At 72.9% G+C, this 111,893-nt stretch carries 104 protein-coding genes and 1 pseudogene (2 of these 105 cut by a window edge); 45 read left to right on the top strand and 60 right to left on the bottom strand.

Going from position 1 to position 111,893, the window contains the following annotated elements:
* Positions 1–1,407, bottom strand: partial view of a phage holin family protein gene (locus tag ACZ404_RS15975; RefSeq protein ID WP_468440115.1) — the 5' portion only. Its footprint begins 708 nt before the window's first position; the window shows 1,407 of its 2,115 coding nt (coding positions 1–1,407); it begins with the start codon at positions 1,405–1,407; the stop codon falls past the left edge of the window.
* 210 nt (positions 1,408–1,617) lie between these two features.
* Positions 1,618–2,049 carry a hypothetical protein gene (locus ACZ404_RS15970; RefSeq protein WP_468440113.1) on the bottom strand — a complete coding sequence of 144 codons (432 nt, stop codon included), beginning with the start codon at positions 2,047–2,049 and terminating at the stop codon, positions 1,618–1,620.
* 84 nt (positions 2,050–2,133) lie between these two features.
* Between ACZ404_RS15970 and ACZ404_RS15965 the strand changes: the two genes are divergently transcribed.
* Entirely contained in the window at positions 2,134–2,907 is a 774-nt protein-coding gene (locus ACZ404_RS15965; protein ID WP_468440111.1) for an MBL fold metallo-hydrolase, read from the top strand.
* Positions 2,904–3,548, top strand: a complete 645-nt coding sequence (locus ACZ404_RS15960) for a DedA family protein (protein WP_468440109.1) — start codon at positions 2,904–2,906, stop codon at positions 3,546–3,548. The genes ACZ404_RS15965 and ACZ404_RS15960 overlap by 4 nt, the downstream gene beginning before the upstream one ends.
* A gap of 49 nt (positions 3,549–3,597) precedes the next feature.
* Here ACZ404_RS15960 and ACZ404_RS15955 read toward each other — a convergent pair whose 3' ends face one another.
* From ACZ404_RS15955 to ACZ404_RS15945, 3 genes are all read right to left on the bottom strand, one after another.
* On the bottom strand, positions 3,598–4,698 hold the full coding sequence (locus ACZ404_RS15955) for an MBL fold metallo-hydrolase (protein ID WP_468440107.1): 1,101 nt from the start codon (positions 4,696–4,698) through the stop codon (positions 3,598–3,600).
* Positions 4,695–5,951, bottom strand: a complete 1,257-nt coding sequence (locus ACZ404_RS15950; protein WP_468440105.1) for an aminotransferase class I/II-fold pyridoxal phosphate-dependent enzyme — start codon at positions 5,949–5,951, stop codon at positions 4,695–4,697. Before ACZ404_RS15950 ends, ACZ404_RS15955 begins: the two co-directional genes overlap by 4 nt.
* A 201-nt stretch (positions 5,952–6,152) precedes the next feature.
* On the bottom strand, positions 6,153–7,094 hold the full coding sequence (locus ACZ404_RS15945; protein WP_468440103.1) for a hypothetical protein: 942 nt from the start codon (positions 7,092–7,094) through the stop codon (positions 6,153–6,155).
* A gap of 321 nt (positions 7,095–7,415) precedes the next feature.
* On the opposite strand from ACZ404_RS15945, the gene ACZ404_RS15940 reads away from it, so the two are divergent.
* From ACZ404_RS15940 to ACZ404_RS15925, 4 genes are all read left to right on the top strand, one after another.
* Positions 7,416–9,212 carry a thiamine pyrophosphate-requiring protein gene (locus ACZ404_RS15940; protein WP_468440101.1) on the top strand — a complete coding sequence of 599 codons (1,797 nt, stop codon included), beginning with the start codon at positions 7,416–7,418 and terminating at the stop codon, positions 9,210–9,212.
* Positions 9,213–9,309: 97 nt separating this feature from the next.
* On the top strand, positions 9,310–9,687 hold the full coding sequence (locus ACZ404_RS15935; protein WP_468440099.1) for a DUF2795 domain-containing protein: 378 nt from the start codon (positions 9,310–9,312) through the stop codon (positions 9,685–9,687).
* Complete coding sequence (locus tag ACZ404_RS15930) at positions 9,684–10,343, top strand: diguanylate cyclase (RefSeq protein ID WP_468440097.1); 660 nt, start codon at positions 9,684–9,686, stop codon at positions 10,341–10,343. Before ACZ404_RS15935 ends, ACZ404_RS15930 begins: the two co-directional genes overlap by 4 nt.
* Positions 10,344–10,349: 6 nt before the next feature.
* On the top strand, positions 10,350–10,892 hold the full coding sequence (locus tag ACZ404_RS15925; protein ID WP_468440095.1) for a type 1 glutamine amidotransferase domain-containing protein: 543 nt from the start codon (positions 10,350–10,352) through the stop codon (positions 10,890–10,892).
* Positions 10,893–10,984: 92 nt separating this feature from the next.
* Here the strand turns inward: ACZ404_RS15925 and ACZ404_RS15920 are convergent, their stop codons facing one another.
* The 3 genes from ACZ404_RS15920 to ACZ404_RS15910 form a co-directional block, all read right to left on the bottom strand.
* Positions 10,985–11,272, bottom strand: coding sequence for a DUF6158 family protein (locus ACZ404_RS15920; protein WP_468440093.1), 288 nt, complete (start codon positions 11,270–11,272; stop codon positions 10,985–10,987).
* A gap of 125 nt (positions 11,273–11,397) precedes the next feature.
* Positions 11,398–13,017, bottom strand: coding sequence for an ABC-F family ATP-binding cassette domain-containing protein (locus ACZ404_RS15915; RefSeq protein ID WP_468440091.1), 1,620 nt, complete (start codon positions 13,015–13,017; stop codon positions 11,398–11,400).
* A 77-nt stretch (positions 13,018–13,094) separates the two neighbouring features.
* Positions 13,095–13,748, bottom strand: coding sequence for a histidine phosphatase family protein (locus ACZ404_RS15910; protein ID WP_468440089.1), 654 nt, complete (start codon positions 13,746–13,748; stop codon positions 13,095–13,097).
* Between the two features lie 81 nt (positions 13,749–13,829).
* Between ACZ404_RS15910 and ACZ404_RS15905 the strand changes: the two genes are divergently transcribed.
* The 3 genes from ACZ404_RS15905 (at position 13,830) to ACZ404_RS15895 (ending at position 16,494) form a co-directional block, all read left to right on the top strand.
* On the top strand, positions 13,830–15,323 hold the full coding sequence (locus ACZ404_RS15905; RefSeq protein ID WP_468440087.1) for a phosphatase PAP2 family protein: 1,494 nt from the start codon (positions 13,830–13,832) through the stop codon (positions 15,321–15,323).
* Positions 15,324–15,445: 122 nt separating this feature from the next.
* The gene (locus ACZ404_RS15900; protein ID WP_468440085.1) at positions 15,446–16,261 is read left to right on the top strand and encodes a class I SAM-dependent methyltransferase; all 816 of its coding nucleotides are present in this window, start codon (positions 15,446–15,448) and stop codon (positions 16,259–16,261) included.
* 62 nt (positions 16,262–16,323) lie between these two features.
* The gene (locus ACZ404_RS15895) at positions 16,324–16,494 is read left to right on the top strand and encodes a hydrophobic protein (RefSeq protein ID WP_468440583.1); all 171 of its coding nucleotides are present in this window, start codon (positions 16,324–16,326) and stop codon (positions 16,492–16,494) included.
* Positions 16,495–16,530: 36 nt separating this feature from the next.
* On the opposite strand, the gene ACZ404_RS15890 is transcribed toward ACZ404_RS15895, so the two are convergent.
* The 13 genes and pseudogenes from ACZ404_RS15890 to ACZ404_RS15830 all read right to left on the bottom strand — a co-directional run bounded on the left by ACZ404_RS15890 (position 16,531) and on the right by ACZ404_RS15830 (position 26,724).
* On the bottom strand, positions 16,531–16,812 hold the full coding sequence (locus ACZ404_RS15890) for a gas vesicle protein K (protein WP_468440083.1): 282 nt from the start codon (positions 16,810–16,812) through the stop codon (positions 16,531–16,533).
* On the bottom strand, positions 16,809–17,027 hold the full coding sequence (locus tag ACZ404_RS15885; protein WP_468440081.1) for a gas vesicle protein: 219 nt from the start codon (positions 17,025–17,027) through the stop codon (positions 16,809–16,811). Before ACZ404_RS15885 ends, ACZ404_RS15890 begins: the two co-directional genes overlap by 4 nt.
* Positions 17,024–17,812, bottom strand: a complete 789-nt coding sequence (locus ACZ404_RS15880; protein ID WP_468440079.1) for a GvpL/GvpF family gas vesicle protein — start codon at positions 17,810–17,812, stop codon at positions 17,024–17,026. The genes ACZ404_RS15885 and ACZ404_RS15880 overlap by 4 nt, the downstream gene beginning before the upstream one ends.
* The gene (locus ACZ404_RS15875) at positions 17,809–18,168 is read right to left on the bottom strand and encodes a gas vesicle protein (protein WP_468440077.1); all 360 of its coding nucleotides are present in this window, start codon (positions 18,166–18,168) and stop codon (positions 17,809–17,811) included. Before ACZ404_RS15875 ends, ACZ404_RS15880 begins: the two co-directional genes overlap by 4 nt.
* A complete protein-coding gene (locus ACZ404_RS15870) occupies positions 18,165–19,355 on the bottom strand; it encodes an SRPBCC family protein (protein WP_468440075.1) in 1,191 nt (396 codons plus the stop codon). The genes ACZ404_RS15875 and ACZ404_RS15870 overlap by 4 nt, the downstream gene beginning before the upstream one ends.
* On the bottom strand, positions 19,352–19,999 hold the full coding sequence (locus ACZ404_RS15865) for a DNA primase (RefSeq protein WP_468440073.1): 648 nt from the start codon (positions 19,997–19,999) through the stop codon (positions 19,352–19,354). The genes ACZ404_RS15870 and ACZ404_RS15865 overlap by 4 nt, the downstream gene beginning before the upstream one ends.
* A pseudogene (locus ACZ404_RS15860) lies at positions 19,996–20,265 on the bottom strand (gas vesicle protein GvpG); the annotation flags it as partial. The pseudogene ACZ404_RS15860 and the gene ACZ404_RS15865, both read right to left, overlap by 4 nt.
* Positions 20,266–20,288: 23 nt before the next feature.
* Entirely contained in the window at positions 20,289–21,059 is a 771-nt protein-coding gene (locus ACZ404_RS15855; RefSeq protein ID WP_468440071.1) for a GvpL/GvpF family gas vesicle protein, read from the bottom strand.
* Positions 21,056–21,484 carry a gas vesicle structural protein GvpA gene (locus ACZ404_RS15850; RefSeq protein WP_468440069.1) on the bottom strand — a complete coding sequence of 143 codons (429 nt, stop codon included), beginning with the start codon at positions 21,482–21,484 and terminating at the stop codon, positions 21,056–21,058. Before ACZ404_RS15850 ends, ACZ404_RS15855 begins: the two co-directional genes overlap by 4 nt.
* A 70-nt stretch (positions 21,485–21,554) precedes the next feature.
* On the bottom strand, positions 21,555–21,929 hold the full coding sequence (locus tag ACZ404_RS15845; RefSeq protein ID WP_468440066.1) for a gas vesicle protein GvpO: 375 nt from the start codon (positions 21,927–21,929) through the stop codon (positions 21,555–21,557).
* 96 nt (positions 21,930–22,025) lie between these two features.
* A complete protein-coding gene (gene ligD, locus ACZ404_RS15840; RefSeq protein WP_468440064.1) occupies positions 22,026–22,973 on the bottom strand; it encodes a non-homologous end-joining DNA ligase in 948 nt (315 codons plus the stop codon).
* Positions 22,970–24,817 carry a transketolase gene (locus ACZ404_RS15835; RefSeq protein ID WP_468440063.1) on the bottom strand — a complete coding sequence of 616 codons (1,848 nt, stop codon included), beginning with the start codon at positions 24,815–24,817 and terminating at the stop codon, positions 22,970–22,972. Before ACZ404_RS15835 ends, ligD begins: the two co-directional genes overlap by 4 nt.
* A complete protein-coding gene (locus tag ACZ404_RS15830; protein WP_468440062.1) occupies positions 24,814–26,724 on the bottom strand; it encodes an NAD(P)/FAD-dependent oxidoreductase in 1,911 nt (636 codons plus the stop codon). The genes ACZ404_RS15835 and ACZ404_RS15830 overlap by 4 nt, the downstream gene beginning before the upstream one ends.
* A 211-nt stretch (positions 26,725–26,935) precedes the next feature.
* On the opposite strand from ACZ404_RS15830, the gene ACZ404_RS15825 reads away from it, so the two are divergent.
* Both ACZ404_RS15825 and ACZ404_RS15820 read left to right on the top strand, forming a co-directional pair.
* On the top strand, positions 26,936–27,892 hold the full coding sequence (locus ACZ404_RS15825; RefSeq protein WP_468440061.1) for an LLM class F420-dependent oxidoreductase: 957 nt from the start codon (positions 26,936–26,938) through the stop codon (positions 27,890–27,892).
* Between the two features lie 65 nt (positions 27,893–27,957).
* Complete coding sequence (locus ACZ404_RS15820) at positions 27,958–28,305, top strand: VOC family protein (RefSeq protein ID WP_468440059.1); 348 nt, start codon at positions 27,958–27,960, stop codon at positions 28,303–28,305.
* 23 nt (positions 28,306–28,328) lie between these two features.
* Here ACZ404_RS15820 and ACZ404_RS15815 read toward each other — a convergent pair whose 3' ends face one another.
* The 12 genes from ACZ404_RS15815 to ACZ404_RS15760 form a co-directional block, all read right to left on the bottom strand.
* Positions 28,329–28,877 carry a GNAT family N-acetyltransferase gene (locus ACZ404_RS15815; RefSeq protein ID WP_468440057.1) on the bottom strand — a complete coding sequence of 183 codons (549 nt, stop codon included), beginning with the start codon at positions 28,875–28,877 and terminating at the stop codon, positions 28,329–28,331.
* A 41-nt stretch (positions 28,878–28,918) separates the two neighbouring features.
* Positions 28,919–29,842 carry a S66 peptidase family protein gene (locus ACZ404_RS15810; protein ID WP_468440055.1) on the bottom strand — a complete coding sequence of 308 codons (924 nt, stop codon included), beginning with the start codon at positions 29,840–29,842 and terminating at the stop codon, positions 28,919–28,921.
* A complete protein-coding gene (locus ACZ404_RS15805; RefSeq protein WP_468440053.1) occupies positions 29,839–31,830 on the bottom strand; it encodes an LpqB family beta-propeller domain-containing protein in 1,992 nt (663 codons plus the stop codon). Before ACZ404_RS15805 ends, ACZ404_RS15810 begins: the two co-directional genes overlap by 4 nt.
* A 15-nt stretch (positions 31,831–31,845) precedes the next feature.
* A complete protein-coding gene (locus ACZ404_RS15800) occupies positions 31,846–33,150 on the bottom strand; it encodes a M20/M25/M40 family metallo-hydrolase (RefSeq protein WP_468440051.1) in 1,305 nt (434 codons plus the stop codon).
* The gene (locus ACZ404_RS15795) at positions 33,143–33,976 is read right to left on the bottom strand and encodes a M55 family metallopeptidase (RefSeq protein WP_468440049.1); all 834 of its coding nucleotides are present in this window, start codon (positions 33,974–33,976) and stop codon (positions 33,143–33,145) included. The genes ACZ404_RS15800 and ACZ404_RS15795 overlap by 8 nt, the downstream gene beginning before the upstream one ends.
* A 77-nt stretch (positions 33,977–34,053) precedes the next feature.
* Positions 34,054–35,799, bottom strand: a complete 1,746-nt coding sequence (locus tag ACZ404_RS15790; protein WP_468440047.1) for an ArnT family glycosyltransferase — start codon at positions 35,797–35,799, stop codon at positions 34,054–34,056.
* Positions 35,796–36,833 (bottom strand): glycoside hydrolase family 26 protein, encoded by a 1,038-nt coding sequence (locus ACZ404_RS15785; protein WP_468440045.1) that lies wholly within the window; start codon positions 36,831–36,833, stop codon positions 35,796–35,798. Before ACZ404_RS15785 ends, ACZ404_RS15790 begins: the two co-directional genes overlap by 4 nt.
* On the bottom strand, positions 36,830–38,455 hold the full coding sequence (locus ACZ404_RS15780; protein ID WP_468440043.1) for a glycosyltransferase family 2 protein: 1,626 nt from the start codon (positions 38,453–38,455) through the stop codon (positions 36,830–36,832). Before ACZ404_RS15780 ends, ACZ404_RS15785 begins: the two co-directional genes overlap by 4 nt.
* A gap of 181 nt (positions 38,456–38,636) precedes the next feature.
* A complete protein-coding gene (locus tag ACZ404_RS15775) occupies positions 38,637–39,356 on the bottom strand; it encodes a methyltransferase domain-containing protein (RefSeq protein ID WP_468440041.1) in 720 nt (239 codons plus the stop codon).
* 140 nt (positions 39,357–39,496) lie between these two features.
* Complete coding sequence (locus ACZ404_RS15770; RefSeq protein ID WP_468440039.1) at positions 39,497–41,977, bottom strand: ATP-binding SpoIIE family protein phosphatase; 2,481 nt, start codon at positions 41,975–41,977, stop codon at positions 39,497–39,499.
* Between the two features lie 156 nt (positions 41,978–42,133).
* Positions 42,134–44,527, bottom strand: coding sequence for an MFS transporter (locus ACZ404_RS15765; protein ID WP_468440037.1), 2,394 nt, complete (start codon positions 44,525–44,527; stop codon positions 42,134–42,136).
* Positions 44,528–44,684: 157 nt separating this feature from the next.
* Complete coding sequence (locus ACZ404_RS15760) at positions 44,685–45,128, bottom strand: SRPBCC family protein (RefSeq protein WP_468440035.1); 444 nt, start codon at positions 45,126–45,128, stop codon at positions 44,685–44,687.
* Between the two features lie 135 nt (positions 45,129–45,263).
* Here ACZ404_RS15760 and ACZ404_RS15755 point away from each other — a divergent pair, with 135 nt between their 5' ends.
* From ACZ404_RS15755 to ACZ404_RS15745, 3 genes are all read left to right on the top strand, one after another.
* Positions 45,264–46,301 (top strand): Rv2578c family radical SAM protein, encoded by a 1,038-nt coding sequence (locus tag ACZ404_RS15755; protein WP_468440032.1) that lies wholly within the window; start codon positions 45,264–45,266, stop codon positions 46,299–46,301.
* A 136-nt stretch (positions 46,302–46,437) separates the two neighbouring features.
* Positions 46,438–48,006 (top strand): alpha/beta hydrolase, encoded by a 1,569-nt coding sequence (locus tag ACZ404_RS15750; RefSeq protein ID WP_468440030.1) that lies wholly within the window; start codon positions 46,438–46,440, stop codon positions 48,004–48,006.
* A gap of 63 nt (positions 48,007–48,069) precedes the next feature.
* Positions 48,070–48,588 (top strand): GNAT family N-acetyltransferase, encoded by a 519-nt coding sequence (locus ACZ404_RS15745; RefSeq protein ID WP_468440028.1) that lies wholly within the window; start codon positions 48,070–48,072, stop codon positions 48,586–48,588.
* Between the two features lie 7 nt (positions 48,589–48,595).
* On the opposite strand, the gene ACZ404_RS15740 is transcribed toward ACZ404_RS15745, so the two are convergent.
* A complete protein-coding gene (locus ACZ404_RS15740) occupies positions 48,596–49,177 on the bottom strand; it encodes an adenylosuccinate lyase (protein WP_468440026.1) in 582 nt (193 codons plus the stop codon).
* A gap of 368 nt (positions 49,178–49,545) precedes the next feature.
* On the opposite strand from ACZ404_RS15740, the gene ACZ404_RS15735 reads away from it, so the two are divergent.
* The 10 genes from ACZ404_RS15735 (at position 49,546) to ACZ404_RS15690 (ending at position 62,093) form a co-directional block, all read left to right on the top strand.
* Positions 49,546–51,351 carry a 3-hydroxyacyl-CoA dehydrogenase family protein gene (locus tag ACZ404_RS15735; protein ID WP_468440024.1) on the top strand — a complete coding sequence of 602 codons (1,806 nt, stop codon included), beginning with the start codon at positions 49,546–49,548 and terminating at the stop codon, positions 51,349–51,351.
* Positions 51,352–51,511: 160 nt separating this feature from the next.
* Positions 51,512–52,330 (top strand): TetR family transcriptional regulator, encoded by an 819-nt coding sequence (locus tag ACZ404_RS15730; RefSeq protein ID WP_468440022.1) that lies wholly within the window; start codon positions 51,512–51,514, stop codon positions 52,328–52,330.
* Between the two features lie 396 nt (positions 52,331–52,726).
* On the top strand, positions 52,727–54,064 hold the full coding sequence (gene ccrA / locus ACZ404_RS15725; RefSeq protein WP_468440581.1) for a crotonyl-CoA carboxylase/reductase: 1,338 nt from the start codon (positions 52,727–52,729) through the stop codon (positions 54,062–54,064).
* A gap of 18 nt (positions 54,065–54,082) precedes the next feature.
* Positions 54,083–56,110 (top strand): protein meaA, encoded by a 2,028-nt coding sequence (locus ACZ404_RS15720; protein ID WP_468440020.1) that lies wholly within the window; start codon positions 54,083–54,085, stop codon positions 56,108–56,110.
* A complete protein-coding gene (locus tag ACZ404_RS15715; protein WP_468440018.1) occupies positions 56,107–57,072 on the top strand; it encodes an HpcH/HpaI aldolase/citrate lyase family protein in 966 nt (321 codons plus the stop codon). The genes ACZ404_RS15720 and ACZ404_RS15715 overlap by 4 nt, the downstream gene beginning before the upstream one ends.
* A 5-nt stretch (positions 57,073–57,077) precedes the next feature.
* On the top strand, positions 57,078–57,590 hold the full coding sequence (locus tag ACZ404_RS15710; protein WP_100829131.1) for a MaoC family dehydratase: 513 nt from the start codon (positions 57,078–57,080) through the stop codon (positions 57,588–57,590).
* A 3-nt stretch (positions 57,591–57,593) separates the two neighbouring features.
* Complete coding sequence (locus ACZ404_RS15705) at positions 57,594–58,799, top strand: acyl-CoA dehydrogenase family protein (RefSeq protein ID WP_468440016.1); 1,206 nt, start codon at positions 57,594–57,596, stop codon at positions 58,797–58,799.
* A gap of 170 nt (positions 58,800–58,969) precedes the next feature.
* Positions 58,970–59,626: a phosphatidylserine decarboxylase gene (locus tag ACZ404_RS15700; RefSeq protein WP_468440014.1), complete on the top strand. Its 657-nt coding sequence runs from the start codon at positions 58,970–58,972 to the stop codon at positions 59,624–59,626.
* Between the two features lie 22 nt (positions 59,627–59,648).
* Positions 59,649–60,467, top strand: coding sequence for a CDP-diacylglycerol--serine O-phosphatidyltransferase (pssA, locus tag ACZ404_RS15695; protein WP_468440579.1), 819 nt, complete (start codon positions 59,649–59,651; stop codon positions 60,465–60,467).
* A 393-nt stretch (positions 60,468–60,860) separates the two neighbouring features.
* The gene (locus ACZ404_RS15690; RefSeq protein ID WP_468440012.1) at positions 60,861–62,093 is read left to right on the top strand and encodes an alpha/beta fold hydrolase; all 1,233 of its coding nucleotides are present in this window, start codon (positions 60,861–60,863) and stop codon (positions 62,091–62,093) included.
* An 18-nt stretch (positions 62,094–62,111) separates the two neighbouring features.
* Here ACZ404_RS15690 and ACZ404_RS15685 read toward each other — a convergent pair whose 3' ends face one another.
* Positions 62,112–63,230, bottom strand: a complete 1,119-nt coding sequence (locus tag ACZ404_RS15685) for a glycerate kinase (protein ID WP_468440577.1) — start codon at positions 63,228–63,230, stop codon at positions 62,112–62,114.
* 161 nt (positions 63,231–63,391) lie between these two features.
* On the opposite strand from ACZ404_RS15685, the gene ACZ404_RS15680 reads away from it, so the two are divergent.
* Both ACZ404_RS15680 and ACZ404_RS15675 read left to right on the top strand, forming a co-directional pair.
* Positions 63,392–64,465 carry an ADP-ribosylglycohydrolase family protein gene (locus tag ACZ404_RS15680; protein WP_468440010.1) on the top strand — a complete coding sequence of 358 codons (1,074 nt, stop codon included), beginning with the start codon at positions 63,392–63,394 and terminating at the stop codon, positions 64,463–64,465.
* Positions 64,466–64,493: 28 nt separating this feature from the next.
* The gene (locus ACZ404_RS15675) at positions 64,494–64,988 is read left to right on the top strand and encodes an NUDIX domain-containing protein (protein WP_468440008.1); all 495 of its coding nucleotides are present in this window, start codon (positions 64,494–64,496) and stop codon (positions 64,986–64,988) included.
* Between the two features lie 10 nt (positions 64,989–64,998).
* Here the strand turns inward: ACZ404_RS15675 and ACZ404_RS15670 are convergent, their stop codons facing one another.
* The gene (locus tag ACZ404_RS15670) at positions 64,999–65,199 is read right to left on the bottom strand and encodes a type II toxin-antitoxin system VapB family antitoxin (protein ID WP_093473416.1); all 201 of its coding nucleotides are present in this window, start codon (positions 65,197–65,199) and stop codon (positions 64,999–65,001) included.
* A 385-nt stretch (positions 65,200–65,584) separates the two neighbouring features.
* Between ACZ404_RS15670 and ACZ404_RS15665 the strand changes: the two genes are divergently transcribed.
* Positions 65,585–66,325: an SIR2 family NAD-dependent protein deacylase gene (locus ACZ404_RS15665; RefSeq protein WP_468440006.1), complete on the top strand. Its 741-nt coding sequence runs from the start codon at positions 65,585–65,587 to the stop codon at positions 66,323–66,325.
* Here the strand turns inward: ACZ404_RS15665 and ACZ404_RS15660 are convergent.
* From ACZ404_RS15660 to ACZ404_RS15645, 4 genes are all read right to left on the bottom strand, one after another.
* Positions 66,320–67,174, bottom strand: a complete 855-nt coding sequence (locus ACZ404_RS15660; protein WP_468440004.1) for a DMT family transporter — start codon at positions 67,172–67,174, stop codon at positions 66,320–66,322. The two genes, ACZ404_RS15665 and ACZ404_RS15660, sit on opposite strands and share 6 nt — an antisense overlap.
* 95 nt (positions 67,175–67,269) lie before the next feature.
* On the bottom strand, positions 67,270–67,761 hold the full coding sequence (locus ACZ404_RS15655) for a methylated-DNA--[protein]-cysteine S-methyltransferase (RefSeq protein ID WP_468440002.1): 492 nt from the start codon (positions 67,759–67,761) through the stop codon (positions 67,270–67,272).
* Positions 67,762–67,796: 35 nt separating this feature from the next.
* The gene (locus ACZ404_RS15650) at positions 67,797–69,278 is read right to left on the bottom strand and encodes an AlkA N-terminal domain-containing protein (protein ID WP_468440000.1); all 1,482 of its coding nucleotides are present in this window, start codon (positions 69,276–69,278) and stop codon (positions 67,797–67,799) included.
* Between the two features lie 81 nt (positions 69,279–69,359).
* On the bottom strand, positions 69,360–69,974 hold the full coding sequence (locus tag ACZ404_RS15645) for a MarR family winged helix-turn-helix transcriptional regulator (RefSeq protein WP_468439998.1): 615 nt from the start codon (positions 69,972–69,974) through the stop codon (positions 69,360–69,362).
* Positions 69,975–70,117: 143 nt separating this feature from the next.
* On the opposite strand from ACZ404_RS15645, the gene ACZ404_RS15640 reads away from it, so the two are divergent.
* The 6 genes from ACZ404_RS15640 to narI all read left to right on the top strand — a co-directional run bounded on the left by ACZ404_RS15640 (position 70,118) and on the right by narI (position 79,253).
* Positions 70,118–70,366 (top strand): hypothetical protein, encoded by a 249-nt coding sequence (locus ACZ404_RS15640; RefSeq protein WP_468439996.1) that lies wholly within the window; start codon positions 70,118–70,120, stop codon positions 70,364–70,366.
* Positions 70,367–70,573: 207 nt separating this feature from the next.
* On the top strand, positions 70,574–72,421 hold the full coding sequence (locus ACZ404_RS15635; RefSeq protein WP_468439994.1) for a chloride channel protein: 1,848 nt from the start codon (positions 70,574–70,576) through the stop codon (positions 72,419–72,421).
* A gap of 188 nt (positions 72,422–72,609) precedes the next feature.
* Positions 72,610–76,251: a nitrate reductase subunit alpha gene (locus ACZ404_RS15630; RefSeq protein WP_468439992.1), complete on the top strand. Its 3,642-nt coding sequence runs from the start codon at positions 72,610–72,612 to the stop codon at positions 76,249–76,251.
* Between the two features lies 1 nt (position 76,252).
* Entirely contained in the window at positions 76,253–77,914 is a 1,662-nt protein-coding gene (narH, locus tag ACZ404_RS15625; RefSeq protein WP_468439990.1) for a nitrate reductase subunit beta, read from the top strand.
* Positions 77,911–78,507, top strand: coding sequence for a nitrate reductase molybdenum cofactor assembly chaperone (narJ, locus tag ACZ404_RS15620; protein WP_468439988.1), 597 nt, complete (start codon positions 77,911–77,913; stop codon positions 78,505–78,507). Before narH ends, narJ begins: the two co-directional genes overlap by 4 nt.
* Positions 78,507–79,253, top strand: a complete 747-nt coding sequence (gene narI / locus ACZ404_RS15615; protein WP_468439987.1) for a respiratory nitrate reductase subunit gamma — start codon at positions 78,507–78,509, stop codon at positions 79,251–79,253. The genes narJ and narI overlap by 1 nt, the downstream gene beginning before the upstream one ends.
* Here narI and secD read toward each other — a convergent pair.
* From secD to ACZ404_RS15595, 4 genes are all read right to left on the bottom strand, one after another.
* Positions 79,163–81,400, bottom strand: a complete 2,238-nt coding sequence (secD, locus tag ACZ404_RS15610; RefSeq protein WP_468439985.1) for a protein translocase subunit SecD — start codon at positions 81,398–81,400, stop codon at positions 79,163–79,165. The genes narI and secD overlap by 91 nt on opposite strands.
* Positions 81,401–81,469: 69 nt before the next feature.
* Positions 81,470–81,844 (bottom strand): hypothetical protein, encoded by a 375-nt coding sequence (locus tag ACZ404_RS15605; RefSeq protein ID WP_468439983.1) that lies wholly within the window; start codon positions 81,842–81,844, stop codon positions 81,470–81,472.
* Between the two features lie 51 nt (positions 81,845–81,895).
* Positions 81,896–82,555 carry a response regulator gene (locus ACZ404_RS15600; protein WP_468440575.1) on the bottom strand — a complete coding sequence of 220 codons (660 nt, stop codon included), beginning with the start codon at positions 82,553–82,555 and terminating at the stop codon, positions 81,896–81,898.
* A gap of 2 nt (positions 82,556–82,557) precedes the next feature.
* A complete protein-coding gene (locus ACZ404_RS15595; RefSeq protein WP_468439981.1) occupies positions 82,558–83,511 on the bottom strand; it encodes a HAMP domain-containing sensor histidine kinase in 954 nt (317 codons plus the stop codon).
* A 378-nt stretch (positions 83,512–83,889) separates the two neighbouring features.
* Between ACZ404_RS15595 and ACZ404_RS15590 the strand changes: the two genes are divergently transcribed.
* From ACZ404_RS15590 to ACZ404_RS15575, 4 genes are all read left to right on the top strand, one after another.
* Positions 83,890–84,216, top strand: a complete 327-nt coding sequence (locus tag ACZ404_RS15590; RefSeq protein ID WP_468440573.1) for a TraR/DksA family transcriptional regulator — start codon at positions 83,890–83,892, stop codon at positions 84,214–84,216.
* Between the two features lie 67 nt (positions 84,217–84,283).
* Positions 84,284–84,658: a TraR/DksA family transcriptional regulator gene (locus tag ACZ404_RS15585; RefSeq protein ID WP_468439979.1), complete on the top strand. Its 375-nt coding sequence runs from the start codon at positions 84,284–84,286 to the stop codon at positions 84,656–84,658.
* Positions 84,655–85,479, top strand: a complete 825-nt coding sequence (locus ACZ404_RS15580; protein ID WP_468439977.1) for a rod shape-determining protein — start codon at positions 84,655–84,657, stop codon at positions 85,477–85,479. Before ACZ404_RS15585 ends, ACZ404_RS15580 begins: the two co-directional genes overlap by 4 nt.
* Positions 85,480–85,548: 69 nt before the next feature.
* Positions 85,549–86,175 carry an Rv1733c family protein gene (locus ACZ404_RS15575; protein ID WP_468439975.1) on the top strand — a complete coding sequence of 209 codons (627 nt, stop codon included), beginning with the start codon at positions 85,549–85,551 and terminating at the stop codon, positions 86,173–86,175.
* 24 nt (positions 86,176–86,199) lie between these two features.
* Here ACZ404_RS15575 and ACZ404_RS15570 read toward each other — a convergent pair whose 3' ends face one another.
* The 5 genes from ACZ404_RS15570 to ACZ404_RS15550 all read right to left on the bottom strand — a co-directional run bounded on the left by ACZ404_RS15570 (position 86,200) and on the right by ACZ404_RS15550 (position 91,641).
* Positions 86,200–86,730 carry a DUF4232 domain-containing protein gene (locus ACZ404_RS15570; protein WP_468439973.1) on the bottom strand — a complete coding sequence of 177 codons (531 nt, stop codon included), beginning with the start codon at positions 86,728–86,730 and terminating at the stop codon, positions 86,200–86,202.
* Positions 86,731–86,842: 112 nt separating this feature from the next.
* Positions 86,843–87,352 carry an O-acetyl-ADP-ribose deacetylase gene (locus tag ACZ404_RS15565; RefSeq protein WP_468439971.1) on the bottom strand — a complete coding sequence of 170 codons (510 nt, stop codon included), beginning with the start codon at positions 87,350–87,352 and terminating at the stop codon, positions 86,843–86,845.
* The gene (locus ACZ404_RS15560; RefSeq protein WP_468439969.1) at positions 87,349–88,758 is read right to left on the bottom strand and encodes a phytoene desaturase family protein; all 1,410 of its coding nucleotides are present in this window, start codon (positions 88,756–88,758) and stop codon (positions 87,349–87,351) included. Before ACZ404_RS15560 ends, ACZ404_RS15565 begins: the two co-directional genes overlap by 4 nt.
* 109 nt (positions 88,759–88,867) lie before the next feature.
* Complete coding sequence (locus ACZ404_RS15555; protein WP_468439967.1) at positions 88,868–89,713, bottom strand: inositol monophosphatase family protein; 846 nt, start codon at positions 89,711–89,713, stop codon at positions 88,868–88,870.
* A 110-nt stretch (positions 89,714–89,823) separates the two neighbouring features.
* Positions 89,824–91,641, bottom strand: a complete 1,818-nt coding sequence (locus ACZ404_RS15550; protein WP_468439965.1) for a gamma-glutamyltransferase family protein — start codon at positions 91,639–91,641, stop codon at positions 89,824–89,826.
* Between the two features lie 351 nt (positions 91,642–91,992).
* On the opposite strand from ACZ404_RS15550, the gene ACZ404_RS15545 reads away from it, so the two are divergent.
* From ACZ404_RS15545 to ACZ404_RS15525, 5 genes are all read left to right on the top strand, one after another.
* The gene (locus ACZ404_RS15545) at positions 91,993–92,463 is read left to right on the top strand and encodes an SAV_915 family protein (protein WP_468439963.1); all 471 of its coding nucleotides are present in this window, start codon (positions 91,993–91,995) and stop codon (positions 92,461–92,463) included.
* Positions 92,460–92,759, top strand: coding sequence for a DUF6317 family protein (locus ACZ404_RS15540; RefSeq protein WP_468439961.1), 300 nt, complete (start codon positions 92,460–92,462; stop codon positions 92,757–92,759). Before ACZ404_RS15545 ends, ACZ404_RS15540 begins: the two co-directional genes overlap by 4 nt.
* Complete coding sequence (locus tag ACZ404_RS15535; RefSeq protein WP_468439959.1) at positions 92,759–94,042, top strand: WXG100 family type VII secretion target; 1,284 nt, start codon at positions 92,759–92,761, stop codon at positions 94,040–94,042. Before ACZ404_RS15540 ends, ACZ404_RS15535 begins: the two co-directional genes overlap by 1 nt.
* Positions 94,020–94,580: a hypothetical protein gene (locus tag ACZ404_RS15530; protein WP_468439957.1), complete on the top strand. Its 561-nt coding sequence runs from the start codon at positions 94,020–94,022 to the stop codon at positions 94,578–94,580. Before ACZ404_RS15535 ends, ACZ404_RS15530 begins: the two co-directional genes overlap by 23 nt.
* 152 nt (positions 94,581–94,732) lie before the next feature.
* Positions 94,733–95,389 (top strand): hypothetical protein, encoded by a 657-nt coding sequence (locus ACZ404_RS15525; RefSeq protein WP_468439955.1) that lies wholly within the window; start codon positions 94,733–94,735, stop codon positions 95,387–95,389.
* 7 nt (positions 95,390–95,396) lie between these two features.
* Here ACZ404_RS15525 and ACZ404_RS15520 read toward each other — a convergent pair whose 3' ends face one another.
* Positions 95,397–95,939, bottom strand: coding sequence for a TlpA family protein disulfide reductase (locus ACZ404_RS15520; protein WP_468439953.1), 543 nt, complete (start codon positions 95,937–95,939; stop codon positions 95,397–95,399).
* Positions 95,940–96,062: 123 nt separating this feature from the next.
* Between ACZ404_RS15520 and ACZ404_RS15515 the strand changes: the two genes are divergently transcribed.
* Entirely contained in the window at positions 96,063–96,557 is a 495-nt protein-coding gene (locus ACZ404_RS15515) for a DUF3515 family protein (RefSeq protein ID WP_468439951.1), read from the top strand.
* Between the two features lie 15 nt (positions 96,558–96,572).
* Here the strand turns inward: ACZ404_RS15515 and ACZ404_RS15510 are convergent, their stop codons facing one another.
* The 9 genes from ACZ404_RS15510 to ACZ404_RS15470 all read right to left on the bottom strand — a co-directional run bounded on the left by ACZ404_RS15510 (position 96,573) and on the right by ACZ404_RS15470 (position 108,053).
* Complete coding sequence (locus ACZ404_RS15510; protein ID WP_468439949.1) at positions 96,573–98,111, bottom strand: NCS1 family nucleobase:cation symporter-1; 1,539 nt, start codon at positions 98,109–98,111, stop codon at positions 96,573–96,575.
* A gap of 118 nt (positions 98,112–98,229) precedes the next feature.
* Positions 98,230–99,252 (bottom strand): TIGR03842 family LLM class F420-dependent oxidoreductase, encoded by a 1,023-nt coding sequence (locus ACZ404_RS15505; protein ID WP_468439947.1) that lies wholly within the window; start codon positions 99,250–99,252, stop codon positions 98,230–98,232.
* A gap of 12 nt (positions 99,253–99,264) precedes the next feature.
* Positions 99,265–100,668, bottom strand: a complete 1,404-nt coding sequence (gene hydA / locus ACZ404_RS15500) for a dihydropyrimidinase (RefSeq protein WP_468439945.1) — start codon at positions 100,666–100,668, stop codon at positions 99,265–99,267.
* A gap of 28 nt (positions 100,669–100,696) precedes the next feature.
* Complete coding sequence (locus ACZ404_RS15495) at positions 100,697–101,539, bottom strand: nitrilase-related carbon-nitrogen hydrolase (RefSeq protein WP_468439943.1); 843 nt, start codon at positions 101,537–101,539, stop codon at positions 100,697–100,699.
* Between the two features lie 155 nt (positions 101,540–101,694).
* Positions 101,695–103,266 carry a PucR family transcriptional regulator gene (locus tag ACZ404_RS15490; protein ID WP_468439941.1) on the bottom strand — a complete coding sequence of 524 codons (1,572 nt, stop codon included), beginning with the start codon at positions 103,264–103,266 and terminating at the stop codon, positions 101,695–101,697.
* A gap of 51 nt (positions 103,267–103,317) precedes the next feature.
* Positions 103,318–104,601, bottom strand: coding sequence for an aspartate aminotransferase family protein (locus ACZ404_RS15485; protein ID WP_468439939.1), 1,284 nt, complete (start codon positions 104,599–104,601; stop codon positions 103,318–103,320).
* Positions 104,598–105,440 carry a nitrilase-related carbon-nitrogen hydrolase gene (locus tag ACZ404_RS15480; RefSeq protein WP_468439937.1) on the bottom strand — a complete coding sequence of 281 codons (843 nt, stop codon included), beginning with the start codon at positions 105,438–105,440 and terminating at the stop codon, positions 104,598–104,600. Before ACZ404_RS15480 ends, ACZ404_RS15485 begins: the two co-directional genes overlap by 4 nt.
* Positions 105,441–105,600: 160 nt before the next feature.
* Positions 105,601–107,655 (bottom strand): hypothetical protein, encoded by a 2,055-nt coding sequence (locus tag ACZ404_RS15475; RefSeq protein WP_468439935.1) that lies wholly within the window; start codon positions 107,653–107,655, stop codon positions 105,601–105,603.
* A 146-nt stretch (positions 107,656–107,801) separates the two neighbouring features.
* Positions 107,802–108,053, bottom strand: a complete 252-nt coding sequence (locus ACZ404_RS15470) for a helix-turn-helix domain-containing protein (RefSeq protein WP_468439933.1) — start codon at positions 108,051–108,053, stop codon at positions 107,802–107,804.
* Between the two features lie 62 nt (positions 108,054–108,115).
* Here ACZ404_RS15470 and map point away from each other — a divergent pair, with 62 nt between their 5' ends.
* Together map and ACZ404_RS15460 are read left to right on the top strand one after the other, a co-directional pair.
* On the top strand, positions 108,116–108,892 hold the full coding sequence (gene map / locus ACZ404_RS15465) for a type I methionyl aminopeptidase (RefSeq protein WP_468439931.1): 777 nt from the start codon (positions 108,116–108,118) through the stop codon (positions 108,890–108,892).
* Positions 108,893–109,078: 186 nt separating this feature from the next.
* On the top strand, positions 109,079–111,637 hold the full coding sequence (locus ACZ404_RS15460) for an ATP-dependent Clp protease ATP-binding subunit (protein WP_468439929.1): 2,559 nt from the start codon (positions 109,079–109,081) through the stop codon (positions 111,635–111,637).
* A 77-nt stretch (positions 111,638–111,714) separates the two neighbouring features.
* On the opposite strand, the gene ggt is transcribed toward ACZ404_RS15460, so the two are convergent.
* Positions 111,715–111,893, bottom strand: the 3' portion of a protein-coding gene (gene ggt, locus ACZ404_RS15455) for a gamma-glutamyltransferase (RefSeq protein WP_468439927.1). It continues 1,624 nt past the right edge of the window; 179 of the gene's 1,803 nt are visible here — the last part of the coding sequence; its start codon lies off the right edge, out of view; the stop codon is at positions 111,715–111,717.

Raw genomic sequence — 111,893 nt, 5'->3', positions numbered from 1 at the left:
GGGCACCGGCAGTCCGCAGCCGGCCCGGACGAGGTCGGCGAGGGTGAGGCCGTACCGGGCGCGGAAGGTCTCTCCGGGGCTCTGGCCGTGGTCGGACAGGACGACGAGGTGGTACGGGCGCGGGGCGTGCTCGGCGGCCTTCTCGATCAGGGCGAGCGACCGGTCGAGGCGCTGCAGCACCTTCTCGGCGTCCCGGCTGTGCGGTCCGGAGTGGTGGGCGACCTCGTCGTAGGCGACGAGATCGGCGTAGACGACGGTGCGGCCGGCGAGCAGGTCGCCCATCACCGCGGCGACGACGACGTCCCGTTCGACGACGGTGGCGAAGGCGCGCACGAACGGGTAGAGGCCGCCCCGGCTCACCCGGGGGCGCTGTCTGCGCAGCCGGGCGCGGGTGGACTGGCCGATCTCGCGGACGACCTCGGCGACGAAGGACAGCGCGGTGCGCACCGCGTTGGCGGGGTCGGAGAAGTAGGCGAAGTAGCCGGCCCGGGAGCGGTTCTCGCGGCCCCGGCGGCGGGTGGCGATGGACAGCACGAGGGCCTGTTCGCCGGCACCGCCGCTGAACAGGTTGCCCCGGCTGGCGCCGTCGACGGCGAGCAGTCCGCCGTGGCCCGTGTGCGCGGTGGCGCGGCGCTGCAGTTCGGCGGCGCTCGTCGGCCGGTTGGACACCATCACCTCGCCCCGGTCCTTCTCGTACCAGCGGAAGGCGGGCACGTCGAAGGTGCTGCCGTGCAGGATGCCGAGCTGGCTGGCGCCGGTCTGGCTGGACCAGTCGGTGCGCCAGGGGGTGAGGCGGTGGGTCGGCCGCATGCCGTCGGCCGTGGCCAGCCGGCGGGCGACGGTCGGCATCAGTCCCTTGCGGACGGCGGCGGTGAGGACGTCGTGGCCCACGCCGTCCAACTGGACGCAGACCAGGCCGGGGGTAGCCGGACAGGGCGGTGTGGATCTGCGGCGGCGGTCGGCGAGGCGGAGCAGGCGGCGGCGGTAGGCGTCGTCGTCGCGGACGGCGAGGGTGGCGCCGGTGGCCGAGGCGACGGCGGACATCACGGCGGCCACGATGACCGCGGTCTCCGGGGCGGCCTCCGGGCGGCCGGAGGGGTTGACGCGCAGGGCGAGAAGCAGCAGGGAGCCGTTGAGGAAGAAGACCAGCAGGCCGAGGACGAGGGCGGGGACGAGCAGCATCAGCCGTACGAGAACCGGCCACACCACGGCCGACAGCACACCGAAGGCGCCGGCGCCCCAGGCCGCGGTCATGGCGATGCGGGTGGCACTGTCGCCGTCGGGGGACTGGAGCCTGAAGTCGGGCAGGATTCCGGCGAGTACGAGCATGGTGACCGTGGAGACCGCCCACACGGTGACGCTCCGCCCCACCTGGCTGGCCACCCGCCGCCACCGCACGTCCACCACGCCCCGCCACCTCACGTCCCGGCCCGCACACCTCGTGGGCCGCCTCTCACCTTGTCACACCGCTGCTCCGGCACGGTGCGGGCGGGCGGTGCCCGACCGCGCGCGTGGTGCCCACCGACGGGCCGGTGGTGCCTCACCGGGCGTACCGCTGATGCCCGACCGCCCGCGCCGGTGGTGCCGGACCCGTGGCACCCGGCCCGCCGTGGACCGTCAGCGGCCGTCGTAGCCCGCGGTCGGCATCGACAGGCGGCGGTGGATGCGGGCCTTCATCTGCGCGTCGTACGCCGGCTCGGCCCTCCCCACCGTCTCCACCCGCACCCCGCGCCGCGCGCACTCGGCGGTGAACCCCTCCACCGAGGACAGGGCGCGCTCGAGCACCCGCATGCTGGGGGCCACGAACACGTCGACGCCGGGCCGCACTCCGTCCCACAGCGCGCAATGGTCGAAACGCAGACCGCCGACGAGAAGTTCCCGCGCGACGACGTAGCCGCGCTCGGCCGCCCACTTCGCGCACATGGCGTGCTGGCTGCGGGAGTCCACCAGGAAGGGGTCGGCCTCCAGCTCCTCCAGAGGTGTCAGGCTCGCGATGGCGGTCACTCGCACCGGCGCGGCCCCACCGGAGGCACCCCGCAGCTGTCCCATGGCGTCCCCCTCACCTCCGGGTTTCGCCGCCGACCCTACTCCTGCCCGTAGGCTTCGGGGGAGTCGCGTGAAGGAGGCGAAGAAGTGCCGGTGGAGATCACCTGGTGGGGGCACGCCACCTGCACGCTCCAAGATTCGAACATACGCGTGCTGACCGACCCTCTGTTCGCCCGCAGGCTCGCTCATCTGCGCCGCCGGCGGGGCGCGGTACCCCCTCCCGAGGCGCACCGCGCGGACGTGGCGCTCGTCTCGCATCTGCACGCCGACCATCTGCATCTGCCGTCCCTGAGCGCCCTGCCCCCGGGCACGCGCCTGCTCGTGCCCCGGGGCGCACCCCGGGCGGTGCCCGGACTGCGCCGGCTGCGGCACCTGCGGATCACCGAGGTGGCCCCCGGGGACGAGACACGGATCGGGGACCTCACCGTCCGGGCCGTGCCCGCGCTGCACGACGGGCGGCGGCTGCCGGTCGGCCCGCACCGCTCCCCCGCGCTCGGGTACGTCGTCCGGGGCGAGGCGCGCACCTACTTCGCCGGGGACACCGGCCTGTTCGACGACATGGCCGAGCGGGTCGGGCCGGTGGACGCGGCGCTGCTGCCGGTCGGCGGCTGGGGGCCGTACCTCGGGGAAGGCCATCTGGACGCCGGGCGCGCGGCCCTGGCGCTGGCCCGGCTGGCGCCGCGCATGGCGGTGCCGGTGCACTACGGGACGTACTGGCCGATCGGCATGGACGGCGTACGCCCCCACGAATTCCACGCGCCCGGCGACGACTTCGTCCGGCTGGCGGCGACGGCCGCACCGCGGGTGGCCGTGCACCGGCTCGGGCACGGGGAGAGCGTACGGCTGGAGGTCGCGCGGTGAGATGGCTGCCGGGTGCGGTGACCCTGGCCGCCGCGTCGGCGCGCAGTGTGTCGCCGGAGTCCACGCAGCAGGCGCTCGGGTACCCCTCGCTGTTCCTCCTCGTGCTGATCGGGGCGCTGGTGCCGGTGGTGCCGACCGGGGCGCTGGTCAGTTCGGCGGCGGTGGTGGCGTTCCATCAGACGGCGCCGTTCTCGCTGGCGCTGGTCTTCGTGACGGCGTCGGTGGCGGCCTTCCTCGGGGACGCGGCGCTGTACTGGCTGGGACGGCGCGGGCTGCGCTCGACGAACGGCTCGCGCTGGCTGGAGGCGATCCGCTCCCGGGCGCCGGAGGAACGGCTGGAGCAGGCGCAGGAGAAGCTGGCCGAGCACGGGGTCGCCGTGCTGGTGCTGTCGCGGCTGATCCCCGCGGGGCGGATACCGGTGATGCTGGCGTGTCTGCTGGCCGAGTGGCCGCTGCGGCGGTTCTCCCGGGGGAACCTGCCGGCGTGCCTGGCGTGGGCGGTGACGTATCAGGTGATCGGGATTCTGGGGGGTTCGTTGTTCCCCGAGCCGTGGGAGGGGGTGCTGGCGGCGGTGACGTTGACGGTGCTGGTGAGTGTGGCGCCCGGCGTCGTGCGGCGCCTTCGGGGGGTTGCGCGGTAGCGCCCTCGCCGGTCCGGTTGTTCGCGCGCCCCGCGCCCCTGGGATGGGTTCAGTCCAGCACCCGGGAGGCTCCCACCGGCAGATCCCACAGGTCTTCTCTGGCCAGGCCCGCCTTCTCCCAGGCCGTGCGGACCCGGGTCAGGGGCTCCAGGACCGGTTCTGCCGAGAGGACGAAGGTGCCCCAGTGCATCGGGGCCATTCTGCGGGCCCCCAGGTCGAGGGTGGCCTGGACCGCCTCTTCGGGGTCGCAGTGGACGTCGCTGAGCCACCAGCGGGGGTCGTAGGCGCCGATGGGCATGAGGGCGAGGTCGATGCCGGGGTAGCGGCGGCCGATGCGGGAGAACCAGTGGCCGTAGCCGGTGTCGCCGGCGAAGTAGAGGCGCTGTCCGTCGGGGGTCGTGAGGACCCAACCGCCCCAGAGACTGTGGCAGGTGTCGGTGAGGGTGCGCTTGGACCAGTGGTGGGCCGGTACGAAGTCGAAGCGCACGCCGGCCAGTTCGGCGCCCTCCCACCAGTCCAGCTCGGTGATGCGGGTGAACCGGCGCCGCCGGAACCAGCGGCCGAGACCGGCCGGCACGAACACCGGGGTGTCGCGCGGCAGTCGGCGCAGTGTGGGGGCGTCCAGGTGGTCGTAGTGGTTGTGGCTGATGACGACCGCGTCGACGCGCGGCAGGGTCTCCCAGGGGACGCCGACGGGCGTGACACGGGCCGGGGTGCCCAGGATGCGGCGGGACCAGACCGGGTCGGTCAGCACGGTCAGGCCGCCGGCCCGGACCACCCAACTGGCGTGTCCCGCCCAGGTGACGGCGAGGGTGCGGGTGCCGACGCGGGGCAGCGGGGCCGGCTCGTACGGCAGCCGGGGGATGTCGGCGAGACCTTCGGGGCCGGGGCGTACGGCGCCCTCGCGGGCGAAGCGGGCGAGGGCCTTGAGGCCGGGCAGGGGCGCGGTGAGCCGGTCGTGGAACGTCCGCGGCCACACCCGGTGTTCGCCCAGCGGGCGGGGCTCGGCCAGCGGCGGGAAGGGAACCGCGAGGGGGCCGGGGGACGCGGGGGCGCCGTCCGGACCGCTCGCCGCGGTGGTCGTGGTGGTCGTGGAGGTGGGGGTGGTCGTCGCGGTGGCCGACCCGGGCTCATGCGTCTGCTGCGTCATCGAGGGGGCTCCCGTCGCTGAGCGTCGTCGCGGAGATCGTCGAAGACCGACCTCAAGGACATCAACGCGCGTTGCACCTGTGGCAGTTCCAACGGTGCGGGTGACGTGAGGCATTCCGTGCGCTCCTCGTCCGTTCCCCCCAGCAGGGGTCCCGTGGACAGCCGTACGCGCAGCGCCTCCAGGTCGTCGCCGAAGCGGTGCCCGCCGGGCGCGGGCATGCCGAGCCGGACGCCGAGGAGTTCCTCCAGTTCCTGTGCGTCGCCGACACCCCGCGCGGCCAGCGCTTCGCGCAACGGGCCGAGGTCGGCGTACAGATGGCGGCCGGCCTGCGGAGGCCGGGCGAGCGCGCCGGCGCCGACGACGGCGCCGTGCATCTCGGCGGCCACGCGCGCGTGCAGGCGCACGGCGGCCTCGCGGCGTTCGGTGACGGGCTCGGGTTCGTCCAGCGCGTACCCGGCCGCGGCGGCCACCGGAGCGGCGATACGGGCGCCGAGCGCGGTCAGGATGTCGAGCACGCGCGCGTGCAGCCGCTCCCCCGTCCCGCCGGAGGGGAAGCGGGCGACGGCGGCGGGCCAGCCGGCCGGGAGCAGGGCGCCGGCCAGGTCGGTGACGACGGTGACCCGGTCGGGCAGCATCTCTGCGGGGCTCAGCAGCACGGTCTCGTGCGGGTCGTGCACGGTGTCGCGCCAGGTCTCGTCGCTCACCAGGTGCAGGCCCTCGCCGGTGGCCGCCTCGACGGTCTCGTGCAGCAGTTCGGGCGGGGCGACGGTGGCGGTGGGGTCGTCGGCGACGGACAGCACCAGCAACCGGGGGTCACCGCCCTCGGCGCGGACCCGGCGCACGGTCTCCAGCAGGGCGTAGGGGTCGGGGACGCCGCCGCTCTCGGCCTGGGTCGGCACATGGAAGACGGGTCTGCCGAGCACCCGGGCGTACGGCGCCCACCAGGCGGCGCACGGGCGGGGCACCAGCACGTCGCCGCCGTCCGTGGCGAGCGCGGCCGTCAGGGCGAGCAGCAGGGCGGGGGCGCCGGGGCCCGCGGCCACCCGATCGGGGGCGCAGGGCAGTCCGCGCCGGGTCCAGTAGCCGCAGGCCGCCTCCAGCAGGGCGGGGGCTCCGCCGACGGGCTGGGCCTCGGCTCGGCTCGCGGCGGCGGCCAGGTGGGCGGCGAGTTCCGGAAGGACGGGGAGGCCGTCACCGGGCAGGGGCGGCCCGTAGCGGACGGGGCCGTGGCCCTCCGGGTCCGTCCGCCGCATGTCCGCCTCCGCGCAGTCCGTGGTGCCGTGTGCTGTTCCGTCTGGTGGTGCTCTCCTGGTCGGCTGCTCCCGGGTGCCGGCTGCGTGGCTGGTGCGTACGGTGCCCGTCTGTGAGGCCCTTGGGATGGTGTGTACCCGCCGGACGGCCCGCCATGGCCGGTGATCGGAGTTGTGCCGGTCACAGCCGGGCCGGCCGCCGTGTCAGACGCGCACCGGTCTGCGGGGCCGGCGGCCGTACAGCCGGTAGGCGGCGCCTGCGCAGGCCGCGGCGATCAGGGCACCGCCGATGATCAGCGCGGGAACCGAGTCGGTGAAGGTGCCGCCCTGCCCGGCGGGCACCGCGCCCTGAACGGACGGCGGCCTGCAGTCGCCGTCGTCCCCGGACTCACGGCAGGCGTGCCCGCCGGAGCAGGACGCGCCGTGCGCCTTGTCGCACTCCTGTCCGGACCCGTGGCATTGCCCACCGTCCCGGCACTCGTGCCCCTGACCCTGCCCCGGCGTCTGCCCCTGCGCCTGGCCCTGGGCTTGCCCCTGCCCCTGCTGCTTCCCGGGCTCCTTCCCCTGCCCCTGCCCCTGCTGGGGTGGCTGCCCCTGCTGGGGCGCCTGCCCCTGGGGTGCCTGCCCTTGCCCCGAAGCCTGCCCCTGTGCCTGCCCCTGCTGCGGCGCCTGCCCCTGCCCCTGCCCCTGCCCGGTGTGCTGTCCCTGCCCCGGCGGCTCCTGTGACGGCCCCGGCAACTGCCCCTCCCCTGCCAACGCCTCATCCGCGGACTCCGGCACCTGGCCGGTCTCCTCCCCCACCCCGGGCGGATCCTCCGGCGGTACCTGCCCCTGGTCCAGCTCCTGCCCTTGATCCAGGTCCTGCCCCGGGTCCAGGTCCTGCCCCGGGTCCAGACCCTGTCCCTGGTCCAGCTCCTGCTCCTGCTCCTGTCCATCGCCGCACGCCGGCCCCTCGGAGCCGTCGGGGGACGCCGGCAGCGCGCCGGTGAGGGCGTCGCAGGACCCGGGCACGAGTGCGGTGCCACCCGGGTCGACGGCGTACCCACCGGTCCCGGCCGCGGGGTCGGCGGACGCGGCGGGCCCGGATATGACGAGCGCGGCCACGGCCAGAACGGCTACGGGCAGGACGCGAACGGTGCGACACATGGCTCGGGCTCCTCGGCGGTACGACGGGCGATGACGGTCGGCGGAACGGAGTCGACGGCCGGTCGGCGGTCGGCCTCGGCGGGTCGGCGGTCGGCGGACACGACGCGTGCCCTTGCGCCCATCACAGCCCGCCCCGCCCCGTGCCGCGCGCGGCCGGGACCCATTCGCGGGACGGGGGCCGCCGCGCGGGTGAACCTTGGCCGAAAGGGGCGGCGGGGGCGCGGAGACGGGGCCCCCGCAGGTTTTCGGTCCGGTCCGCCGGTCACTCGGTAGGCGCTGACCGGATCGCCCGCTTCCTACTGCACCGGGGAGGTCTCTTCCATGAGCCAAAAGGTCTCCGACCAGATTCTTGAGCGCCTGCGCGCCTGGGGTGTCGAACAGGTCTTCGGCTACCCCGGGGACGGCATCAACGGGCTGCTCGCGGCCTGGGGACGGGCCGAGGACGAGCCGCGCTTCATCCAGTCCCGGCACGAGGAGATGTCCGCCTTCGAGGCGGTCGGCTACGCCAAGTTCAGCGGCAGGCTCGGCGTCTGTGCGGCGACCTCGGGACCCGGCGCGATCCACCTGCTCAACGGCCTGTACGACGCCAAGCTGGACCATGTGCCGGTGCTGGCGATCGTCGGCCAGACCAACCGCACCGCGATGGGCGGGTCGTACCAGCAGGAGGTCGACCTGCACACCCTGTACAAGGACGTCGCCTCCGACTTCGTCGAGACGGTGATGGTGCCGGAGCAGCTGCCGAACGTGCTGGACCGGGCCATCCGCACCGCCTACGCCCGGCGCGCCCCCACCGCGCTGATCATCCCCGCGGATGTGCAGGAGCTGGACTACTCGGCGCCGACGCACGACTTCAAGATGGTGCCCTCCAGCCTGGGCATGAGCGATTACACGGCGACCCCGACGGACGAGGCGCTGCGCCGGGCCGCGGACGTGCTGAACGCGGGCGAGAAGCCGGCCATTCTCATCGGGCAGGGCGCGGCCGGAGCCGTCGTGGAGGTGCAGGAGATCGCCGAGCTGCTCGGCGCGGGCGTCGCGAAGGCGCTGCTCGGCAAGGACGTGCTGAGCGACGAGCTGCCCTATGTCACCGGGCCGATCGGGCTGCTGGGCAGCAGGCCGTCGTACGAGCTGATGCGGGACTGCGACACGCTGCTGACGATCGGCTCCTCGTTCCCGTACACGCAGTTCATGCCGGAGTTCGGCAAGGCGCGCGGGGTGCAGATCGACATCGACCCGCACATGGTCGGCATGCGCTACCCGTACGAGGTGAACCTGGTCGGCGACGCGAAGGCGACCCTGCAGCGGCTGATCCCGCTGCTGCGGACCGACCGCGGCGGGCGCGAGTGGTACGACACCGTGTGCGCCAACGTGAAGCGCTGGCACCAGACGATGGAGCGGCGGGCCGGGCTCACCGCCGACCCGATCAACCCGGAGTACGTGGCCCGGGCCCTGGATCCGCTGCTGCCGGACAACGCGATCCTGACCTCGGACTCCGGTTCGGTGGCGAACTGGTACGCGCGGCACATCACCATGCGCCCGGGCATGCGCGGTTCGCTGTCGGGCACGCTGGCGACGATGGGCCCGGGCGTGCCGTACGCGATCGGTGCGAAGTTCGCGCATCCGGACCGGCCGGTGATCGCGCTGGTCGGGGACGGCGCGATGCAGATGAACGGGCTGGCGGAGATGATCACCGCCGCCAAGTACCGGGACCGCTGGTCGGATCCGCGGCTGGTGGTCGCCGTGTGGAACAACCAGGACCTGAACCAGGTGACCTGGGAGATGCGCGCGATGGAGGGCGCCCCGCAGTTCCTGCCGTCGCAGCAGATCCCGGACGTGCAGTACGCGGCGTTCGCGCGCTCCCTCGGCCTGACCGGCATCAGGGTGGAGAAGCCCGAGGACGTCGAGGCGGGCTGGCGGGCGGCCCTGGAAGCCGACGGGCCGGCCGTGATCGAGTTCCTCACCGACCCCGCCGTACCGCCGATCCCGCCGCACGCGAGCTGGGAGCAGATGGAGGCGACGGCCGCGTCGATCCTCAAGGGCGACTCCGACCGCGCTTCGATGATCAAGCAGGGGCTGAAGGCGAAGGTGCAGGAGTTCCTGCCGGGACGCGACAAGGAGTAGCCGACGAGCAGCCGAACGGCCGGTTTCCGCCCCCATCCGGTGTCGCCGCTCGGCCGCCGGGTACGCGGGGCGGACCTTCGACCCTCTGGAGGGAGACATGCAGCGAGGCAGTGACCGGCTGAACGTCCACCGGGACGACGAGATGAAGCACGAGCTGAAGAGCCTGCTCCGGTCGGGGCACCCGACGCGCGTGGAGGAGTGGCACGACCCCGAGCCGGCCGCCGACGACGACCCGGAGGTTTCCAGCGGTCCAGTGGGCGGTCTGGGATCCCCGGCGTCGCTGGAGCGGGTGCGGACGGAGCTGGCCCGGCACCTGAGCCGGCACAGCTTCCCCGCGAAGGCGAACGAGCTGGCCCGCACCCTGCGGCGCGGCAACGCGCCCGGGGCGCTGATCGACGCGGTGGCCGACCTGCCGCACGGCAACCGCTACGACACCCTGCAGCAGCTCGCCGAGGACCTGGCGGGCGGCGCATGAGCCGAGACCAGGCCGCGGAGGTCGCCGCGAGTGGCGCCACCGTCGACGTCGGTGACGCCACCACGCGGTTTCTGCTGTACGGCCTGCTGCCCGGCTGGTTCCTGCCGGGTCTGGCCGACTGGGCGATGCACCGGCGTACCCGCATCGAGGACACCTCGGGGACGCGGGAGTCCCTGATCCATGCGCTGATGATGGCCGAGGTCGGGCTTCCGATCGCGCTGACGCTGCGCTACCGGGTCAACCCGCTGCTGCTGAGCGTGCAGCTGGGCGCGGCGGCGGTGCACGAGGCGACCGCGCTGTGGGACGTCCGCACGGCCGTGCACAGCGACCGCGAGGTCAAGCCGATCGAGCAGCACATCCACAGCTTTCTGGAGTCGCTGCCGTTCGGCGGGCTGGTGTCGCTGATGTGTCTGCACGCCGACCAGGTCACGTCGCTGCTGCGCGGCGGGCGCGGCGATCCGGACGCCTGGCGTCTGGTACGGCGCCCGCGCCCGCTGTCGGCCGGCTACCTGGCGGGCATCGGCCTGGTGATCGGCGCGTGCGTGCTGCTGCCGTACGGCGAGGAGCTGGTGCGGTGCCGGCGCGCGGCCGGGGCGCGCAGGCGACGCGCCCGGGCCGCCGAGAAGGCCGGTGCGGGCACTGCGAAAGGAGAGTGAGGAATCATGCGTATCGCGTTTCTGGTGGCACCCGAGGGCGTCGAGCAGGTGGAGCTGACCGAGCCCTGGAAGGCCGTCTCCGACGCCGGGCACGAACCGGTGCTGGTGTCGACGGAGTCCGGGAAGATCCAGGCGTTCAACCATCTCGACAAGGCGGACACCTTCCCTGTCGACGAGGTGGTGGGCGAGACGTCGGCCGAGTCCTTCGGCGGACTGGTGCTGCCCGGCGGGGTGGCCAACCCGGACTTCCTGCGGATGGACGAGAAGGCCGTCGCGTTCGTGAAGGACTTCTTCGACCGGGGCCGTCCGGTGGCCGCGATCTGCCATGCGCCGTGGACGCTGGTGGAGGCGGACGTCGTACGGGGCCGGGAGCTGACGTCCTGGCCGAGCCTGCGCACGGACATCCGCAACGCGGGCGGCACGTGGGTGGACGAGCAGGTGAAGATCTGCGACCACGGATCCAACCAGCTGGTGACGAGTCGCAAGCCGGACGATCTCAAGGCGTTCTGCGACGCGTTCCTGCACGTGTTCGCGGGCGAGGCGGGGTGACTCCGGCCACCTGCCGAACCCTGTCCTGACCGACTGTCCGTCCGGTGGAGGGCCGGCCCGCACGGGCCGGCCCTTCGCGCGTGGGCGTCCGCTCAGGTGCCGGACGTGCCCGGAGTCGCCGCCTCGCCGCAGGCCCGCTCGCGGGCGCCCTCGCGGGTGCGGCCCGCGCTGACCAGGCGGCGCGGATTGCGCCGCAGATACTCGCCCTCGAGTTGCGCCATGCGCTCGTTGTGGGTCCGCAGCGCGTCGTTCGAGCCGTACAGGAGGGTGTCGTGGCGCGTGCGGTGGATCGTCTCCAGCTCTTTCATGAGCTGCTGGTCGTCCAGTCGGCTGGGCTCGACTCCGGTCATGGTGGTGCCCCGCTCGTCGTGTTCGTTCATGGGGTCCGGGTACCCACCCGGCACGCACTGCTCCCGAGCGATGTGCGGGAGGAACTCGTGAAGCTCACCTTCCTGGTTCCACTGTACGAACATCCGGGCGGCGGTGACCACCGGCGCCCCGCCCGTCACCGCGCCCGTTCCACCCGGCGTTCGTCCCAGACCGGTTCCGGGGTCTCGCGGACGCGGCCGTCGGCGCCGAAGACCAGGTAGCGGTCGAAGGAGCGGGCGAACCAGCGGTCGTGGGTGACGGCCAGGACGGTGCCCTGGAAGGATTCCAGGCCTTCCTGGAGGGCCTCGGCGGACTCCAGGTCGAGGTTGTCGGTCGGCTCGTCCAGCAGCAGCGCGGTGGCGCCCTGCAGTTCGAGCAGGAGAATCTGGAAACGGGCCTGCTGGCCGCCGGAGAGCCGCTCGAAGGGGCGTTCGGCCTGGCCGGTCAGCTCGTAGCGGCGCAGCCGGGACATGGCGGCGCCCCGGTCCTGCGCGTGCTCCTTCCAGAGGATGTCGAGCAGGGTGCGGCCCTGGAGCTCCGGATGGGCGTGGGTCTGCGCGAAGTGGCCGGGGACGACGCGCGCGCCCAGCCTGAACTCGCCCGTGTGCGGCACGTCCTCGCCGGCGAGCAGCCGCAGGAAGTGCGACTTGCCGGAGCCGTTGGAGCCGAGGACGGCGACCCGTTCGCCGTAGAACACCTCCAGGTCGAAGGGGCGCATCAGGCCGGTCAGTTCGAGTTCCTTGCAGGTGACGGCGCGTACGCCGGTGCGCCCGCCCTTGAGCCGCATGCTGATGTCCTGCTCGCGCGGCGGCTCCGGCGGCGGCCCGGCCTCCTCGAACTTGCGCAGACGGGTCTGTGCGGCCCGGTAGCGGGAGGCCATGTCGGCGCTGTTCTCGGCGGCCTGGCGGAGGTTCAGCACCAGCTTCTTCAGTTGGGCGTGCTTCTCCTCCCAGCGGCGGCGCAACTCCTCGAAGCGGGCGAAGCGTTCACGCCGGGCCTCGTGATAGGTGGCGAAGCCGCCGCCGTGCACCCAGGCGTCCGCGCCCGCCGGGCCGGGCTCCACGGAGACGATCTTCTCGGCGGCGCGGGCGAGGAGTTCGCGGTCGTGGGAGACGAACAGAACGGTCTTCCGGGTCTCCTTGAGCTGTTGTTCCAGCCAGCGCTTGCCGGGTACGTCCAGGTAGTTGTCCGGCTCGTCCAGCAGCAGCACCTCGTCGGTGCCGCGCAGCAGCGCCTCCAGGACGAGGCGTTTCTGCTCGCCGCCGGACAGGGTGCGCACCTGTCGCCACTGGGCCCGCTCGTAGGGGACGCCGAGCGCGGCGGTGGTGCACATGTCCCACAGCGTCTCGGCCTCGTAGCCGCGTGCCTCGGCCCAGTCGGCGAGGGCCTGCGCGTAGCTGAGCTGGGCGGCCTCGTCATCGACGGTCATGATGGCGTGCTCGGCCCGGTCGACCGCCTCGGCGGCCGCGCGGATGCGGGGCGGGGCGACGGACACGAGCAGGTCGCGCACGGTCGTCTCGTCCCGTACGGAGCCCACGAACTGGCGCATCACGCCGAGGCCGCCGCTGACGGTGACCGTACCGCCGTGCGGTTTCAGCTCGCCGGAGATCAGCCGCAGCAGGGTGGTCTTGCCGGCGCCGTTGGGGCCGACCAGGGCGACGGCGGCACCTTCGCCGACCCGGAAGGAGACATCGCCGAGCAGCGTCCTGCCGTCGGGGAGGTGGTACTCGAGGTGCGCGGCTTCCAGATGTCCCATGGGAGGGCATTCTGTGGGCCGGCCGGGAGCCGGGGCAAACGCTTATCCGCGGCGCCCCTGCGATGCCGCACGGCTCCTCACGGGCCGCTCACCGGCTCCCCCGCCGGTCCGCCCTGCTCCGCGGGCACCACGGTCGCGCCCTCCCAGGACAGTGCCTTCCAGCCGTCGGCCGGCGAGCCCTCCAGGACCACCGTGCCGGTGTTGGACAGCGGGCGGGAGGCGGCGAAGGCCACGTCGACGTTGGCGGCGCGGGCGGCGGTCCACACACGGATGGCGGCGCCGTGGCTGATCATGGCGACGGCCGCGGCCCCGCTCGCGGCGGCCTCGGCGACCACCGCGTCGTACCGGGCCAGGGCCTCCTGCCCGCTCTCCCCGCCGGGGATCCTGAGCGCGGTGTCCCCGGCTGCCCAGGCGAACACCGTGCGCAGGTAGGTCAGCCCCTCCGGGGAGTCGCCCGGGCTCATCTCCAGGTCGCCGGCCGACAGCTCGCGCAGCCCGTCGCGGACGAGGACGTCGAGGCCGCGTACGGCGGCCAGCGGGGCGGCGGTGAGCCGGGCGCGGATCAGCGAGGAGGTGTAGAGGGCGTCGAGGTGCTCGTCGGCGAGGGCCTCGGGCAGGGCGGCGGCCTGCCGTTCGCCGAGCGGGGTAAGGCCCGCGCCCGGCGGGGCGGTGTCCAGCAGATGGTCCACGTTGGACGGGGTCTGGCCGTGGCGCACGAGGAGCAGGCGCATCCGGGGGATCCTCTCGCGGCGGTTCAGGCCGTCGGCGCACGCGGGGCACAACAAACGGCTGCTTCAGGGTAACCGCACCCCATGAACCCAGACGTGGACCTGACCGCCCTTCCGACCGGCCGGCCCGCCCTGCGGCGGCTGCTCGCCGCCGACACCCGGCTGTTCGAGGCGGCCGCCGCATGGCACTGGCCCGGTGCCGAGCGGGTGCTGCCGAGGCTGAGCCGGAGCGCGAACCACGGGGTGCTGTGGTTCGCCGCGGCCGGCGCGCTGGCGGTGGCCCGGACCCCGCGCTCGCGCCGGGCGGCCGTGCGGGGCATCGCCTCCCTCGGGCTGGCCTCGCTGACCATCAACACCCTCGGCAAGTGGTCGGTGCGCCGGGCGCGGCCGGTACTGGACCCGGTGCCGCTGGTGCGGCAGCTCAAGCGGCAGCCGATCACCACCTCGTTCCCGTCCGGTCACGCGGCCTCGGCCGCCGCCTTCGCGACGGGTGTGGCGCTGGAGTCCCCGGCGTGGGGCGCGGCGGTGGCGCCGGTGGCGTTCTCGGTCGCGGCGTCCCGGGTGTACACCGGGGTCCACTTTCCGAGCGACGTGCTGGCGGGCGCGGCGCTGGGCATGGGGGCCGCGTTCCTGGTACGGCGCCTGGTGCCGACCCGGGCGGGGTCCCTGCCGCCGGCCCGGCCGCGTGTCGAGGCGCCGGCGCTGGAGCAGGGCGAGGGTCTGGTGGTGGTCGCCAACCGGGGGTCGGGGACGGCGGACCGGATCGGGGCGCTGCGCACGGCGCTGCCGCGGGCGGACATCGTCGAGTGCGAGCCGGAGGACGTCGGGGACGAGCTGGCGAAGGCGGCGGCCCGGGCGCGGGTGCTCGGGGTGTGCGGGGGCGACGGGACCGTGAACGCGGCGGCGGCGCTCGCCCTGCGGCATGATCTGCCGCTGGCGGTGCTGCCCGGCGGGACCCTCAACCACTTCGCCCTCGACCTCGGGCTGGAGGACGACCGGGACCTGGCGTGGGCCGTGCGGCACGGCGAGGCGGTGCGGGTGGACGTGGGCCGGTTCAGGGCGGGCGACCGGGAGGGGCTGTTCCTCAACACCTTCGCCCTCGGTGTGTACCCGGAGCTGGTGCGCGTGCGGGAGCGCTGGTCGCACCGGATCGGCGGCTGGCCGGCCGGGCTGCTCGGCGCGCTGCGCGTGCTGCGCGCGGACCGGCATCCGCTGGCGGTCCAGGTGGGCGGCGAGCGGCGGCCGCTGTGGCTGCTGTTCGTCGGCAACGGGATCTACCACCGGATGGGGCTGGCGCCCGGTCGCCGCAAGGACCTGGCGGACGGTCTGCTGGACGTACGGGTGGTGCACGGCAGCCGCAGGCCGGCGCTGCGGCTGCTGGCGGCCGCGGCGGCCGGCCCGCTGACCCGCTCGCCGGCGCACGCGGCGGTGCAGCTCACGCGGCTGCGGCTGACCGGTGTGGAGCCGGGCACGCCGCTGGCGTACGACGGCGAGGTCGTGCCGGTCTCGGGCGAGGTGACGGTGGAGAAGCTGCCGGCGGCCCTGACGGTCTACCGCCCGCTGCGCAAGCCTTTCTGATGGTCCATCAGTCCATATGGCAAAACGCTGGTCTCAATATTCGGCACACGGGCGTACCGTTCGACGTACCGCGGACGGGGCCGTCGGCCCCGGGAGCCGGTACGACGAGGAGGGGCACAGCCATGCCGAAAGCACAGGAGAGCGCCGTCTACACGCACGGGCACCATGAGTCGGTACTGCGGTCGCACACCTGGCGGACCGCCGCCAACTCCGCGGCGTACCTGCTCGGCTCGCTCAAGCCCCACATGCGGATCCTGGACATCGGCTGCGGCCCGGGCACCATCACCGCCGACCTGGCGGAGCTGGTCCCGGACGGCCGGGTCACCGGCGTCGACCACGCGCCGGGGATCCTGGAGCAGGCCCGGCGGACAGCCGCCGAGAGGGGCCTGACCAATACCGACTTCGCGGTCGCCGACGTCCACGCTCTGGACTACCCGGACGACACCTTCTGCGTGGTGCACGCGCACCAGGTGCTGCAGCACGTCGGCGACCCGGTGCAGGCGCTGCGCGAGATGCGCCGGGTGACGAAGCCGGGCGGGTTCATCGCGGTGCGCGACGCCGACTACGCGGCCATGACCTGGTACCCGGCGGTGCCGGGCCTGGACGACTGGCTGGACCTGTACGAGACTGTCGCCCGCGCCAACGGCGGCGAGCCCGACGCCGGGCGCCGGCTGAAGTCCTGGGCGCTGGCCGCCGGACTGACGGACATCACGGCCACGTCCGGCACCTGGACCTTCGCCACCCCCGAGGAGCGGGCGTGGTGGAGCGGGCTGTGGGCGGACCGCACCCTCGCCTCGAGCTACGCGGAGCGGGCCACCGGGGGCGGCCACGCGACGCAGGAACGGCTGCGGGCGGTGTCGGAGGCCTGGCGGGAGTGGGGCGGACGGGAGGACGGCTGGTTCGCGGTCCTGCACGGTGAGATTCTGTGCCGTAAGTAGAGGTGCGTGAAGAAGCCTGGACCAGCAATTTCTGGAAACCCGGTGTGCAGGAGGTTCACATTATGGTTCCCATCCTGCTCGTCCTGCTTCTGGTGCTGATTCTCTTCGGCGCCGGATTCGCCCTGAAGATTCTGTGGTGGATCGCCCTGGCGGTGCTGGTTCTCTGGCTGCTGGGTTTCCTGGTGCGCGGCACGACCACCGGCGGCGGGAGGGGCCGCTGGTACCGGTGGTGAGTGACTGAGAAGAACAGCTGAATGCGTTCCGCGCCCTCATTCGCGGGGCAGCAGCGGTCCCAGCGGCCCGAGGTCCAGGTTCAGGTCCTCGGGCCGCAGCCCGTAGCGCTCCCTGAGCTCGGCCATCCGGTCCTCCAGGAGCATCAGGGTGAGCCCGATCCGCTCCTCCTGCTCCTCGGTCAGCTGGCCGGTGTCGAAGCGGCGCACCGCTTGGCGCTCCATCAGCTGGCGCAGCAGCTCCACCACGGTCAGGACGAGTTTCACCAGGTCGCGCTCGACGGTGTCGGGTTCGAGGTCGAGCCGGTTGCGCGCGGTCATGCGGGATCCTCCCTGGGCGCCCGGGCGGCGGGCAGCAGCTCGAAGGGCGAGGGGACCTGTTCGTTGACGGAGCTGATGAGTGCGTTGAGGTCGATACGGACGAGGTCGACGTCCGCGATCCTGAGGGTGATGTCACCGGTGATCACGACCCCGCCGGCCAGCAGCCGGTCGAGCAGGTCCACCAGCGCGATCTCCCGGCGTTCGACGACGGTCACTGTTCCTCCCCGGCACCGGTGGCTTTCTCGCCGAACTCCTGGGTGAACGAGTAGGCGGCCCAGGGGCCGGTGAGTTCCACCCGAATACCGGGCGCCTCGTCCTTTGTACGATCCACCATCTCCACGAATTCCTCGGAATCCGTCCGGCGCACCAGATAAGCCGCGTTGAGCACATTCTTTCCCGCCGCTCCGGACAGCGTGGAGTTCTGCGGGGGATGCAGCCGGGAATCCTCCGCGCGCCCGGCAAGGCGGTGGTGCAGGGACTCGGCGAAGGTCTCGGCCCGGCGCCACAGTTCCTCGTGCGCGTGCGTGCTCTCGCGCCGCCGGCGCAGATAGTCCCGCCCGCTGGCGGCACGGGTCGGGGCCGCGGTCGCGGGCTCGGGGGGCTCGCTCTCCACGAACACCTTGACGCCCCACTCCACCCGGCCCTCCAGCCGGTCCAGGGCGCGCCGGAAGTCGTCCTCGCGGGCCTCGATCATGGTGCGCACCCCGCTGTCGTCCCGGAAGACCGTCGCCAGCCGGAGCGGCAGGGGCGTGGTGACAGTGGTGAGCGCGTCGATCACGCCCTGGTGCGCCCGGGCGGTCGCGGCCAGCCAGTCGAGGTCCTCCAGGCGGCTCCGCAGCGCCTCCTCGCAGAACTCGCCCTCCGGGACCGTGCTGACGACCGCGACCAGCCCGTGGTGCTGCAGCACCGCCGGCGGGGCGCCCCCGATGCCCGTGAGCTGGACCTGCAGGGGCGCCCGGAAGGGGCGGCAGACGGCGTACACGTACCGCAGTCCGGTCATGGGGCCTCCTTCGGCACACGTCCGCCTTCGAGTTCCTCCAGCCGTGCCAGCCGCTCCCTGAGCTCGGCGTTCTCTCGCGTCAGCTGGTCGCGGCGGGCATGGGAGGAGAGCGCGGGATCGGTCTCCCACCAGTCAATGCCCATCTCCTTGGCCTTGTCGACCGAGGCGACGATGAGCCGCAGCTTGACGGTGAGGAGCTCGATGTCCAGCAGGTTGATCCGGATGTCGCCCGCGATCACGATGCCCTTGTCGAGCACGCGCTCGAGGATGTCGGCGAGGTTGGCCCCGCTGCTCTGCCCGTAGGGCTCGGGGAAGCGGCGGGCGGAGGGCTCGGGGAAGCGGCCGGGTGTCGTCATCGACGGCTCCCGCGCCCGGCGTACTCGGGCTCCTCTTCCTCCTCGTACTCCTCCTCGTCCTCGGGCTCTTCCTCCCGGCCTTCGTCCTCGGCCTCGTACTCCTCGGGCTCCTCCTCCTCGTCCTCGTACTCGCCCTCTTCTTCCTGCTCCTCGGGCTCTTCCTCGGGCTCCTCCTCGTCGGACGGGCCCTCTTCCTCGCCTTCGTACTCCTCGGACTCCTCGGACTCCTCGGGCTCCTCTTCCTCGCCCTCCTCCGGCTGCTGCTCGTCCTCCTGCGCCTTGGCCTCGGCCTCCTCCTCCTCGGCGACCGCGTCCTCGTGGCTGCGCACGACTTCGCCGTCCTGAATCTCGCCGCGCCAGCCGTCCTCCGCCTCGGCCTTGAAGGTGATGAAGCGGGCGTAGTGCTTCAGGTCGAGCCGGGCACGGCGGCCCTGGGCGCGCCAGATGTTGCCCGTCTTCTCGAAGAAGCCGCTCGGGTAGTACTCCATGACGAGCAGGACCCGGGTGAGGTTGTCCCCGAGCGCGTGGAAGGTGACGACGCCCTTCACGCTCCCCTTGGCGCCCTCGGACGTCCACTGGATGCGCTGGTCGGGGACCTGCTCGGTGGTCTGCGCCTTCCAGCTACGGCTGGACCACCAGATCTTCGCCTGCCAGTCGGAGTGGGTGTCGTCGGCGCGGCTGGCGCTCTTGACGCCCTTGGCGAAGTTACTGAAGTCCTGGTACTGGGTCCACTGGTCGTAGGCGGTGCGCAGGGGCACACCCACGTCGATGGATTCCATGATGACGGTGGGCTTGTTGCCGCCGCGTCCCTTGCGCTTGCCCTTGCCGCCGCCCCCCAGGTTCTTGAAGGCGCCCATGACGTTCTCCTTGACCCGGGAGCCGCCGAGTTCCAGCGCGGAACGCAGCGGGCCCTTGCCCTCGGCGATCTTGCGGCCGCCTTCGAGGGCCAGTTTCGCGAAGCCGGGGCTGTTGCCCTCGGCGATGTCGTTGAGCTTGTTGGTGGTCTCGCCCAGCTTGCGGCCGACTCCGGTGAGCAGGCGGGTGGCCTGCGCGGCCAGGTACTCCTGTGCCTCCGCCTTCAGGCGATCGGCGGCCTCGCTGTGGGCGAGATCCGTCAGCGGGTTGTTCTTCGCGGCGCCCGCGGCCCGTCCGGCCGCCGAGGTCGCGGACCCGAGGGTCTCGGTCATGTGTCATCGCCGCCCTTCGGCTGCCCGGACCGGCCGCTTGCGCCGCCGGTCGCTCCGGTCTTCTTCGCGGCCGCCCGGCCGGCCGTGCCGGTCCTGCGGGCCGCCGCCTTCTTGGCCGGGGCCTTCGCCGCGGCCTTCTTGGCGGTCTTCTTCGGCAGGGCCTTCTTGGCCGCCTTCTTGCGCGGCGCCTCCTTGCGGGCCTCCTCGCCGGTGTCCTCGCCGTCACCGTCCTCCCGCTCGCCGGACTCCTCGGCCGAGTCGTCGTACTGCTCCTCGTCGCGCCCCTCCTCGGAGTCCTCGGAGTCCTCGGAGCGCCCGGTGGGCACCGCTCCGGAGAGCTGGTCGCGCACCTGGGCGGTGCGGCCGTGCAGGCGGTCGGCGAGCGCGGTCATCTGCCGTTCGACCATGGCCCCGGAGGCGGCCTTGCCGACCCCCTTGAGGTCCCCTCGCAGCTGGTCCCCTATCTCCTTGACCTGTGGGTTGTCGCGCAGTTGCTGCTGCACCAGGCCGGCCAGGGCCTTCGGCGTGACGTTCAGCTTCTTGCCGGCCACGAGGGAGCCGACCGCGAGCGCCATTTTCAGCTTCTTCGTGCGTCCCAGCAGGTATCCGGCCCCTACCGCGAGGCCGAGTGCCGTCCGATTCATGATCCCGTCCCGTCGCCTTTCGTTTCGCCGGAGCCGAGGGCGGTCTCCAGCCGGTCGAGCAGTTCGTCCTCGCGCCGGTCGAACTCCTCCTCAGTGATCTCGCCCGCCTCCAATTGCTCCTCGAGGCGGGCGAGTTCGGCCCGTACGGTGGCGGGGTCGTAGTAGATCCGTTCCGCCTCGCGGAGCACCTGTCTGATCGCCCAGCCGCTGCCCCGCACCGGTGCGAAGGGCAGCAGCAGCACCTCGCCGATCAGTCCCACGGGGTCCTCCTTCCGTCCGGGCCCGGCCGCTACTGCGCCCCGGCGTCGGCGCCGGCCGCGCTGCCCGCGGGCTCGGCGGGGCCGGGCTCGACGAAGCTGTACGGCGGCAGCGGGCCGTTGACCCGCAGATCGAGGTGAGGGTGGCTCTTGCGGATCTGCTCGACCGCGGCCAGGAAGTGCTCGGCGGAGTCCCTGGCGACCAGGAACGAGACGTTGAGCAGCCAGCCCGTGGACTCCGGGCCCACGCTCACCGCGGCGGCGACCGGGGCCAGTGCGCTGCGCACCTCGGCGGCGTCCTCGGCCTCCTTGGCCTTGACGGCGTTCGCGACCATCTCGCCCAGGCGGATCTTGTCGTCGTAACTGCCGCCACCCGCCTGCCGATTGGCCTCGGCGAGGGAGCGCAGCTCGGTGTCCTCGGCCATCACCTGGTGCAGGACGGCCTCCTCGACATGGGTGGCCTTGACGTTGTACTCGACCTTGCCGTCGAGCTCGCGCAGCCGGTCCCCGTAGTGCTCGGCCCGCTCGGTGAGCACCTGGACGACGGCGTCGTCGCTCTCCGCGACGCTGCCGAACCGCATGGGCAGCACGCAGCCGCCCGCGCCCGTCTCGGCGAGCACGTTCTGGTGCGCGAGCAGGTCCCTGCGCTTGGGGCGCAGCCCCTCGGGGGCGTCGCTGACCACGGCGGCCAGCTCGCCGGCGGTGAGGACGCGCACGGGCAGCGGCGGCTCACCGACGCCCGTCATGCCCTCGGGGAGCGCCGGGTGCGAGCGGGCGGTGATCCCATAGACGTACGTGCTCACTCCTGCTCCTCCTTCCGGCGGGTCGTGGTCTTGCGCGGCCGGGGCCGGGACTCGCCCTCGCCCTCGGCCTCGCCGCGGGCCTGCTTGAAGGCGTCGGATATGGTCTCCGCCGCGCCGGACAGCGCGCCCTTGGACTTGCCGCGCGCGCCGGACTCGGTGATCTCGCCGACCAGGTCGGGCAGGCCCGGGCTCTTGCGCGGCCCCGCCTCCAGGTCGAGGCGGTTGCAGGCCTCGGCGAAGCGCAGATAGGTGTCGACGCTGGCCACGACGACCCGGACGTCGATCTTCAGGATCTCGATGCCCACCAGAGAGACACGCACGAAGGCATCGATGACGAGCCCCCTGTCGAGAACGAGCTCGAGTACGTCGTAGAGGCCGCTGCTGCCGCCTCCGCCTCCGGTCTGCTGTGCCGGTACAACGGTCATTCCGGCCGTTCCTCCTTGTGAGTGGTCGGGTGCGCGGTGTGTCCGCCGGCGCCTGGTGCCGGTCGGCGGCCTAACGGCCGCCGGGCCTGCGCGCGTCGGCCCGCCCGCGCTCGTAGCGGCGCACGCGCCGGTAGCCGGTGAGCTCGCCCTGCCGGTCGAGTTCCACCTCGTAGCTCGCCATCAGGCTCATCGTGTCCGGCACCCTCGGGAGTTCGAGGACCTCCACCTCGAGCGACCATCCGTCGTCGGTCTGCTCGAAGGAGGACACCGACTCCGGGTTGAGACCGGTGAGTTCGGCGAGCTGGCTGCGCGCCTGGCGCAGCACTTCCATGGGGGTCGGCCGCCGGGCGTCCGCCGCGTCCTGGTGTGTGCTGTGGTTCGTCTCCTGTGAGTTCTGGGTGTCTTGTGAACTCTGTGACTGGGATGTGTCTCTTGTGTTCGACATGGCCACCTCTCCCTGCGGGTGGCCGCTCCGCCCTTGGCCAAACATCCAGGAGGGCACGGGTCCTCCGGCGCCCGGTTCGTCCCCCCGGCGGGCGGCTCAGCCGCCCAGGGCGGCGAGGCGGCGCCGGGCGGGACCGAGGGCGCGTCCCCGGGCCGGCAGATCCGCCCAGGGATCGGTGCGGGCCTGGTCGACGGCGTCGGCGAGGGTCCAGCGGCGGGCGTCGAGACCGGGCTCGTCCAGCTGCTCCCAGCTCAGCGGCGTGGCGACCGGGGCGCCGGGCCGGGCGCGGACGGTGTAGGGGGCCACAGCGGTCTGCGCGTAGCCGTTGCGCTGCACGTCGAGGTAGAGACGGTCGCCGCGCGCCTCCTTGCGGGCGGCGGTGGTGAGCCGGTCCGGTTGCGCGGCTTCGGCGTACTCGGCGACCTCGCGGGCGAACCGCCGTACCTCGTCGAAGTCGTCGCGGCCGTCGAGCGGGACGACGAGGTGCAGCCCGCGCGAGCCGGTGGTCATGGGCGCGCACGGCAGGCCCAGCTCGTCCAGCAGCTCACGCAGCCGTACGGCGGCCTCGCGGACGGCGCCGAAGGCGTCCTCGCCGGGCGGGTCCAGGTCGAACACCAGCCGGTCGGGGTGGTCCACTCCCCCGGCGCGGTCGGTGCGGGAGAGCCAGCGGTGCAGGGTGAGGCAGGCCTGGTCGGCCAGGTAGAGGAGGGTGGCGGTGTCGTCGCAGACGACGTGCGTCACCGTGCCGCCCTCCTTGGGGACCTCGGCTCGGGTGATCCAGTCCGGGTAGTACTCGGGGGTGTTCTTCTGCATGAAGCGGGGGCCGTCCAGGCCGTCCGGATGGCGCTCCAGCATCAGCGGCCGGCCCCTCAGGTGGGGCAGCAGGTACGGGGCGACCGCCTCGTAGTAGTCGGCGAGGTCCCCCTTGGTGTACTCCTTGGCGTCCGCCGCGCCCGGGAAGAGCACCTTCCCGGGCCGCTGGATCTCCACCGTGCGGCGGCCCGCCCGTATCGTCCGCGCACCGTCGCCCGGGTCCGTGCTCATCGCACGACCGCCTCCTCGACCAGCAGCTTCGCCGCGGCCGCGATGCCGACGGCGTCGATGCCGGCCGCGTGCAGCTGCTCGTCGGGGGCGGCGGAGCCCGGCATGGTGCGCACCGCGAGCCGCACCAGGCGGGGCACCGGCCGGCCGTCGCCGAAGGCCTCCAGGACGGCGTCACCGAGGCCGCCCTCGGCATGGTGGTCCTCGACGGTGACCAGGCAGCCGGTCTCCTCGGCGGCCCGGCGCAACGTCTCGACGTCGACGGGCTTGACCGAGTACAGGTCCACGACCCGGACCTGGATGCCGTCCTGCGCGAGCCGGTCGGCGGCGTTCAGCGCCTCGTGCACGGTCACCCCGGCGGCGACGACGGTCAGCCGGTCCTCCTCGCTGGAGCGCAGCACCTTGCTGCCGCCGACCGGGAACTGCTCGTCGGGTCCGTAGATCACCGGAGTCTTGCCGCGCGAGGTGCGCAGGTAGCGGATGCCCTCGAGGCCGGCCATCTCGGTGACCAGGCGGGCGGTCTGATTGGCGTCGCACGGGTAGAGCACGGTCGAGCCGTACACCGAGCGGAACATCGCCAGGTCCTCCAGGCCCATCTGCGAGGGGCCGTCCTGGCCGATCGCGACGCCCGCGTGCGAGCCGACCAGGTTGATCCCGGACCCGCTGATCGAGGCCATGCGGACGAAGTCGTGGGCGCGGGTGAGGAAGGCCGCGAACGTGGAGGCGTACGGCACCCAGCCGCGCGTGGCCATGCCGACGGCGGAGGCGACGAGCTGCTGTTCGGCGATGTAGCACTCGAAGAACCGGTCGGGGTGTGCCTTGGCGAACTCCTCGGTACGGGTGGAGTCGCCGACCTCGCCGTCCAGGGCGACGACGTCGCCGCGGGCGGTGCCGAGCGCGGCGAGGGCCTTGCCGAAGGCGTCCCGGGTGGCGGCCTCCTCGCCCTGCTCGTACCGCGGGAGCTGGACGGGCTCGGTGGTGTGCGAGCGGTGCGCGGCGGCGGCGTGCGGTTCGCTGACCCGGACGTGCAGCTCCCTCGGGCCGCCCAGCTCCGCGACGGCGTCCTCGGCCTCGGGCAGCGGCTTGCCGTGCAGGCCCTCGCGGTCCTCCACGGCGGCGACGCCCTTGCCCTTCAGGGTGCGGGCGAGGATCACCGTGGGCTGGCCGGTCGTCGACAGCGCCTCGCCGTAGGCCCGGTCGATGGCGTCCACGTCGTGGCCGTCGATCTCGATGGTGTGCCAGTCGAACGCCTGGAAGCGGCGGGCGTAGGCGTCCAGGTCGTGGCCGTGCCGGGTGGGACCGCGCTGGCCGAGACGGTTGACGTCCACGACGGCGACCAGGTTGTCCAGGTGCTCGTACCCGGCGTGCTCCGCCGCCTCCCAGATGGAGCCCTCGGCGAGCTCGCTGTCACCGCACAGCACCCAGACCCGGTAGCCGCTGTGGTCCAGCCGCTTGCCGGCGAGGGCGATGCCGACGGCGACGGGCAGGCCCTGGCCGAGCGAGCCGGTGGCCGTCTCCACCCACGGCAGCCGGCGCGGCGTCGGGTGTCCTTCGAGACGGCTGCCGAGCTTGCGGAAGGTGAGCAGTTCGCCGTCCTCGATGATGCCGGCGGCCTTGTAGGCGGCGTACAGCAGTGGGGAGGCGTGGCCCTTGGAGAGGACGAAGCGGTCGTTGGCGGGGTGGTCGGGGCGCTCGAAGTCGTAGCGGAGGTGGTTCGCGAGGAGGACGCCGAGCAGGTCGGCGGCGGACATCGAGGAGGTCGGGTGCCCGGACCCGGCCGCGGCGGCGGCCCGCACACTGTCCACGCGCAACTGCTGCCCGAGGTCGGTGAGTTCGGCGGTGTTCATGAGTCTCCTTCTGCTGAGTCCTTGGAATTCGGGCGCTCCGCGGGGGCGACGGGCGGATCGGTGCGCTTCACGGGACCGGGGGCGGGATGCGGCTCGGCGGACCGCCCGCCGGACCGCTTCCCGGCGGGCTCGGTGCCGGGCTGACCCTCGGCGGGCTCGGTGCCGGGTTGATTCGTGGCAGGTTCTGTGCCGGTCCGATTCTTGGCGGGTCCAGTGCCAGTCCGATTCTTGGCAGGTTCGCCACTGGGCTGGTTCTTTACGGGCTCCCCGCCCGGCTGGTTCTTCGCGGGCTCGCCACCCGGCTGGTTCTTTACGGGCTCCCCGCCCGGCTGGAACTTCGCGGGCTCGCCACCCGGCTGGAACTTCGCGGGCTCGCCACCCGGCTGGAACTTCGCGGGCTCCCCGCCCGGCTGGTTCTTCGCGGGCTCGCCACCCGGCTGGTTCTTCGCGGGCTCCCCGCCCGGCTGGTTCTTCGCGGGCTCGCCACCCGGCTGGTTCTTCGCGGGCTCGCCACCCGGTCGGCCGTTCGCCCCCTCGCCACCGGGCTTCTTCGCAGGCCCGCCACCTGGTTGGCTCTTCGCGGCCTCGGTCTGGCCTCGGGGGTCGCCCGGTACTCGGGGCAGTTCCGGGGAGGCTGTGTCCAGGGGGACGGACCAGGAGCGGACGAGGCCCAGTTGGACGCCCTGGCGCGGGAGGACGGCGTCCAGGAGCCAGTCGGCGACGACGCGGACGCGGTTGCCGGGCAGCGCGGCCAGGTGGTAGCCACGGGTGACCGCACCGGCCGGCAGGCCGGACAGCGGGATGCCGAGCGGGTTGGCGGCGGCCCGGACGCCCCCGAGGTCGACGACGAAGCCCAGGTCCCGGTGGCGGTAGGCGCGCCGGCGCCGGCCGAGTCCGAGCGAGGCGGCCACGTTCTCCCCGGCCACCTTGCCCTGCCGCCAGGCGTGCTGGGCGGTCATCGGCGTGAACGTGCCCGGACGCTCCAGGTCGGGCACGGCCGCCGCGTCCCCGCAGGCGAACACCTCCTCGCGGCCCGGCACCCGCAGGTACGGGTCGACGATCAGCCGGCCCCGCTCCAGCGGCTGCCGGACGGCCTCGACGAGTGGGTCGGGCCGGACCCCGACGCACCACACGAGCGTCCGCGAAGGCACGAACTCCCCGTCGGTGAGCAGCACCCCGTCGTGCGTGGCCTCCTTCACGGAGGTCCCCATCCGCACGTCGACGCCCCTCGTCCTGAGGACCCGGTCGGCGGTGCGCGAGAGCCGCTCGTCCATCTCCGGCAGCACACGCGGCGCGATGTCCAGCAGGAGCCAGCGCGGCCGGGCACTGCCGGGCAGATGCCGGCGCGCGAGACGGTCGGTGAGCATCTGCATCTGCGCGGCCACCTCGGTGCCGGTGTAGCCCGCGCCGACCACCACGAAGGTGCACCGCGCGGCCCGCTCCTCCGGGTCGTCCGTCGCGGCGGCCAGCTCCACCTGCCGGGTGACGTGGTCACGCAGGTACAGCGCCTCGGGCAGCCTCCGGAACCCGTGCGCGTGCTCGGCGACGCCCGGGATCGGCAGCAGCTTGTTGACGCTGCCGACGGTCAGCACCAGCCGGTCGTACGCCAGGCTCCCGGTGCCGCCCTCGGGGTCCGTGTAGTGCACGGCGCGCCCGTCGAGGTCGACGCCGGTCGCCTCCCCCAGCACCAGTCGCACCCCGCGCAGGGTGCCGGGCAGCGAGACGGTCACCCTGCGGGCCTCCAGGATCCCGGCGGACACCTGGGGCAGCAGTGGCAGGTACAGGAAGTAGTCGGTCGGGTTGAGCAGCGTGATGTGCGCGCGGCCCCGGGTCAGCCGGGCGAGGGTGCGGGCGGCCCGGTACCCGGCGAATCCGCCGCCGACGATCACGACGCGTGGTCGACTCACGGTGCGCCTCCGGCTCAGTCGCTCCTTGGAGGCTTTCCGCGTAACCGGGCCCGGGGCACCCAAACGCCGCGGGCCTCACCCGGACGCCCGCCCCGGACGTCCCGGGCGCCGGGCCGGCTCGCGTTTCGCAAGGTCGGACCCGGTTACCCGGCCCGCACCACATCGACGTCCCCAGCCCCGACCCCGACCGCCCGGTCGCGGAGGTGTCCCCATGCCCGAGTACGGCTACTTCCTGTCCTGCGAGCAGTACGGTCCCGCCGAGTTGATCGAGCAGGCCCGCATGGCCGAACAGGCCGGCTTCACGGCCCTGTGGATCTCCGACCACTATCACCCGTGGAACGACGAGCAGGGCCAGAGCCCGTTCGTCTGGTCGGTGATCGGCGCCCTGTCGGAGGCGGTCTCACTGCCCGTCGAGACGGCGGTGACCTGCCCGACCGTCCGCATCCACCCGGCGGTGCTGGCGCAGGCGGCCGCGACCAGCGCGGTGATGACCGAGGGCCGGTTCCGGCTGGGCGTGGGCACCGGGGAGGCGCTCAACGAGCACATCCTCGGCGACCGCTGGCCCCCGCTGCACATCCGCCTGGAGATGCTGGAGGAGGCCATCCAGGTGATGCGCCGGCTGTTCACCGGCGAGGAGGTCAACCACCACGGCACGCACTACACCGTGGAGAACGCGCGGCTGTACACGGTCCCGGACGAGCCCGTCCCGATCGACATCTCCGGCTTCGGCCCCAAGGCGACCTCGCTGGCCTCAAGGGTCGGCGACGGCTACATCACGATGATGCCGGACGAGGAGATGGTCACCCGGTTCCGCAAGGGCGGCGGTGGCGCGAAGCCGGTGAGCGGCGGCACCAAGGTGTGCTACGGGACCGACCGCGAGGAGTGCGTACGGACGGTGCACCGGCTCTGGTACAACGAGCTGCTGCCCGGGGAGATGGGGCAGGTGCTGCCGACGCCGAGCCACTTCGAGCAGTTGTCGGAGCTGGTGACCGAGGACATGGTCCGGGAGAAGTCGGTGTGCGGCGATGATGTGGACGAGCACGTGGCGGCGCTGCGGGCGTTCGCCGACGCCGGGTTCGACCGGGTGTACGTGAATCAGATCGGGGCGGATCAGCGGGGCTTCTTCGACTTCTACCGGACGAAGGTGCTGCCGCAGCTCGCCGACTAGGGATCGCGGGCCGGGGGAATCGGGACCACTCCTGCCTCGGCTCCTTCCCAACTAGGCTCTCCCCCATGGAGATTCTGGGTGCCTCACTGCGTATCTGTGTCGATGACCTCGAGTCCGCGGTCCCCTTCTACGAAGGGCTCGCCGGCGGCAGGGCGATGCGGTTCGAGCGGGGCGGTGTCCAGGTCGCGGCCGTCGGCTCGTTCCTGCTGATGAGCGGGCCGGAGTCGGAGCTGGAGATATTGCGGAAGGTGGCGGCCACGATCGCCGTCAAGGACGTCGACGAGGCCCACCGGGTGCTGACCGAGCTGGGCGCGCGGATCGTCGCGGGGCCGGTGTCCACGCCGGCCGGGCGGAATCTGATCGCCTTGCATCCGGACGGCACGGTGTTCGAGTACGTCGACCAGCGGGGCTGAACCGGCCGGCCGTGCGACCGCGGTCAGCCCTGGCGCATCTCCGCGGTGAGCGCCCAGCGTTCGTGGTCCCGCCAGGCGCCGTCGACGTAGATCATGTCCGGGGAGAAGCCCTCCAGGCGGAACCCGGCGCCCCGGGCCATCGCGACGGAGGCGGCGTTGCCGGGCTGCACGTTGATCTCCAGCCGGTGCAGGCCCAGCGGCCCGAAGGCGTATCCGATCACCAGCTCGAGACCCTCGCGCATCAGGCCCCGGCCGGCGGCGTGCGCGAAGGCGCCGTAGCCGAGGGCGCCGCTCTGGAAGCCGCCGCGGACGATGTTGTTGATGTTGATGAACCCCGCGATGTCCCCGGTGTCCTTCTCGCACACCAGGAATCCGGCCCGGGACGGGTCGTCGATGAGCGCGCCGGCGTACGCGGAGTAGGCCTCGTCGGTGTCGGGCGGGAACAGCCACGGCCGGTGCAGATCCTTGCTCTCCCGGGCCCGCGCGGTGAACTCGGGGCCGTCCTGCGGAGTGAAGGCCCGGATGCCCACGCGGGGGCCCTCGGCGAAGTAGCGGGGTGCGGTGTTCGGCATCCCGCCAGCCTACGCGCGGTGTCCTGCGTGAGCAGGCCGGCTCAGCGCAGCGCGGGCTCGTCCAGGGTCAGGGTGCCCGCCTCCGCGTCGAGTTCGGCCGCGACCCCGAACGGGATCGTGAGCGCGCCCGCGCAGTGGCCGAACCCGAACTCCTCCACCACGGGCACGCCGAGCGGGCCGAGCCGGTCGGCGAGCAGGGCGCGTACCCCGTCCTGGTCGGCGCAGTTCTCCCAGGATCCGAGCAGCACCCCGCGCACCCCCTCCAGCCAGCCGGCGCGCAGCAGTTGGGTGAGGTACCGGTCCAGCCGGTAGGTCTGCTCGCCCACGTCCTCCAGGCACAGCAGTCCGCCTCTCGCGGAGGGACGGGCGTGCGGGGTGCCGAGTTCGGCGGCGAGCAGGCACAGGCAGCCGCCGAGGGTGACGCCCCGGGCGCGGCCGGGGACGAGGGCGGTGCCGCCGGAGGCGATGGTGCGGACCGTCTCCGGGGCGAACAGCGTGGCCCTGAGATGCTCCTGCGCGCGGGCGTTCTTGACGAAGTCGACGCCGGCGGCCATCGGTCCGTGCAGGGTGGCGAGGCCCAGGCGGGTGGCGAAGGCCTCGTGCAGGGCGGTGACGTCGCTGAAGCCGACCAGGACCTTCGGCCCGGCGGCCCGCATCGCCTCCCAGTCGAGCAGGTCGACCATGCGCTGCACGCCGTATCCGCCGCGGGCGCACAGGACGGCGTCGACGGCGGGGTCGCACCAGGCGCGCTGCAGGTCGGCGGCGCGGTCGGCGTCGCTGCCCGCCAGGTAGTCGAACTCCCCGTGCCGGTCCAGCACATGGGATCCGGCGACCGGGTCGAGGTCCCAGCCGCGCAGCACGTCGAGGCCGGCCTGGAGCCGTTCCTCGGGCACCGGCCCGCTGGGGGCGACGACGGCCACCCGTGCCCCGGGGGCCAGCCGGGCCGGGCGCACCAGTTCTCTCATGTGACCAGCTCCAGTTTCGGCACGCCGGGCGTCGGGTCCAGCCCGAACACCTGGGTGTACAGGGAGAGTTCGGCCTCCAGGGCGCGGACGATGGTGTCGGACCGGCGGAAGCCGTGCCCCTCCCCCGCGAAGGTGAGGTAGGCGTGCGGCACCCCCCGGCCCTGGATCCGGGCCAGGAAGCGTTCGCACTGGGCCGGCGGGCAGATCACGTCGTCGAGGCCCTGGAGCAGCACGAACGGCGCGGTGAGCCGGTCGGCGTGCGCGGTGGGCGAGCGCTCGGCGTACCGGTCGGGCACCTCGGCGCGCGGACCGACCAGCGACTCCAGGTACCGGGACTCGAAGTCGTGGGTGTCCCCCGGGCCCCAGGTGGCGAGGTCCAGGACGGGGTAGCTGATCGTGCCGCAGGCGTAGACGTCGGTGCCGGTCAGGGAGGCGGCGGTGGTCCAGCCGCCGGCGCTGCCGCCGCGGATCGCGAGCCGGCGCGGGTCGGCGGTGCCCTCCTCGGCCAGCGCGCGGGCGACGGCCGCGCAGTCCTCGACGTCGACCACGCCCCACTGCTCGCGCAGCCGCTCCCGGTAGGCGCGGCCGTAGCCGGTGGAGCCTCCGTAGTTGACCTCGGCGACGCCGATGCCGCGCGAGGTGAAGTAGGCGATCTCCAGATCCAGGACGAGCGGGACCCGGCTGGTGGGGCCGCCGTGCGCCCAGATGACGTAGGGCGGCAGCTCCCCGTCGGGGGCGGTGCGCCCGGGGTGGTGCGGGGGGTGGACGTGGGCGTGCACCTCGCGGCCGTCGGGGCCGGTGAAGGTGCGGGCCAGCGGCCGGGGGTAGTACGCCGGGTCGACGGAGTCCCGGTGGCGGGCGCCGATCGCGCGGGCGCGCCCGGTGGGGGCACCCCCGCGCGAGTCCGTTCGAGCGTGGGGGAGGGTGTCCAGCTCGACCACCTCGTACCCGGTGCGCGGGCTCGCGCCGACCGCGACGACGCGTTCGCCGTGCGCGGCGAGGGTGGGCGCGTACTCGGTCCACGGTCCGACCGCGTCGAGGATCTCGCCGGAGTGCGGATCCAGTGTCCCGAGGACGGCCGGCCCGCGGCCGTGCAGGACCGCGATCAGCCCGTTGTCCAGCGGCGCGAACCAGCGCAGGCCGAGCTTCCACAGCGGCCCGGCGAACTCCTCCTCGCGCGGGCACAGCGGGGTGCCGTCCCGGTACAGGTTCCACCAGCCGCTGCGGTCGCTCGTGTACAGGAGCCCGCCGTCGGCCGACCAGTCGGCCTGCGCGACCGACTCCTCGGGTCCGCCGGCGACCGTGCGCACCCCGTGCAGCCGGCCGTCCTCGCCGACCTCGCCGACGAGCAGTTCCGTGCCGTCCCACGGCATCCGGGGATGGTCCCAGGCGAGCCAGGCGGCCCGGCGGCCGTCGGGCGAGAGCCGCGCTCCGGTGACGAACCGGTGCCGGGCGTCGGTGAGTTCGCGTACCGCCGTCCGGTCCTGGGCGGCCGAGCCGTCCAGCGGTACGGCGGCCAGGACGCGGCGCACGTCGTCCGGGCCCTCCCCGGTGAACTCCTCGAGCACGCACCAGACTTCACCCCGGTCGAGGTCCACGCGCGGCTCGGCCCAGCGCAGCCCGCCGCCCACCGGGGAGAGCGGGGTCAGCGGGCGGGGCTCGCCGCCGGGCTCGTACCGGTACAGCCGCTGGTCGGCGAAGTGCGTGAACACCACCAGGGGCACGCCGTCCAGGAGGACCCCGGTCCAGGGCCGGCCGCCGTACTCGACGACCCGGCTGCGCACGTTCCACGGCGCCGGCAGCACCGGCTCCTCGCGGCCGTCGGCCGACCGCCGCACCAGCGCCCTGCGTCCGCCCTCGGCGGGCCGGGGCTCGGTCCACCAGACCTCGTCCCCGACGTGCCCCACCCACTCGGGCTGTCCGTCGTGTGCGGCGGCCAGCGCCGCGTCCACGGGTGAGGGCCAGGATCCGTACGGCTGTGTGAGCATCTCCTGCCCCATCGGCTAGGCCGTCCGCAGGAAGCGGTCGAGGACGCGGACGCCGAAGTGCAGCGCCTCCACGGGGACGCGCTCGTCCACGCCGTGGAACAGTGCCTGGTAGTCGAGGCCCTCGGGGAGCTTCAGCGGTGCGAAGCCGTAGCCGGTGATGCCGAGCCGCGAGAACTGCTTGGCGTCGGTGCCGCCCGACATGCAGTACGGCACCACGTGCCCCTCGGGTGCGAACTCCTCGACGGCGGCCCGCATCTTCGCGTACGTCGGCGAGTCCACCGGCGCCTGCAGGGCGACCTCCCGGTGGGCGAACTCCCAGTCCACGTCGGGGCCGGTGAGCCGGTCGAGGGTGGCGCGGAACTCCTCCTCGCCGCCCGCCAGATACCGTCCGTCGACGTACGCGACCGCCTCGCCGGGGATGACGTTGAGCTTGTAACCGGCCTCCAGCATGGTGGGGTTGGCACTGTTGCGCACGGTCGCCTCGACCAGCTTGGCGGCCGGGCCGAGCTTCTCCAGCAGCCGGTCCACGTTGCGGAAGTCGGGGTCGATGCCGTAGACGGCGGCGAGTTCGGTGAGCGCGGCGGTGACCGTCGGGGTGAGGCGCAGCGGCCACTCGTGCTCGCCGATGCGGGTGACGGCGGCGGCCAGCCGGGTCACCGCGTTCTCCCGGTTCACCTTCGAGCCGTGCCCGGCACGACCGCGCGCGGTGAGCTTCAGCCAGCCCGTGCCGCGCTCCCCGGCGGCGATCGGGTAGAGCTGCCGCCCGGCGCCGTCGTGGAAGGTGAAGGCACCGGACTCACTGACGCCCTCGGTGCAGCCCTCGAACAGCTCCGGGTGCTCGTCGGCGAGGAACCCGGAGCCGTCCTCGGCGCTGGCCTCCTCGTCGGCGGTGAACGCGATGACGACGTCGCGGCGGGGCCGTACGCCCTGCCGCGCCCAGGAGCGGACGACCGCCAGGATCATCGCGTCCATGTTCTTCATGTCGACGGCGCCGCGCCCCCACACCACGCCGTCCCGGATCTCCCCGGAGAAGGGGTGCACGCTCCAGTCGGCGGCCTCGGCCGGCACCACGTCGAGATGGCCGTGCACGAGCAGCGCGTCGGCGGCGGGGTCGGTGCCCTCGATCCGGGCGACGACGTTGGTGCGTCCCGGGGTCCGCTCCAGCAGCAGCGGTTCCAGTCCGGCGCCGGCCAGCCTTTCCGCCGCGTACTCGGCGGCCGGCCGCTCACGGCAGTCGCCGCCGCCCCGGTTGGTGGTGTCGATCCGGATCAGGCCGGAGGTGAACTCGACGACCTCGTCCAGTGCCTGTGCGTTAGCCATACTGCTCCTCCACCGCGGCCGAGACGATCGTGGTGACCGCCTTGAAGGTCCGGATTCCCTCGTACATGGTGTCGCTGGTGTACGCCACCTTCCGCTCACCGGTGCGGGCGACGCCGGGCACGACGGTGGCGGCCATCGCCAGGTGCTCGGCGTCGAACTCGACGGCGACGGTGAACGGCCCGCCCTGCACCGGCTCGTGGCGGACGGCCAGCCGCGCGGCCTCCTTGGCCGCCGCGCGGATGTCGGCGGCGGTCCGCGCCGGGGTACGGCATACCGCCGCGTATCGGGACACATGGTCCTTGACGGCGACCTTCAGTGCCTCCGGTGCGTACCCGAGCGCGTCCTCGCAGGCCAGGTCGTCGCCGGTGACCAGGACGACGGGGACGCCGTACTCGGCGACGACGTGGGCGTTCAGCAGGCCCTCGCTCGCGCGGACGTCGTTCACCCAGACCCCGGTGATCTGGTTGGCGAGGTAGGTGTGGGCGAGGACGCCCTCCATGCCGGCGCCCGCGTGGTAGCCGACGAACGCGATGCCGTCCACGTCGCCGTGCTGCACGCCCTCCACCATGGACAGCGCCTTGTGCCGTCCGGTGAGCATCTCGACCCGCTCGTCGAGCTGCTCGAGCAGCAGGTTGCGCATGGTCCAGTGGGCCTCGTTCACCAGTACCTGCTCCGCCCCGCCGTCGAAGAAGCCGAGCACGGCGGCGTTCACGTCCGAGGTGAACATCGACCGGCACCGCTCCCACTGCGGTGTCCCCGGGAGGACGTCGGCCGGCCAGGTGACGCCGGTGGCACCCTCCATGTCCGCACTGATCAGGATCTTCATGGTGCGCCACGTTACGCGCCGGGACGCGGCCGGGCCACGACGGGGCGGCCCGGGCGGCCCGGCCGCACCCGGTTGTCTCAGCCCCGGCCGGCGCCCTGCCGGACCCAGATCTCGAAGTGTCCGGTGCCCGTGGACGTCCGGTAGGGCAGCGAGCCCTTGAGCCGGTAGCGCCCACTGGTGCGCATCTCCTGGCGCACGGCCTCCTCGGCCGGGGGCAGGCCGCCGGAGTAGTCCAGCACCACCCCGTCGAAGTAGCCGTCGCGCACGGCCGCGCGATAGCCGGGGATGCCGGACAGATGACGGCCGTCGTGCGTCTTGTAGTCGATGAAGAAGAACGACAGCCAGTCCTGGTAGGAGGTGTGGCCCTCCCGGCTGAGGTAGTAGACCGGGCCCTCCTTGGGGTCGCCCAGCCAGTGCTGTCCCGGGCGCACGGTGTAGGAGAGCTGCGGCATCAGGTAGCGGGTGTCCGGCCAGCTGCCGAAGTAGGCGGCGGACTGGTTCAGGCCCAGGGTGAGGGCGACGACGTAGACGGCGATGGCCCACTGCGGGAACTTGACGTGGGCGCCCATCAGCCGGGTGACCCCGACGCCCGCCATGGGCGCGGCGAAGAACAGCCCGAAGCCGATGTGCTTCTGCAGGGACGTCTCGGTGTGCAGATGGATCTGGTACGCCGGTGCCAGCAGCGCCGTGCCGGTGAGCAGCACACCGAGGCAGGTGCGCCAGCGCCGGCCCGGGACGGCCCGGCGCCAGCCCGGGACCTCGCTGAGCCGGGCGGTGCGGGCGTAGGTGACCGTGCCCACCAGCGCGACGGCGACCAGCAGGCCCGCCCAGCGGGCGGAGTCCTGGACGATCTGCCAGGTGGGCGTGTCGCCGTGGGCGCGTGCCGTGGTGGTGCTCTGGATGGCCGCCAGGTAGCCGCTGGAGACCAGGGCGCCGGCCAGGACGCCGATGGTGGCGACGCTGAACAGGGTGCCGCGCACCAGGGCGCGGCGCACATGGTGGTGCCGGTAGGCGGCCAGCACGTACAGCAGCACGAGGGTGGGCAGGAACAGCGCGGAGGCGTACTTCACGCCGACCGCCAGTGCGGCGACGAGCGCCACGGGGACGGCCAGGGCCCAGTGCCGGGGCGCGACGACCACCAGGAGCCAGGCGGTCAGGGCGAGCAGGCAGACGGCCATGGCGTCGTAGGTGGCGAAGTGGCCGAGGAACAGCGTGGGCATGGAGACGGCGAACAGCGCGCTCGCACACAGTCCCGCCCGCTCGTTGAACAGCCGCCTCGTCAGCCCGTACAGGCAGGCGGTGGCCGTCAGCATGAACAGCAGGCTGAGCGCCCGGACCCCGGCGAGGCCGAGCACGGAGTCCACGGCGGCGGCGAGCACGGGGTACAGGACCGGCGCGCCGGAGAAGTAGGTGTCGAACCCGCCGTAGTTGGGCGCCCCGTAGAAGAGCTGGCCGATCTCCACGTGCCCGGCCCAGATGTACAGCGCCTCGTCCTCGAAGGCCGAGTTGGCCAGCCGCAGCGACAGCGCGGCCTGCACGAGCAGGATCACCGCGAGGATCGCCAGGCCGACGAGGCGGCGGCGCCGCCCCGTGTCGGCCGCCCAGCCCATGTGGGCGGGCGGGGGCAGCGTCCAGCCGGGCAGCGGCTGTTCGACGAAGGAGTAGCCGGGGTCGGCCTCCGGCGGCGGCGGTGGCAGGACCCGAAGCTGCAGGGTCTCCTCGTGCACCACCACCGGGCGCCGGTGCGGTGCGGCCGCGCCGCCGGGCCGGCCGTGGCCACGCCGGCCTGCCGGTGCCTCGGTCGGGGGCTCCGTGTGGGTCATTTCTGCTTCTGTCTCGTGTGCTTCAGGGCGGCGAAGTCGAGGTCGTACCGGTGGTCACGGGCGGCCTTGCGGAACGCGGCGAGCGTCCCGGGGCTGCTGTCGACCCGCCAGTCGGTCTCCTTGTTCAGGTCGAACCAGATGAAGCCCACGATGTCGCTCCGGGCGGCGACGGTCTTCAGCAGTTCCGTGATCTGCGCGCTCTTGCGCGGGTTCGGCTGGGCGCCGGTCTCGGCGAGCAGGAAGGGCCGCTTGGTGAACGCCCTGATCTGCCGGAAGGTGGGGCCGAAGAGCGTCGCGAAGTCCTGGGCCCCGGTGCGCGCGTAGTAGCCGACCACGCCGACCCAGTCGACGTACCCGTCGCCCGGCCAGAACGGCTTGAGAGCCACCTGCGGCACCGGGTTGACGACGTTGGGGCTCCACACCCAGATCACCGTGGAGACGCCCTCGTCCTGGAAGACATCGTGCACATGACGCCAGGCCTTGACGAACTGGGCGGCGGTGGCCTTCTTGTAGCCCCACGGGTACCAGTTGCCGTTCATCTCGTGCGCGAGGCTGATCGCCACGGGCACGTTCACCGCGCGCAGGGTCCGGGCGGTGTCCTTGATGTACGCGTCCTGGCTGCCGTCGGCGATCTGCGCGAGGGTGGCCTTGTGCGGCTCCCAGGCGATGTAGGGCAGCTGGCCGTTCCTCCACACCGCGCGGGTCTGGTCGGCCTGGAGCTCGTCGCCCCAGCCGAGGTAGTACTCCAGCATCGTCGGGGTACGGCCGACCTGCGCGGCGTAGTCCTGAACGGGACCGAGGTCCTTGGGGACGCCGTCGAAGGTGGCGCCGAAGTACTTGTCCTTGGGGTGCAGCAGCGGCGTGACGTCGTACGGCTGGGCGGGCGCGTACGTCGTGCCGCCGCCGGGCATCGAGACGGCCGGCTGGGCACCGTCGCCGCCGGCGCCGACGGGGGCCGGGCCGGAGCTCACACAGCCGGCGAGACAGGCGACGGCGGCCAGCAGGACCACCCACAGGCGGATCCGGGCGGTCACGCGGCCACCTCCTTCGGCTGGATGAGCACCCGGGCGACGGCCACGGCGTAGAAGAGGCCGGAGGCCAGCATCAGTGCGAAGTTCTCCGGGTGGGCGCCGCTCATGCGCCACACGGCGAGGGCCGGCCACAGCACGGCGGTGGGGGCGCTCCACAGCCACATCCCGCCCCAGAACCGGCGGGTCTTGTTCTTCTTCGCCCCGCTGGATCCGGTGGGCTGCCAGCCCATCGGGCGGCGGCGCACCACGTCCCAGATGGCGAAGACGTGCGCCCAGCCGTACATCACCCGGGTCGCCCAGGCCTCCAGCCGGTAGGGGTTGCGGTGCCACAGGGGGTAGACCACGGTCAGGTAGAGCACGCTGGGCAGGACCATCCAGTAGTTGGTGGCCTGCAGCTGGTCGGGGTAGTGCACCAGCAGGGTCAGCGCGATCAGCGGGGTGGTGAAGGTCAGCAGGGCCGTCTCGATGTAGTAGATGAAGCCGGAGATGTAGCACAGCCGGCTGGCGAAACGCATCTTGACCTGCCAGAACTCGCGCAGGCTGCCCAGCATGCTCATGGAGGCCATGCACCAGCGGTACTGCTGGTTGTAGTAGGCGCCGACGGTGTCCGGGCACATGCCGGTGGACAGCGCGAGCGGGACGTAGTGCAGGTCCCAGCCGCGGGCGCGCAGGTCGAAGCCGGTGTGCATGTCCTCGGAGTGCTCGATGAGGCTGGTGCCGCCGATCTCGTCCAGGGCCGCACGCCGGTAGACCGCGCAGGAGCCGACGCAGATGGAGCCGTCGCTGCGCTGCCGGGAGACCTGCACCGAGCGGTAGAACAGCTCCTGCACGGCGCCGGCGCCGCGCTCGATCCAGTTCTGCTGGTCCAGCACCCGGAAGAACTGCGGCGACTGGACGATGGCGCAGCGCGGGTCGGCGTCCAGGTACGGCATCAGCTCGTGCAGCAGGTCGGAGCGCGGGACGAAGTCGGCGTCCAGGATGAGGATGGCCTCGCCGGAGGAGTTCTCGAAGCCGTGGCGGAGGTTGCCGGCCTTCTTCATCCAGCCCCGGTTGGGCCGGACCAGGTGGCGGAAGCCGAAGTCGGCGGCCATGGCGGCCGCCTCCGCGCTGTCCCCGTCGTCGAGCACGAGCACCTCGACGTGGCCCGGGTAGGTGTCGGCGAGGACCCGGACGTACCGCCAGGTGTTGTGCAGCACCTCGATCGGCTCGCCGCACACCGGCAGGAAGACGTCCACGCTCGGGTAGTGCCCGGGCTGCCAGCCGCGGACCAGCCGGCGGTGCGCCTTGAGGTCGAAGCTGGGGGCGAACGCCTCCAGCCGCATGGATATCAGGAAGCCCACGACGGCCAGGAACAGAGTGGGGGCGAAGACCCAGATCCAGGAGCTCTGCCGGGCCGTGTCGGCCTGGCTGAGCAGCACGCAGACGAAACCGATGAAGGAGCTGGACGTCAGCACCCAGGTGTGGCGCTTGACGTAGCTGTACTTCTCCCGTTCGTCGGGCGGCGTGGGCAGCAGCCCGACCGGGGTTTGCAGGCGCCCTGAGCGCGGAGCACGCCGCCGCCCTCGGCTGCGTACTTCGGCCGTACGGACGGTCACGGCTGAGGGCCCCCCTCTACACCTTCGCATGAATGAGCGAGGGAATGCTATCGGACCCTTCTTCACTGCAGGGACACGGCTTCATCACGGACGGACCGTCAGGCTCCGGAATCCGTCACCGTGCGTCAGACGCCGTGGCTCCCGGGGGGCGCGGAACGGGCCACCGCGGGCCCGCTCCGCGCTCCGCCTCAGCGCCCCGGCCGGTTTCCCGTCATTTTGCGGCCAGGACGAACCAGCGCGCCGGGAGGTCGATGCGGGTCCCGTCCGCGAGGTGTTCCGTCTGCGGCAGGGTCGTCTCGCCGGTGGCGAGGATCTCCAGGCCGCTGTCGCCGAGCAGGCGCGGGATCTCCTCGTCGTCGGCGTCGGCCGGCTTGAGACCGTGGTGGAACACCCGGCGCAGCTTGGGCCCGGGGCCGCCCGGGTCCGACGCGGCGCGCTGGAGGACGTTCCGGGAGCCCGAGGTGAGCTCGACGACGAACGCGCGGCCCTCGGTGCCGACGAGCTCGGCGACGGCGGCGGCCACCGACGCACGTGCGGCCGGTTCGCTCTGGTGGATGACGGCCCGCATGTACACATTGCTGTCGCCGAGCCGGTCGTGCAGGGACCGTACGGCGTCGGTGTCGGTGAGGTCGAGTTGCTGGAACTCGACGGGCTCGCCGCCCGCGGCCCGGCGCGCGTGCTCGACGGCGGCGTGCGAGAGGTCGACGCCGACGGCGCGGGCGAACCGGGTGGCGAGGTAGCGGGTCTGGGTGCCGTTGCCGCAGCCGAGGTCCACGATGGTGCGCGCGCTGTCGGCGTACGGCAGGAGCAGCGCGCTGTGCGGCTCGGCGGTCAGGGAGGGATCGGCGTCCCAGATGGCCTCGCCCCTGGCGTCGGAGGTCTCGCGCCAGTAACTCTCCCAGGCGTTGCGGTAGTTGTCCGAGACGTTCATTGCGTTTCTCCCCACGGTCGGTTCCGTGATCGGGATATCGCGACGGCCGCGGGTTGGGCAAGGGGCCGGGGTCTCCTTCACCGGATGTACGGACCCCGGTCCACCCGTGGGGGGCACGCGGCCGGGCGCGCGCCCCCTGGTCAATGCCGTCCGTTGACGCCCTGTTCGAACCAGACGGTCTTGTGGTGTCCGCTGGCGCTGGCGCCCCACTCGCGGGCCAGCCGGCTGACCACGCGCAGCCCGCGGCCCGACTCGTCGTACGGTCCGGTGCTGAGCATGGCGGGCAGGGCCGGCTCGTCGTCGGTGACCTCGAACAGCAGCGCGTCGGTGCGGACCAGCCGCAGCCCGATCCGGCCGCCGGTGCCGTGCTGGACGGCGTTGGTGACGACCTCGCTGACCAGCAGCTGCGCCGTCTCCACGGCCTGCGGCAGACCCCACTCCCGCAGCCGGTCGCGGACCAGGCGGCGGGCCCGGCCCACCTCGCGCGGATCGGCGTCGAGCCACCACTCGGCGACGTGGTCGTCGGGGATGCCGTTGAGCCGGGCCATGAGCAGCGCGACGTCGTCCTTGCGGCCGCCGCGGGTGTTCAGGGCGCGGATGATGGTGTCGCAGGCGTCGTCCATCGAGGCGGCGGGGTGGGCGGCGGACTCGCAGAGCGCGGCGAGCCCCTCGCCGATGTCGGAGCCGCGCACCTCGACCAGGCCGTCGGTGCACAGCACCAGCCGGTCACCGGGCGCGACACGGACGACGGAGGCCTCGAAGGGGACCCCGCCCACGCCTATGGGCGCGCCCGTGGGCAGGTCGAGCAGTTCGCTGCGGCCGTCCTCGGCGCGCACCAGGACGGGCGGGATGTGCCCGGCGTTGGCGAGGTGCAGCTCGCCGCGGATCGGGTCGTAGACGGCGTACAGACAGGTGGCGAGGTAGTTCTCGCCGAGCCGCCGGGCCAGGTCGTCCAGGTTGCGCAGCAGTTGTGCGGGCGGGGTCTCCATGGCGGCCATGGTCTGCACGGCGGTGCGCAGCTGACCCATCATCGCCGCCGAGTTCAGGCCGTGGCCCATGACGTCGCCGACCACGAGCGCGGTGCGCGAGCCGGGCAGCTTGATGGTGTCGAACCAGTCGCCGCCGATCCGGCCGAGCCGGGTGCCGGGCAGATAGCGGGTCGCCACGTCGCAGCCCGCCATCCGCGGGGTGACCTGCGGCAGCATGCTGTCCTGGAGAGTGTCGGCGACGTTCTCCTGGTAGGTGTACATGCGGGCGTTGTCGAGCACGAGCCCGGCGCGGGCGGCGAGTTCGGCGCCGGTGGTGCGGTCCATGTCGTCGAACTGCGGGCGGTCCGGGCGGCGCATCAGGACCATGAAGCCCAGGACGACGTTGCGCGCCTTCAGCGGGACGATGAGCAGGGAGCGGTGGGTGATCAGCGGCCGGAGGTCGCGCTTTTCGAACTCGCCGGCGATCCGGCCCGCCAACTCGTCGGTGACCCGCGGGACGAGGACCGGTTCGCCCGTGACCATGCACTTGTAGAAGGGCGTGTGCTCGGGGAAGGCGAAGGCCTCGCCGACCGGCACGGTGTCGTCCCAGCGGCCCGGTTCGTCGTTGTGCTCGACCCAGACGCGGTGCATCATCGTGTGCGCGTCCGGCGGGCCGTCCGGGAAGCCCTCGCCGGCCAGGACGGCCGCCCGCAGATGGGTGCCGGCGAAGTCGGCGAAGCGGGGCACTGCGGCGCTGGTGACCTCGCGGATGGTCTCGTGGAGGTCGAGCGAGGAGCCGATGCCGGAGCTGACCTCGTTGAGGAACTCCAGCCGCTCGCGCACGGCCGCGTACTCGAGGTCCTGCTCGGCACCGGTGGGGACCACGGGCGCGGTGCGCTGCTGCGGCAGGACGGCGGCGGTCTCGGCGCGGGCTCGTCCGGCACGGCGCGGCACGCCCCAGTACGGGGTCACGGGCACCCGGTCGTACTGGCTGAACTCCAGGATCGGGTAGCCGAGTTCGAGGATCTGGGAGACGATGCGGCCACTGAGCCCCGGGCCCATGTTGGGCAGGATCTCGGGCAGGCGCCGCTCCAGCTCCTCGGAGGCGGGCAGCTCGGTGTGGCGGGCGAAGCCGGGTGAGATGCGCTCGGCGCTCTCGTCCTCGTGGCCGCGCTCGTCGCGCAGCCGGGTGGCGTCGGCGGCCAGCACCAGCAGCCGGAAGGGGCCGGGTCCGATCAGCGGGTACGCCCACCACAGCACGTCGAGCCGTTCGCCGTCCGTGTCCGGTCCGGGCCGGGCGGCCTTGGGCGGGGCGACCCGGGCGCGGCCCGCCGTCGGGAAGTGGGTGCGGCCGCCGAGGGAGGCTTCCAGGTCGGGGCCGAGCCCGTCGTACGCCTCGTAGGGACCGTAGGCGTCCGGCATCGCGTCGCCGTGGAGGTCCTCGGGGAGCGCCCCGGAGACGGGCAGCAGGTCGGCGGCGGGGTGTCCGACCGCGTCCTCCCTGCCGACGCCGAACAGGCGGCGCGCGCCGCTGCTCCAGTGGGACACCAGGCCGTCGCGGTCGACCACCACCACGGCAAGCGGGATCCTGCCCGCCGCGGCGTCGTCGGCGCCGCGGCCGGGAGGTGTGTCCCGCTCGCTGCCATGGTCCATGGCCCAGGCCCTCTCTCCCCGCAGGCTGTTCGCAAACGATCTGTTCCGCCCGCCACTACGGTACGGCGGCGGCCGGTCGCGATGTGTGGCATTTCCTGGAATTGGTTTCACCGCGTCGCACCGGCGCGCAGCTCGGCGCCCCGCGGGCGCCCCCCGTCAGTCCTCGTGCCCCAGCTGCAGGTCCCGTTCGGTACGGCCGCCGCCCGCGACCTGCAGAACCGTGGCGACCGGCGGGTAACCTGCGGCGATGACGGTGTACTCGCCGGAGGAGAGGTCCACGAACCGGAACGTTCCGTCGCCTCCCGTGGTGAGGGTGTCCACGACGTTGCCGGCGGCGTCGAGGAGCGTCACGCGCGCGTCCTCCACGGGCCGCCCGCCGCTCGCCCGCACGGTGCCCCGCAGCACGGCGCCGCCCGCGAGTTCGATGTCCTGCCGGGTCTCCCGGGCGGCCTGGACGGTGACCGGGAGGGCGGCGGGGCGGAAGGCGGGGGCGCTGGCGGCGAGGGTGTACTCGCCGGCGACCAGCTCGGTGATGACGTAGCCGCCCTCCCGGCCGCTGCGGGTGGTGGCGACGACCTCGCCGTGCACGTTGGTCAGCGTGACGGTGGCGTCCCGGACGGGGGTGCCGTCGGCGGTGAGCACGCCGCCGGCGAGGCGTCCGGCGCCGCCGAGGACGACATCGAGTTCGACGGGCCGCTCGCCGACGGTCACGGAGACGGCCTGCGGCTGGTGGCCTCCCGCGGCGGCGATCAGCACGTACGAGCCGGCGCCGGGCGTGGCGAGCGCGTAGCGCCCGTCGTCACCGCTCGCACTGCGCCCGATCTGCTGCCCGGCGACGTCGATGAGGGTGAGCGCCGCGCGGGGCACCACGGTCCCGTCGGGGTGCTGCACCGTGCCGCAGACGGGGATGCCTGCGGCGTACGGCGAGCGGGCCGGCGGGACGGCGGCGGTCACGGGGGCGGGGTCCGTTTCGGCGGCGTGGTGGGACACCAGGGGTTTCTCCTTGAGGAAGCAGGCGATGAGCAGTCCGAGCACCAGCACCGGGACCAGGTAGAGGAAGATCCTGGGCATCGCGTCGGCGTAGGCGCGGACGTACGCCTCGCGCAGGGCCGGGGGCAGCGCGTGCACGAGCTGCGGGGTGAGGGACTCCGGGTCGGGCAGCCGGGCGCCCGCGCGCGCGGGCAGCTCCCGGTGCAGGGCGTCGGTGAGCCGGCCGGCGAAGAGGGTGCCGAAGACGGCGGCGCCGACGCTGCCGCCGATCTGCCGGAAGTAGTTGTTGGCGCTGGTGGCGGTGCCGAGGTCGGCGGGCCGCACGGAGTTCTGCACGGCGAGGACGAGCACGGGCATCACCAGGCCGATCCCGGCGCCCAGGACGGCCATCCAGATGCTGTACTGCAGCCGGGGCGTGTCGGCTTCCAGGCGGGACAGCAGCCACATGCCGACGGTGGAGACGGCGGCGCCGAGGACGGGGAAGATCTTGTACCGCCCGGTGTGGCTGATCAGCTGTCCGCCGATGATCGAGGCACCGACGATGCCGGCCATCATGGGCAGCATCAGCAGCCCCGACCCGGTGGCGCTGGCACCGTCGACCATCTGCAGGAAGGTCGGCAGATAGCTGGCCGCGCCGAACAGGGCGACCCCGATCACCAGGCCGACCAGGGCGGTGACGTCGAAGACCGGGTCCCGGAACAGCCGGAGCGGGATGAGGGGTTCGGCGGCGAAGCGCTCGGCGACGAGGAAGAGCGCGGTGGCGGCGAGGGCGCCCGCGCCGAGACCGAGGATCGCCCGCGAGTCCCAGGCGCACTCGGTGCCGCCCCAACTGGTGAGCAGCACCAGGCAGGTGGAGGCGGCGGCGAGCAGCAGGGCGCCGAGCACGTCGAGCCGGGCCTTCGCCCGCGGCCGGGGCAGCTTCAGCACGACAGTGACGACGGCCAGGGTGACCAGGCCGAAGGGCACGTTGACGTAGAAGCACCAGCGCCAGGAGAGGTGGTCGGTGAAGTAGCCGCCGAGCAGCGGACCGGCGACGGAGGCGAGGCCGAAGGCGGCGCCGATGAGGCCCATGTAGCGGCCGCGCTGCCGGGGCGGCACGATGTCGGCGATGATCGCCTGCACGCCGATCATCAGCCCGCCCGCGCCGACGCCCTGGACCGCGCGGAAGGCGATGAGCTGGTCCATGCTCTGCGCCCGCCCGGCGAGCGCGGAGCCGACGACGAAGGCCAGGATCGCGAACTGGAAGACGCCCTTGCGGCCGAGGAGGTCGCCGGCCTTGCCGTACAGCGGCAGGCCGATGGTGGAGGTGAGCAGATAGGCGGTGATCGCCCAGGACATCCTGTCCAGGCCGTGCAGCTCACCGACGATCTTCGGCAGCGCGGTGGCGACGATCATCTGGTCCAGCGCGGCCAGCAGCAGCGCGAGCATCAGCCCGACGAAGACCAGCCGGACGCGGCGCGGACCCAGTGCGGCCGCCGCGGCCGCTTCCGCCTGTGGTGCCGTGGGTGTCTCGTCGGGCGCCGCGACCGGTTCGTCCCGTACCAGAGTCGTCCCGCCCACCTGCCGCTCCCCTCGTCGCACCTGTCTCACTTTTCCCGCGTAAGGCGGCAACTGCGAACAAGTACGGCTAGTTACGGCACCATCCCGATCCGAACCGGGATCCACCCGAACCGGTGACGGGGCGCGCGTGGCACCCCGTCACCGGGCGGCGCGGAACCTACTTCTCGACCTGGGCGGCGAGGTTGGCGAGGATCGCGTCGTAGATCCGGCCGAGGCCCTTGGGCGCGAAGGTCTTCTCGAAGAAGCCGCCGATGCCGCCGGCGCCCTTCCAGGTGGTGGTGACGACGACGCGGGACGCGCCCTCGCCGGCGGGGGTGACGCGCCAGGTGGTGACCATGGAGGAGTTGCGGTCCTGCTCCACCAGCTCGCCGTCGGTGGGCTCGCTGACCTCCATGAGGCAGTCGCGCACCCGCTTGCTGGTGGCCTGGAGCTTCCAGTGGACGAGGGTGCCCTCGCCGTCGCCGCCCTCGCGCACCTCGTACTCGCTGAAGTGCTCGGGCAGGAGCTTCTGCCGCGTGTCGCGGTAGTCGGCGAGGGCGTCGAACACCTTCTCCGCGTCCGCCGCGACGACCCGCTCCGTAGTGGCCTCGACCTGCGCCATTGCGTTCCTCCAGGACCAGTTCTGCCGTACTTGGGGCAAGCCAACCACCCCGGCGCCCGGGCGCCCAAATCGGGGACCGCACGATCATGGGAACAGATGTTCTATTGTGTGGGGCAGTGCTACCGAGGAGGCGTCATGCGCTGGGAGAACCTCACCGAGGAGCCCGAACACGGCCGGGCCGACGCCGCGCTGTTCGGCGCGGACGCCGTCACGACCCGTACCTTCGACACGCCGGAGTTCCGCGGGATCACCTTCCACGAGGTGCGGGCCCGCTCGATCCTCAACCGGGTGCCGGGTGCCTCGCGCATGCCGTTCGAGTGGACGGTGAATCCGTACCGCGGCTGCACGCACGCGTGCGTCTATTGCTTCGCCCGCAAGACGCACAGCTACCTGGACCTCGACACGGGGATCGGCTTCGACACCCAGATCGTCGTGAAGGTCAACGCGCCCGAGCTGCTGCGCCGCCAGCTCGCCTCGCGCCGCTGGCACGGCGATCACGTGGCGATGGGCACGAACGTCGACTGCTACCAGCGCGCCGAGGGCCGCTACCAACTGATGCCGGGCATCATCTCCGCCCTCACCGAGCACGCGAACCCCTTCTCCATCCTCACCAAGGGCACGCTGATCCTGCGCGACCTGGACCTGCTGGTGCGCGCGTCCGAGGTGACCGACGTCGGCATCTCGGTCTCCGTGGGCTTCACCGATCCCGCGCTGTGGCGCACGGTGGAGCCGGGCACGCCCGCGCCCGAGCGCCGGCTGGACGTCGTACGGACCCTCGGCGAGCACGGGATCGGCTGCGGGGTGCTGATGGCGCCGGTCATTCCTTTCCTCGGTGACCACCCGGCCCAACTGCGCGAGACGGTACGGGCGATCGCGGCGGCCGGGGCGACCTCGGTGACGCCCCTGGTGCTGCATCTGCGGCCGGGCGCCCGGGAGTGGTTCATGGCCTGGCTCGGGCAGCACCACCCGTACCTGGTGCGCCGCTACGAGCGGCTGTACGCGGAGGGCGCCTACGCGCCCAAGTGGTACCAGCGCCGGATCACCCGTCAGGTGCACGAGCTGGCCCAGGAGTACGGCATCGGCCCCACGCGCGCGGGTCTGGCCCGGCGGATCCGGCCGGCGGATCCGGAACCCCCGGCGGTGTCCGAACCGACCCAGCTCACCCTCATCTGAGGGCGTTGGAGGGCATCCCTCGGCCCAATTGGGTCAACTATTGACAGAACATGTTCTTCCGGGCGTCTCTGCCGGGACGATGCGGCGAGAACCGTGACCCGCGCGGTTCGCGTCACCCGCCGTCCCGGGAGGCCCCATGAGAACTCGCGCAGCCGTGCTGTGCGCCGCGGCAGCCGGCGTCGTGCTGGCGGGCTCGGTCGCGGCCGTACCCGCCCGGGCCACCGCCTCCGCCGCCCCGGCGAAGCCCGCGTGGAAGGCGTGCGGCACCAGCGACTACCCGACGCTGCAGTGCGCGTCCCTGAAGGTGCCGCTGAACCACGCGGACCCGTCGGGCACGCAGATCACCCTCGCCCTCTCGCGCGTGCCGCACACCGCGGCGACCTCCCAGGGCCCGCTGCTGGTCAACCCCGGCGGCCCCGGCGGCAGCGGTCTGGCGCTCGCCGGATTCGTCGCCTCGGCGCTGCCCAGGAGCGTGGCGGCGCAGTACGACGTCGTCGGCTTCGACCCGCGCGGGGTGGGCCGCAGCAGCCCGGCCCTGGACTGCGCCCCCGGTCACTTCGGGCCGGTGCGCCCGGACACCGTGCCCGCCACGCCCGCCCTCGAGCAGCGGAACCTGGAGCGCGCCCGGTCCTTCGCCGCCGACTGCGGCCGCCGGTACGCGCGCGTGCTCCCGTACATGGACACCGTGGACGCGGCACGGGACATGGACGCGGTACGGCAGGCCCTGGGCGCGCAGCAGCTCAGTTACTTCGGCTACTCCTACGGCACCTACCTCGGCGCGGTGTACGCGAAGCTGTTCCCCGAGCGGGTGCGCCGGCTGGTGCTGGACTCGATCGTGAACCCGACCGGCGTCTGGTACGACGACAACCTGGCCCAGGACCGGGCCTTCGACGACCGCCACCGCGCGCTGATGGCGTGGATCGCCCGGTACGACGCGACGTACCGGCTCGGCACGGACCCGGAGCGGGTCGGGGCGAAGTGGTACGCGATGCGGGCGGCGCTGGCGAAGAAGCCGGCGGGCGGCAGGGTGGGCGCCGCCGAGCTGGAGGACACCTTCATCCCGGGCGGCTACTACAACGGCTACTGGCCCTATCTGGCGGAGGCGTTCGCGGCCTACGTCAACGACCACGACTCCGAGCCCCTGGTGGAGGCCTACCGCCACTTCGCCGCGGTGGACCCCTCCGGCGACAACGGGTACAGCGTCTACACGGCGGTGCAGTGCCGTGACGTGGCCTGGCCGCACTCGTGGACCCGGTGGCGGGCGGACACCTCGGCGATGTACGCGAAGGCACCCTTCATGGCCTGGAACAACGCCTGGTACAACGCGCCCTGCGCGTTCTGGCCGACCGGCGCGCTGCAGCGGGTGAGCGTCACCAACGGCAAGCTGCCGCCGGCACTGCTGTTCCAGGCGACCGACGACGCCGCGACGCCCTACTCCGGCGGGGTGCTGGCGCACCGGCTGCTGGCCCGCTCCGGCCTGGTGGTCGAGCAGGGCGGCGGCAACCACGGCATCACCCTGAGCGGCAACGCCTGCCTGGACCGGTACCTGGCCGCCTATCTGGCCGACGGCACGGTCCCGCAGGGCGCCGGGGAGGCGGACGCGGTCTGCCCGAAGTCGCCCGACCCCAAGCCGTCGGCGGCGAAGGCGACCCCGGCCTCCTCACGCGGCTCGGTGCTGCACGGTCTGCTGGGCTTCCGCCCCTGAGCGCGAGGCGGCGGGCCGGATAATCCCGAGCGCGCCGGGCGTGCCGCTGCCTAGGGTGCCGTCATGGACGACCGGCTCATCCGCATCCGCCCCATGGACCTCGCCGACTGCGAGCGCGTCTCGGAGATCCGTGTGCGCGGCTGGCAGCACGCCTACCGGGGGCTCATGCCGCAGCCCCACCTCGACGCGCTCAGTGTCGCGGCGGACGCCGAGCGGCGCCGGGACTGGTACGCGCGGGGGGACGGCTCGGTGGTGAACCTGGTCGCCGAGCGGGGCGGCGAGGTCGTCGGCTGGGCCGCGCACGGGCCGTACCGGGACGGTGAAACGCGCACCGGGGACGCCGAGTTGTACGCGCTCTACGTCGACCCCGCCCGTCTGGGCGCCGGCATCGGCCGGGCGCTGCTGGCCGAGGCGGTCGAGCGGTGCTCGGGGTCCCCGCGCATGTTCCTGTGGGTGCTGAAGGAGAACGCCGGCGCCCGCCGCTTCTACGAGCGGGCCGGGTTCCGCCCCGACGGCGCCGAGGAACCCTTCGACGTGGACGGCGTGCCCGTGCCCGAGGTGCGCTACGCCAGGGCGCTCTGACCGGGCGTCAGCGCCGCTTCTGCTCCGGGATCCGGGCCAGCGCGTGCACCGCCGCCTCCGCGAGCGCCGGGTGCGCGAGGGCCTCGGTCAGCACACGCCGGGCGCGTGCGTCGCCGAGCGTGCCGAGGCCCTCCACGCAGGCGAGGGCCACCCGCCGGTAGGGGTCGTGCGGGCGCAGCCGGCGCTCCAGGGTGGTGATCAGCGCGGGGACGGCCTCGGGGGCACGCAGCTCGACCAGGAGCCGTACCGGGTGCAGGGCGTAGGCGACGCGCAGTTCGTTGGTGGCGAGCGCGGCCGCCGCACGCGCCGTGCGCGGGTCGCCGAGGCGCGCGAGGGCGTGCGCGGCAGAGGCGCAGCGGGGCGGGTCGCGGTGGTTGAGCAGCAGTACCAGGGACTCGAAGGCCCGCCGGTCGCCGGCCAGGCCCAGCCGGAACGCGGCCAGCTCCCGGGCCCACAGCGGCTGCCCGGGCGCGGTGAGCACCTCCGCCAGGTCGTCGTGGTCCTCGGTCGCCAGCAGCCCCTCGTACGCCGCCGAGCCGTGCGACTCCTGCCGTAAGCGCTCCGTGAGCGATCGCAACTCTTCGTCCACGAGCACCAGCGTAGGGGCCCTGCGGGCGCCGAGGGAGCTACATCACAAACTCCGGGGACTAGCGTGCTCGTTACCGGCCGGTTAAGCTCATTCGAGCGAGCAACCCTCTCGCAACCGCTGACGACGGTTTGGTGACGCAGCCGTCGTGAGTGAAGTCGGTTCGGTACCTCGGTACCGCAGTGCGACTCGGCTCCGGGACAGGGCCGGTCGGATACAGCCGCTCCCGGGCGTGTGCACGCCCGAGGTTCACGGCACCGGGCGTGTGCGCTTGCAGCCCGGCCACACCCGCACTTCTCACGCCCCGTGGTGCGCCTCCCGGCGCACCCGGCGCGCTCCTCAGTCGTCACCCTCATTCCTGGAGTCCCGCGATGGCCACTCCCCTGTCCGACCCTTCCCTGTCCCCGCTCAAGACGATCGCCGTCGTCGGCCTCGGCACCATGGGCACCGGCATCACCGAGGTCCTCGCGAAGGCCGGCCGCGAGGTGATCGGCATCGACATCAGTGAGGCCCAGGCCGCGACGTCGCTCGCCGCCCTGGAGTCCGCCACCGCCCGCGCCGTGGAGCGCGGCCGGCTCACCGAGCAGGAGCGCGCCGGCGTCCTGGCCCGGGTCCGCGTCTCGACCGACCTCGCCGCGGCGGCCGACGCCGACCTGGTCATCGAGGTGGTCCCGGAGTCGTACGAGATCAAGCACCAGATCTTCCGCGAGCTGGACGGCATCGTCCGCCCCGAGACGATCCTGGCGACCGGCACCAACGCCCTCTCGGTCACCCGGCTCGCCGCCGACTCGGCCCGCCCCGAGCGCGTGCTCGGCCTGCACTTCTTCAACCCGGCGCCGGCGATGAAGCTGGTCGAGGTGGTCTCCTCGGTGCTGACCGCGCCGGGGGCCGTCGCCGCCGTCACGGACCTGGCGATCGAGCTGGGCAAGGAGCCGGTCGCGGTCGGCGACCGCCCCGGGTTCGTCGCGGACGGGCTGCTGTTCGGCTACCTCAACCAGGCCGCCGCGATGTACGAGGCCAAGTACGCCTCCCGCGAGGACATCGACGCGGCGATGCGGCTCGGCTGCGGCCTGCCCATGGGCCCGCTCGCGCTGCTGGACCTCATCGGCATCGACACCGCGCGGACCGTCCTGGACGCGATGTACGCCGAGTCCCGCGACCGGCTGCACGCCCCCGCCCCGATCCTGAAGCAGCTCAGCGAGGCGGGCCTGACCGGCCGCAAGTCCGGGCGCGGCTTCTACACCTACGAGGCGCCGGGCAGCGCCACGGTCGTCCCGGACGCCCTGACCCCGGCCGCGGGCGGTTCCGCGACGGCCGGACGCACGGTCCGCTCCGTCGGCGTCGCCGGCTCGGGCACCATGGCCTCCGGCATCGCCGAGGTCTTCGCCAAGGCCGGGTACGAGGTCGTCCTCGCCGCCCGCAGCGAGGAGAAGGCCCAGGCCGCCAAGGCCCGGATCGGCAAGTCCCTCGCCCGCTCCGTCGACAAGGGCCGGATGACCGCCGAGGCCGCCGCCCAGACCCTGGACCTGATCACCCCGGCGGGCTCCTACGACGCGTTCGCCGACGTCGACCTGGCCGTCGAGGCCATCGCCGAGGACCTGCAGATCAAGCGGCAGCTCTTCGAGGCGCTGGACAAGGTGTGCAAGCCGGGCGCGGTCCTGGCGACCACCACCTCCTCGCTGCCCGTGGTCGCCTGTGCCCGGGCCACCTCGCGTCCGCAGGACGTGATCGGCATGCACTTCTTCAACCCGGCGCCGGCGATGAAGCTGGTCGAGGTGGTCCGCACGGTGCTGACCGCCGACGACGTCCACGCGACGGTCCGCGAGGTGTGCGCCCGGATCAAGAAGCACGCCGTCGACTGCGGGGACCGCGCCGGCTTCATCGTGAACGCGCTGCTGTTCCCGTACCTGAACAACGCGATCAAGATGGTCGAGGAGCACTACGCGTCGCTGGACGACATCGACGCGGCGATGAAGCTGGGCGGCGGCTACCCGATGGGCCCCTTCGAGCTGCTGGACGTCGTCGGCCTGGACGTCTCGCTGGCCATCGAGCAGGTGCTGCACCGCGAGTTCCGCGACCCGGGCCTGGCCCCGGCGCCGCTGCTGGAGCACCTGGTGGCGGCGGGCTGCCTCGGCCGCAAGACCGGCCGCGGCTTCCGCGAGTATGCCCGCCGCTGACGGCGTCGGCGACTGGTTCCGGACTCAGCCGGACTGGGGCGGACTGCTCGACCCGGCGGGGCATCACGCCCCCGCCGGGCCGGGGTCGCCCCCGTCCCCCGGGGGCGGGGGAAACCCGGGACCTGCGCACCGAGCTGCGCACATGCAGTACGTTCGGGACATGTCCCAGCCCGCCAAGTCCTCCCGTACACCAGCCACGCCCGACGCGCCGGAAAGTGCCGCAGGCAGTCGCGCCGCCGCCCAGCGGCTGAAAATGCGCCGAGAACTGGCGGCCGCAGCGATGGAACTGTTCGCGACCAAGGGGTACGAGGCGACCACCGTCGACGAGATCGCGGCCGCGGCCGGGGTCGCGCGCCGCACCTTCTTCCGCCACTTCCGCTCCAAGGAAGAGGCGATCTTCCCGGACCACGACGACACGCTGATCCGCGCCGAGGCGGTGCTGAACGCCGCCCCCGCGCACGAACATCCGCTCGACACGGTGTGCCGCGGGATCAAGGAAGTCATGAAGATGTACGCGGCCCGGCCGGAGATCTCGGTCGCCCGCTACAAGCTGACGCGTGAGGTGCCCACCCTGCGGGAGGCCGAGATCGCCTCGGTGGCCCGCTACGAGCGCCTGTTCACCCGCTATCTGCTCGGCCACTTCGACGAGCACGCGCACGCAGACGACGCCAATGACGACCCGCTGCTGGCCGAGGTCGCCGCGTCCGCCGTCGTCACCGCCCACAACCACGTCCTCAGGCGCTGGCTGCGGGCCGGCGGCCAGGGGGACGTGGAGGCGCAGCTCGACCACGCCTTCGCGATCGTGCGCAAGACGTTCGGCACCGGCATCGGCGCCGGGCGCGGCACGGCTCCCCGGCCGGCCGCCTCCGCGCCCGCGGCGGCGTCCGTCGAGGGCGAGGTGCTGGTGACCGTGGCGCGCACCGACGCGCCCCTGGAAGAGGTCATGCGCACCATCGAACAGGCCCTCAAGGAGCGCTGAACCGCCCTTCCCCGCTGTGACAACGGCCACCCTCCGGGTGGCCGTTTTTGCATGTCAGCGCCCTTTTTGACCCGCCGAAAGAGGCCCATTCGATCGATCATCGCTCATCTGTCAAGTAAAGATTTCATCTGAGGGGAAGTTCTGGCACTCAGTGCCTTGCGGGGTGACACGCGGTGTCATACGTTGAGGGTGTCCGGGCTGTCCCCGCAGACCATCACCTGCGCGCCCGAACGCCTGCGTCACAGGCAACCTCCCGCGCCACCACGCGCTGCCGAAGCACCACCCGCCGAACCGACGGCACACCCTCGAAAACCCTCAGCAGCACTCATCGCAGCACCGACGAACCCTCAGCGCCCCTCCCTCAGGGCGCTCACCGCCGGAGGCAACACCGTGACCGTGAAGGACATCCTGGACGCGATCCAGTCGAAGGACGCCACGTCCGCCGACTTCGCCGCCCTGCCGCTCCCCGAGTCGTACCGCGCGATCACCGTGCACAAGGACGAGACGGAGATGTTCGCGGGCCTGCAGACCCGCGACAAGGACCCGCGCAAGTCGATCCACCTGGACGACGTGCCGCTGCCCGAGCTGGGCCCGGGCGAGGCCCTGGTGGCCGTCATGGCCTCTTCCGTCAACTACAACTCGGTGTGGACCTCGATCTTCGAGCCGCTGTCCACGTTCGGGTTCCTGGAGCGCTACGGCCGCACCAACGAGCTGGCCAAGCGCCACGACCTGCCGTACCACATCATCGGCTCCGACCTCGCGGGCGTCGTCCTGCGCACCGGCCCCGGCGTCAACGCCTGGAAGCCCGGTGACGAGGTCGTCGCCCACTGTCTCTCCGTCGAGCTGGAGTCCTCCGACGGCCACAACGACACGATGCTCGACCCCGAGCAGCGCATCTGGGGCTTCGAGACCAACTTCGGCGGTCTGGCGGAGATCGCGCTGGTGAAGTCCAACCAGCTCATGCCGAAGCCGGACCACCTGAGCTGGGAGGAGGCCGCGGCCCCGGGCCTGGTGAACTCCACCGCCTACCGCCAGCTGGTCTCCCGCAACGGCGCCGGCATGAAGCAGGGCGACAACGTCCTCATCTGGGGCGCGAGCGGCGGCCTCGGCAGCTACGCCACGCAGTTCGCGCTGGCCGGCGGCGCCAACCCGATCTGCGTCGTCTCCTCGCCGCAGAAGGCGGACATCTGCCGCTCGATGGGCGCCGAGGCGATCATCGACCGCAACGCCGAGGGCTACAAGTTCTGGAAGGACGAGCAGACCCAGGACCCGAAGGAGTGGAAGCGCTTCGGCAAGCGCATCCGCGAGCTGACCGGCGGCGAGGACATCGACATCGTCTTCGAGCACCCCGGCCGCGAGACCTTCGGCGCCTCGGTCTACGTCACCCGCAAGGGCGGCACCATCACCACCTGCGCCTCGACCTCGGGCTACATGCACGAGTACGACAACCGCTACCTGTGGATGTCGCTGAAGCGGATCATCGGCTCCCACTTCGCCAACTACCGCGAGGCCTGGGAGGCCAACCGCCTCATCGCCAAGGGCAAGATCCACCCGACGCTGTCGAAGGTGTACTCGCTCGAGGACACCGGCCAGGCGGCCTACGACGTCCACCGCAACCTGCACCAGGGCAAGGTCGGCGTGCTGTGCCTGGCCCCCGAGGAGGGCCTGGGCGTGCGCGACGAGGAGATGCGCGCCAAGCACATCGACGCCATCAACCGCTTCCGCAACGTCTGAGGACACCAGAGGTCATAGATGACTGAGCGTCAGAAGGACCGGCCGTGGCTCATGCGCACGTATGCCGGCCACTCCACGGCCGAGGCGTCCAACGAGCTGTACCGGCGCAACCTCGCCAAGGGCCAGACGGGTCTGTCGGTGGCGTTCGACCTGCCGACGCAGACCGGCTACGACCCCGACCACATCCTCGCCCGCGGCGAGGTCGGCCGGGTGGGCGTGCCCGTCTCGCACCTCGGTGACATGCGCCGGCTGTTCCAGGACATCCCCCTGGAGCAGATGAACACCTCGATGACGATCAACGCCACCGCCATGTGGCTGCTGGCGCTCTACCAGGTCGTCGCCGAGGAGCAGGGCGCGGACATCACCAAGCTCCAGGGCACGACCCAGAACGACATCGTCAAGGAGTACCTGTCCCGGGGCACCCATGTGTTCCCGCCGGGGCCGTCGCTCCGCCTGACGACGGACATGATCGCGTACACGGTCTCCCACATCCCGAAGTGGAACCCGATCAACATCTGCAGCTACCACCTGCAGGAGGCCGGGGCCACGCCGGTGCAGGAGATCGCGTACGCGATGTCCACCGCGATCGCCGTCCTCGACGCCGTGCGCGACTCCGGGCAGGTGCCGCAGGAGCGCATGGGGGACGTCGTCGCCCGCATCTCCTTCTTCGTCAACGCGGGCGTCCGCTTCATCGAGGAGATGTGCAAGATGCGTGCCTTCGGCCGCATCTGGGACCGGATCACGCGCGAGCGGTACGGCATCGAGAACCCCAAGCAGCGCCGCTTCCGCTACGGCGTCCAGGTCAACTCGCTCGGTCTGACCGAGGCGCAGCCGGAGAACAACGTCCAGCGCATCGTGCTGGAGATGCTCGCGGTGACGCTGTCGAAGGACGCACGCGCGCGTGCCGTCCAGCTGCCGGCCTGGAACGAGGCGCTCGGCCTGCCCCGCCCCTGGGACCAGCAGTGGAGCCTGCGCATCCAGCAGGTGCTCGCCTACGAGAGCGACCTGCTGGAGTACGAGGACATCTTCGAGGGCTCGAAGGTGATCGAGGCGAAGGTGGACCAGCTGGTCACGGACGCCCTCGCGGAGATCGACCGCATCCAGGAGATGGGCGGCGCGATGGCCGCCGTGGAGTCCGGCTACCTGAAGTCCCAGCTGGTCTCCTCGCACGCCGAGCGCCGGGCCCGGATCGAGTCCGGCGAGGAGAAGATCATCGGTGTCAACGCCTTCGAGGGCACCGAGCCGAACCCGCTGACGGCCGACCTGGACACCGCGATCATGACGGTCGACCCGGCGGTCGAGGCCCGCGTCATCGCCTCCCTGCAGAACTGGCGCGACACCCGCTACCAGCCGCCCTTCAACCACCCGCGCCCCTGCAAGGCGCTGGAGAAGCTGAAGGAGGCCGCCAAGGGCACCGACAACCTCATGGAGGCCACGCTGGAGTGCGCCCGCGCCGGTGTCACGACCGGCGAATGGGCCGGTGCCCTGCGCGAGGTGTTCGGCGAGTTCCGGGCGCCCACCGGGGTCTCCTCCGCGCCGGTGGCGGTCACCGCCGAGCCGGGCTCCGCGCTCGCCGAGGTCCGCGCCAAGGTGGACGCCACCGCCCGCGAGCTGGGCGTCGGCAAACTGCGCTTCCTGGTCGGCAAGCCCGGCCTGGACGGGCACTCCAACGGAGCCGAGCAGATCGCCGTCCGCGCGCGCGACGCCGGGTTCGAGGTGGTCTACCAGGGCATCCGGCTCACCCCGGAGCAGATCGTCGACGCGGCCCTCGCCGAGGACGTCCACGCCGTGGGCCTGTCGATCCTGTCGGGCTCGCACGCCCAGCTCGTGCCGGACGTGCTGGAACGACTCCGTGTGGCCGGTGCCACAGATATACCGGTGATCGCCGGTGGCATCATCCCGAATGGTGACGCCGAGCAGCTGAAGCAAGCCGGAGTGGCCGCCGTCTTCACCCCGAAGGACTTCGACATCACCGGAATCATCGGCCGCATCGTCGACGAGATCCGGAAAGCGAACAAGCTCGACCCTCTGGAGGTCCCCGCATGACCACGCCTGTCAACCGCCTTCGCCCCCGGCGCTCCTGCCTGGCGGTTCCGGGGTCGAACCCCCGGTTCCTGGAGAAGGCGCAGGGTCTCCCGGCGGACCAGGTCTTCCTGGACCTCGAGGACGCGTGCGCGCCGCTCGCCAAGCCCGAGGCGCGCCACACCATCGTCAAGTTCCTCAACGAGGGCGACTGGACCGGCAAGACCCGCGTGGTGCGCGTCAACGACTGGACGACCGAGTGGACGTACCGCGACGTCGTGACCGTGGTCGAGGGCGCCGGCCAGAACCTCGACTGCATCATGCTGCCGAAGGTGCAGACGGCCCAGCAGGTCGTCGCGCTGGACCTGCTGCTCACCCAGATCGAGAAGACGATGGGCTTCGAGGTCGGCAAGATCGGCATCGAGGCGCAGATCGAGAACGCGCAGGGCCTGAACAACGTCAACGAGATCGCGCAGGCCTCCCCGCGCGTGGAGACGATCATCTTCGGCCCGGCCGACTTCATGGCCTCCATCAACATGAAGTCCCTCGTCGTGGGCGAGCAGCCGCCCGGCTACCCGGCGGACGCCTACCACTACATCCTGATGAAGATCCTGATGGCCGCCCGCGCCAACAACCTCCAGGCGATCGACGGCCCCTACCTGCAGATCCGCAACGTCGAGGGCTACCGCGAGGTCGCCCGGCGCGCCGCCGCGCTCGGCTTCGACGGCAAGTGGGTGCTGCACCCGGGCCAGGTCGAGGCGTCCAACGAGATCTTCTCGCCCTCCCAGGAGGACTACGACCACGCCGAGCTGATCCTGGACGCGTACGACTACTACACGTCCGAGGCGGGCGGCAAGAAGGGCTCGGCGATGCTCGGCGACGAGATGATCGACGAGGCCAGCCGCAAGATGGCGCTGGTCATCTCGGGCAAGGGCCGCGCGGCCGGCATGCAGCGCACGTCGAAGTTCGAGATCCCGGAGGCCTGAGCGCGATGCAGTTCGGACGCACCTACGAGGAGTTCGAGGTCGGCGCGACGTACAAGCACTGGCCGGGCAAGACGGTCACGGAGTACGACGACCACCTGTTCTGTCTCCTCACCATGAACCACCACCCGCTCCACATGGACGTGAACTACGCCGAGAAGACGACGGACTTCGGCAAGAACGTCGTGGTGGGCAACTACATCTACTCGCTGCTGCTGGGCATGTCCGTCCCGGACATCTCCGGCAAGGCGATCGCCAACCTGGAGATCGAGTCGCTCAAGCACGTGGCGCCGACCTTCCACGGCGACACGATCTACGGCCAGACGACGGTGCTGGACAAGTGGCCGTCGAAGTCGAAGAACGACCGCGGGATCGTGTACGTCGAGACCAAGGGCTACAAGCAGGACGGCACCCTGGTGTGCGTCTTCCGCCGCAAGGTCATGGTGCCCACCGAGACGTACATCAAGGAGCGCGGCGGCGAGCAGCCGGGCCGCCCGGAACTCAAGCAGCAGGAGAAGTAGGCCATGGCCCGTCTCGCCCAGACCGCCGGTCTGACCGACGTCCAGCAGGAGATCCTCTCCACCGTCCGGGACTTTGTCGACAAGGAGATCATTCCTGTCGCGACCGAGCTGGAGCACCGCGACGAGTACCCGCAGCAGATCGTCGACGGGCTCAAGGAGCTCGGCCTGTTCGGTCTGATGATCCCCGAGGAGTACGGGGGCCTGGGCGAGTCGCTGCTCACCTACGCGCTGTGCGTGGAGGAGATCGCCCGCGGCTGGATGTCGGTGTCCGGCATCATCAACACGCACTTCATCGTGGCGTACATGCTCAAGCAGCACGGCACGCAGGAGCAGAAGGACCACTTCCTGCCGAGGATGGCGGCCGGCGACATCCGGGGCGCCTTCTCGATGTCGGAGCCGGGCCTGGGCTCGGACGTCTCGGCGATCACGTCGAAGGCGGTCAAGGACGGCGACGAGTACGTCCTGAACGGCCAGAAGATGTGGCTGACGAACGGCGGCACGTCGTCGCTGGTGGCCGTTCTCGTCCGCAGTGACGAAGGACACGCCGAGGGCACGGCGCCCCACAAGTCGATGACGACCTTCCTGGTGGAGAAGGAGCCGGGCTTCGGCGAGGTCCGCCCGGGCCTGACCATCCCCGGCAAGATCGAGAAGATGGGCTACAAGGGCGTCGACACGACCGAGCTCATCATGGACGGCCTGCGGATTCCCGCCGATCGGGTGCTCGGCGGGGTCACCGGCCGAGGTTTTTACCAAATGATGGACGGCGTGGAGGTCGGCCGGGTCAACGTGGCGGCGCGTGGCTGCGGCGTCGCTCAGCGTGCCTTCGAGCTCGGCGTCCAGTACGCCCAGCAGCGGCACACCTTCGGCAAGCCGATCGCCCAGCACCAGGCCATCCAGTTCAAGCTGGCCGAGATGGCCACCAAGGTGGAGGCCGCGCATGCCATGATGGTCAACGCGGCACGCAAGAAGGACTCCGGGGAGCGCAACGACCTGGAGGCCGGAATGGCGAAGTACCTGGCCTCCGAGTACTGCAAGGAGGTCGTGGAGGACGCCTTCCGGATCCACGGCGGCTACGGCTTCTCCAAGGAGTACGAGATCGAGCGCCTCTACCGCGAGGCCCCGATGCTGCTCATCGGTGAAGGTACCGCCGAGATCCAGAAAATGATCATCGGGCGCAGGCTGCTCGAAGAGTATCGGTTCCAGGGCTGATTGTCCGGATACGGGGTGTTTTCTTCGAGAAGAAGATCACACCCCGTAGGCGGTGTTCGGCCGCCGACTCGGCTGACTCGCTTGCCCAGTTGCGGCCCGCGCCCGGTACGATCCCGGGAAAGCCGCCGTCCCCCGTCAGAGCGCGGCATCATCCGCTACGAAGGTCATCCATGCCCCACAGCCAAACCTCTGCACACCGCGACAGCCTGGTAGGCGCACGCCTCGCGCGCGGAGCATCGCCGTGGCTTCTCCCGACCGTCGCCACCGCAGCCCTCAGCCTGGCCCGCGCCCGCCGCTCGGGCGTCGCCAAGGCCGTCGCCGTGCCCGCCACCGCGCTCGCGGCGGGCATGCTGTGGTTCTTCCGCGACCCCGAGCGCGAGATCGCCCCGGGCCGCGTCATCTCGCCCGCCGACGGTGTGGTGCAGAGCATCATGCCGTGGAAGGACGGCCGCACCCGCGTCGCGATCTTCATGAGCCCGCTGAACGTCCACGTCAACCGCGCGCCGCTGTCCGGCACGGTGACGTCGGTCGAGCACATCCCCGGCGGCTTCGTTCCTGCCTTCAACAAGGAGAGCGAGAACAACGAGCGCGTAGTCTGGCATTTCGACACCGAACTCGGCGACATCGAGATGATCCAGATCGCCGGCGCGGTGGCCCGCCGCATCGTGCCGTACCTCCCCGAGGGGACGAAGGTCGAGCAGGGTGACCGTATCGGTCTGATCCGCTTCGGCTCGCGTGTCGACCTCTACCTGCCCGAGGGCGTGGAGGTCGCGGTCGAGGTCGGACAGAAGACCGTGGCTGGGGTGACTCGCATTGACCGTGATTGATCCGGAGACCCAGGCGGGCTGGGTGCCCGAGGCCGACGAGGTGGACGAAGAGGAGGAGATGCCCCTCTCGCTGCGTCTGTCGATAGCGGACACCCTCACTCTGGGCAACGCCACCTGCGGCTTCATGGCGGTGTACTTCACCACCACCGGGATCCTGATCCCGCACCTCACCGGTGACCAGGAGACGGGCATGGCCCGCCACAGCGCGGCCACGGCCGTGATCCTGATGCTGTGCGCGGCGGTCTTCGACCTGTTCGACGGCCTGGTGGCGCGCAAGCTGCGCTCCTCGCCGATGGGCGCGGAGCTGGACAACCTGTCGGACCTGATCAGCTTCGGCCTGGCGCCCGCGTACTTCGTCCTCGTCTACGGCATGGTCGCGGACGACGCGCACCAGAGGGTGGCGGCGCTCGGGGCGATCGTGGTGCTGCTGGCCGTCGTGCTGAGACTCGCGCGGTTCAGCTGCGTGACGATGAAGGACGGCATGTTCCAGGGCATGCCCAGCCCCTTCGGGGCGCTGACGGTGGTCTCCATCGTGCTGCTGGAGCTGCCCTTCGTGGCGACGCTGCTGGCGATCCTCGGCACCGCGTGGCTGATGGTGAGCCGGGTGGAGTACCCGAAGCCCCGGGGGCGCCTCGCCGGCGCGATGCTCTCCTGGATCGTCCTGTCGATGGGGCTGCTGGCGGGCTGGGCCTTCGACGCGCCGAGCGGGCAGCTGCTGCTCCAGACGGGGTGCGCGCTGCAGCTCGTGATGGGCGCGGTGATTCCTCTGTTCGCCACGGCACGCCGGGTGAACAACTTCCGCGACAACCGCCGGGAGGCGCGTGCGGCGCAGTTGCCCTGACCACCGCGGACGGTTCACGGGTGTGGGGGGGGGGGGGGGGGGGGGGGGAGACCCCCCCCCCCCCCCCCCGCCCCCCCCCCTCCCCCCCCCCCCCAACCGGCGAAGAAACCCCCCTGTTGGGGGACGCGGGGGAAACACCTCCCGCAACAACTGGGGGGGGGGGTGTGCGGGGCGGTTGCCCGGACAACGGGGGGGGGTTAGGGGGTGTGTCCGGTTTTTTCCCCCCCGCCCCACACCCGTTTCCCGTGTCGGCCCCTCCCGCCGGCCGACGCCCCTTGAGCGGTCAACTAACTCTTCCGGGTGGGCAGTTGCAAGCCACTCGGCAGGGGAGGACGGTGGCATGAGAGGGATTTTTGATGGGGTTTCACCCCATTTGCCGATGGGAGGGCGATCATGTCCGCACCCTCGCTCCAGAAACACTGGGTGACACACCACTCGACCAATCCGGCGAACGCGAACACCGACGTCCAGCTGTTCGTCGGGGAGTACGACGGCACGCCTCCGGGCCAGGCCCCCAAGCCGGTGCTGATGCTCCACGGCAGAAGCGTGCCGGTGCTCGCGGGATACGACCTCGTGCTCGCCGGAGCGTCCGGGGACGACGCCGTCAAGTACAGCTGGGCCCAGCAGCTTGCCAAGCTGCACTACGACGTGTTCCTGATGGATCTCCAGGGCAACGGGCTGTCGCCCCGCCCCAAGATGGACGACCCGTGCAACGCCAATCCGGCCCAGCGGCAGGACGTCCTGGGCCCGCTCGCCGCCGCGTGCGGCATACCCCCGTACCCTCACGAGCTGGGCAACTCGGAGAGCGAACGCGACGAGCTGGCCATCGTGGTCAAGTTCATCCAGGGCAAGCACCCGAACACGAAGATCGACTTCATCGGCTGGTCCGCCGCGGGGCTGGTCATGGGACCGTATGTCCTGCAGAACCCCGACCAGGTCAGGAGCCTGCTGCTGCTCGCCCCGATCTACCCGCCCAAGGGACGGTGGTCGAAGGATCCCGCGAACCCGTTCGGCCGTCCACCGGAAATCACGGGCCTGCCCGTGACACCACCGCAGGCCGCCTTCGGCTTCCCGATGAATGTCACCAGCAAGACGGGCTTCACCCTCGCCTGGGACCGCGAGACCGCCAGCCCGCTGCAGCGCGACGCCGGCATGGCGGACCGGGTGTGGGCCGCCATGATGGACAACGACTCCGAGGGCAGCAAGTGGGGTCCCCTGCTGGCTTCGGGCAGCCACGAGGGCGTCCTCAGGTACAGGAACAACTACTGGTGGGGCTGGAACGACCAGACCGTGCCGCACCAGGACACCGCCGGCACTCCCGTACTGGGGGAACGGGTGCCCGTCGCCCTCGTCCACGGCGCACTCGACAGGACGGCCAACACCCCGGCGACCCTCCCCGTGCCGGACGTCCTGCGCTTCTCCGTCCCGGCCCTGTACGCGGCCGTGCCAGGGACGAAGAAGCTGATGTTCCAGCTGGCCGACGCGAGTCACTCCCTGGTCTGGGAGCGCGCCGCACAGACACTGCACCACATCACGAGCGACTGGCTCAACGACAACAGGGTGTACGGCCGGACGAACGGCAGCTACTACCGGGCCACGGACGGCGACCTGATCCCGCTGGAGTAGGCCCTCGCCGGGCCGCCCTCAGCCCAGGAGGTCGCGCCCGATCCGCTCGGCGACCCGCTCCAGGATGGGCCCCGCGTCGGCGATGCACTTCGCCACGTCGGGCTCGGCCTCCGTCAGCGGGTACGCCCGGTGGATCCCGGCCCGGGCCAGCGCCTCGTGCGGCAGGGCGAGCCGCCCGCAGACGGCGACGACCTCCTTGCCGGCCGCCCGAGCCGCCGCAGCGACCCCCGCCGGCGCCTTCCCGTGCAGCGTCTGCTCGTCCAGCGAGCCCTCCCCGGTGATCACCAGGGAGGCCCGCTCCAGCGCGGGCGCGAATCCGAGGACGTCCAGCATGACCTCGATACCGGCCCGGAACCGGGCGCCCAGCAGCAGCGCGCCGTAGCCGATGCCACCCGCCGCTCCGGCCCCCGGCGCCCCCGCGTGCTCCGCGGCCCGTGGCCCGACCTCGGCCTCCAGCACCTTGGCGAAATGGGCGAGCGCGGCGTCCAGCGTGGCGACGTCGTCCGGCGACGCGCCCTTCTGCGGCCCGTACACGGCGGGCGCGCCCTTCGGTCCGGTCAGCGGATTGTCGACATCGCTGGCGAGCACCAGCTCCACCGAGGACAGCCGCGGGTCCAGCCCCGACAGGTCGGCCCGGGCCAGCTCCGCCAGCCCGCCGCCGCCCGGCGGCACCGGCTCCCCGGCCTCGTCGAGGAACCGCGCGCCCAGCGCGGACAGCATCCCGGCGCCGCCGTCCGTCGTCGCGCTGCCGCCGACGCCGAACACGATCGTCCGCGCCCCCGCGTCCAGCGCGGCCCGCAGCAGTTCGCCGGATCCGTACGTGGACGCCGTCAGCGGCGCGAAGACGCCGGCCGGGAGCCGCTGCAGCCCGCTCGCCTCGGCCATCTCGACGACCGCCGTGTCGCCGCGCAGCGCGAACGCGGCCGTGACCTCCTGACCGAGCGGTCCGGCGACCCGGACCTCCCGGCGCTCGAAGCCGGCCGCGACGGCCGCGGCCACGGTGCCGTCGCCGCCGTCGGCCACGGGCAGCGCCTCGACCTCGAGGGAGGGTACGACCCGGCGCAGCCCCGCCGTCACCCGCTCGGCGACCTGCACGGCCGTCAGCGAGCCCTTGAACTTGTCCGCGGCGATGAGCACGCGCTGTGTCACCTTGTGTCCCCTTGCTCTCCGGGCCCCGCGCACGTCAGGGCCAGTCGCGCCGCTGTGACCCTAACCTCACCGCACCCCCGTCGTCATGCCCCGCCCGCACTCTGGGAACGCGCTGGGAGCCGGCTGGGGAAAACGGGTAGATCCGAGCCATGAGCACGCACCCCACCGGGCCCGGCCTCGCCGACCGCATCCACGGCGGCTGGCTGGGCCGCATCGCCGGCAACATGCTCGGCAAACCCGTGGAGCAGGGCGAGGTGTGGACCCGCGAGCGCATCGACGGCTATCTGCGCAGGGCCGGTGCGCTCCCCCTCACCGACTATCTGCCCGAGCCCGCCGACGAGACCGACGGCGCCGTCCTGCGCCCGGAGTGGCGCCTGTGCGTGCGCGGCCGGATCCACGGCAGCTGCCGCGACGACGACGTGGACTACGCGATCCTCAACCTGCACCTGCTGGAGACCCACGGTTTCGGCTTCAGCACCGAGCAGGTCGGTGACCTGTGGCTGCTCGGGCTGCCGTATCTGCAGACGTTCACGGCGGAGCGGGTGGCGTACCGGAACCTCGCCAACGGCCTGAAGCCGCCCCTGACCGCGACGTACGACAACCCGTACCAGGAGTGGATCGGCGCGCTGATCCGCGCCGACGTCTACGGTTGGACGTGCCCGGGTGACCCGCGTACCGCGGCGGCGCTGGCCCGCCGGGACGCTGTGCTGTCGCACACCGGCAACGGCGTGTACGGCGCGATGTTCGCGGCGGCGCTGATCGCGGCCGCTTTCACCGCGCCGGCCGTGCGGGACGCCCTGGAGACCGCGCTCGGGGTGATCCCGCCGAGCAGCCGTCTGTCCCGTACGGTGCGCCGTGTGGTGTCCCTGCACGAGGCCGGCCTGGCCTGGGAGGAGACCCTGGCGACCATGGCGCAGGAGACGGCCGGGCTGGGCTGGATCCACACGATCCCGAACGCGGCCGTGCTCACCGCCGGTCTTCTGTACGGCGACGGCGACTTCGGTCGGACCATCGCCCTCACCGTCCGCGGGGGCCTGGACACCGACTCCAACGGCGCGACGGCGGGCTCGGTGGCCGGCGTCCTCACCGGCGCCGCGGCGATCCCGCCCCAGTGGACGGAACCGCTGCAGGACACGGTCCGGAGCGCGGTGTTCGGCTTCGACGGGGTGCGGATCAGTGCGCTGGCCGAACGCACCCTGCGCCTGGCGACGAGCCGGCCGTAGCCGCACGGCGCCTGGTTACCCTTCCCCAATGACCACCACTGACGCCTACGCCACGTACATCGCGAGTCTCCCCCGGGTTCTCGCCGGTGCCGCCATGCTCTTCCGGGACGCCACCGGGCGCGTACTGCTCGTCGAGCCCAACTACCGCGAGGGCTGGGCGCTTCCGGGCGGCACGATCGAGTCGGACGACGGCGAGACGCCGCGCCAGGGCGCGCGCCGGGAGACCCTGGAGGAGATCGGCCTGGACCGGGAGCCGGGCCGGCTGCTGGCGGTGGACTGGGTGCACGGCACCGGCCGGCCACCGCTGGTGGCGTACCTGTACGACGGCGGTGTCCTCACCGAGGACGAACTGCGGGCCGTCCGCCTCCAGGAGGAGGAGCTGCTGTCCTGGCGCCTGGTTCCCCTCGAGGACCTCCCCGGCCATCTCCCCGGCGCCCTCGGCCGCCGCGTGCAGGCCGCGCTGGACGTCCTGGCGCACGGCACGAGCACGGCGGAGCTGGAGAACGGCCACCGGGTCGCCTGACCGCGGTGACTCAGCCCTCGGGGTCCCGCGGCTTGGCGTCCACCTCACGCAGCGCGTCGTCGCGGGCGGCGACCCGGGCCTCGGTGCGGTGGCCGCGCTCGATGTAGTCGCGTACCACGAGTTCCACGGCGTCCTGCGGGTTGCCGACCCCCGCGAGCACCATGACTTCTACGACGAGCTGGGCGTCGAGCGAGACAGTCACCTTGGCCATGCCCGGACCGTAACAGCCCGCCGCCCGTCACCGACACCACTCGGGTCCGGGCGAGACCGACGACGCCCAAGGCGACGCAAGGAACGCACTGCGCTGATGACCGGACCTCCCACGTGAACGACGACCGCGGCTGCCTCCGCCTGGTCCTCGCCGTACCACTCGCTCTGCTGACCCTCGTCGCCGGGTACTTCTGTTGGACGGCACTGACCATCCGTCCGTCAGGACCCTGGGATGACGACGCGTCCGCAGGCATCGTTCTGTCGTGCGTTCTCACCATCGGGGCTGCCGGTGCAGCGCCATCGCGGTTGGGCCATGGTGCGGGCGCCGGCGTGGGCGAGTGGAAATCCGTTCGCGGTGCCCGCGCCGCCCGCCTACCCTCGGTGCCATGGCCAAGCCCCTCGTCGCCGTCCTCAGTGGCGCAGGCATCTCCACGGACTCCGGCATCCCCGACTACCGCGGGCCCAACGGGCTGTGGCGGCGGGACCCGGAGGCCGAGAAGCTGGTGACGTACGAGTACTACATGGGCGATCCGGAGATCCGGCGCAGGTCGTGGCAGATGCGGCGCGGCAACAGGGCGCTGAAGGCCGAGCCGAACGCGGCGCACCGGGCCGTCGCCGAGCTGGAGCGGTCCGGCATCCCGGTGCGGGTGATCACGCAGAACGTGGACGGGCTGCACCAGTTGGCCGGGCTGCCCGCCCGCAAGGTGCTGGAGCTGCACGGCAGCGCGCGCAGCGTGGTGTGCACGAAGTGCCATGCCCGGGGGCCGATGGAGGACGCCCTGGCGCGGGTGGAGGCAGGCGAGGAGGATCCGCCGTGCCTGGAGTGCGGCGGGATCCTGAAGTCGGCCACCGTGATGTTCGGCGAGCGGCTGGACCCGGTGGTTCTCGGCGAGGCCCTGGCGATCAGCAAGGCGTGCACGGTGTTCCTGGCCGTCGGCAGCAGCCTGCAGGTGCAGCCCGCCGCCGGTCTGGTGGGGGTCGCCGCCGACCACGGCGCCCGGCTCATCATCGTCAACGCCGAGCCGACGCCGTACGACGACCTCGCGCAGGAGGTCGTCCGCGAGCCCATCGGCACCGCACTGCCCGCGTTGCTGCGCCGGCTGAGTGCCGAGAGCGACCGGCTATAGCGAGGCGGTCTCCGTCCTGGACAGGGCGAGCACGCCGAGGACGATGAGCGCGATCCCGCACACCAGGGGCAGCAGCCACCAGCCGGCCCGCACGTGTTCCTCGTAGACCAGGACGCCGAGCAGGAAGCTCACCGTGGCGTCGCCGAGGGTGAGGGCCGGCTGGGAGGCGATCAGGGGGCCGCCCTGCAGGGCGTGTTCCAGGAGGAGCATGGCGCACACGCCGCTCGCGCCGAAGGCGTAGGTCTGCCAGGAGGTGAGGAACCCGGCGAGGCCGTCGTCGCCCAGGATGTGCACGGCCGTCTTCATCAGGCCGGCCGTGAGCGCGAAGCAGATCGCAGTGGCCGTGCCGAGACAGGCGGCGCGGAATCTGCCCGGCGGTCGCCTCAGACCCAGGGCGGTCAGGGCGACGACCACCCCGGAACAGGCGGCCAGTACCGGGAGCCAGCGGTCGATGGAGATGTGCGTGCGGTTGCCGGCGGGCGCCGCGGACAGCAGCGCCAGCCCCAGCCCCGCGACGACGACGAACAGCCTCAGCAACAGCGCGGCGGACGGCCGGCGGCGTTGCGCGACCGCGGCGAGCAGCAGGGCCAGGGGCAGTTCCAGCACGAACAGCGGCTGGACCAGCGACAGCGGTCCCGTCGCCAGCGCGGCCGCCTGGCACGCACCGGCCACGATCACCGTCGCCACCCCGGCCACCCAGACCGGCCGCCGGAGGAGATCGAGGATCAGTCCCGGGCGGAACCCCTGGGACTGCGGGACGCTCTGCGCGGCCCGGCGTTGCAGCACGGTGGCGAGCGCGTTGCTGAGCGCGGCCAGGAGCGCGAACAAGGTCGGCAGAACGATCGCCATGCCCACATTCTTCGCGTATCCGCTCTCCGCCTGCCAGGCCGACACGGCCCACCGGACCTGGGCGGGGGCCGGGGGCGGGGGCGGGGGCGGGCCGGTCAGAAGAGGGCCGTGCCCCGCTCGAAGTCGAGCAGGCGCTGCTTGCGCTCCAGGCCGCCGCCGTACCCGGTGAGGCTGCCGTCGGAGCCGATCACGCGGTGGCAGGGGACGATGATGCCGACCGGGTTGCGGCCGTTGGCGAGCCCGACCGCGCGAGAGGCACCGGGGCTGCCGAGGGCGCCGGCGAGCCGGCCGTAGGTGCGCGTCTCGCCGTAGGGGATCCGGGTGAGCTGCTCCCAGACCCTGCGCTGGAACGGCGTTCCGCGGAGCCCGAGTCGGACGGTGAACTGCGTCAACTCGCCGTCGAAGTACGCCGAGAGCTGTTCCTCGGTCTCGGCGAAGACGGGCAGGGTGTCGTCGCGCGGGCCGAAGGTCTCCTCGCCGGGGCGGTGCCGCTGCGCGGGCATGTACAGCCCGCACAGCGCGCCGTCGTCGTCGGCGACGAGGGTGAGCGGCCCGTACGGGCTGTCGATCACGGTGTGGCGTGTCATCGGTGTCATCGGAGTCATCGGAGTTCCTCACGGGTTCACACGGGAAGGAAGTTGATCGGGTGGCTGCCGGTCGCCCACAGGTACTGCGCCGCGTACGCCCGCCAGGGCCGCCAGGCCTCGGCGCGGGCGGTGAGCGCGGCCGGGGTGGCGGGCAGGCCCAGTTCGCGGGCCGCTTGCCGGATGCCGAGGTCGGTGGGGAGGAAGGCGTCGGGGTCGCCCAGGGCGCGCATGGCGATGACGTCGACGGTCCACGGCCCGAAGCCGGGCAGGTCCAGCAGGCGGGCGCGGGCTTCGGCCCAGTCGGACTCGACGCCCAGGGTGAGGGCGCCGTCGGCCAGGTGGCGGACGAGGGTGGTGAAGGTGGCGCGCCGGGTGCGGGGCATCGCGAGCGTCTCGGGGTCCACGGCGGCCAGGGCCTCGGGGGACGGGAAGAGGTGGGTGAGCCCTCCCTCGGGGTCGTCCAGGGGCTTGCCGTGGGCGGTGACCAGGCGGGCGGCGTGGGTGCGGGCGGCGGCCGTGGAGACCTGCTGTCCGAGCACGGCGCGGACGGCGAACTCGGCCTCGTCGACCGTGCGCGGCACCCGCCGGCCCGGCGCCCGGTCGACCAGGGGCGCGAGCAGCGGGTCGGCGCGCAGCCGGTCGTCCACGGCGACCGGGTCGGCGTCCAGGTCGAGCAGCCGACGGCAGCGGCTGATGGCGACGGTCAGGTCGCGTGGGTCGCTGAGGGTGAGGCGGCAGGCGATGTGGTCGGGCCGGGGGGTGAGGGCGGCGATCCCGTGGCCGTAGGGCAGTCGCAGCGTGCGCCGGTAGGCGCCGTCCCGCCACTCCTCCACGCCGGGTACGGCGGTGGCGGCCAGGTGGCCGAAGAGGTTGTCGGGGTGGAGCGGGGCGCGGAAGGGGAGCCGGAGCGCGAGGGTGCCGGGGGTGGTCTCGGCGCTGTGCGCGGGCCGCCGGGCGCGCAGTGCGCTCGGGGACAGGGCGAAGACCTCGCGGACGGTGTCGTTGAAGGTGCGGATGGAGGAGAAGCCGGCCGCGAAGGCGATCTCCGCCATGGGCAGCGGGGTCGTCTCGATCAGCAGCCGGGCGGTCTGGGCGCGCTGGGCGCGGGCGAGCGCGAGGGGTCCGGCGCCCAGTTCGGCGAGCAGTTGCCGTTCGACCTGCCGGGTGCTGTAGCCGAGCCGGGCGGCGAGGCCCGGCACGCCCTCGCGATCGACGACGCCGTCGGCGATGAGCCGCATGGCGCGGGCCACCAGGTCGGCGCGCTGGTTCCACTCCGGCGAGCCGGGGCTGGCGTCGGGGCGGCAGCGTTTGCAGGCCCGAAACCCGGCCTGCTGGCAGGCGGCGGCGCTCCGGTGGAAGGTCATGTTCTCCGGCTTGGGCGGGACGGCCGGGCAGCTCGGCCGGCAGTAGATGCCGGTGGTCAGGACGGCGGTGAAGAACCATCCGTCGAACCGCGCGTCCTTGGACTGCACGGCGCGTACGCAGTGCTCCCGGTCGAGGGGCGTCGCTGTCTGCATGCCTCCAGGATCGACCCGCGCGGGTGCCGGTGGCTGGCGAGAATCCGACATGGACCTGGCGCGCAGGCGGGCGGACAAACGTTACGGCGCGGGGTTCAGCGGGTCGTCGAGGACGCCGGCGAGGCGGCCGGACTCGGCGGCGGGATCGAGGCCGGGGTCGAGTTCGCCGGCGGCGGCCGTCAGGGCGTTGAGGGCCGGGACGAGCCCGGCCCGCTCCTGTGCGGGGAGTCGCCCGACCAGGGCCCGGATCTCCGCGCGGCGGTGGCTGAGCACGCGGTCGACCAGTTCCTCACCCGCCGGGGTGAGCCGCAGGACCACCTCACGCCGGTTGTCCGGGTTGACCCGCCGGTCGGTGAGGCCGAGGCTCTCCAGGCGCTCGACCATGCGCAGCGCGGTGGAGGAGCTGACGCCGAGGGTGGCGGCCATGGCGGCGAGCTTGATGGGGCCACAGGTGCGCAGCGCGACCAGGGAGCGGAGCTGAGGCAGGGTCAGGGGCACGTCGACGGAGGCCAGGGCGCGCGCGGACAGGGCGACGATCAGCCGGGAGGCCGCCATCACCGCGAGGGTGACCTCTTCCGCCTCCCGGTCCAGGGCCTCGTCCTCCCGGCGGTCCGGGGCCTCGTCCTCCCGGTCCAGGGCCTCGTCGGGACTCTCACGCACCGGCGCCTTCCGCCGGCCTCCGTCCTGCTGGGCCATGGACTCCTCACTCCGCCGCTGCCGTCTCACGAACCGGACACCGCCTGTCACCGAAGGTGACCATTGCAGACTGCAATGATAAGCTGCTCGGCATACCGCAGGCCGAGCGGGCGCGACGGCCTTAGGTGCCGAAGGTGATGACGATGAGATCCGAGCCGATACACGAAGCCTATTCCTTCGTGTGCCTGCGCTGCGGGCACGCCTGGGAGGGCACCTACGACATCCGGCACACCCGGGACGCCCAGGGCCGGCCGCGTGCCACGTACTACGTGCGCGGCGGCCTGCGGGTTCCCTCACCGCTGACCGCCAACACCTGTCGCGTGTGCGGCGGGCGCAGGATGCGCATCCTGCGCCCGGGGCGGGTCCGCTCGGCCCGTCCCGCGCCGCGCTGACGGCACCGGCCGCGACCCGTCCGGGCGGGGCGGCGGACGCGCGACGACGCGTGTCCGCCGTCCCGTCCGCATGTCACGCCTCCACCCCCAGCGGGCAATGTCGCCCGCCCGGCCCGGTGCCGCCCCGGCGGCGCCGAGCCGCTCACCCCTGTCGTCCCGCCCACCGCCCACCTCTGCAACCGCCGCCGCACCCGACCCGGAGCCACCATGCCCTCGTACGCCTCCGCAGGCCCTCACACACCCGTCCGGCAGCTGCCCGCGCTGAAGATCCCGCACCTGGGGGACTTCCATGTGCCGCCGCGCGTGGTGGTGATCAGCGCGCTCGCCGTGCCCGTCGGCGCCGTGGCGGCGCTGGTGGCCGCCGGTCTGCTGAAGCTGATCGCGCTGATCACCAACCTCTCCTTCCTCGGCCGGTTCGGCTTCGGCTCCGCGGTGCCCGCGGACACCCCGCACCGCTGGCTGCTGGCGCTGATGCCGGTGGTGGGCGGTCTGCTGATCGGCCTCATGGCCCGCTACGGCTCGGAGAAGATCCGCGGCCACGGCATGCCGGAGGCCATCGAGTCGATCCTGGTGGGCGGCAGCCGGGTCCAGCCGCGCGTCGCCGTGCTGAAGCCGGCCTCGGCCGCGATATCCATCGGCACCGGCGGCCCGTTCGGCGCCGAGGGGCCCATCATCATGACCGGCGGCGCCGTCGGCTCGCTGCTGGCGCAGTTCCTGCGGGTCACCACCGACGAGCGCAAGGCGCTGCTCGTGGCGGGCTCCGCCGCCGGCATGGCCGCGACCTTCAACGCGCCGCTCGCCTCCATCCTGCTCGCCGTCGAACTGCTGCTGTTCGAGTGGCGGCCCCGCTCCTACCTGCCCGTCGCCGTCGCCGCCGTGACCGCCACCCTGGTGCGCGGCCCGCTGCTCGGCACCGATCCGCTGTTCGGCGGCGCCCGTGTGCCCGCCCACATCGCACTGCCGTCCTACGGTCTGTGCCTGGTCGCCGGTGCCCTGGCCGGCCTGCTCGCGCTCGGCGCGACGGCGCTCGTCTACTTCTCCGAGGACCTGTTCGCCCGGCTGCGGATCCACTGGATGTGGTGGCCGGCGATCGGCGGCGCGGTCATCGGCGCCGGCGGTCTGATCGAGCCCCGCGCACTCGGCGTCGGCTACGACGTGATCGACGCCCTGCTCACCGGACACGCCACGGTCGGTCTGATCGTCGGCATCCTGATCGTGAAGACGCTGATCTGGGGCCTGTCGCTGGGCTCGGGCACCTCCGGCGGCGTCCTCGCCCCGATGTTCATGGTGGGCGGCGCCCTCGGTGCCGCGGAGGCGCTGGTCTTCCCGCACGTCAGCCCCGGTTTCTGGGCCCTGGTGTCGTTGGCCGGCGTCCTCGGCGGGGTGATGCGCTCCCCGCTCACCGGCATCGTGTTCTGCCTGGAGCTCACCCACGAGGTCAACGCGCTCATACCGATGGTGATCACCGCGTCGGCGGCGTACCTGATCTCGGTGGTGCTGCTCAAGCGGTCGGTGCTGACCGAGAAGCTGGCCCGGCGCGGGCTGCACCTGACCCGGGAGTACTCGGTGGACCCGCTGGAGGTGCACCTCGTCCGGCAGCTCGAGACGCCCGCCGGGGTCACCTTCGCCGGTGACCGCACGGCGGGCGAGGTCACCGCGCTGCTGCGCGCCGCGCACGACACGGGCGATCCCGAGGGGCTGCTGGCGCAGCAGCTGTACCCGGTGCTCGACGCGGACGGCGGCCTCACCGGCGTGGTGACCCGCGGCCAACTGGTCCACGCGGACCCCACCGACGCCACCCCGCTCGCCGAGCTGGCGGCGCCCGCGGTGACCGCGTACCCGGACGAGACCCTGCGGGCCCTCGCCAACCGGATGGCGCAGTACGAGGTGACCCGGCTGCTGGTGGTCACGAGGGAGGCGAAGCCGCAGGTCGAGGGCATCATCAGTCTGCGCCATCTCCTCACCGCGCGGCGCATCGACCTGCACGAGGAGCACCACGCCGAGCGTGTCCTCACCCTGGGGCGGCGGCGCGCGGCGATCACCACGGCGAGCTGAGGCACAGACCCCGTGCCATACACAACTATTGCAAAGGCCAAGAAAAACTCCGCCCTAAGTCGGATCAACAGAGCGTAGTCACCCCACTGCGGAGCGCATCCGTACCCGAAGCTGGCCGAAGCGGAACAGCCGGCTTCGAAAGGGAGTGACCAGTGGGACGGCGCGGTGCCCGACGGGAAGCGGAACGGATGGCGGCGCTCGCCGCCGACCAGTTGCTGCGGGCCGGCGGGATACTGCGCCGCACTCCCACCACCCCGGACCTGCGCGCGGTCCTGCGGACCGACCAGGAGGTCAACGACGCGCCGTACCGGGAGCGTTGGGCGCACGACCGGGTCGTGCGCTCCACGCACGGCGTGAACTGCACGGGCTCGTGCTCGTGGAAGGTGTACGTCAAGGACGGTCTGATCACCTGGGAGACCCAGGAGACGGACTATCCCTCGACCGGCCCGGACCGGCCGGAGTACGAGCCCCGCGGCTGCCCCCGCGGTGCCTCGTTCTCCTGGTACACCTACTCCCCCACCCGCGTGCGCCACCCCCATGTGCGCGGCGTGCTGCTGGAGTTGTACCGCGAGGCCCGCGCCCGCCTCGGCGATCCCGTGGCGGCGTGGGCCGAGGTCACCGGGGACCCGGACCGGCGGCGCCGCTACCAGGCGGCCCGGGGCAAGGGCGGCCTCGTCCGCGTCGGCTGGGAGGAGGCCCTGGAGATCGCGGCCGCCGCCCATGTGCACACCATCGCCACGCACGGACCGGACCGCGTCGCCGGCTTCTCCCCCATCCCGGCGATGTCCATGGCCTCGCACGCCGTCGGCGCGCGGTTCATGTCCCTGATCGGCGCGCCGATGCTGTCCTTCTACGACTGGTACGCGGACCTGCCGATCGCCTCCCCGCAGGTCTTCGGCGACCAGACGGACGTGCCCGAGTCCGGGGACTGGTGGGACGCGGCCTACCTGGTGCTGTGGGGCTCCAACGTGCCGGTGACCCGCACCCCGGACGCACACTGGATGACCGAGGCCCGCTACCGGGGCCAGAAGGTCGTCGTGGTGTCCCCGGACTACTCCGACGCCACCCGGTTCGCCGACGAGTGGCTGCACCCGCACCCGGGCACCGACGGGGCCCTGGCGATGGCCATGGGGCATGTGATCCTCACGGAGTGCTTCGTACGGCGCCGGGTGCCGTACTTCACCGACTACGTCCGGCGCTTCACAGACCTGCCGTTCCTCGTCGAACTCGAGGAGCGGGACGGGCAGTTCGTACCGGGGAAGTTCGTCACCGCGGCACACCTCGGACCCGGCGCGGACGACGCGGAGGCCGCGTGGAAGCCGGTGCTCCTCGACGCCGCCTCCGGGCGCCCGGTCGTCCCGAACGGCACCCTGGGCGAGCGCTGGGCCAAGGGCGGCGAGGGCCGCTGGAACCTGGACCTCGGGGACGTCGAGCCGGAGCTGACCCTGTACCGGCCGGGCGGGGACGCCGCCCGGGTGCTGCTGCCGCGCTTCGACGGCGAGCCGCCGTGCGTGCGCGGGGTGCCGGTGCGCGAGGTGGGCGGCCGCCGTGTCACCACCGTCTTCGACCTGCTCCTCGCCCAGTACGGCGTCGGCCGCGCGGGCCTGCCCGGCGTCTGGCCGGCCGGCTACGACGACCCCGCCGAGCCGTACACCCCCGCCTGGCAGGAGGCGGTCACCTCGGTGCCGGCCGGGGCGGTGGTGCGCCTGGCCCGGGAGTTCGCGGACACCGCGGAGAAGAGTCGCGGCCGCTGCATGATCCTGATGGGCGCCGGCACCAACCACTGGTTCCACTCCGACACCATCTACCGGTCGTTCCTCACCCTGCTGCTGCTCACCGGCTGCCAGGGCGTCAACGGCGGCGGCTGGGCGCACTACGTCGGCCAGGAAAAGGTCCGGCCGTACGCGGGCTGGCAGCACCTGCAGTCGGCGGCGGACTGGGTGCGCCCGTCCCGGCAGATGGCGGGGACGCCGTACTGGTATCTGCACACCGGCCAGTGGCGCTACGACGCGCACCGCGCCGACACCCTGTCCTCGCCCACCGGTCGGGGGCTGTTCGCCGGGCGGCACACCGCCGATCTGGTCGCGCAGTCGATGCGGCTCGGCTGGATGCCGTCCGCGCCCGCGTTCAGCGCGAACCCGCTGGACCTGGGCCGCGCGGTGCGCAGCAGCGGGCACGAGCCGGACGAGTGGGTCGCCGCGCAACTGGCCGCCGGAAAGCTGGCTTTCGCCTGCGAGGACCCCGACGATCCGGCCAACTGGCCGCGGGTGCTGACCGTCTGGCGGGCCAACCTCATCGGCTCCTCCGCCAAGGGCAACGAGTTCTTCCTGCGCCATCTGCTGGGCGCGAGCGACAACGCACGGGCCGAGGAGGCGCCGCCCGAGGCCCGGCCGCGGGACGTCGTCTGGCACGAGGAGGCGCCGCGCGGCAAGCTCGACCTGCTGCTCGCGCTCGACTTCCGGATGACGTCGACCACGCTCATGGCCGACCTGGTGCTGCCGGCCGCCACCTGGTACGAGAAGCACGACCTGTCCAGCACCGACATGCACCCCTACGTGCACGCCTTCTCCCCGGCGATCAGCCCGCCCTGGGAGGCCCGCACCGACTTCGAGATCTTCCACGCGCTGGCCGCGAAGTTCAGCGAACTCAGCTCCGGCCGGCTCGGCACCGCCTACGACCTGGTGGCCACGCCCCAGCAGCACGACACCCCGGGCGAGACCGCGCAGCCCGGCGGCACGGTGGCGGACTGGCGCGAGGGCGCACCCGCCCGACCGGGCCGCAATCTGCCCCACTTCACGCTGGTCGAGCGGGACTACACGGCCGTCGCCGACCGGCTGGCCGCCCTCGGGCCGCTCGCCGAGGAGCACGGCATCACCGTCAAGGGTGTCACCGTGCGCCCGCAGGCCGAGGCCCGCTGGCTGGCCGCGCGCTGCGGCACCGCACGCTCCGGGGCCGCGCGCGGGCGCCCGCTGCTGGACACCGACGTCAAGCTGTGCGAGGCGATCCTGGCGCTGTCCGGCACGACCAACGGGCGGATCGCGGCCGAGGGGTTCGAGCGGCTCGCCGAACGCTGCGGCGCCGGCAGCGCCTTCGCGGCGCTCGCGGAGGCCGTGCACGAGCGGCGCGTGGTCTTCTCCGACACCCAGGCCCGGCCGGTGCAGGTCGGCACCAGCTACGAGTGGTCCGGCAAGGAGGCCCCGGACCGCCGCTACGCGCCCTTCACGGTCAACACCGAACACCTCAAGCCCTGGCACACCCTGACCGGCCGTCAGCACTTCTACCTCGACCACGACTGGATGGCCGAGTTGGGCGAACAACTTCCGGTGTACCGACCGCCGTTGGACCTGCCCGCGCCGGGCGCGGCGGGTGAGCGGGAGGTCGCCGTCCGGTACCTCACCCCGCACTCGAAGTGGTCCATCCACTCCGAGTACCAGGAGAACCTGCTCATGCAGACCCTGGCGCGCGGCGGGCCGGTGATCTGGATGAGCGTCGCCGACGCCGAGGCCATCGGGGCCGCCGACAACGACTGGGTCGAGGCGGTCAACCCGGGCGGCGTGGTGGTCGCCCGCGCGATCGTCTCGCACCGGATGCCGCCCGGCACGGTGTTCATGTACCACGTGCAGGAACGCCTGGTGAACGTGCCGGTCAGCGAGGCCACCGGCCGGCGCGGCGGCGTGCACAACGCCCTCACCCGGGTCCTGATCAAACCCACCCATCTCATCGGCGGCTACGCCCAGCTCTCCTTCGCCCCCAATTACTACGGCCCCACCGGAAACCAGCGCGACGCCCGCACCGTGATCCGCCGCCGCGCCCAGGAGGTGCAGTACTGACATGCGCGTCATGAGTCAGGTCGCCATGGTCATGAACCTCGACAAGTGCATCGGCTGCCACACCTGTTCGGTCACCTGCAAGCAGACCTGGACCAACCGCACGGGCACCGAGTACGCCTGGTTCAACAACGTGGAGACCCGCCCCGGCCAGGGCTACCCCCGGGGGCACGAGGACCAGGAGAGGTGGAAGGGCGGCTGGCGGCTGGACACCCGGGGCCGGCTGGTGCCGCGCGCCGGCGGCCGGGCCCGCCGGCTGGCCCGCCTGTTCGCCAACCCCGAACTGCCCTCCCTCCAGGACTACTACGAGCCCTGGACCTACGACTACGACACCCTGCTCACCGCCCCGCCCGGCGACGACCTGCCCACCGCCCGCCCCCGCTCCCTGATCGACGGCCGCCCCACCGCCGTCACCTGGGGGCCCAACTGGGACGACGACCTGGGCGGCGGGCCGGGGCACCTCGCCGGGGACCCGGTGCTGCGGCAGATGAACGAGCGGGTGCGGCTGGAGTACGAGCAGGCGTTCATGTTCCACCTGCCGCGCATCTGCGAGCACTGCCTGAACCCGTCCTGTGCGGCCGCGTGTCCCTCCGGGGCGCTGTACAAGCGGATCGAGGACGGCATCGTGCTGGTCGACCAGGACCGCTGCCGGGGCTGGCGGATGTGCGTGACCGGATGCCCGTACAAGAAGGTCTACTTCAACCACGCCACCGGCAAGGCGGAGAAGTGCACCTTCTGCTATCCGCGCATCGAGGCCGGTGAGCCCACCGTCTGCTCGGAGACCTGCGTGGGCCGGCTGCGCTATCTGGGCGTGCTGCTCTACGACGCCGACCGGGTGGGCGAGGCCGCCGCCGTGCCCGACGAACGCAAGCTGTACGAGGCGCAGTTGGGCTGCTTCCTGGACCCGCACGACCCGCAGGTGGTGCGGGCCGCCGAGGAGGCGGGCATCCCGCACGACTGGATCACCGCGGCCCGCCGCTCCCCGGTGCGGGACCTGATCTGCACCTACCGCATCGCGCTCCCCCTGCATCCGGAGTACCGGACGATGCCGATGGTCTGGTACGTGCCCCCGCTCTCCCCCGTCGTCGAGGCCCTCACCCGCGGCGGGCACGACGGCGAGGACCCGGCGGCCCTGTTCGGCGCGATCGACGCCCTGCGCATCCCGCTCGGCTATCTCGCCGGGCTGTTCACCGCGGGCGACGAGGGCCCGGTGGAGGCGGCGCTGTGCCGGCTGGCCGCGATGCGCGCCCACATGCGCCGGGTGAACCTCGGCGAGGAGCGCGACCCGGCGATCGCCCGGGGGGTGGGGATGGACGAGGCCGGTCTGGAGGCGATGTACCGGCTGCTGGCCCTCGCCAAGTACGAGGAGCGGTACGTCGTGCCGACCACGTACGTCGCCGGCGCCGGGGACGGCCCGGCGGCCGGCCCGGGCTGCAGTCTGGAGGGGGCCGGCGGGCCCGGCATGTACGGCACGGACGACGCGTCCCTCTTCCACGCGCCGCCGGCCGCCGCACCGGCCGGGGCATGCGGGGCTTGCGGGACCGCCGGGGCTGCCGACGGTCCGGCCGGGGACGCGTCGCTGCGGGGCCGGGTCAACCTGTTCAGCTGGAACGGCCGTGGCCGTCCCCGGGGCCTGTTCCCCGAGCGGAGGGGTGAGGCCCGGTGAACCACCGGCACCGGGCCGTGCACCAGGCCGCCGCCCTGCTCCTGCACTACCCCGGCGAGGACTGGCCGCACCGCCGCGACCGGGTCGCCGGGGCCCTCGCCGGGCTGCCGGGCCCCGACACGGAACCGCTGCTGGCGTTCTGCCGGGCCACCGCCGCCGTCCCGCCCCTGGAACTGGCGGCCCGGTACGTCGCCACCTTCGACCGCAGCCGCCGCCGCACCCTCCACCTCACCCACTACACCGACGGCGACACCCGGCGCCGGGGCTCCTCCCTCGTGGCGCTCAAGGCCCGCTACCGAGAGCACGGCTGGGAGCCGCCGGCGGGCGAACTGCCCGACCACCTCCCGACGATGCTGGAGTTCGCCGCCCGCTGCCCCGGCCCGGGCCGGGCCCTGCTCCACGCGCACGCGGGCGCCCTCGACCTGCTCGCCCGCGGCCTGGCGGCCCACCGCAGCCCGTACCTGGACGTGGTGCGCGCCGTCCGGGCCACCCTTCCGGCCGCGCCGGTCCCCCCGCAAGCCCCGCACGAACCGCCCGCCCCCGTGCCGTACCCGCTGCCGCACGCGCCGGGCGACGAAGGAGTCCGCCGCTGATGAAGCACCTGCACATCGCGCTGTGGGGCGTACTGCCCTACCTCGCCCTGGTGGTCCTGGTCGCCGGCACGGCCTGGCGCTACCGGTACGACCGCTTCGGCTTCACCACCCGCTCCAGCCAGCTCCACGAGTCCCGGCTGCTGCGCGTCGGCGCCCCGCTGTTCCACTACGCCCTGTTCCTCGTCGCCGGCGGCCACGTCATGGGGCTGCTGGTGCCCGAGTGGCTGACCGCGCGGCTCCGGGTCCGCGAGGAGCAGTACCACGCCGTCGCCCTGACCATGGGCGGCGCGGCGGGCGTCGCGGCGGTCTTCGGACTCGCCCTGCTGCTGTACCGCAGGCTGCGTGTCCCCGCCGTACGCCGGGCGAGCAGGCGCAGCGACCGGGCGGTGCTGCCGCTGCTGGCGCTCGTCCTGCTCGCCGGGCTGACCGCGACCGCGTCCTCGGTGACCAACCCCTACGACTACCGGCTCGGCGTCGCCGTCTGGTTCCGCAGCCTGTTCACCCTCGACCCCGACGTGGGCGCCATGGCGCACGCGCCGCTCGTGTACCAGTGCCACGCTCTGCTCGCCCTCGCCCTGTTCGCCCTGTGGCCGTTCAGCCGGCTGGTGCACGCCTTCACCGTGCCGCTCGGCTACCCGGCCCGCCCCTACGTGGTCTACCGCTCCCGGGGCGGCGCCGCGCGACGGCGCCGTCGTACACCGTCCACCGCGAGGGCGAGAGGGGTGGCGGTGAAGACCGAGGAGTAGGTGCCGACCGCGAGACCGATGAGCAGGGCCAGGGCGAAGTCGGTGAGCGTGTCCCCGCCGAGGACGGCCAGTGCGGTGAGGATGAAGGCCGCGCCCAGGCCCGTGTTGACGGTGCGGGGCAGCGTCTGCAGGATCGCCCGGTCGGCGATCCGGGGCAGCGGTGCCCCTCGGTCGCGCCGGCACAGCTCCCGGACGCGGTCGAAGACGACGACGGAGTCGTTGACCGAGTAGCCGATGACCGTGAGCAGCGCCGCGAGGAACACCCCGTCGACGGGCTTGCCCAGCCAGGCGAACACGCCGACCAGGATCACCACGTCATGGGCGAGGGCGGCGACCGCCGAGATGCCGAACAGCCGGCGGAAGCGGACGGCGAGATACAGCAGTTGCGCCGCGAGGGCCGCGCCGAGGGCGATCAGCGCGTTGCGCCGCAACTCCTCGCCCAGGCTGGGGCCGATCAGCTCGTCCCGGACCTTCTCCGCCCCGTCGCCGAGCCCGGCGACGGTCCGGGTGAGCGTCGCGGCCTCGGCGTCGCTGAGTTCCCCGGTGCGCACGGTGAGACCGGTGCCGTCGGTGGACCGGACGACGGCGCGCGGGAGACCGGCGTCGGCGAGCGCGGCCCGGGCCCGGTCCGGATCCACCGGGGCGGAGGTGGCGTACTCGATCTGGCGGCCCCCGGTGAACTCGATGCCGAGGTCGAGACCGCGCACGGCGATGCCCGCGGCGGCCAGGGCCAGCAGGGTGGCGGAGGCGGCCAGCCAGCGGCGCGGGCGGCGCATCGGACGCGGGCGGCGCCGGGCGAGCCGGTCGCGGACCGCGCCGGTGACGGTCAGTCCGGTGAGGTGCGGCCGGCGGCGCACCCAGGGTCGGGACGCGGCGTACTCGGCGAGGACGCGGGTGACCACCAGAGCGCCGATCATGGAGGCGAGCACCCCGATGCCCAGGGTGACGCCGAAGCCGCGCACCGGTCCGGAGGCGAACAGGAACAGCAGCGCGGCGGCGATCAGGGTGGTGACGTTGGAGTCGGCGATGGCGCTGAAGGCGTTGCGGAACCCGGCGCTCAGCGCCGAGCGCGGGCTCGCGCGGTGCCGGGCGGCATACTCCTCACGCGCCCGTTCGAACACCAGGACGTTGGCGTCCACGGCCATCCCGATCGCCAGCACGAAGCCGGCCAGACCCGGCAGGGTCAGCGTGGCGCCGAGCGCGGCCAGCGCGGCGTAGGAGATCAGGCCGTACGCGGCCAGCGCGAGCACGGCCAGGGCGCCCATGAGCCGGTAGACGGCGACGATGAACAACGCGGTCAGGGCGGTGCCGGCGACGGCCGCCCAGGCGCTCGCGGTGATGGCCTCGGCGCCCAGGGTCGGCCCCACGGTGCGCTGTTCGACGGTCTCCACGGGCACGGGCAGGGCGCCGCCCTTGATGAGCAGGGCCAGTTCGCGGGCCTCGGCGTCGTCGAACGACCCGGTGATCTGCGTGGAGCCGCCGGTGATGCCGGTGCCGCAGGCGACGGACGGGTCGACCTGCGGCGAGGAGATGATCCTGCCGTCCAGGACGATGGCGACCCGGCGCGCCGGGTCCCCGGCCGGACGGCAGGCGGCCTCGCCGGTCAGCCGGGTCCAGCGGTCGCGGCCGGCGCCGTCGAAGTCGACGGTGACGTGCCATCCGGCGCCCGTCTGCGGGTCGAAGCGGGCGGCGGCACCCTTGACGTGCTGCCCGGTCAGCGCGGCCGGCGCGAGACGCAGCGGCCGGCCGGACTCGTCGGGCAGCACCCGCTCCCGGGGCCGGGCCTCGGCGTCGGCGGTGCCGAGCACCGGGTGGAAGGTGAGCTGGGCGGTGCGGCCCAGCACGTCGGCGGCCCGGCGCGGGTCCTGCACCCCGGGCAGTTCGACGACGATCCGGTTGCTGCCGGAGCGGTGCAGGCCGGGTTCGGCGACGCCGAGCGCGTCGATACGGCCGCGCAGCACCTCCAGGGTGCGGTCGGTGGCCTCGGGGCCGGCCCCGGTGGTGGGCGTGGAGCGGGTCTCCAGCACGATCTGGGTGCCGCCGCGCAGGTCGAGCCCGAGACGGAGCGGCACGGTCAGCGTGACGAACAGGGACAGGGCGAGCACGATGAGGGCGAACAGCGCCCTCACCCGGGTCGAACGGTTCAACGGAGCCTCCGGCGGACACACCACGGCGACGTCCGGCGCCGGCCGCGGGGTGGGGAAAGGGGGACGGTGTCAGGTGCCGGAGGGGGCGGGAGGTGCTCGGTCGCGGTCGGGGGGTTCCCGGTCCGCGGCGGCCGGTACGGAGGCTTGGGCAGCCGTCGTCGTAGGGCCGGGGCCTGGTGGGGCGGCGGTCGCGTCGGCCGCCGTCAGGGCGAAGTGCCGCTGCGGGGCGGGGCGTTCACGGCCCGGTTCCGGGCGGACCACGGCCTTCGAGGAGGTGCAGTCGTCGTCGGCCCGCTGGGTCGTGGCCTGGTCGGCGGCGGCCGGGACTGGCGTCCTGGGCAGCGGGCCGCCCGGGGTGAGGACGGTGAACAGGGCCAGCAGAACGGCCAGTACGGCCGTCACCGCCGCGGCCCGGCCGGGGGCGGTGTGCGAAGGCGGGCGCATGCACCGTCCCCTTTCGTGGTGTTGCGCGGCGGCGGCCGGCGGAGCCGGGGGTCAGGGCTCGACCAGGCCGGCGCGGATGGCGTAGCGGGTGAGCTCCAGCCGGTCGCGCAGGCCCAGCTTCTGCAGCAGGTTGGCGCGGTGGCGCTGAACGGTCTTGATGCTGATGAAGAGCAGGTCGGCGATCTCCTTGGAGGAGTGCCCCTCGGCCACCAGCTTGAGGATCTCCTCCTCGCGCGGGGTGAGGATCTGGTCCGGCGTCTCGTCGCCGTGGCGGACCCGGTCGAGGTAGTTGCGGATGAGCGCGGTCACCGCGCCGGGGTAGAGGAACGGTTCGTCCCGCATCGCGGCCCGGCAGGCGGCGACCAGATCACGGTCGGCGACGGACTTCAGGACGTACCCGCTGGCGCCCGCCTTGAGCGCCTGGAAGAAGTACTGCTCGTTGTCGTGCATGGTGAGCATCAGGATGCGCAGGCCCGGCTTGAGCGCGGTCAGTTCCCGGGTGGCCTGCAGTCCGGTCATCCGGGGCATGGCGATGTCCAGCACGGCGAGGTCGATGTCGTGGGTGCGGGCCAGTTCGACGGCCTCCGCGCCGTCGCCGGCCTCGGCGACCACCTCCAGGTCAGGCTCCTGGTCCAGGATGAGCCGCACACCCCGGCGCACCAGCGCGTGGTCGTCGGCGAGGAGGATGCGGATCGGCTGCGGGTCGGGCATGGTCACGGCTGCTTCCTGGGGACGGGCACGGTGAGCCGCACCTGGGTACCGGTGCCGGGGGCGGGGGTGATGTCCAGGGTGGCTCCGATGAGCAGGGCGCGCTCGCGCATGCCGCGGATGCCGGCGCCCTCGCACGCGGCCTCGATGCCGCTGCCGTCGTCGGTGACGGCCAGCACCACCGCGTCGCCGGTGCGGTGCAGGTCGACGGTGACCTGCTGGGCGTCCGCGTGCCGGGCGGCGTTGGTCAGGCTCTCCTGGGCCACCCGGTAGAGGACCAGCTCGGTCTCCGGTTCCAGGGCGGGCAGGTCGGCGTCGAAGCGGCGCCGCAGCTGCAGCCCGGTGTGGGCGGCGAAGTCGTGGGTGAGCGAGGTCAGCGCGCTGACCAGGCCCAGGTCGTCCAGGACCCCGGGCCGCAGCCGGCGCACCAGGCGCCGTACCTCGTCCAGGCTCTCCCGGGTCATCTCCCGCACCTGGTGCAGTTCGCCGCTCAGCGGCGGATCGGCGGTGTCGGCGGCGCGTTTCAGCGACAGCAGGATGGCTGTCATGCTCTGCCCGACCTCGTCGTGCAGCTCCTGGGCGATACGGCGGCGCTCGGACTCCTGGGCGAACAGCACACGGGCGCTGCTGGTGGCCCGCTCGTGCTCCAGCCGCTCCAGCATCGCGTTGAAGGTGCGGATCAGGTCGGCGACCTCGCCGCCGCCCTGCGCGGGCAGGCGCTGCCCGGGCCGCAGCAGGTCCACGGTGGTCATGAGCCGGGTCAGCCGGCCCAGCGGGGCCAGGCCCCAGCGCAGCAGGGCGGCGTTGGCGACCAGCATCACCGCCAGGCCGGCGACCAGGATGACCGCCTCGGTCAGCACGACCGGGACGGACACGGTCACCGGGGCCCACAGCAGCAGCGCCGTGGCCGCACCCAGCACCACGGCGTTGAGCGAGAAGATCCGCCAGAACAGGGACACCGGGACGCACGCCTCCTCTCCGACGGCCTTCCGACCGCTCTGCGACCGCTCCAAGACCGCTTTCCGACGGCTTCGCGGCGATGCGGCCTGCCTCCACTGTCGGGCATCGCGCGCCCCCGGACGAGCGGCGGCCCTGTCATGACCGAGCCTGCCACCAGCCTGCCCGGCTGCCACGCGCGGGGACATGGGGCACGGACCCCATTTCCGGCCGCACGGCACACCCATCGCAGCCGTGCGGCGCCGTATGCATCCCGCGACCACCCGTAAATGGGGTCTGCGCCCGATGGGTACGGACGGCTGCCGCGGCCACAGTGGAGGCACACCCCGCACCGGCCGTCGCCCAGCGGACGGACCGTGCCCGAGAGGAAGGACGTCGCCGTGTCGCTCGATGCCTCCCGCACCGAACGCCCTCCCGAGCGTGCCGCCACGCACGAGGCCCGTCAGCGTCTCGAACACGCCCGGAGCACCCGGCTGACCCAGCTGCGAGCCCTGGAGGAGACCGGGCAGAGCCCGGACGACCCTCTCGTGTCCGCGCAGAAGGCGGCCATCCGGCGTGTGCTCAAAGAGATCGACGAGGCCTTCGCCCGGGTCGAGGACGGCAGCTACGGCACCTGTCTGGGCTGCTCCAAGCCGGTTCCCGCGGAGCGCCTGGAGATCCTGCCGTACACCAGGTACTGCGTCGGCTGCCGGCGCCGCGTCGCCTGACGCCCTCTCCTTCGCCGGCTCCTTCCCCGGCTCTCTCCCTGCTCTTCCGCTCTGCCGAAGGGGTGCAGTGGTGACTCACCAGACCATCGACGACCGTACGACACTGCTCTCGGCCGAGGACCTCGCCGCGCTGCGCGAGCACCTGCACGAGCAGCGGCTGTTCCGCCGGGAGCAGTTGGAGCAGCTCGCCGCCGCCGCGCCCTCCCGCGCGGACGACCTGTGGCAGCAGCGGGCCGCCTCCCAGGTCGAGGTCCGCGTCAAGCTCGCCGCCTCCGCCCGCATGGTCCTCGCCGACGTCGAGGCGGCCCTCGCGCGCATGGACCAGGGCAGCTACGGCGCCTGCCACCGGTGCCGGCGGCCCGTGGAGCGGGAACGCCTGATGATCGTGCCGCAGGCCCGCTACTGCGGCCGCTGCCAGCGGGTGAGGGAGGCCGGCCGATGACCGTCACCCACCGCCCCGACGGTCCCGGTCCGCGGCACCGGCCCTGGCCGCTGTGCCGGCAGTGCTGCGGTGTCGCACTGGACCTGGGCAGCGCCCGTACCCGGGTCTGGATGGCCGGGAAGGGCCTGATCGTCGACGTGCCCACGGTGACCTCCCCTGGCCCCGGCGCCGTCCACCCGGTTCAGCGCGGCACCATCGTGGACGCCGCCGGGTGCGGCCGCATGCTGCAGCGCCTCCTCGGCCACCGGCTGCCGCGCCGTACCCGCCCGCTGGTCATCGTCACCACCCCGGTGCTGGACGGTCCGGCCTACCGGGCGGCGGCGCGTACCGCCGTGCAGGCGCTGCGGCCCCGGGCGGTGCTCACCGTGCCGCACGCCCGGGCGGTGGCGGCGGCGGCCGGCGCCGACCTGACCCGGCCGCTGCTGGTCGTGGACATCGGCGCCCATCTCACCGAGGTGGTGCTGCTCGCCGACGGTGCCGTCGTGGACGCCCGCCGCACCGCCCTCGGCACCGGCGACCTCGACACGACCGCGCCGACGCGTCCGAGCGAGGCCGCGGCGGACATGGTGGCCTCGATGCTGCGCCAGGACAGCACTTCGCTGGCCGCCGAGGCGCTGCACCGCGGGGTCCTGCTGGCCGGCGGCGGCGCCCTGCGTCCGGAGATCACCTACCACCTCACCGGGCGGCTCCACGCGCCGCTCCGCGTGGTGCCGGCCCCGCACACCGCCGCCGTCCGGGGCGCCGCCCAGCTCCTGAGGGCCGCCCACGCGCACCCCTCCGCCACCGGTCCCGCCCCGCTGTCCGACGACCCCTTCCCCTGACCCGCACACCCGGCCGGCCGGTCCCCCGCCGTCGCGCCGGCCGCGTCAGCCGACCGAAGGAGGGACACCATGGCCCGCGGCACACCCCCGGCACGGCCGCCGTACCCGGCGGAACTCCCCCGCGTCACGCTGTGGCGGCTGCGGCGCAACCCGCTGCGCCGCCGTACCGACGTGGTGCAGGCGTGGATCGGCGTCGGCCTGCTGCTGGTCATGCTGGTGGCGACGCCTGCGGTCGCGGTCCTGGCGGCCGGCACCGCGCACCGCCACTACGCCGGTGTGGCCGAGCGGCAGGCGGCGACGCGGCACGAGACGAACGCGGTCCTCGTGCGGGACGCGCCGAGCCACCCCGAGCCGGGATCGGCCGAGGCGAGGAAGACCCGCTACCCGGTCGAGGTGCGCTTCACCGACCGGGACGGACGCGAGCGCACCGCCGAGACCGAGGTCGAGCCCCGGCTGCGGGCGGGCAGCACCGTCCGGGTCTGGGCGGACGCGGACGGCGGGCTCACCGGGCCGCCGCTGACCGCCGACCAGGTCCGGGACCGCGGCGTGGGCTGGGCGGTGCTCGCCGTCCTGGCCGTCCAGTTCGCCGGGGCCGGCGCGTACGGCGTCGCCGACCGCGTCCTGCGGCGGCGCAACCTGGCCGCCTGGGACACGGCGTGGGCGCGTACGGCTCCCCGCTGGAGCTCCTCCGCCTGAGACGGGCGGGGGTGGTGGACAGGATCAGATGGTGCCGTCCGTGTTGACGGGGCCGACCTGGAAGACACCGGAACAGACCTTCCAGGCGGCCGGTACGAGGACCGCGGTGCGTGACGCCGGCGGATAGACCCGCAGATAGCTGCCGGTGGCCCGGCAGGGACCGCCCACGGGGCCGTTGGTGGTGCGGATGACCGCGGCGGCGGAGTGGGCCGGGGCCAGCGTGACGGTCGCGTACGACCGCCCCGAGCGGGCGGCCGCCGCACCGATCCGGTGGTGCGCGGTGTCCAGGACGCTGACCCCCGGGTAGCCGCGCAGGGCACAGCTGCTGGTGCTGGTGTTGGTGAAGGTGATCGGCCAGTACAGCGAACCGGCCGCGCCTTCCTTGCGTCCCATGGACAGGTACAGATCGCTCACGGCACAGGTGCGCGGGCTGCTGGAACTGTGCGCCGACGCCGTGGCGGCCCAGGCGCCGGTCGCGGCCGTACCGCCGAGGACCGCGGCGGTCACCGTGGCGACCGTCGCCCGCCGGGAGAGTTTCCGAAAGTGGAGAGACATGTCAGAACCCGCCCCCATCAGGTGAATGGGTGGAAGTGTGTCACTCTCTTGGATGCACTCCGAGCCGGAAAAGTTGTAACCGGCAGCGCTGCCGGCGCTGCCGGCCCCTCGGTCAGGGAAGCTGTGCGGCGAACGCCTGGTACGCCCGGTCGTCGAAGAGGACGAACCGGACCTCCTCGACCGCCGTGTCCGTGGCCCGCACCGTCTCCACCGCGATCCGCGCGGCATCGTCCATCGGCCAGCCGTAGATGCCGGCGGAGACGGCGGGGAACGCGACCGTACGCGCGCCGAGCTCGTCCGCCACCCGCAGCGACTCCCGGTAGCAGGAGGCCAGCAACTCCGACCGGTCCTCCTCGCGGCTGAAGCGCGGCCCGACCGTGTGGATCACCCAGCGTGCGTCCAGTGCGCCCGCGGTGGTGGCGACCGCCCGGCCCGTGGGCAGGCCCTTGCCGAGGTGCGAAGCGCGCAGTCTGCGGCAGTCCTCCAGGATGGCGGGGCCGCCGCGCCGGTGGATCGCGCCGTCCACGCCTCCGCCGCCGAGCAGGGAGGAGTTGGCCGCGTTGACGATCGCGTCGGCGCTCTGCCGGGTGATGTCGCCCTGGACGAGGGTGATGGTGGTCATGTGTGCCGCAGCCTCCTCCATACGGCCTTGGCCGCGTTGTGGCCCGACATGCCGTGCACGCCGGGTCCCGGTGGGGTGGCCGAGGAGCAGATGAAGACGGCGGGATGCGGGGTGTGGTAGGGGAACGCGGACAGCCGGGGGCGCAGCAGGAGCTGCAGTCCGGAGGCGGCGCCGCAGGCGATGTCGCCGCCGACGTAGTTGGCGTTGTGGGCGGCCATCTCGGCGGGGCCCGCGGTGGCGCGGGCCAGGACGCGGTCGCGGAAGCCGGGCGCGTAGCGCTCCAGCTGGCGCTCCACGGCGTCGGTGAGGTCGCCCTCCCAGCCGTTCGGCACATGGCCGTACGCCCAGAAGACGTGCTTGCCCTCGGGGGCGCGGGTGGGGTCGGCCACGCTGGGCTGCACGGTGATCAGGAACGGCCGGTCGGGTGCGCGGCCCTCGCGGGACGCGGCGCGCAGGGCGGCGGCGATCTCGGCCTGGCTCGCGCCGATCTGCACGGTGCCGGCGACGCGGGCCTCGGGGGCGGTCCACGGGACCGGGCCGTCCAGCGCGTAGTCGATCTTGAAGACGCTGGGGCCGTAGCGGTAGCGGTCGTAGTAGCCGCCGAAGCCGGCGATGCGGGCGAGGGCGGTGGGCGAGGTGTCGAAGACGTACGCGCGCGCGGGCGGCAGGTCGTCCAGCCGCTTGACCTCGTAGTCGGTGTGCACGGCGCCGCCGAGGTCCGTCAGGTGGGCGGCGAGGGCGTCGGAGATCGCCTGGGAACCGCCTCGGGCCAGCGGCCAGCCGCGGGCGTGCGCGGCCAGCGCGAAGACGAGACCGATGGCGCCGGTGGCGAAGCCGTTCAGCGGGGCCATCACATGGCCGACGAGGCCGGAGAAGAGGGCTTTGACCCGCTCGTCCCGGAAACGGCGCAGCAGCAGCGTGGACGGCGGGAGTCCGGCCAGTCCGAAGCGGGCCAGGGTGACCGGGTCGCGCGGCAGCGCGGTCAGCGGCAGGGACATGAAGTCCCTGGCCAGGGTGTCCCACCTGGGCAGGAACGGCTCCACCAGCCTGCGGTACGCGCCCGCGTCGCGAGGTCCGAAGGACGCGGCCGTCTCGGCGACGGACCGGGCCAGCACGGCCGCGGTGCCGTCCGGGAACGGGTGCGCCATGGGCAGCTCGGCGTGCAGCCACTGCAGGCCGTAGCGCTCCAGGGGCAGGGCGCGGAACGCGGGCGAGTTGATGCCGAGGGGGTGGGCGGCCGAGCACGGGTCGTGCCGGAATCCGGGGAGGGTCAGCTCCTCGGTGCGGGCACCGCCGCCGACGGTGGGCTGCGCCTCGAACACGGCGACGGAGAAGCCCCGGCGGGCCAGCTCCACGGCAGCGGTCAGTCCGTTCGGCCCCGCACCCACCACGACCGCATCGAGCATCGACGGCACCTTCGGACCCCTTCGTCAGCCGATGGCCACTCGGGATCAGGATATGCCGGGGGACTGACACGCCCGGCCATGGGTCCCGGCGGCGGGACGGCGCCGCGGCTCAGCCGGCCGTCCGGAGCAGCTCCGCCACACGACGGGCCGTCGCGGCGTCGCGGGCCGCGGTGAACGGCAGCGCGTTGGCACCGGTGACGCGGAACGGCTCGCCGGCGCGGGTGAGGTGGGCGCCGCCCGCCTCCTCGACCAGGAGCAGGCCGGCCGCGTGGTCCCAAGCGGCCTCCCAGCCGAAGGCCACGGCGTCCAACTCGCCGCGGGCGACGGCGAGATACTCCAGCCCGGCCGAGCCGCAGGGGCGCGGGGCGAGGCCGTCGGTCCACAGGGCGCTCAGCTGGCGCTTCTGGTCGTCGGTCGTGAAGTCCGGGTGGGAGGTGGCCACGACCAGGTCCCGGTCGGGCTCGGGCGGACCCGCGAACAGCCGCTCCCCGTCGAGGAAGGCGCCCCGGCCGCGGACCGCCGTGGCGAGCTGGTCGCGCGCGGGGGCGTACGTCCAGGACGCCAGCAGGACGCCCCGGTGGGCGAGGGCGACGAGGGTGCAGAAACCGTCGTCGCCGTGGACGAACTGCCGGGTGCCGTCGACCGGGTCGATGATCCACACGGGCGCGTCGCCCTGGATCGCCTCGTACGTCGCCGGGTTGGCGTGCACCGCCTCCTCTCCGACCACGACCGAGCCGGGCAGCAGGGCGCCGAGGACCTCGGTGAGCTGCCGCTCCGCGAGCCGGTCGGCGTCGGTCACCAGGTCGTGCGGTCCGTTCTTCTGGTCCACCTCGTGCTCGGCGAGGCGCCGGAAGCGGGGCAGGATCTCGGCCGCGGCGGCCTTGCGGACCGCTTCCTCCACGTCGGCCGAGCGGCGGGCGAGAAACTCTTCGATGGTTTCCGTCTCTTCGATCATGCCTTTATGAGATCACGCGCCACTGACAATCCCCGCCGGGGTGGTGGATGCCGGGTGGAATCGGGATGAAGAGCAGGTGCTGTGGGGGCCTTGGAGCCCTCGGCCGGTCGTCACCGCCCCACGGCGTACCCCTGCATTCCGCGCGGGTTGGCCGCTGCCGACAGGACGCCGGTCTCCGGGTCGCGGGACACGGCACACAGGCGGCCCTCCGACCAGGCGGGGCCGACCGTGACGTCGTGGCCGCGGCGGCGCAGCTCGCCGACCACCTCGGCGTCCATGCGGGACTCCACGGTCACGCTGCCGGGGCGACGGCCGCGCGGGTAGAAGGAGCTGGGGAAGCTGTCGTTGTGCCAGTTGGGGGCGTCGATGGCGCCCTGCAGGTCGAGGCCGCCGCGTACCGGGGCGCGCAGCACGGCGGCGAGGAAGAAGTGCAGCTGCCACTGGTCCTGCTGGTCACCGCCGGGCGTGCCGAACGCCAGCACGGGGACGCCGTCGCGCAGCGCGAGGGACGGGGTGAGCGTGGTGCGGGGGCGGCGGCCGGGGGTGAGGGAGTTCGGCAGGCCCTCCTCCAGCCAGGTCATCTGCAGCCGAGTGCCGAGCGGGAAGCCCAGTTCGGGCACGACCGGGTTGGACTGCAGCCAGCCGCCGCTGGGCGTGGCGGCGATCATGTTGCCCCAGCGGTCGACGACGTCCAGGTGACAGGTGTCGCCGCGGGTGGTGCCGTGGGCGGCCACCCGGGGCTCACCGGACGGCTCGGCGACCGTGGGCTCGCCCACCCCCAGGGGGTCGAACCCGGGATCGGCGTCGGCGTCCCCGCGCGCGCGTGCCGGGGCGGGCAGGCGCGGGGTGCGTCCGCCGGGACTGCCCGGGCGCAGCTCGTAGGAGGCCTCGGCACCGACGAGCGCCCGCCGGCCGGCGTTGTAGCCGTCCGACAGCAGTTCCGCGACGGGCACCTCGGCGGCGTCGCCGTACCAGGCCTCGCGGTCGGCCATGGCGAGCTTGCAGCCCTCGACGAGCAGATGGACGTAGTCCGCCGAGCCGTACGCGGGCAGTTCGGGCGGGAGCAGGGCCAACTGCTGCAGGAGGGCGGGGCCCTGGCTCCAGGGGCCGGCCTTGCACACGGTCCAGCCGTTCCAGTCGTACGTCACCGGAGCCTCGTAGGCCGCCGACCAGCCGGCGAGGTCCGCCGCGGTGAGGGTGCCGGTGTGCCGTTCCCCGCTGGTGTCGAGGGTGGGCCGCGCGGACTGCCGTACCAGGGCCTCGGCGATGAAGCCGGAGCGCCACACCGCGCGCGCGGCGTCGATCCGCGCCTCCCGGTCGCCGGCCCCGGCGGTCTCGGCGAGCAGCCGCTTCCAGGTGGCGGCGAGGGCGGGGTTGCGCAGCAGCTCACCGGGCCGGGGCGCCTTTCCGCCGGGCAGGTACACCTCCGCGGAGGAGGTCCACTCGGTCTCGAACAGCTCCCGCATCCTTTCCACGGTCGCGCCGACGTTCTCCACGGGCGCGTGCCCGTGCTCGGCGTATCCGATGGCGTACGTCAGGACGTCCTCGAGGGACTTGGTGCCGTGGTCGCGCAGGAGGAGCATCCAGGCGTCGAAGGCGCCGGGGACGGCGGCGGCCAGCGGTCCCGTGCCGGGTACGAGGTCCAGACCGAGCCCCCGGTAGTGCGCGACGGTGGCGCCGGCCGGGGCCACGCCCTGCCCGCACAGCACGCGCACCGGCCCGCCCGCCGGGGCGAGCAGGATCGGCACCTCGCCGGCGGGACCGTTCAGATGCGGCTCCACCACATGCAGCACGAACGCCCCGGCGACGGCTGCGTCGAAGGCGTTGCCCCCGCTCTCCAGCACGGCCATCGCCGACTGGGAGGCCAGCCAGTGCGTGGAGGACACCATGCCGAAGGTGCCCTGGAGGGTGGGCCGGGTGGTGAACAAGGGGCGCGCTCCTCTTCTGTTCCCTACGTGCCGGTACCTCTTCCGGGCGATCGTACGGAGGTGATCGCCGCCCGGGAACCAGGAGGCCGTCTGCAGCGGGGCGACCCGCTGTGTCGGCCGATGCGGTGGCGGTCCGGTCGGGGGCCCTGGTTCAGCGGCGGGTCAAGGGCTGCCCTGGCCTCGGCCAAGCGGGTGTATGGGTTCCGTGTGCCCGCGCGTCACCACCCCGACATAGCGGGATTCGCCCCGTTGCCCGCTGGCTACCGTGGTCGGGGCCGAAGGGCCACGGAGGATCACGGGGAAGAGGTGACAGCGGTGGGGGCGCCGATACGTTCACGCCTGCTCGATTTCATGGAACCGGACCGGCCGGGACACGAGGTCCCGGAGACCGGACCGGACTTTCGCCGCTCGCACCTGCTGGACCTCGTGGACGCGGCTCCACCCCCACGCGCGGCCGCCGACGACCGGGCCGGACCCAGACCGGGGGTGCCCGCGTACCACACGCCGGTGGTCGTGCCGGCGCATCCGAGGTCCGTCGCGGGGACGGGGACGGACGGGCGTCCGGCGCGGATCCCCTACGTCGTTTTCGAACTGTTCGAGCATCCCGCGCACGGCACGGTGGCCTTCGCTTTCACCTCGCCGCGCAAGCTGGCGGAGGCGCTCGGCGAGGCGCAGCCGTGGGTCGCGGCCTCGCTCGGCCCGCTGGCCGAGGGCGTGAGCGAGCAGGGCGTCACCGTCCTGCTGGACCCCCGGCCCGGACCCGTGGAACCCAACTGGCGGCCGGAGGACCTGGCCGCCTACGCGAGGCAGGTGCGCCGGTGAGCGACTTCAAGGCGGTCTACGACGACCTCTCCACCATGGCGAGGACGTTCCACGAACAGGCCGGCCACTACCGCACGTTGCACCCCGATGTGGCACCGCCCGTGGTGAGCGGCGGCGACGCCGGGCTGGACGCGGCGATCAAGGAGGTCGCCAACCTCATTCTCGCCCTGCACGCCGGCATGGCCGACCGGATGGACGACCACGGGGACAAGGTCGCCTACGCCCGGGACTCCTTCCACCGGCACGACGTGGACGTCCACGGCGTCTTCGAGGACCTGATGGCGGGTGAGGGCTGATGGGCGACAGCTGGGTCGGCGGCGACATCGGCGGGCTGCGCACGATGGCCGAGACGTACAAGAACGCCAAGGACAAGCTCGACGACGTGGTCAAGCCGCTCAGCGGCACGGTGGAGAAGCTGGTCGGCGACGCGAGCTGGAAGGGCGAGGCGGCCGAGACCTTCCGCGCCAGGTGGAGCGAGGACGCGTTGGCGGCCGGCGGTTTCGCCGAACTGGTGCACGCTGCGGGCGAGATCCTCGAGACGCTGGCCAATGCGCTGTCCACGTGCGAGACCTCCCTGCAGAACGCGGAGCACGTCGCGGCCCGCAAGGGCGTGGCGACGGACGCCAAGGGCGCGCCGGTGCCGCTGATGACGGCGAATCCGCCGAGCGCGGACGACCGGAAGACCATCTCCGCGATGAACGACTACGCCACCGCGCGCAACGAGATCCTGCACACCGCCCAGCACGCGCGGCTGGTGGCGGCGCAGCAGTTGCAGGGGCTGTACGACAAGGTGACGTCGAAGGACGGCTCGGTGTCCCCGGGGGACAAGGTCACCCTGTACGACGCGCTGCGCGGTCTGTACGCGTACGACGCCGAGGACGCCCGGGCCGGGGGCATCGAGGCCCGCAAGCACCTCGACGCGGCGAAGGACGAGGCGCGGGCCGCCAAGAAGGAACTGCGCGCGGAACGCAGGGCGTTCCAGAAGGCGGGCAAGGCGCTGCCCAAGGACCTGCCCGCCAAGAGCGCCTACCGCGACGCGGTCACCAAGGTCGACGCGCTGGAGGAGGACATCGCCCGCGCCGACAACGGCAGCACCAAGCTGCCGTACGACCGCGCCCTGAACGTCAAGCTGGTCGACGCGGCCGATGCGCTGCGCCTGGGCAAGGGGCTGGAGGCGCTGCCGGACGTCCTGAAGGAGATTCCGGTGCTGGACGTGGCCGCGGCGGCCGCCTGTGGTCTGATCGAGGCGAAGGACGACCACGACAAGGGCTGGTCGTGGCAGCACTCCGTCGCCGTCGACGGCGGGGCCGCCCTCGGCGGCCTGGCGGCCGGAGCCGCGATCACGGCGGCCCTGCCCGTCGAAGGCGCGGCCGCCGTCGCCGCGGTCGGGGTCGGCACGGTGGTCGTCGCGACCTCCGTCCTCGACCACGCCTTCCACGAGCACTGGAGCGAGGACATCCACGACCACGGCGTGGTCGGCGGTGTGTGGACCGGTACCACGCACGTCGCCTCGGAGACCTACGACGACGGGAAGCGACTGGTGAAGGATGTCTGGCATGGCGTCACAAGTATCTTCTGAGACCCCCGCTCCAGGGTTCTCCGTCCCCATCCCCGCCCTGCCGAAGCTGGGACGGACGTGGTACACACGGGGCGCCCTCTACTGGCTGTCCCGTGCTCGTACGACGGTCTTCATCGTCCTCGTGAGCGCCATGTTCTGCTTCTTCGCCCTGAGCCTGTACGCGGGGTTCCGCGAGATCCTGCCGTCCACCGTGCGGGTCGTCTGGGACGCGGCGCAGGCAGTGGCGGCCGCCCTCGCCGTGGTGTGGGGATGGGTGAAACAGCGCCGGGGCCATCGTGAGGCGCTTCTTCATCCCCCCACTCCCGAACAGTCCCGCCAGGCCAGGCGCGACCACGCCGGACGGGTCCCGGGCCGTATCGGCCTGGGCCGCCTGCTCGTGATCCTCGTCGCTCCGGTGATGCCGGCCTATGCCGCCTACCTCACCGGCTGGCTGCTCGCCTGGACCACCGTCCGCGAGTACCCGAGCGAAGTCGGCGCCCGACGCTGGCTGGAGGAGCACTCCACCGGACCACGGCAGACGCGCGACGGGCAGACATAACGGGCAGAGCCGTACGTCGTGCCCGTGTTGCCGTGACCGCTCGGGCACGCAGCGAGTTGGCCCTTCCGCCCCACAGGGACTCGTGTGACACTGTCGTCCCCCGTCCACCATGCGGACTCCTTCCGCACCCCCTCCCCCACGAGAAGTGCGCCGTGCGTTCTCTTCCTCTGCCGCTCGCCCTCACCGCGCGACTCACGCCCGTCGCCGTGCTCGCCTGTGCCGGCTGGGCGCTGTCGTCGGGGCCCGCCACGCCGTCCGCCGCCGATCACCAGCCCGACCGGCAGACGCCGACCCGGTCGGCCTCCGCGCCCTCCTCCACGGCCGTGTCGAAGTCGTACTCCACCGCGCCCACCCCCTGCACCAGCGTGCCCGCGGCGTTGGTCAGGTCGCTGGTGCCCGGGGCGAAGACGGCGGGCAAGGAGATCCCGTCGACCGACACCAAGCTGCGCCGCACCTGCTCCTGGAACGCCCTGAAGGGCTACGACTACCGCTGGCTCGACGTCTCCTTCGAAGTGGCCGAGTCGGACCAGGAGGCCAAGAAGGAGTACGAGCAGCGGGTCACCGAGAAGAGCGGCGGCGGGGCCGTTCCGGGACTCGGGGACGCCGCCTACTCGGTCGTGAATCTCACCACGGAGGACAAGCAGCAGACCCGTGAGGGCGTGGTGCTGGCCCGTGTCTCCAACGCCCTGGTCATCGTCACCTACAACGGCAGCGACTTCGAGACGAAGAAGGCGCCGAGCACGGACGAGATCAACAGGGGCGCCATCAAGGCGGCGAAGAGCGCCGTCGCCGCGCTGCAGTCCGGCTGAGCCGCTCTCAGGAGCGCAGGAGCGGCCGCGTGAGATCGCGCAGTTGCCGCTCGGTGACGGCGCCGGGGTGGACCGCCGCCATCCGGCCGCGCCTGTCGATGACCACCGTGAACGGCACGCCTCGCGGCACCGACCCCTTGGGGAACCTGAGCACCTGCCGCCCGGAGGGGTCGCTGATGCTGGGGTAGCCGAGCCCGTGGTCGTGCTGGAAGGCACGTCCGCCGGCCGTGTCCGTGTCGGTGTTGAGGCCGATGACCTGAACTCCCTTGGCGGCGAGGTGTTTCTGTGCGGCGCTGAGCTCCGGTGCCTCGGCCCGGCAGGGCGGGCACCAGGACGCCCACGCGTTGAGGACGACGACTTCGCCGCGGTAGTCCGACAGCCGCAGCGGCTTGCCGTCCAGGCTCTCGCCGGCGAGGTCGGGCGCCGCCGCCCGGCGGCCCGCGGGCAGCGGTCCGCTCTTCTCCTCGGCGGGGCCGGAGGTGGCCATGCCCGCGTGGCAGGAGGCCAGCAGCAGGCAGGCAGCGGTCCACAGCAGGGGTCGTCTCTTCACGAACAGCGAGTATGGCAACAGGGCGGCGCTGACCGGCGTTGGGGTAGGGGTGGCGGATCACTGCCGGTGGCCGCTGTTGTAGGTTCCGGAGAGGGACGACCGGCCGCGGGGACGGCCGGGACCGTGACGTACGGGGGTGGTGGGGTGCGCAGGCGCTACGCGGTCGCGGCCGGGGTGCTGGCCGCCTCGGTGGCGGCGGCCGGTTGGGGGTGGGCGCGCCACGACAGCGGTCCGCCGTACGGGCTGCGCGCGGCCGAGCGGGCGGCCGGACCGGCGTGCACCGCCCTGGCCGGACGCTGGCCCGGCCGACTCGACGGCCACGACCGCGAACGGGTCGGCGTGACCGGCGCCGAGGCGTGGGGCGGGGGCTTGGTCACGGCCCGCTGCGGTGTGACCTCCCCCGGCCCCACGACGGACCCGTGCGTGAGCGTGAACGGTGTGGACTGGGTGCTGCGGGAGAGCCGCTCCCGGCAGGCGGGACGGAAGGTCGTCGTCTCCTACGGCCGCAGCCCCGCCGTGGAGGTGACGATCTCCCCCGGCGTGCGCGGTCTCGACACGGTGCTGGTCGACCTGTCCCGGGCGGTCTCCCCCGTCCCGCAGCACGCGCACTGCGTCTGACTCCGGCGGGCGGCCTCAGCCGGCCCCGGTGGTCGCCGCATCCCTGCGCCCGGTCGCCAGCGTGAGCACCAGGTACAGCACCAGTGACGTGCCGAGGCCGACGGCCCAGCCGTAGTCCGCGAGCGGCTTGAGGGCGGGCAGGGGGCGGCCGTCGATCAGGGGGTGGAAGTCCGCGCCGCCGATGGCGAGGATGCCGCCGGCCAGGAAGGCGGCCACCGCCCGCCAGTTCCAGCCGCCCGCGTACCAGTAGCGGCCGCCCGTGCGGTACAGGTCGGCCAGGCTCAGGCGGGTGCGGCGCACGACCCAGTAGTCGGCGACGAGGATGCCCGCGACCGTGCCCAGCAGGCCGCCGACCAGGCCGAGCCAGGTGAAGATGTAGCCCTGCGGGTCGGAGTACAGCTTCCAGGGGAAGATCAGCACCGCGAGCACGGCGGTGATCAGGGCGCCGGTGCGGAAACTCACCCTTCGGGGCACGACGTTGGAGAAGTCGAAGGCCGGGGAGACCAGGTTGGCCGCGATGTTCACCGAGAGGGTCGCGACCAGGACCGTGACGAGCGCGTAGAGCAGGCCGACCACGTTGTCCGTCTTCGCCGCCAGTTGCACCGGGTCCCAGACCGGCTTGCCGTAGACCGCCTGGGAGCCGGAGGTGACCAGCACGGAGAGGAAGGCGAAGAGGGTCATGGTCGTCGGCAGGCCGAGGGCCTGGCCCCAGGTCTGGGCCTTCTGGCTCTTGCCGTAGCGGGTGAAGTCGGGGATGTTCAGCGACAGCGTGGACCAGAAGCCGATCATGCCCATCAGGGAGGGCCAGAACAGCTTCCAGAAGTCGCCGCCCCAGCCCAGTTTGGACGGCTGGTCGAACAGCGGGCCGACGCCGCCCGCCTTGCTGCTCATCCACCACAGCATGACGAACGCGCCGACGAGCACGAAGGGCGCCGCCCAGTTCTCGAAGCGGCGGATGGTGTCCATGCCCCGGTAGATGATCGCGATCTGGATGGCCCAGAAGATGGCGAAGGACAGCCACATGGTCCAGGCGTGGCCGCCGATGTGCGAGGCGCCCGACCAGCCGCTCCCGATCAGCTTGCCGGCGAGGAAGTAGATTGCCTCGCCGCCGATCCAGGTCTGGATGCCGAACCAGCCGCAGGCCACCAACGCCCGTACGACGGCGGGGAGGTTGGCGCCGCGCACCCCGAAGGAGGCGCGGGCGAAGACCGGGAACGGGATGCCGTACTTCGGCCCGGCGTGCCCGGTGAGCAGCATCGGGACCAGCACGATGACATTGGCGAGGGCGATGGTGAACACCGCCTGCTTCCAGTCCATGCCGACGGCGATCAGACCGGAGGCCAGGGTCCAGGACGCCGTGTTGTGGGCCATGCCGACCCACAGCGCGGAGAAGTTGTACGTCGTCCAGGTGCGCCCCGCCACCGGGACCGGGAGCAGGTCCGCGTTGGCGTAGCGGCCGCTGGGCTGCGGCGCACCGGGGGCGATCTCCACCCGGCCGTCGGCGAGGGTGACTTGGGAGGTCGGTGGTATGGCCGTGGGAGCGGTGTCGGTCATGGGGCAGGCCAATCGGATGAGGTGGGACGGGAGAGGCCGTGCGGGCACACGCCCCTCCCCGGGGGAGCGGGGAGGGGTGACCAGGGGTGTGGGGGGTGTCGGCGGGACGGGGGGAGGGTCAGGCGGCGTTGACGGCGGGGATCACCTGCGTGCCGTAGGCGTCGATGGTGGCCTCCTGCGCGTCGTGCATGTCGTACACCGCGAACTGGTCCACGCCCAGCTCGCGCAGTGCGGTCAGCTTCTCGATGTGCTTCTCGGCGGGTCCGATCACACAGAAGCGGTCCACGATCTCGTCGGGCACGAACTGGGTGTCGGGGTTGCCGCTGCGCCCGTGGTGCGCGTAGTCGTAGCCCTGACGGGACTTGATGTAGTCGGTGAGTTCCTCGGGGACCTGGGCGGAGTGCTCGCCGTACCTGGCGACGAGGTCGGCGACGTGGTTGCCGACCATGCCGCCGAACCAGCGGCACTGCTCCCGCGCGTGGGCGAGTGCCTCGGGCGAGTCGTCGGCGGTGACGTAGGCGGGGGCCGCCACGCAGATGGTCACCTCGGCGGGGTCGCGGCCGGCTGCGGCCGCCGCCTCCTTGACGGCCTTCACCATGTACTCGGTCAGGTAGAGGTCGGACAGCTGGAGGATGAACCCGTCGGCCTCCTCTCCGGTCATCTTCAGTGCCTTCGGCCCGTACGCGGCCATCCAGACGGGGAGTTCGGCGCCCGGCTTGATCCACGGGAAGCTGATCCGGGTGCCGCCGAGGTCGGCCTCCTCGCCCCGGCCGAGGGCGCGGATGACCTTCATGGCCTCGCTGATCCGGGCGAGCGTGTTGGGTTTGCGGCCCGCCACCCGCATCGCGGAGTCACCGCGGCCGATGCCGCACACCGTGCGGTTGCCGAACATGTCGTTGAGGGTGGCGAAGGTGGAGGCGGTCACCTCCCAGGTGCGGGTGCCCGGGTTGGTGACCATCGGTCCGACGGTGAGTTTCGAGGTGTTGGCCAGGATCTGGCTGTAGATCACGAAGGGCTCCTGCCACAGCACGGCGGAGTCGAAGGTCCAGCCGTAGCGGAAGCCGTTGCGTTCGGCCCGTTTCATCAGGCTGATGACGCGGGAGGCCGGCGGATCGGTCTGCAGGACGAGTCCGAAGTCCATGGGGCGCCACTCCTAGGTGAGGTACTGACAGGTGGAGCGCGGGGTGAAGACGCCGTGACCGGCGCGTCCGGTGTACTCCCGCCGGTCGATGACGAGTTCGCCGCGCGAGAGGACCGTCTCGACCCGGCCGGTGGTCCGTTTGCCCTCGTACGCGGAGTAGTCGACGTTCATGTGGTGGGTCTCGGCGGACATGACCTGCTCGGCGTGCGGGTCGTAGATGACGACGTCGGCGTCGGCGCCCGGGGCGATGGTGCCCTTCTTCGGGTACAGGCCGAACATCCGGGCGGGGGTGGCGCAGGCGATCTCGATCCAGCGGCGGCGGGAGATGTGCCCGTCGACGACGGCCTGGTGGAGCAGGTCCATGCGGTTCTCCACGCCCGGCAGACCGTTGGGGATCTTGGAGAAGTCCCCGCGGCCCAGCTCCTTCTGGCCCGTGAAGCAGAACGGGCAGTGGTCGGTGGAGACGACCTGCAGGTCGTTGGTGCGCAGGGCCTGCCACAGTTTCGCCTGGTGCTCCTTGGGGCGCAGCGGCGTGGAGCACACGTACTTCGCGCCCTCGAAGCCGGGTTCGGCGAGGTTGTCGGTGGACAGGAACAGGTACTGCGGGCAGGTCTCGCCGAAGACGTTCAGCCCCTCGTCGCGCGCCCGCGCCAGTTCGGCCACGGCCTCCGTCGCCGAGACGTGCACGACGTAGAGCGGGGCTCCCGCGACCTGGGCGAGCCGGATGGCGCGGTGGGTGGCCTCGGCCTCCAGCAGGGCCTTGCGGACCTCGCCGTGGTAGCGGGGGTCGGTCTCCCCGCGGGCCAGGGCCTGCTCGACCAGGACGTCGATCGCGATGCCGTTCTCGGCGTGCATCATGATCAGCCCGCCGTTCTCGGCGGAGCGCTGCATGGCCCGCAGGATCTGGCCGTCGTCGGAGTAGAACACCCCCGGGTACGCCATGAACTGCTTGAAGGAGGTGATCCCCTCCTCGACCAGCAGGTCCATCTCCTTGAGCGTCTCCTGGTTCACATCGGAGACGATCATGTGGAAGGCGTAGTCGATGGCGCAGTTGCCCTCGGCCTTGGCGTGCCAGGCGTCCAGGCCCTCGCGCAGGGTGTGGCCGACGCTCTGGACCGCGAAGTCGACGATCGTCGTCGTACCGCCCCACGCGGCGGCGCGGGTGCCGGTCTCGAAGGTGTCGGAGGCGAAGGTGCCGCCGAACGGCAGCTCCATGTGGGTGTGGGCGTCGACGCCGCCCGGGATGACGTACTTGCCGGTGGCGTCGATGACCTTCTCGGCGGTGAACGCCTCCGCGGCGGGGGTGCCGGAGGCGGCGAGGGCCGCGATACGGCCGTCCTCGATCAGGACGTCGGCGTGGATCTCGTCCGAGGCGGTGACGACGAGACCACCACGGATGACGGTACGGCTGCTCATGCTGCTCCCTCGGTCGACTCGGTTGCGGTCAGGGCGCGGTCAGCGGTGTGTACGCCCCGGGCGCCCGGTCGCGGTAGAACTGCCAGCGGTCGCGTACCTCGCGGAGTTTGGCCAGGTCGAGGTCGCGTACGACCAGTTCGGTCTCCTTGTCGCTCGCCACCTCGCCGACGAACTGGGCCTCCGGGTCCACGAAGTACGTCGTGCCGTAGAAGTCGTTGTCGCCCAGGTCCTCCACGCCGACCCGGTTGATCGCTCCGACGAAGTACTCGTTGGCGACGGCCGCCGCCGGCTGCTCCAACTGCCACAGGTAGCGGGACAGGCCGCGCGAGGTGGCCGAGGGGTTGAAGACGATCTCGGCACCGGCCAGGCCCAGCGCCCGCCAGCCCTCGGGGAAGTGGCGGTCGTAGCAGATGTAGACGCCGATCCTCCCGGCGGCGGTGTCGAAGACGGGCCAGCCGCTGTTGCCCGGGCGGAAGTAGAACTTCTCCCAGAATCCCTGGACCTGAGGAATGTGCGTCTTGCGGTACTTGCCGAGGTAGGAGCCGTCCGCGTCGATCACGGCGGCGGTGTTGTAGAGGACGCCCGGCTGCTCCTCCTCGTACATCGGCAGGACGAGGACGATGCCCAGCTCCCGGGCGAGCGCCTGGAAGCGCCGGACGGTCGGACCGTCCGGGATCCGCTCGGCGTACTCGTAGAAGGCCTTGTCCTGGACCTGGCAGAAGTAGGGCCCGTAGAACAGCTCCTGGAAGCAGAGGACCTGGGCTCCCTGCGCGGCCGCGTCGCGGGCCGCCTGCTCGTGGACCTGGATCATGGATTCCTTGTCGCCGGTCCAGGCGGTCTGGAAGAGGGCGGCACGGATCACTCGGCTCATCGCAACCTCCGGTCGCTCGGTGTACGGCGAGACTAGGAAGCCCGGATGGCCGGTTTGAGATGCAGCGTGTCACGTCCGGGGCCGGCCGGCGTGTCACCGTGTCACGTGTTCGCAGACCCATGTTTCACCGCCGTTTTCCCAGGTCGTGGCTTGTTTCAGCGTTGTTGCGCGTCGTGCGCGAGGAGCGCGATGTGCACGGAGGCCGCCTGTTCGAAGTCGTCGAGGTCGACGCCCAGCCGGGTCTGTATCGCCTCCAGGCGCCGGTAGAGGGCGGGCCGGGAGACGTGGTGGAGCTGGGCGGTGCGGGACTTGTTGCGGCCGGTCGCCAGGTAGGTGCGCAGGACGTTCAGCAGTTCCTGGTCCGTGCCGCACAGCAGCCCGTCCAGCTCCCGCTCGGCGAAGGACTGCACGTGCGGGTCGTCCCGCAACAGCCGGACCAGGCCGCGCAGATGGACGTCCCGGAGCCGTACGACGGCCGGCAGGTCGAGGGCGGCGCAGGAGCCGGCGACCGCGTCGGCGACATGCTGGGCCTCGCGCAGCCCGGCGGGCACGTCGTCCCAGGCGGTGCGCGGATCGGCGGCGGCGACCAGGGCCTGCGACTCGGCGCGCAGCCGGGTGGCGAAGTGGGCGGTGAGGGCCTCGGCGTCCTGGTCGCGGGCGAGGCTGAGCAGTACCGCGGCGGCCCCCTCGGCGAGCTCGGCGACGATCCCGGACATCCCCAGCAGGCGCAGCACCCGGTCGAGTTGGTCGGGCCGGCGGTCGAGGACGACGAGCGGCACGAAGGTCCGCCGGTTGACCGGCAGTCCGGCCGCGCGGGCCCGCGGCAGCAGCCGGCGGGCCGGTACGACGCCGGAGACCAGGTCGGTCAGCAGGCTCTGCGCGGACTGCTCCTCCCAGGTGTGCGCGGAGCCGCCGCCGAGCATGCGGTGCAGCACCAGGGCCTCGGCGGCCCGGTCGGCCAGCAGCCGCCCGGTGGCCGCGTCGCCCCGGTAGCCGCACAGCAGCAGCCGGCCCCAGCGCTCCCCGCGGCCGTCCAGCTCGGCGCGGATCCAGCCGTCGCCCTCGCTGCCGCCCGCCTGCCGGGCGATCCGCTCCCAGTCGCGCAGGACGTCGTCCACGGCCGGCCGCTCCCCCGCCGTGGCGAGGACGCGGTGGGCGAGGTTGGTGACGACGACCGGGCAACCGCTGTGCAGGGCGACCTCGTCGAGCAGCCGGCCGAGCGGGGCGCCCGCGGTGATCAGGCGGGTGAGGGCGGTCCGTACGCTCTCCGAGAGGCTCACGGCGGCATACTTCCGCCGCACCAGCCGGGACTGCACCTCCTCGGTCAGCTCGGCGAAGGGGAAGGGCCGGTGCAGGACCACCATGGGCAGCCCGCACCGCTCGGCGGCCCGGCGCATCACCTCGGGCGGCGTCGGGAAGGCCCGGCCGAGCCCGAGGACGACGGCCGCGGCCTCGGCGCGGTGCAGGGACTGGACGTACTCGGCCTGCTTGGCCTCGTCACCGGCGAGCAGCACCCCGGTGGTGAGCACCATCTCGCCGCCGCTGAGCATCACGCCGACGTCGGGGGCCTCGGCGACGTGCACCCAGCGCACCGGCCGGTCGAGCTGCGCGGCGCCGGCCACCACCTCGGGCTCCCCGGCGAGCACGCGCTCCAGGTTCAGCACCTGCCGGACGGAGAGGGCGGGCTCCGGCAGGTGGAGGGATCGGGACTCCGCGGTGGTGGTCATGGCCGTACACCTGTTTCTCTCGTACGTGCTCCACGTACGGGTTCGTGCGGGTCAGTACGTGCTCCGCAGCGCCCGTTCGAGGATCGCCGCGCCCTCCTCGGCCTCGGCGACGGTCAGCGACAGCGGCGGGGCGATCCGCAGGGCGCTGGTGTTGTGGCCGCCGCCCTTGCCGATGAGCAGTCCGCCCTCGCGGGCTGCCTCCAGGACGGTGGCGGCCGCCTGCGGATCGGCCTCGTCGGTGCCGGGCCTGACCAGCTCGACGCCGATCATCAGGCCGCGCCCGCGCACCTCGCGCACCCCGGGGAGCTGGGCGGCGACCGCCCGCAGCCGCTCGATGAGCAGCCCGCCGACGCGCCGGGCGTTGCCCTGCAGGTCGTGTTCCAGGAGGTAGGTGAGGTTGGCGAGACCGGCGGCCATGGTGAGCTGCGTGCCGCCGAACGTCGAGATGCTGTTGGCGTCCAGGCAGTTCATGATCTCGGCGCGGGCGATGACGCCGCCGATGGAGGTGCCGTTGCCGATGCCCTTGGCGAAGGTGACGATGTCCGGCGGGCCGCTGCGGGCGTGCGCCTGCCAGCCCCAGAAGTGGTCGCCGGTGCGGCCCCAGCCGGTCTGCACCTCGTCGGCGATCCAGAGGATGCCGTGCTCGTGGAGTACCTCGCGGAAGGCGGCGTAGAGCCCGTCGGGCGGGGAGGTGAAGCCGCCGACGCCCTGGACGGGTTCGGCGATCAGCGCGGCGGGCGGGCGGGTGTGCCCGAGGACGTCCCTCAGGTCCGCCACGCAGGCGTCGATGAACGCGCGGTCGTCCAGCTCGGCGAACGGGCCTCGGGTGCGCACCCCGCCGTGCACGTACAGCGTCTGCAGCGGGGACAGGGAGGTCGGGGACCAGCTGCGGTTGCCGGTGATGCCGACCGTGCTGAAGGAGCGGCCGTGGTAGCTGTTGCGCATGGCCAGGACGGTGTTGCTGCGCCGGTGGGTGGTGGCGAGCAGCAGGGCGGTGTCGTTGGCCTCGGTGCCGGAGGTCGTGAAGAAGACCCGGGCGTCGGGGATGCCGCTCACCTGGGCGATGCGCTCGGCGAGTTCGACCATCGGCCGGTTGAGGTAGAGGGTGGAGGAGTGGATGATCCGGCCGGCCTGTTCCGTGACCGCCTTGGTCACCTCGGGCAGGGCGTGGGCGGTCATCGTGGTGAGGATGCCGCCGAAGAAGTCGAGGTACTTGTTGCCGGCGGAGTCCCAGACGTGGCGGCCCTCGCCGTGGGTGATCTCGAGCGGCTCGTCGTAGTAGAGGGCGAGCCAGTCGGGCAGGACGCTGCGGTGGCGGGCGTAGAGGTCGTTCACGGCTGCACCAGTCCTTCGTAGGCGTCGGGGCGGCGGTCACGGTAGAAGGCCCATTGCTGCCGGACCTGTTCGATGAGGTCGAAGTCGAGGTCGCGGACGACGAGTTCCTCGGTCTTGTCGCTCGCGGGCTCGCCGACGAACTGTCCGCGCGGGTCGACGAAGTAGCTCGTGCCGTAGAAGTCGTTGTCGCCGTACTCCTCCTGGCCGACGCGGTTGATGGCGGCGACGAAGTACTCGTTGGCGACGGCCGCGGCGGGTTGCTCGAGCTGCCACAGGTAGGAGGAGAGACCACGGTGGGTGGCGGACGGGTTGTAGACCAACTGGGCGCCGTTCAGCCCGAGTTGCCGCCACCCCTCGGGGAAGTGCCGGTCGTAGCAGATGTAGACGCCGACCTTGCCGACGGCCGTGTCGAAGACGGGCCAGCCGAGGTTGCCGGGTTTGAAGTAGTACTTCTCCCAGAAGCCCTTGACCTGGGGGATGTGGTGCTTGCGGTACTTGCCGAGGTAGGTGCCGTCGGCGTCGATCACGGCGGCGGTGTTGTAGTAGAAGCCGGACTGCTCGATCTCGAAGACCGGTACGACGATCACCATGCCGGTCTCGCGGGCGAGGTCCTGCATCCGCCGGACGGTCGGGCCGTCGGGGACCGGCTCGGCCCAGCGGTAGTGCTCCGGCTCCTGGACCTGGCAGAAGTAGGGGGCGTTGAAGACTTCCTGGAACCCGATGACGCTCGCGCCCCGGCGGGCCGCCTCGCGGGCGTGCTCCTCGTGCTTCGCCACCATGGACTCGGTGTCGCCGGTCCAGGTGGCCTGGACCAGTGCGGCACGTACGACGTTGGCCATGAGCTGCTCCTTCGACGCGACGTCCGAGCCTCTACGCCCGTAGAAACGGCCCGTAGAGGGACGAAAGTAAGCCTCTCGGACGGGCTTGCCAAGACCATCGTCGCCAACCCGCGGAGTCGATCACGTATGACACCCCGGTGGGTGAGCCGGCCGCCCGCGCTCAGGCGGTGAAGCCGGCCACCCTGAGCGCGTGCACCAGATCCCAGTGGCGCTCCTCGGAGGCGCGCCGGGCGGCCTCCAGCAGGAGCGGGACCAGGCGGGCGGGGTCGGTGGCGGCACTGCGGGCGGCCTCCTCGGGGGTGCGGACGACGACGTAGGCGTCCAGCAGGGCCCGCACCTCCCGCGCCCGCCCCTCGGCTTCCAGCGCCAGCACGGCCGCGCCGATCTCGCCGGGCGGCCGGGCCACACCCTGCCGCAGCATCTGCTGCCCGTCCACGATCCTCCCGGCGGCCTCCAGCGCGTCGGCGGCGGCGACCAGCCGCTCGGCGGGCAGCGCGGCGGCCTCCCACAGCAGCGTGGCCCAGTCGGCGCCGAGCCCGGCGCGCTGCAGCGCCTCCGCGAGCAGCGGGAAGCGGGGCGTGGGCCACCGCGTCAGCTCGACGAGCAGCACATGCGCCTCGCCGCTGCGGCCCTCCGTCCGAAGCCGCACCAGCCGCTCCACGGCCCCGGCCACGGCCGCCTCCGCCCCGGCGTCCGCCACCTCGACGGGCACCTCCGCGTCCACGGGCTCCTCCCCTGCCCCCGCGAACCGCGCCCCCCGCGGCCCACCGCCGCCCTCGGCCACCACCGCGGGCCCCTGCGGCACGACGACGGGTGCCCCGCCGTCCTCGACCATCCCGGCGAACCGCGCACTGCCGCGCCGCCGCCGCTTCTTCGCCTTGGCGGGCCCGCCCGCTTGCGGCGCCGGTCCGGGCGCGGCGCCGAGCGTGGGGGACGAGACGGGGTACGGGGCGGCGGGTGCGCCGGCGGGGTGGGCGCCTGGCGCGGACGGATGCGTCGCGGCGTCGCCACGATGCGCCGGCTGGGCCGGCGCTACGGCGGTGGGGTGCGCGAACGGGTTCGTCGCGAAGCCGGCGGGGTGGGTGCCTGGGGCGGTGGGGTGCGCGCCGGCGCCGGCGGATTGGGCGCCTGGGGCGGTGGGGTGCGCCGGCGGGTGCGCGGCGGCGCCGGGAGACGTGGCGGGGCGCTCGGTGCCGGCGGGAGACATGGCGGGGCGCTCGGTGCCGGCGACGGCGGGGTCGCCGGGGTCGAACACGCTCGGGCCGGCCTCGCGCTCGGCGGGACGGGGGCCGTCATACCCTCGCGACCTGCCCGAGGGACCGGCCCGGAACGCGGCGGAGTCGGCCCCCTGCCCGACGGCGGGTGTGGCCTCGGACCCCCGCGAGGTGCCGGGATCGCGGCGCTGGAACGCGGCAGGGCCTGCTCCCCGCGCGCCGCCGCGCGCCGCCTCGAACCCCGGTGATGTACCGGCGTCGCGGGGCCGGAACCCGGTCGGGCCGGACTCGTGGTCGGGCGCATCGTTGCCCTCGGGCCCCCGCCACACGCCGCGCATGCCGTCACCCCCGCCCCACGGAGTGCCCCCGAACGCATCCGTGCCGGCCGGCCCCCGTCCGGTGCCGTCTCCCGGGGGAGGGGAGGCGCCCGGTTCGCGCCGCACGGCCGTCGCGCGGTCCTCGGGAGCGGCCGGTACGTCGTGGAGCCCCCGGGTTCGGCGGTCCAGTTCGGCCATGCGGGCGCGGAGTTCCGTGCAGCGGGCGGTGGCTCTTTCGTGGTCGTCGTGGGCCCAGGCCAGGTCGAGGCGGAGGGGTTCGGCCTCCTCGGGAGAGGTGGCCGCGGCCAGGAGGGCGTGCAAGTGGGTCTGGCGTTCGGCGGCGTAGCGCTGCTCGCGGAGCATCACGTCGAGGCGGTCACCCAGGGCGTCCCGGGCGCCGGGACGCGCGTCGTGGGCCGCGACGGCGGCCGCGTGCAGGGCGAGGGCCCGTTCCCGCTCCGCGGCGCCAACGGCGGAGCCGTAGGCCGCCGTCAGATCCTGCAGCAGCGCCTCCAGGACGTCCCACGGCGGCATCTCACGCCCGTCGAGACAGGCCTGCATGCCCTCCGGGTCCCGCTGCCAGAAGACCCCGCACCAGCCTCTGCCCTGGTCCAGGCGCCCCAGCAGACCGTCCAGATAGTTCGCGAACTCCCGCACGCGACCAGGGAGTTGATCCACAGCCATGCCCGACTCCCGCCCGACTGCCAGCACTCCGGTCGGTAGGCAACACCAGCCGTGTTACGAGCCTGCTACGCGCAGTTTTCCGGACGTGTGCGGACGGCTCATTGCGCGATCTTGACCTTTGCGCGCGCCCGGCCCCGTCCGAGTCCTCAGACAGCCACCAGCGCGCACCGCGCCACCAGCTCGTCCATCGACAGTCCCAGCACCCCGGCCAGCGCGGCCACGGTGAAGAAGGCCGGCGTCGGCGCCCGTCCGGTCTCGATCTTGCGGAGGGTCTCCGCCGAGACGCCGGCCGCCGCCGCGACCTCGGTCATGCTCCGCCCGCCACGCGCCTCGCGCAGCAACTGCCCGAGCCGTTCGCCGCGTTCACGTTCTTCGGGGGTGAGAGGGGTGCGCACCATGGCGCCCATTCTAATACCGCCCCCTCCCCCTGTGCCTATTAAAACCCGGTATAGTAATTGGCATGGTGGAACTGAAGACGGACACGTCGATCGACGCGATGCACGCGGCGGGCCGGATCGTCGGCCGGGCCCTGACGGCCGTACGGCAGGCCGCGGACGTCGGCGTCTCCCTGCTGGAGCTGGACCGGGTGGCCCGGGAGGTGCTGCGCGAGGCCGGGGCCTCCTCGCCGTTCCTCGGCTATCGCCCCTCCTTCGCCCCGACCCCCTTCCCCGCCGTCATCTGCGCCTCGGTCAACGACGCGATCGTGCACGGCATCCCCACCCGCTACCGCCTCCGCGACGGCGACCTGCTCTCCGTCGACTGCGGCGCGGAGCTGGACGGCTGGGTCGGCGACTCCGCCGTCAGCTTCGTCGTGGGCCGCCCCCGCCCCGCCGACCTGCGCCTGGTCGAGACGGCCGAGCGGGCCCTGGCGGCCGGCATCGAGGCGGCCGTGCCCGGCAACCGCATCGGGGACATCGCCCACGCCGTCGGCCGCGTCTGCCGTGCGGCCGGCTACGGCATCCCGGCGGGCTTCGGCGGGCACGGCATCGGCCGCCGGATGCACGAGGACCCGGACGTCCCCAACGAGGGCCGCCCCGGCCGGGGCCTGCCGCTGCGCCCCGGCATGGTCCTGGCGATCGAGCCGATGCTGATCGCCGGCGGCAAGGACGGCTACTACGAGGCGGCCGACGGCTGGACCCTCAGGACCTCCGACGGCTCCCGGGCCGCCCACGCCGAGCACACGGTGGCGATCACGGAGGACGGCCCCCGCGTGCTCACGGCCAGGCAGACTGCCTGAAGCTCCCCCAACACGGCCGGGAACAGCGTGACCAGCCCCGACGCGCCCCGCAGCCGCCTTCCGCCCCCGGCGGCCCCCGCGCCGGCTCGGACATGCCCCCGCCATCGGATCGTGCCATCGTGGCATGAGCGGCCCGCCCGTGGGTTACCCGGCCGCTCCGCACGTCGTCTGCGAAGGAACGAAACGATGACCAGCGGCTACATCGGCCCGGAGGACCCCTTCGGAGAGTTTTTCGCCCGCTTCTTCGGCGGAGCCGGCGTCCCCGGCGGAGCCGGAGACCGCAGCCCGCGCCACATCGACATCGGCCGGCTGCTCAGCCAGCCGGCCCGCGAGCTGGTCAGAGGAGCCGCCCTGTACGCCGTCGAGCACGGCAGCCGGAACCTGGACACCCAGCACCTGCTGCGGGCGGCCGTGGAGTCCGAGCCGACCCGGAGTCTGCTGAGCCGGGCGGGCGCGGACCCGGACTCGCTCGCCATGGAGATCGACGACCGCGCGGGCCCCGCCCAGCACCCTCAGGGCGAGGTGCCGCCGCCGACCTCGCTGTCACTCACCCCGGCCGTCAAGCGGGCCCTGCTGGACGCGCACGACATGGCCCGGGCGAGCGGTGCCGGGTACATCGGTCCGGAGCATGTGCTGAGCGCGCTGGCCGCGAACCGGGACTCGGCCGCCGGGCACATCCTGAACGCGGCCCGGTTCCAGGCGGGCAGCCTGCCGCCGGAGGCCCCGGAGACCGCCCCGGTGCGCCCGGAGCGGCAGCGGCCGACGTCCACGCCGACGCTCGACAAGTACGGCCGCGATCTGACCGAACTGGCCCGCCAGGGCGGTATCGACCCGGTCATCGGACGGGACACGGAGATCGAACAGACCATCGAGGTGTTGTCCCGGCGCGGCAAGAACAACCCGGTGCTGATCGGTGACGCGGGCGTCGGCAAGACGGCCATCGTGGAGGGGCTGGCGCAGCGCATCGCCGACGGTGACGTACCGGACGTGCTGGCGGGGCGCAGGGTCGTCGCCCTGGACCTGACCGGGGTCGTCGCGGGCACCCGCTACCGGGGCGACTTCGAGGAGCGCCTGAACAACATCGTGGAGGAGATCCGCGCCCACTCCGACCGGCTGATCGTCTTCATCGACGAGCTGCACACCGTCGTCGGCGCCGGGGGCGGCGGCGAGGGCGGGGCGATGGACGCGGGCAACATCCTCAAGCCGGCCCTCGCCCGCGGCGAGCTGCACATCGTCGGCGCGACCACGCTGGAGGAGTACCGGCGGATCGAGAAGGACGCGGCGCTGGCCCGCCGGTTCCAGCCGGTCCTGGTGCCCGAGCCGACCGTCGAGGACACGATCGAGATCCTGCGGGGGCTGCGCGACCGGTACGAGGCCCACCACCAGGTCCGCTACAGCGACGAGGCGCTGGTGGCGGCCGTGGAGCTGTCCGACCGGTATCTCACCGACCGCCGCCTGCCGGACAAGGCGATCGACCTGATCGACCAGGCGGGCGCCCGGGTGCGCCTGGGCGCGCGGACGAAGGGCACGGACGTGCGCGCGATGGAGCGCGAGGTCGAGCAGCTCGTCCGGGACAAGGACCAGGCGGTCGCCGACGAGAGCTACGAGCAGGCCACCCAACTGCGCGACCGGATCACCGAACTGAAGCAGCGGATCGCGGAGGCCAGCGACGACGACAAGGTCGACGAGGGGCTGGATCTGGAGGTGACGGCCGAGGCCATCGCCGAGGTGGTGTCCCGGCAGACGGGCATCCCGGTCAGCCGGCTGACCCAGGAGGAGAAGGAGCGGCTGCTGGGCCTGGAGGAGCACCTGCACCGGCGGGTGGTCGGCCAGGAGGAGGCGGTGCGGGTGGTCGCCGAGGCGGTGCTGCGCTCGCGCGCCGGGCTGGCCAGCCCCGACCGGCCGATCGGCAGCTTCCTGTTCCTCGGCCCGACCGGCGTCGGCAAGACCGAGCTGGCCCGGGCGCTGGCCGAGGCGCTGTTCGGCAGCGAGGACCGCATGGTCCGCCTGGACATGAGCGAGTACCAGGAGCGGCACACCGTCTCCCGGCTGGTCGGCGCCCCGCCCGGGTACGTCGGGCACGAGGAGGCCGGCCAGCTCACCGAGGTGGTGCGCCGGCACCCGTACTCGCTGCTGTTGCTGGACGAGGTGGAGAAGGCGCACCTGGACGTCTTCAACATCCTGCTGCAGGTGCTGGACGACGGCCGGCTCACCGATTCCCAGGGCCGGACCGTGGACTTCACCAACACGGTCATCGTGATGACCAGCAACCTGGGCTCCGAGGCGATCACCCGGCGCGGTGCCGGGATCGGCTTCGGGCCGGGCGGAGCGGAGGCGGACGAGGAGGCGCGCCGTGAACAGATCCTGCGGCCCCTGCGGGAGCACTTCCGGCCGGAGTTCCTCAACCGCATCGACGAGATCGTCGTCTTCCGCCAGCTGACCACCGAGCAACTGCGGCAGATCACCGATCTGTTGCTGGAGCGCACCCGCCGGCTGCTGACCGGGCAGGGCGTCACGGTCAGCTTCACGGACGGGGCCGTCGACTGGATCGCCGAGCGCGGCTACCAGCCGGAGTACGGCGCGCGTCCGCTGCGCCGCACCATCCAGCGGGAGGTCGACAACCAGCTGTCCCGGCTCCTGGTGGACGGCCGGATCTCCGAGGGCAGCCGGGTGACGGTGGACGTCCTGGACGGCCGGCTGGACTTCCGCACGGAGGAGGAACGGCCACCCGCCCCGGAGCTGTGAAGCGGCACGGCACGGCGGCCGGCTTTCCGTGAGCAGGAGAGCCGGCCGCCGTCCCGTGATCCATGGCCTGGCGTGCCCTACGGTGCCGGGTTCACCACCATCGCCGAGCCTCCGCCGCGCCGCACCTTCTCGGCGGCGGCCAGCCACTTGCCGCCCGGCAGCCGCTGGATGCCGGTGGCCGCGCCGATCTCGGGGTTGAGCGAGAAGGAGTGCCCGATGGCCTCGAGCTGCTTCCTCAGGTCGCTGTCGTAGAGCG

The sequence above is a fragment of the Streptomyces sp. NPDC030798 genome, from assembly GCF_055572275.1.
Note: the sequence above shows the minus strand (reverse complement) of the source record. Positions and strands in the feature narration are given on the sequence as shown.

Coding starts and splice junctions, on each gene's coding strand:
- ACZ404_RS15970 (WP_468440113.1), bottom strand. CDS start 2,049: ATGGGACAGCTGCGGGGTGCCTCCGGTGGGGCCGCGCCGGTGCGAGTG.
- ACZ404_RS15955 (WP_468440107.1), bottom strand. CDS start 4,698: ATGACGCAGCAGACGCATGAGCCCGGGTCGGCCACCGCGACGACCACC.
- ACZ404_RS15950 (WP_468440105.1), bottom strand. CDS start 5,951: ATGCGGCGGACGGACCCGGAGGGCCACGGCCCCGTCCGCTACGGGCCG.
- ACZ404_RS15945 (WP_468440103.1), bottom strand. CDS start 7,094: ATGTGTCGCACCGTTCGCGTCCTGCCCGTAGCCGTTCTGGCCGTGGCC.
- ACZ404_RS15940 (WP_468440101.1), top strand. CDS start 7,416: ATGAGCCAAAAGGTCTCCGACCAGATTCTTGAGCGCCTGCGCGCCTGG.
- ACZ404_RS15935 (WP_468440099.1), top strand. CDS start 9,310: ATGCAGCGAGGCAGTGACCGGCTGAACGTCCACCGGGACGACGAGATG.
- ACZ404_RS15930 (WP_468440097.1), top strand. CDS start 9,684: ATGAGCCGAGACCAGGCCGCGGAGGTCGCCGCGAGTGGCGCCACCGTC.
- ACZ404_RS15925 (WP_468440095.1), top strand. CDS start 10,350: ATGCGTATCGCGTTTCTGGTGGCACCCGAGGGCGTCGAGCAGGTGGAG.
- ACZ404_RS15920 (WP_468440093.1), bottom strand. CDS start 11,272: ATGAACGAACACGACGAGCGGGGCACCACCATGACCGGAGTCGAGCCC.
- ACZ404_RS15915 (WP_468440091.1), bottom strand. CDS start 13,017: ATGGGACATCTGGAAGCCGCGCACCTCGAGTACCACCTCCCCGACGGC.
- ACZ404_RS15910 (WP_468440089.1), bottom strand. CDS start 13,748: ATGCGCCTGCTCCTCGTGCGCCACGGCCAGACCCCGTCCAACGTGGAC.
- ACZ404_RS15905 (WP_468440087.1), top strand. CDS start 13,830: ATGAACCCAGACGTGGACCTGACCGCCCTTCCGACCGGCCGGCCCGCC.
- ACZ404_RS15900 (WP_468440085.1), top strand. CDS start 15,446: ATGCCGAAAGCACAGGAGAGCGCCGTCTACACGCACGGGCACCATGAG.
- ACZ404_RS15895 (WP_468440583.1), top strand. CDS start 16,324: ATGGTTCCCATCCTGCTCGTCCTGCTTCTGGTGCTGATTCTCTTCGGC.
- ACZ404_RS15890 (WP_468440083.1), bottom strand. CDS start 16,812: ATGACCGCGCGCAACCGGCTCGACCTCGAACCCGACACCGTCGAGCGC.
- ACZ404_RS15880 (WP_468440079.1), bottom strand. CDS start 17,812: ATGACCGGACTGCGGTACGTGTACGCCGTCTGCCGCCCCTTCCGGGCG.
- ACZ404_RS15875 (WP_468440077.1), bottom strand. CDS start 18,168: ATGACGACACCCGGCCGCTTCCCCGAGCCCTCCGCCCGCCGCTTCCCC.
- ACZ404_RS15870 (WP_468440075.1), bottom strand. CDS start 19,355: ATGACCGAGACCCTCGGGTCCGCGACCTCGGCGGCCGGACGGGCCGCG.
- ACZ404_RS15865 (WP_468440073.1), bottom strand. CDS start 19,999: ATGAATCGGACGGCACTCGGCCTCGCGGTAGGGGCCGGATACCTGCTG.
- ACZ404_RS15850 (WP_468440069.1), bottom strand. CDS start 21,484: ATGACCGTTGTACCGGCACAGCAGACCGGAGGCGGAGGCGGCAGCAGC.
- ACZ404_RS15845 (WP_468440066.1), bottom strand. CDS start 21,929: ATGTCGAACACAAGAGACACATCCCAGTCACAGAGTTCACAAGACACC.
- ligD (WP_468440064.1), bottom strand. CDS start 22,973: ATGAGCACGGACCCGGGCGACGGTGCGCGGACGATACGGGCGGGCCGC.
- ACZ404_RS15835 (WP_468440063.1), bottom strand. CDS start 24,817: ATGAACACCGCCGAACTCACCGACCTCGGGCAGCAGTTGCGCGTGGAC.
- ACZ404_RS15825 (WP_468440061.1), top strand. CDS start 26,936: ATGCCCGAGTACGGCTACTTCCTGTCCTGCGAGCAGTACGGTCCCGCC.
- ACZ404_RS15820 (WP_468440059.1), top strand. CDS start 27,958: ATGGAGATTCTGGGTGCCTCACTGCGTATCTGTGTCGATGACCTCGAG.
- ACZ404_RS15815 (WP_468440057.1), bottom strand. CDS start 28,877: ATGCCGAACACCGCACCCCGCTACTTCGCCGAGGGCCCCCGCGTGGGC.
- ACZ404_RS15810 (WP_468440055.1), bottom strand. CDS start 29,842: ATGAGAGAACTGGTGCGCCCGGCCCGGCTGGCCCCCGGGGCACGGGTG.
- ACZ404_RS15805 (WP_468440053.1), bottom strand. CDS start 31,830: ATGCTCACACAGCCGTACGGATCCTGGCCCTCACCCGTGGACGCGGCG.
- ACZ404_RS15800 (WP_468440051.1), bottom strand. CDS start 33,150: ATGGCTAACGCACAGGCACTGGACGAGGTCGTCGAGTTCACCTCCGGC.
- ACZ404_RS15795 (WP_468440049.1), bottom strand. CDS start 33,976: ATGAAGATCCTGATCAGTGCGGACATGGAGGGTGCCACCGGCGTCACC.
- ACZ404_RS15790 (WP_468440047.1), bottom strand. CDS start 35,799: ATGACCCACACGGAGCCCCCGACCGAGGCACCGGCAGGCCGGCGTGGC.
- ACZ404_RS15780 (WP_468440043.1), bottom strand. CDS start 38,455: ATGCGAAGGTGTAGAGGGGGGCCCTCAGCCGTGACCGTCCGTACGGCC.
- ACZ404_RS15775 (WP_468440041.1), bottom strand. CDS start 39,356: ATGAACGTCTCGGACAACTACCGCAACGCCTGGGAGAGTTACTGGCGC.
- ACZ404_RS15770 (WP_468440039.1), bottom strand. CDS start 41,977: ATGGACCATGGCAGCGAGCGGGACACACCTCCCGGCCGCGGCGCCGAC.
- ACZ404_RS15760 (WP_468440035.1), bottom strand. CDS start 45,128: ATGGCGCAGGTCGAGGCCACTACGGAGCGGGTCGTCGCGGCGGACGCG.
- ACZ404_RS15755 (WP_468440032.1), top strand. CDS start 45,264: ATGCGCTGGGAGAACCTCACCGAGGAGCCCGAACACGGCCGGGCCGAC.
- ACZ404_RS15750 (WP_468440030.1), top strand. CDS start 46,438: ATGAGAACTCGCGCAGCCGTGCTGTGCGCCGCGGCAGCCGGCGTCGTG.
- ACZ404_RS15745 (WP_468440028.1), top strand. CDS start 48,070: ATGGACGACCGGCTCATCCGCATCCGCCCCATGGACCTCGCCGACTGC.
- ACZ404_RS15735 (WP_468440024.1), top strand. CDS start 49,546: ATGGCCACTCCCCTGTCCGACCCTTCCCTGTCCCCGCTCAAGACGATC.
- ACZ404_RS15730 (WP_468440022.1), top strand. CDS start 51,512: ATGTCCCAGCCCGCCAAGTCCTCCCGTACACCAGCCACGCCCGACGCG.
- ACZ404_RS15720 (WP_468440020.1), top strand. CDS start 54,083: ATGACTGAGCGTCAGAAGGACCGGCCGTGGCTCATGCGCACGTATGCC.
- ACZ404_RS15715 (WP_468440018.1), top strand. CDS start 56,107: ATGACCACGCCTGTCAACCGCCTTCGCCCCCGGCGCTCCTGCCTGGCG.
- ACZ404_RS15710 (WP_100829131.1), top strand. CDS start 57,078: ATGCAGTTCGGACGCACCTACGAGGAGTTCGAGGTCGGCGCGACGTAC.
- ACZ404_RS15705 (WP_468440016.1), top strand. CDS start 57,594: ATGGCCCGTCTCGCCCAGACCGCCGGTCTGACCGACGTCCAGCAGGAG.
- ACZ404_RS15700 (WP_468440014.1), top strand. CDS start 58,970: ATGCCCCACAGCCAAACCTCTGCACACCGCGACAGCCTGGTAGGCGCA.
- ACZ404_RS15690 (WP_468440012.1), top strand. CDS start 60,861: ATGTCCGCACCCTCGCTCCAGAAACACTGGGTGACACACCACTCGACC.
- ACZ404_RS15680 (WP_468440010.1), top strand. CDS start 63,392: ATGAGCACGCACCCCACCGGGCCCGGCCTCGCCGACCGCATCCACGGC.
- ACZ404_RS15675 (WP_468440008.1), top strand. CDS start 64,494: ATGACCACCACTGACGCCTACGCCACGTACATCGCGAGTCTCCCCCGG.
- ACZ404_RS15670 (WP_093473416.1), bottom strand. CDS start 65,199: ATGGCCAAGGTGACTGTCTCGCTCGACGCCCAGCTCGTCGTAGAAGTC.
- ACZ404_RS15665 (WP_468440006.1), top strand. CDS start 65,585: ATGGCCAAGCCCCTCGTCGCCGTCCTCAGTGGCGCAGGCATCTCCACG.
- ACZ404_RS15660 (WP_468440004.1), bottom strand. CDS start 67,174: ATGGCGATCGTTCTGCCGACCTTGTTCGCGCTCCTGGCCGCGCTCAGC.
- ACZ404_RS15655 (WP_468440002.1), bottom strand. CDS start 67,761: ATGACACGCCACACCGTGATCGACAGCCCGTACGGGCCGCTCACCCTC.
- ACZ404_RS15650 (WP_468440000.1), bottom strand. CDS start 69,278: ATGCAGACAGCGACGCCCCTCGACCGGGAGCACTGCGTACGCGCCGTG.
- ACZ404_RS15645 (WP_468439998.1), bottom strand. CDS start 69,974: ATGGCCCAGCAGGACGGAGGCCGGCGGAAGGCGCCGGTGCGTGAGAGT.
- ACZ404_RS15640 (WP_468439996.1), top strand. CDS start 70,118: ATGAGATCCGAGCCGATACACGAAGCCTATTCCTTCGTGTGCCTGCGC.
- ACZ404_RS15635 (WP_468439994.1), top strand. CDS start 70,574: ATGCCCTCGTACGCCTCCGCAGGCCCTCACACACCCGTCCGGCAGCTG.
- ACZ404_RS15630 (WP_468439992.1), top strand. CDS start 72,610: ATGGCGGCGCTCGCCGCCGACCAGTTGCTGCGGGCCGGCGGGATACTG.
- narH (WP_468439990.1), top strand. CDS start 76,253: ATGCGCGTCATGAGTCAGGTCGCCATGGTCATGAACCTCGACAAGTGC.
- narI (WP_468439987.1), top strand. CDS start 78,507: ATGAAGCACCTGCACATCGCGCTGTGGGGCGTACTGCCCTACCTCGCC.
- ACZ404_RS15605 (WP_468439983.1), bottom strand. CDS start 81,844: ATGCGCCCGCCTTCGCACACCGCCCCCGGCCGGGCCGCGGCGGTGACG.
- ACZ404_RS15600 (WP_468440575.1), bottom strand. CDS start 82,555: ATGCCCGACCCGCAGCCGATCCGCATCCTCCTCGCCGACGACCACGCG.
- ACZ404_RS15580 (WP_468439977.1), top strand. CDS start 84,655: ATGACCGTCACCCACCGCCCCGACGGTCCCGGTCCGCGGCACCGGCCC.
- ACZ404_RS15575 (WP_468439975.1), top strand. CDS start 85,549: ATGGCCCGCGGCACACCCCCGGCACGGCCGCCGTACCCGGCGGAACTC.
- ACZ404_RS15570 (WP_468439973.1), bottom strand. CDS start 86,730: ATGTCTCTCCACTTTCGGAAACTCTCCCGGCGGGCGACGGTCGCCACG.
- ACZ404_RS15565 (WP_468439971.1), bottom strand. CDS start 87,352: ATGACCACCATCACCCTCGTCCAGGGCGACATCACCCGGCAGAGCGCC.
- ACZ404_RS15560 (WP_468439969.1), bottom strand. CDS start 88,758: ATGCTCGATGCGGTCGTGGTGGGTGCGGGGCCGAACGGACTGACCGCT.
- ACZ404_RS15555 (WP_468439967.1), bottom strand. CDS start 89,713: ATGATCGAAGAGACGGAAACCATCGAAGAGTTTCTCGCCCGCCGCTCG.
- ACZ404_RS15545 (WP_468439963.1), top strand. CDS start 91,993: ATGGAACCGGACCGGCCGGGACACGAGGTCCCGGAGACCGGACCGGAC.
- ACZ404_RS15535 (WP_468439959.1), top strand. CDS start 92,759: ATGGGCGACAGCTGGGTCGGCGGCGACATCGGCGGGCTGCGCACGATG.
- ACZ404_RS15530 (WP_468439957.1), top strand. CDS start 94,020: ATGGCGTCACAAGTATCTTCTGAGACCCCCGCTCCAGGGTTCTCCGTC.
- ACZ404_RS15510 (WP_468439949.1), bottom strand. CDS start 98,111: ATGACCGACACCGCTCCCACGGCCATACCACCGACCTCCCAAGTCACC.
- ACZ404_RS15505 (WP_468439947.1), bottom strand. CDS start 99,252: ATGGACTTCGGACTCGTCCTGCAGACCGATCCGCCGGCCTCCCGCGTC.
- hydA (WP_468439945.1), bottom strand. CDS start 100,668: ATGAGCAGCCGTACCGTCATCCGTGGTGGTCTCGTCGTCACCGCCTCG.
- ACZ404_RS15495 (WP_468439943.1), bottom strand. CDS start 101,539: ATGAGCCGAGTGATCCGTGCCGCCCTCTTCCAGACCGCCTGGACCGGC.
- ACZ404_RS15490 (WP_468439941.1), bottom strand. CDS start 103,266: ATGACCACCACCGCGGAGTCCCGATCCCTCCACCTGCCGGAGCCCGCC.
- ACZ404_RS15480 (WP_468439937.1), bottom strand. CDS start 105,440: ATGGCCAACGTCGTACGTGCCGCACTGGTCCAGGCCACCTGGACCGGC.
- ACZ404_RS15475 (WP_468439935.1), bottom strand. CDS start 107,655: ATGGCTGTGGATCAACTCCCTGGTCGCGTGCGGGAGTTCGCGAACTAT.
- ACZ404_RS15470 (WP_468439933.1), bottom strand. CDS start 108,053: ATGGTGCGCACCCCTCTCACCCCCGAAGAACGTGAACGCGGCGAACGG.
- map (WP_468439931.1), top strand. CDS start 108,116: ATGGTGGAACTGAAGACGGACACGTCGATCGACGCGATGCACGCGGCG.
- ACZ404_RS15460 (WP_468439929.1), top strand. CDS start 109,079: ATGACCAGCGGCTACATCGGCCCGGAGGACCCCTTCGGAGAGTTTTTC.